Raw genomic sequence first — 112,095 nt, 5'->3', positions numbered from 1 at the left:
CATCGGCGCTGGTAGCGGGGCGAATGGGGGTGCCCCCGCGCGAGCTTCGGCATGATCCGCCGGACAGGCCCTGGCGTGCCCGGTCACAGCTCCCGGAGCCGTCGCGGTCCGCTCAGAGCTTCTCGAAGGGGTCGTGCTCGGCGAGCAGCTTGTCCAGCCGGGCCTGATCGACCCGGCTCACGATCTGCCCGGCCTCCTGGCGGTCCCGGATCACCTTGGCGAGGGTGAAGGCGGAGGTGACGAGGTAGAGGACGGCGATCCCGAGGAAGCCGCGCACCCAGGCGTCGGCGTTCAGCCGGAAGATGCCGATGGCGGTCGCCGCCATGGCGATGGCGAAGGACGCGACGGCCTGGCCGTAGAAGGCGGCCGTACTCTGCTGCTTGACCGGTGTGTCACTCATGGGGACAAGCTTCGGTGGACGTGGCCTCCGCCACATCCGCCCGCGTACTCAGACCGGTACTCAGAACGCCGAAACCCCTGTCAGCGCGCGCCCGATGAGCAGCTTCTGTATCTGACTGGTGCCCTCGTAAAGGGTCATCACCCGGGCGTCGCGGAGCAGTTTGCCCGCCGGGTACTCGTCGATGTAGCCGTAGCCGCCGAAGACCTGCAGGGCGTTGTTGGCGGCGCGCACGGCAGCCTCCGAGGCGAAGAGCTTGGCCTTGGAGGACTCCACGGCGAAGGGCAGGCCGCGGTCCACGAGGTCGGCGACCCGCCAGGTCAGCAACCGGGCCGCGTCCACGTCGACGGCGATGTCGCTGATCAGCTCCTGCACGAGCTGGTGGTGGGCGATGCTCCTGCCGAACTGCTCGCGCTCCCCGGCGTAACGGACCGCCGCGTCCAGCGCCGCCTGGGCGATGCCGACACAGCCCGCCGCGACCGACATCCGGCCCTTGGCGAGCGCGGACATGGCGACGGAGAAGCCCCTCCACTCCTCGCCCAGCATCGCGGAGGCGGGTACCCGCACGTCCTCCAGGACCAGCTCGGCGGTCGCCTGCCCGCGCAGGCCGAGCTTGCCGTGGACGGCGCGGCGGGTCAGGCCGGGGGTGTCCGTGGGCACGAGGAAGGCGGAGACGCCCTTGTGGCCGGGGGCGTCCGTGGAACGGGCGAAGAGCAGGACGACATCGGCCCAGGTGCCGTTGGTGATGAACATCTTGGTGCCGCTCACGACATAGTCGTCACCGTCGCGGACCGCACGGGTGGTGAGGTTGCCCGCGTCGGAACCCGTGCCCGGTTCGGTCAGGCCGAAGCAGCCGACGTACTCGCCGGAGGTGAGCCCCGGCAGCCAGCGCCGCTTCTGCTCCTCGCTCCCCCAGGCGGCGATCGACTTGGCGACCAGACCGAGCGAGACCGAGACGATGCCGCGCACGGACGAGTCACCGCGTCCGAGTTCCTCCGTGACCAGGCAGTACGCCAGGTGGTCACCGCCCGAGCCGCCGTACTCCTCGTCGATGGTCAGCCCCAGGAAGCCGATCTCGCCGAGTTTCTTCACGATGCCCCGGTCGACCTCCTCCGCCCGGTCCCAGGCGACGACGTGGGGAGCGATGTCACGCTCCACGAAGTCCCGGGCCAACTGCCGGACGGCGCTCTGCTCCTCACTGAGCTCCAGGTTCACGACGAGGTCACCCCACAATTGACGGATCTTGAAAACCGTACATTTAAATTAGCACTGCTAGTTTCCGGTCGCAGCCCTACTATGTGCGCCATGGCCCGACCGCGCAAGCCCCTTCTGAGCACCGACCGGATCGTCACGACGGCACGGGAACTGGTGGACGCCGAGGGGCTCGCGGCCGTCTCCACCCGCCGGCTCGCGGCCGAACTGGGCGTGAGCGGGCCCTCGCTGTACAACCACTTCCGTACCAAGGACGAGATCCTCGAGGCGGTCGCCGACTCGGTGAGCGCGCAGGTCGACCTGACGATGTTCGAGGACGGCAGGGACTGGCGGACCGCCCTGCACGACTGGGCCGTCTCCTACCGGGCGGCCCTGCGCGACCACCCCAACATCGTCCCGGTGCTGGCCCGCGGCCCCGGCCGCCGCCCGGCCGCGCTGCGCCTCGCCGACGCCGTCTACGGCGCGATGGTCGAGGCGGGCTGGCCGCCGGCCCAGGCCACCTCGATCGGCGCACTGATGCGGTACTTCATCATGGGTTCCGCGCTCGGCTCCTTCGCCGGAGGCTTCGTCGACGACGAGAGCGCGTACGACCCCGCCGACTACCCCCACCTCGGCCAGGCCCACCTCCTCGCCGACCAGCCGGAGAAGATCGACGAGCGGGCCTTCGAGACGGGTCTCACGGCACTGCTGGACGGGCTGGTGCGGCAGTACGAGCGGCTCAGCCGGGCCGGGTAGGGAGTCGGCGGCGCTTCGTGGTGGCCGCCGCGGAAGCCGACGGTTCCCCGATCAGGGCGAGCAGGGTCCCGGCAGCCGCGCACAGCAGTGCGGCCCACAGCCGGCGCGACGGGTCCCAGCCCGCCGACAGGGGCTGGGCGAACGGCTGCAGTCCGGTCGGCAGGGGGATCGGTACGCAGACGAGGACACACAGCACCGCGCCCGGCGCCGCCAGTGTCCCGCCCGACGTGCCCGCGGTGCGGCGGAGCCCCAGCGCGGCGAGCGCGAGCACCGCGGCGAGCAGGCCGGCGGCTTCCAGGGTGAGGCCCCATCCGGGCAGCAGGTCGCGTTCTTCCGGTGCCACCGCCCGTGCGCCCAGGACCAGTACGCCCGTCCAGAGCGCCGTGACCGACACCACCGCGATGGCGGCACGCACGGCGCGCGGCACCCAGCGCGGTACCGGCACCACCTCTGTCGTGGCGGCGGCGGGGTCGTCCAGCACGAACGCGGCGCCCACCGCGAGCAGCACGGCGCCGGCGCGTATCAGCAGCACCGCGCCGCTGAGCCGCAGACCGGCCGACGCCGCCGCGGGGACGCCGACCAGCAGCAGCGCGACCGACCCGAAGACCAGCAGCGGTGTCCTCCGTGAGGAGCGCAGCGCGTACGGGAGAAGCAGCGGCCACAGCCGCCCGGTCCTCATCGGCAGGGGCTTTCGTCAGCGGGGACCCGCGCGGGGGCGCGCACGCCGAGCAGTTGGGCGGCGCGGTCGGTGCTGGTGCCCGGTGCGGTCAGCTCCTGCCACGAGGCCTTGACCCGCGCGCCGATCCGGTCGGCGGGCTGTGCGAGCAGGTCCTGGGCGAACCGCGTCTCCCGGTGCTCGAAGCCGAGGCCGGTGGCGGAGTTCAGTACCAGCAGGGTGAGCCCGCTCGTGCTGCGGGCTTCGAGGTCCCGTAGTGCGGCGGCGGTCTCTCCGGACGCCTGAGCGGCGAGCCACAGTGTCAGGACGGCCCGGGAACCGCAGACGGTGTTCACCCGGGGGGCCTTCGGCACCGATCCGCTCACCACACGGTAGGAGAACATCGCGGAGAACTCGGCCACCGCGTCGCTCTCCGCGTCCTGGCCCGCGCTGCCCGCGCTCCACCACGTGCCGACGGGCACGGCGGCGGGTGTGCCCGCCCGACGGTCGTCGGCCTCCCAGGCGGCGGACGGCAGCGGTCCGCCGTCCTGCGCCTCGGCGCCGGCCCGGAGGATGCGCTGTCGCACCGCGTACGGTGCCGTCGCGATGCCGTCGGGCGTCCGCGCGAGGATGCCGCGCACCACGCCGTTCCACTGTTTGACGCGGCCGGTGAATTCCGGGAAGGCGCAATACGTCACGTTCCCCTGCTTCTCACACTTCTGCTGCCGGGCAGGACGGTCGGTGGCCGCGGCCCGGGCGCGGACGACGGAATCGGGCAGCGCCCGCGTCTGCAGTACGCCAGAAAGCACGGCCAGTACCGTGGCGGCCGCCGTGCACATCCACAAGGCCCCGGTGCCTCGGCGCGGTCCCTCCGGCACCTCGTCCGTCCTGCCGCGCAGCAGTGCGGCGCAGGCGAAAACCGTGCTCAGCCCGGTCAGCCAGAGCAGATGCCGGCCGGCCGGGCGGCCGATCAGAGCCGACGGAAGCGGCTGCGCGAACTCGTCCTCGCCGGCGATGACGGCGAGCCAGCGCCAGTCTGCGGTGTTCTGTACGGCTGCGACGAAGGTGAACACCGCGAGCACCGCCACCACCAGGGAAGCCGCGGCGGGTGACGTACTCGAAGCGGCCGTCAGTACCCCGAGGACTCCGGCGAGCAGCACCACGGCGGGCCCGGTCGCCACCTCGGCCCACTGGATGGTGCCGACGGCGCCCGGCTTGGCCGCGAGGTAGCCGAGGCGTGCGCAGACGAGCAGCGCCGACAGGACGACGGCGGGCAGCACCGCCAGCAGGTGGGCCAGCGTGCGGGCCCGGATGCCGAGGCCTGTGACCGCGTACACCGGCTCCACACCGTGCCTGCGGCTGCGCAGCGCACCGAGGTTCGCGGCGAGCAGGGTTCCCGCGGCGATCAGCAGCAGGGGCAACTGGACCTGGCGGGAGCTGTCCTGCAGCACCGGGTACCGGTTGGCGGCGTCGCCGGTGACCAGGGCGTGTCCCCAGAGGAGAAGACACGCCCCGAGCCCGCCGAGCATGGCCGGGTGGCGCAGCAGCCGCACCGACTCGACTCGGGCCAGCGCCGGCACCCCGCGGCGTGCCGGACCCCGGCCGCCGGATGCGGGTGGGGCGACGCGCGGCACCTCACCGCCGGCGGTCATGCGGCATCCTTCTGGGTGGCGTCCAGCAGCAGCAGATAGCCGTCCTCGAGGGTCGGTTCGACCAGCGTCGCGCCGGGCGGAGGCGTGCCGATGTTGCGTACGCTTCCGGCTCCGGTGCGCCAGCCGGCGAGGGCCCGCGGGTCCCGTTCGGCGCCGTTCCACACGCGGCCGGTCGCGACACCGGCGAGGGCCGACGGTTCGCCGTCGAACTTCACGGTGCCGTGGTCGAGTACGACGACCCGGCGGCAGAGCGCGGCGACGTCCTCGGTCTGGTGAGTGGACAGCAGCACGGTCCTGCCGTCGCCGAGGTCGGCGATCAGTTCCCGGAAACGCAGCCGCTGCTCGGGATCGAGGCCGACGGTCGGCTCGTCCAGAACGATGAATCCGGGATCGCCGACGAGAGCGGCGGCCAGCGCAACCCGCTGGCGCATGCCTCCCGACAACTGCTTGATCCTCTTGCTCCGGCGCTCCGCCATTCCGACCGCGTCGAGTACCCGGAGAACCTCCTGGTGCCGGGCGGCCCGGTCGGTCATCTCCTTGAGGATGGCCACGTAGTCGACGAACTCGAAGGCGGTGAAGGAGGGATGGAACCCGGGGTCCTGCGGCAGATAGCCGAGACGGCGGCGGATGGCGAGCCGGCCCTCCGGGGTGCGCGGGTCCATGCCCAGGACGCGGACGTCCCCACCGCCGGGTGGGGAAGCCGTCGCCAGCGTACGCAGCAGCGTGGTCTTGCCCGCGCCGTTGGGCCCGAGGAGTCCCGTGACGCCGGGCTCGAGGCTGAGCGACACACCCCTCAGTGCGCGGAAGTTCCGGTAGTCCACAGTGAGTTCGCGGACCACGACTGCGGCTGTGCTCATGGTGTGACTCGGTTCGGCCGGGCTCATCGGTACGGGTCCCCCAGGGTCGGGTCGTGCGTGATGGTGGGTCGGACGGAAGCGGGATCAGTGCCCCGGGACCGCCAGGGCGTAGCGCGTGCGCATCGCGGCGATGGCGAACGCGGCCGTCGAGAGGACCGCCGCGGCGCACAACTGCCCCGCGACGGAGGGCAGGAAGTCCAGCACCGGGCGGAAGGCGAGGAGGACGCAGCAGGTCCAGGCGCCGCCGACCGTCCCGGCGCTCACCACCGGATCGAGCCGTACGGACAGCGCCAGGGTGAGCGCGGTGAGCGCGAGCGACGGCAGGAGCCAGCCGAACGCGTGCAGGGCCGGACCCGGCATGGCCACAGCGGTCGCCACGGCGGGGACCAGAGCGGTGGCGACCACCGTGAGGGTACGCGGAAGCAGCAGGCGCAGGCCGTGCAGCGGGGCCACGAGTGTCATCTCGTACATGGGGTCCACCCGCGGGCCGAAGGAGGCTGCCACCCCGGCGACCGGCAGGGCGGGTGCCACCACGAGGAAGGGCAGTGTGGCGGAGACGGCGTGCCCCAGACGGGCCACGACGAGCGCCAGCAGCAGCGTGAGCAGGGTTCCCGTGAGCCAGGAGCGGCGCAGCGCCGGAGTGGCGGAGATCAGGCGTGCTGTGTGATCGGGAACCCGGAGCCGCACCAGGGCACGTTCGATCAAGCCCGGCTGTGGAACGTCCTTGGCGGCGTCGAGCCGTGCCCAGCCGGCGTCGGTCCGCGCCCGGTCTCCATCGGCGACGAGCCGGCGCCGGCAGCCTGTGCAACTCGCCAGATGGGTGTCCGTCCGTGCGAGGCCGGGCGAGTCCAGCCGCCCGGCCGCATAGGCCCGCAGCACGGTCTCCGGGACATGAGGGCTGGGGCCCGGTGGGTGGGACTCCCTGGGAGACCGAGAGGTCATCGCCTGCTCCTTCCCCGCTCCCGCTGGGTCTGCGGCGCTCATGCCAGTTCCTTCCTCAGTCGTCGACGTGCTCTCATGGCACGGGTCTTCACGGTTCCCGGTGGGATGCGCAGTGCCTCCGCGGCCTCCGCGGTGGTCAGGCCCTCGACAACGGTGGCCTGCAGTACCGCCCTGAGCTCGACGGGCAACTTCCTCATCGCTTGCGCGAGTTCACCGTGCGGCAGGCCGAGCAGCGCCTCGTCCTCGGCGGAGGGGTGTGCCTGGTGCCGGAACCGGCCGAGCACCTGCAGGAGCCGCTGCCTGGCTCCGTGCCCGCGCTGTAAGTCGACGAGCCGTCGCGAGGCGATGCGCCACAACCAGCCGGCCGCGTCCGCGCCTTCCTGCTCGCGGTAGCGGGCGCTGCCGCGCCACAGGGCGAGAAAGGTCTCCTGGACCACGTCGTCCACGATGCCGGCGTCGGGGCACCGGTACGTGAGCCGGGCGACCAGCCACGGCTCGTAGCGCCGGTAGAGCAGCTCGAAGGCGCGGCTGTCGCCGTCCTCCACCGCGCGCAGCAACTGTCCGTCGCTGCGCTCCTGCCGCTCCTTGTACGCCACGCTCCCTCATCGGACCGGGGGGACCGTTCGGTTCACGGTTCCGGGAATTTTCTTCCCGCAGGGACACTTCGGCGGCCACCGAACCGTCCGTGCCGCATGCTGGAGGGCATGACCACCAAGGACCCCCAGGCAGCGGGGCTCGCGGGGCTCGCCGGGCTGATCGCGGACGAGACGCGGGCCGTGTGTCTGCTGGCGCTGCTGGACGGGCGGGCCTGGACGGCGGGTGAGCTGGCCCGGCACGCGGGGGTCGCCGCCTCCACCGTGAGCGAGCACCTGGGCAAGCTGGTCGCGGGCGGGCTGCTCGCCGAGGAACGGCAGGGCCGGCACCGGTACGTCCGGCTGGCCGACGCGCGGGTGGCACAACTGGTGGAGGACCTGGCCGCCCAGGTCGCGCCCGCCGCGGCCCGGCGCCCGCGCACCCTGCGCGAGTCGAGCGCCGGGTCCGCGATGGCCCGCGGCCGCACCTGCTACGACCATCTCGCCGGGCGGCTCGGCATCACGGTCACGGACGCGCTGACCGAGCGCGGACTGCTCCGCCAGGACACCGGGTTCGCGTTGACGGACGCCGGGCTGGCCTGGTTCGGTTCGGCCGGTATCGCCCTGGAGCGCGGAGGGCGCCGGCCACTCGCCCGCGCCTGCCTCGACTGGACGGAGCGCCGCCCTCACCTCGCGGGGGTCGCGGGCGCGGCCCTGTGCCGGCACGCCCTGGAGGCGGGCTGGTGCGTGCGCATCGGCTCCGAGCGGGCGGTGAAGCTGACGGCTCGGGGCGAGCGCGCGCTCAGCGCGCTGCTGGGCATCCCGGCGGCCGCACTGCCCTGACCCTGTCGGGGGGCGCGGCCGTGCGCCGTCCCGGGTGCGGGTGCGTGGGGGCCGGTCGCGCAGTTGCCCGCGCCCCTGGCAGGTGGACTCGCCCCCAGCCCGAGCGGCCCCGCCCTCGTCCGTTTTCCGCCGGTCCTTCGCCCCGCCCGTCCCTAGCCTGAGGAGCATGATGAACCCCGCCCCTTCCCCGACCACCCGACTCCGCCCCGAGGTGCTCGCCGCTGGTGCGGCCGTCGTCACCGTCGTGCTCTGGGCCTCCGCGTTCGTGTCCATCCGCAGCGCGGGCGCGGCGTACCCGCCGGGCGCGCTGGCGCTCGGACGGCTGTTGTCCGGAGCGCTGGTGCTCGGGCTGATCTGTCTCGTCCGGCGGGAGGGGGTTCCGCCGAGGCCCGCCTGGCGCGGGATCGCCATATCGGGGCTGCTGTGGTTCGGCGTCTACATGGTGGTGCTCAACTGGGGCGAACAGCAGGTCGACGCCGGTACGGCCGCCCTGGTGGTGAACATCGGCCCCCTGCTCATCGCGCTGCTCGGCTCCCGGCTGCTGGGGGACCCGATGCCGCCGCGGCTGCTGGCGGGCATGGCGGTGTCGTTCGCCGGTGCCGTGACCGTGGGGCTGTCGATGTCCGGGGGCGACGGGTCCTCGGTGCTCGGAGTGGCGCTGTGCCTGCTCGCCGCGATGACGTACGCCGCCGGGGTGGTGGCGCAGAAGCCGGCGCTGGGTGCGGCGAGCGCCCTGCAGGTGACGACCTTCGGGTGTCTGGTGGGCGCGGTGTGCTGTCTGCCGTTCGCCGGGCAACTGGTCCAGGGCGCCGCCCACGCCCCGCTCTCGGCCACCCTCGACATGGTCTACCTCGGCGTCTTCCCGACGGCGCTGGCCTTCACCACGTGGGCGTACGCCCTCGCCCGCACCACCGCCAGCCGTATGGGCGCGACCACGTACGCGGTGCCCGCGCTGGTCGTCCTGATGTCCTGGCTGGCGCTCGGTGAGGTGCCGGGCCCGCTGACGCTGGCGGGCGGGGTGCTGTGCCTGGCGGGTGTGGCGGTCTCCCGGTCCCGGGCGCGGACGGCCCGGGCCGCGGCCCCCGAGCCGGAGCCGCGATCCGAGCGGGTGTCCTGACCGGTCAGAACACCACCAGCGCCCGGCCGCCCTTGCCGGCGAGCATGTTCTCGAAGGCGGCCGGGATGCCGTCGAGGGCGATCCGCTCGGTGACCAGCGTGCCGAGGTCCAGCCGGCCCGCCCGTACGTGCTCGGCGAGCACGGGCAGGTCGCGGCCCGGGTCGCAGTTGCCGTAGACGCAGCCGGACAGGGTGCGACCCCAGTGGAAGATCTCCAGGGCGTTGAAGGTGACCTGCTCGTCCTTGCCGCCGATGCCGACCACCGTCGTACGGCCGCCGCGGCGGGTGGACTCCCAGGCCGCGCGGATGCTGACCGCGCGGCCCACGCACTCCACGGAGACGTCGACGCCCTGCTTGCCGGTGAGGGCGCGGATGTCCCGGGGGGTGTTCTCGGAGACGAGGACGTAGTCGGTGGCGCCCGCACCCCGGGCCAGTTCCTCCTTCTCGGGGGAGACGTCCACGGCGACGATCCGCGCGGCCCCGGCGATCCGGGCCGCCTGGAGGGTGGCCAGGCCGACGCCGCCCACCCCGAACACCGCGACGGTCTCGCCCGGCTGGACCCGCGCCGAGTGGTGGACGGCGCCGTAGCCGGTCAGGACGGCGCAGCCGAGGAGGGCCGCGTCGGCGAGCGGGACGCCCTCCGGGAGGGGCAGTACGCAGGACGCGGCGACGACCGTCTCCTCGGCGAACGCGGCGACGTTCAGCCCGGGGTGGAGGTCGGTGCCGTCGACGGTACGGGCGTACACGTCGGCGGCGCCGTTCAGGGCGTTGGCGCACAGCCAGACCTCGCCCAGGGTGCAGGCGTGGCAGGTGCCGCAGGACGGGGCCCAGTTGAGGACCACCCGTGCGCCGGGGGTCACATGAGTGACGCCCTCCCCCACGGCGACGACCGTGCCCGCGCCCTCGTGGCCGAGGACGGCCGGGACCGGCACCCGCAGGCGGCCGTTGGACAGCGACAGGTCGGAGTGGCACACCCCGGCGGCGGCGAGGCGGACGCGGACCTGCCCGGGGCCCGGGTCCGGGAGTTCGACGCCGGTGATCTCCAGGGGTGCGCCGATGGCGGGCAGGACGGCGGCTCGTACGGCCATGACTCGCGAACTCCCTTAGAACTGGAGGGACTTGGTCTGGAGGTACTCGGTGAGTCCGTGGGCGCCGAGTTCCCGGCCGACCCCGGACTGCTTGTAGCCGCCGAAGGGGGCGCGGGGGTTGAAGCGGCCGCCGTTGATGTCGACCTGGCCGGTGTCCATGCGGCGGGCGAAGGCGACCGCCTCCGCCTCGCTGCCCGCCCACACGGCACCGGCGAGGCCGTACACCGTGCCGTTGGCGATGCGCAGGGCGTCCTCCTCGTCCACGTACTTCAGGACGGTGAGGACCGGGCCGAAGATCTCCTCCTGGGCGATGGTCATCTCAGGGGTGACGTCGGCGAAGACGGTGGGGCTGACGTAGTAGCCGCGCTCGCGCGGGGCGTCGGGGCCGCCGGCCACCAGGCGGGCACCCTCGGCGAGGCCCTTCTCGATGTAGCCGCGCACGCGGTCGCGCTGCTTGGCGTTGACGACCGGGCCGATGCGGTCGCCGTACTTGGCGGCGGCGGCCCGGGCCAGCTCCACGGCCTCGTCGTACTGGTCGGCGTGCACGAGCATGCGGGTCCAGGCGCTGCAGGTCTGGCCGGAGTTGCTCATCACGTTGGCCACGCCGACATTGACCGCCTTGGCGAGGTCGGCGCTCGGCAGGATCACGTTGGCGGACTTGCCGCCGAGTTCGAGGGCGACCTTCTTCAGGGCGCCGCCGGCCACCGCGCCGATCCGCCTGCCGACGGCGGTGGAGCCGGTGAAGGAGACCAGGTCGACGTCCGGGTGCTCGGCGAGGGCCTGGCCGGCGACCGGGCCGAGACCGGTGACCAGGTTGAAGACCCCGGCCGGTACGCCCACCTCGTGCACGGCCTCCGCGAAGAGCTGGGCGGTGAGCGGGGTGTCCTCGGCGGGCTTCAGGACGACCGTGCAGCCCGCGGCCAGCGCCGGGGCGGCCTTGGCGACGATCTGGTGCAGGGGGTAGTTCCAGGGGGTGATCGCGCCGACCACGCCGACCGGTTCGAGGTGGACGGTGGAGTTGCCGACCTTCTCCTCGAAGGGGTGGGTGGCGGCCAGCTCGGCGTACGAGCCCGCGACCGCGATCGGCAGGGCGGCGTGCACGGCCTGCGAGAGCTTCAGGGGCGCGCCGAGTTCCGCGGTGACCGTCTCGGCGATCTCCTCCTGGCGGGCCACGAGTACGTCCCGCAGCGCGGCCAGTCGGGCCGCCCGCTCGGCGGGGGGTGTGGCGGCCCAGCCCGGGAGGGCGGCGCGGGCGGCCCGTACGGCGGCGTCGACGTCCTCGGCACCGGCCGCCGGGACCTGGCCGATGACCTGCTCGTCGGCCGGGTTCACGACCTCGATCAGATCGCCGCCGGCGGCGGGGCGCCAGGCTCCGTCTATGTAGAGGCCGTCGTGTGGCTTCATCGCTGTTTCCTTCCGGCGGGCGTTTCGTCCGGCTCGTGGGCCGCCGTACGGGCTCATGGGCCGCCATCCGGCTCGTGGGCCCCCGTACGACTCACAAACTAGCGGCGATAGTTTTCGCGCGCCAGCACGCCCTGTCGTCGACTCACTCTCCCAGGTCCGGAACCCGGGCGGGGGACGGGGAGATGCGCTCGCCCCGGTCGTCGAAGACGAAGAGATGGGCGAGGTCGACGAGGAGCGGGATCTGCATACCGTGGCGGAGCTGCAGGTCGGGGGAGGTGCGCACCACCAGGTCGCCGGGCAGGCGGCCCTCCGGGGGCTCGGGAACGGTCTCGATGGCGGCCGGTTCGTCCAGGACCACCACCGGGCCGGCGCGCAGCGTGCCCGCGCGCTCCCTCAGCCGGTCCAGGACACCGGCGCCCTCCCGGTGGCGGCGCCGGGCGGGACGGGCGTTCGGGCGGGCGGCCTCCATGTCGGGTACGACGGCGGGGCGTGAGCCCGTGTCGAGGTGGACCAGCATCTCGTGTCCCTGGAACTCCACGTGCCGCACCAGCCCGGTGATCGGCACCTCGCCCTGGCGGGCGGCGCTGTGCTTGGCGATACGTACCGCCTCCGAGCGCAGGCCGACGATCACCTCCCGGCCCTGCTGGACGCGCAGCATGCGGTGGTCCAGGGAGACGGGTTCGAACAGGGGCAGGGACTGTCTGCCGAGGTTGATGCTCATCGCGCCGTCCAGCGGGGCACGGACGAGACCCCGCAGGAGGTTGATGCGCGGGGTGCCGACGAAGGCGGCGACGAAGACGTTGCGCGGCAGCGCGTACACCTCGCGCGGGGTGCCGACCTGCTGGAGGAGGCCGCCCCGCAGGACGGCGACCCGGTCGCCGAGCGACATGGCCTCGGCCTGGTCGTGCGTGACGTACACGGTCGTGACGCCCAGCTCCCGGGTGAGCTGGGCGATCTCGGCGCGCAGGTGGTTGCGCAGTTTGGCGTCGAGGTTGGAGAGGGGTTCGTCCATGAGGAAGGCGGAGGGGTGGCGGGCGATGGCCCGCCCCATGGCGACGCGCTGGCGCTCGCCGCCGGACAGCTGCCTGGGGAAGCGGTCGAGGAGGTCCTCGATGCCGAGCATGCGCGCGGTGGCGTCCACCCGGGGCCCGGGATCATCGCCGGGGGCCTCGATGCGCAGCGGGAAACCTATGTTGTCCCGGCTGGTCATGTTCGGATACAGGGCGAAGTTCTGGAAGACCATCGCGATGTTCCGCTCGGACGGGGTGAGGTGGTTGGCGTACTCGCCGTCGAGGAGCAGTTGCCCCTCGTCGATCTCCTCCAGCCCGGCGATCATCCTCAGCACGGTGGACTTGCCGCACCCGGACGGCCCGAGCAGCACGAGGAACTCCCCCGGCGCGATGTCCAGCGCCAGCCCGTCCACCACCCGGGGCCCTCGCTCGTAGGCCTTGCTGACGTCGTGCAGGGATATGGCGCGTGTCATGTCGGCTGCCCCCGGGGCGCTCCCGTGCCTCCTGCGGGACGCATGAGGCCTGTGCGTCACGGAAGCTAACGGGATGTGCGCGCCCGGCGGAAGGGATCGGGCGAGATCAGGGCGTCCCCGTCCGACAGGTGAGATACCGGACGGGATGTGCGCAGGACGGACGGCGGGGCCGGGCCGCCCCCGTCCGACGGTCCGGCGCTCACCGTGTCGCGGTCAGGTGGGCGAAGACGACCACGTTGCTGGTGTAGCCCGTCCTCCGGTTGTAGAGGCCGCCGCAGGTGAGGACCCGTAGTTCGGGGCGGCTGCTCGGGCCGTACACCTCCTTGTCGGGGAAGTCGTCCTTGTCGAAGACGCGGACGCGGTCCACCGTGTAGACGGCGGTGCGGCCGTCTACACGGCCGGCTTCGATGCGGCTGCCCGGCGGCACCTGTGCGAGGGCGGCGAACACCGCGGGGCCGGTCCTGGTGTCGCGGTGGCCGACGGCCACGGCCGTGCCCGTCTCGCCCGGGGTGGGCCCGTCCTGGTACCAGCCGACGAGCTTGGGCTTGTCCAGCGGCGGCGTCTCCAACTGGCGGTCCGCGCCGAGCCGTACGCCGACGATCGGCGCGTCGACCCCGAGGGAGGGGACCCGCAGGGTGGTCGCCGGGGACGGCGGCAGGGGCCGGGGCGGGGGTGCGGCTCGCCCGTGGGCCGCCGGGTCCGTTCCTTCCGGCTGCTCGTGCCCGCCGCACCGGACCGCGGTCACCAGGACGGTCACGAGCACGGCCGTCCTGGTGAGGCGGTACGCCCGGGTCCGATGCCAGGGCCTGCGTCTGCGCCTACGCGGCACCATGGGGGCGCCGGCGGATCAGCCGGAGGTACACGGCTCCGCTGACCACGACCAGCCCCACGGCCGCGGCCGCGGTCAGCGGGGTGTAGGCCGCGGCCGTGTCGACGAGGCCGCCGCCGCCGGCGTGGACGCCGCCCTTCGGCCCGCCGTCCTCGTGCCCGCCGGCTCCCGCTCCCGCGTCGCGGCCGTGGTCGTCGTCGCCGCCGTGGTCCTCGATGCGGCCGGGGTCCCCGTTGCCGTCGGCGCCCTGGTTGCCGGGGCCCCCGTTACCGGCGAACCCGTTGCCGCCGGCCCCGTTGGCGGCGGCCCCGTTGCCGCCCGGGTCACCCGGTGCCCCGGGACGGCCGGCGTCCCGTCCGTCGTGGCAGTCGACGCGGAAGATCTTCTCCCTGGGTGTGTTGCCCGCGGTCCAGGTGAGCCGGTACTGGCCGTCGGCCAGCCCCAGCGGGTCGGTGTGGCCGGCGCCGGAGCCGGGGCCGAGCGCGATGGTGCCCGTCACGGTCGCGCTGGTGGGCAGTGGCGGCTGCGCCTGGATGAGGTAGGCGACGCTCGGCAGGGAGTCGAAGTTGACGGCGTCGAGATAGAACCGGCAGACCACGGGGTCGTCCTTCGAGACGCCGAACGGCACGCCCACCCGGTGGATCCTGATGTCGCCCGCTTCCCCTTGCGCCATGGCGGCCGGCGTCGCCAGCCAGGTGGCTCCCGCCGCGGAGAGGGCGGTGAGGGCGGCGGCGCCGAGCCGGGTGCCGAGGGCGGGTGGGAGTGTCAAGGTGGGCATGCGTACTCCTCCGAGTCAGACGATTTTCATACAAATCGACCTTTCATCTGACTCTCTTTCACACCCACCCCGAGCCTCGCGGCAACCGCGCCCGACGCGCCGTCAGGTGTCGCCCGACCGGCGCAACGCGGGCCCTTCACGGCGCTCGTGCACACCGGGCTCGGCCGCGTCCCGCGCCTTTGCCGGGTCCCCCGGCGCCCGCAGGGCACTGCCCGCCGACAGCAGCAGGAGCGCTCCGAGCATCACGAAGGGCGCCGCCACCCCGGTGAGCCCGGCGACCAGGCCCGCGGCGGCGGGCGCGGCGACCTGGCCGAGGCGGTTGCCGGTCAGGCGCAGGGCGAGGGCCGTCGAACGGGCGCCGTCGGGTGCGGCCTGGACGACGGTCGTCATGGACAGCGGCTGGCCGACGCCGAGGCAGAAGCCGAGCGCGGTCAGCATCAGGCCGAGCGCCCACACCGGCACCGGCACCGCGACCCCCGCGCACAGCACGGCCGCCAGCAGACAGGTCACGGTGAGCAACAGGGAGCGGCCGAGCAGCCGCAGCAGCGGCGTGAGCACCAGCCGGCAGGCGATGGTGGCACCGGCGCGCAGGCTGAGCAGGACGCCGACCACGGACGGCGCGATGCCCCGGTGCTCGCCGACCACCGGCAGATAGGCGGTGAGGATGTCGGTGGCCGACAGCACGGACAGACTGATGAGCATGCCCGCGGGGACTCCCCGGGCGCGGAGGATGCGGCCGACCGCGACGCGCTCGCCCCGTCCGCCGCCGGCCCTGACGGCCGTACGGTCCTCGATGCGCCACAGCGACGTGCAGGCGACGGCCGCGCCCGCACCCGCCACCACGAGGGCCAGCGCACTGGAGCCCGCCATGTCCAGGCCGTCGATCAGCGTGCCCGCCGCCACCGGGCCGATCAGCTGGCCGAGCGAGGCGCCGATGGTGAAGTGGCCGAAGTTGCGGTCCTGTTCGTGCGGCGCCGACTGCCGGGCCACGAGCGACTGGGCGCCGATCACGAAGCAGAGGTGGCCGAGACCCATGACCCCGCTCCACAGCGCCATCGCCCACAGCGAGCCGACGAGGCCGCTGAGTACGCAGCCGCCGGATATCAGCACCACGCCGGCCGGCAGCAGGGGTGCGCAGCGGCCGTGGTCGGTGCGGCGGCCGAGCGGTACGGCCGCGAAGAGCGGAAGCAGGGCGTACACGCCCGCGATCACACCGACCGCCCGCTCGTCCGCGCCCAGCGCGAGGGCCCGGTAGGAGACGGCGGGCCGGGCCATCGACACCGCCCCCTGCGCGAAGCCGAAGGCGATGACGAGGCGGAGCAGCCAGCCGCGGTTCCCACCGGGCCCCATGGACGTTCCCTTCCGTGGAGATCAGATGATGCCGAACAGGATTCCCGCGCCGAGTACCACCAGCGAGGTCAGGGCCGCCCACTTGACCACGAACCGGGTGTGGTCGCCGAACTCGACCTTGGCCATGCCGACGAGCACGTACACGGCCGGGACGAGCGGGCTGGACATGTGCAGCGGCTGGCCGACGAGGGAGGCGCGGGCGATCTCCAGGGAGGAGACGCCGTGCGCGTGGCCGGCCTCGGCGAGCACCGGGAGGATGCCGAAGTAGAAGCCGTCGTTGGACATGAAGTACGTGAGCGGGATGCTCAGCACACCGGTGACGAAGGCCATGTGCGGCCCCATGCCGTCGGGGACGTTGGCGACCAGCCACTCGGCCATGTGGTCGACCATGCCGGTGCCCTGCAGGACGCCGGTGAAGACGGCGGCGGCGAAGACCATGCCGGAGACGTTGAGGACGTTCTCGGCGTGCGCGCCGAGTCGGGCCTTCTGGTCCGGCATGTGCGGGAAGTTGACGGTCAGCGCGAGGGCCGCGCCGATCAGGAACAGCACCGGGATCGGCAGCCACTCCATGATCATGGCGGTGAGCAGGGCGACCGTGAGGAGCGCGTTGAACCAGTACAGCTTGGGGCGCAGGGTGGGCCGGCCCGGGTCGAGGCCCTGCAGGCCGTCGTCCTCGCCCTCGGGGGCGTCCGCGTCGGTACCGGAGCCCGCACCACCGGTGCGCACCGGGGCCTGGCCGGAACCGGTGCCCTTGCCTGAACCGGCGCCCACCAGGACGGTCTCCGTCTCCGGCTCCTCCACCAGCGCCTCGTCCAGTGTCAGCACACCGAGCCGCTTGCGCTCGCGGTGGCCGAGGACGTACGAGAGCGCGAGGACGAACAGCAGGCCCACGGCCAGGGCCGGGATCATCGGCACGAAGATGTCACTGGCGTCCAGCTTCAGCGCGGTCGCGGCGCGGGCGGTCGGTCCGCCCCAGGGCAGGGTGTTCATCACGCCGTTCGCCATGGCGGCCACACCCGTCATCACGACCAGGCTCATCTTCAGGCGCTTGTACAGCGGGTACATCGCCGAGACCGTGATCATGAAGGTGGTGGAGCCGTCGCCGTCGAGCGACACGATCGCGGCGAGGACGGCGGTGCCGACGACGATCCGCAGCGGGTCGGCCTTGCAGAACTTCAGGATGCCCCGGACGATCGGGTCGAAGAGCCCGACGTCGATCATCACACCGAAGTAGACGATCGCGAACATGAGCATCGCCGCGGTGGGCGCGAGGCTGGTGACGCCGTCGAGGACGTAGTCGCCGAGCTTCGCGCCCTTGCCGACGAACACGCAGAACAGCGCGGGGATCAGCACGAGCGCCGCGATCGGCGACATCTTCTTCAGCATGATCAGGACCAGGAAGGTCGCGATCATGGCGAAGCCGAGGATGGTCAGCATGAGTGGATACCTAACGTTCGCCCTTGAACATTCCACCGGGCAGGCGGTGCGACGACGTTAGGTCCGTTCAAACGGCGTTAACAAGACGTTGACGTGCGAGCAATAAGCGCGAAAGTCCAGGTCACGGCTTTGCTCAGGTCACAGGCTTGAGTTTTTCGGTCACGGCGGCGACCTCCACGGGCACGCCGTTCAGGACCGCGTTGCCGGACAGCGGGTCGAGCAGGCTGCCGTCGAGGAGCTGGTTGACGTTGACGCCGGGGTCGGTGGCGGCGTGGCTGAGCCGGGTGCCGGGCCGGTCGTGGCCCCAGCCGTGCGGCAGGCTCACCACTCCCGGCCGCACCCCCTCGGTGACCTCGGCCGGGGCGGTCACCTCTCCCCCGGCGCCCTTGACGCGGACCGCCGCCCCGTCCCGCACGCCGAGGCGTTCGGCGTCCGCGGGGTGGATGTGGAGCGTGCAGCGGTTGGTGCCGCCGGTCAGGGCGGGCACGTTGTGCATCCAGCTGTTGTTGGACCGCAGATGCCGACGGCCGACCAGGACCAGCCCGTCGGCACGCTCGCGCAGGGCCGCGCGCAGCCGGGGCAGGTCGTCGGCGATGGGCTGGGGCAGCAGCTCGACCTTGCCGCTCCTGGTCTTCAGTGGCTGCGGCAGACGCGTGCGGAGCGGGCCGAGGTCGATGCCGTGCGGGTGTTCGAGGAGCCGGGCCAGGCTCAGCCCGTCCGGCCGTACGCCGAAGCCGTCGCCGTAGGGGCCGAGGCGCAGCATCATGTCCAGTCGCCGCTCCGGGCCGCTCACGCCGGTGAGCTGTGCGGCGAGTTCCTTCGGGTCGCGTCCGTGCACCGGGGAGTGCGGGTCCTGCACGGCCTTGCCGAGGGTCTGGTCGATCACCATGGCGTCGACCGCCGCCGGGTCGGCGCCGTGCATGCCGGTCGCGGCGAGGATGAGCCGGGCGAGGATCTCGGTCTCGGCCATCCGGCCGGGCTCGAGGGGGACGGCGGGGCGGGTGTAGCGGACCTGGTTGCGCACGGCGAGGGTGTTGAAGGCGAAGTCGTGGTGCGGGCTCTGCGAGGGCGGCGGCGGGGGCAGCACGACGTGCGCGTGGCGCGAGGTCTCGTTCAGGTAGGGGTCGACGCTGACCATGAAGTCGAGGGAGTCCAGGGCCTTGTCCAGCCGGTCGCCGTCCGGGGCCGACAGCACCGGATTGGCGGCGACGGTGATGAGGGCCCGGACCGGCTCCCCTTCCTCGGTGGCGGTGTCGATCTCCTCGGCGAGCGCGGAGAGCGGCAACTCGCCCTTCGCCTCCGGGTGCCGGCGCACCCGCGACGACCAGCGGCCGAGCACGAACCCGCGCCCGGGTCCGGCGGGCCGCGGAGTCCTGTCGGTGGCCGCCTGCGGGAAGAGGGCGCCGCCGGGACGGTCGAGGTTGCCGGTGAGGACGTTGAGGACGTCCACGAGCCAGCTGGCGAGGGTGCCGTGCGGGACGGTGCAGCTGCCGATGCGGCCGTAGACGGCGGCGGTGGGGGCGGCGGCGAGTTCGCGGGCGAGGGTACGGATCTCGGCGGCCGCCACGTCACAGGCGTCGGCCACCGCGTCCGGGCTGAAGTCCGCGACGGCGGCCTCCACTTCGTCGACCCCTTGGACGTGCGGCGTCAACTCGCCCAGGTCGACCAGCTTTTCCTCGAAGAGGACGTATGCCATGGCCGCCAGGAGCAGTGCGTCGGTGCCGGGGCGGATCGCGATGTGCCGGTCGGCGAGCTTGGCGGTGCGGGTGCGGCGCGGGTCGATGACGGTGAGGGTGCCGCCTCGGGCCTTGAGCGCCTTCAGCTTGCCGGGGAAGTCGGGAGCCGTGCACAGGCTCCCGTTCGACTCCAGCGGGTTGGCGCCTATCAGCAGCAGGTGGTCGGTGTGGTCGAGGTCCGGCACGGGGATGGCGTTGGCGTCGCCGAACAGCAGCCCGCTCGAGACGTGCTTGGGCATCTGGTCGACCGTGGAGGCGGTGAACAGGCTGCGGGTGCGCAGCGCGGCGAGCAGGACGGGCGGGTAGAGGGCGCCGGCCATGGTGTGCACGTTCGGGTTCCCGAGGACCACGCCGACGGAGTCCGCCCCGTACCGCTCGACGACGGGTCGGACACCTGCGGCGACGGCGTCGAAGGCCTCCTCCCAGCTCGCCTCGCGCAGTTCGCCGCCCCTGCGTACCAGCGGTGCGCGCAGCCGGTCCGGGTCGCCGTCGACTGCCCCGAAGGAGGCGCCCTTCGGGCAGATGAATCCCTTGCTGAACACGTCGTCGCGGTCGCCCCGGGCGCCGGTGACCCGGGTCCCGTCGATGGTGAGTGTCAGGCCGCAGGTGGCCTCGCACAGGGGGCAGATTCGCAGGGCGGTGCGGGACACGGGTCCTCCCGGTGGGGTGGCGGCGGCCTGGGCGCATCGGCCGGGCTGAGCATACCGACCGGTATGCCCGAGGGGGAGGGGGTGATGTGAAGGAGTGGCCGACCCGGCGCCGCCGCGGCCCGTGGAGCCCTGCCGGGCACCCCGACTCCCGGAGCGTGGACAATGCCGGCATGACTTCGGGCATGCGCCGCCCCATGTGGTGGTCGGCGCTTCGCGGCTTCGCGTTCTTCCTGGTGGGCGCCGGCCTCGGAGCATACGCGTACGTGACGCTCACGCACCGGCCGGGCGGGGTGCCGTGGGCCGGGATCCTGCTCGGCGCGCTCGTGTGCGCGACGCTCAGCGCACTGCTACCGCGCCGACGTCGGCGTTGAGCCGCGTGCCACCCGCCCGGGCGGGGCGGCACCTCAGTCCAGCACGCGCCCCAGATACGCCCTCAGCAACTCCCGGGTCTCGCCGATGATCGCCTCGTCGCCTTCCGGGTCGACCCGGAAGGCCAGTTGGACCAGGGTGTCCGAGGCCTCGACGGCCACCAGGAAGGTGCGGCGCAGGTCTTCGTCGGGCTCACGGTCCAGATAGCCGGAGAGCAGGTCGGTGAGACGGTCGGCGACGCGGCGGTTGGGTTCGGCGTGGCGGGCGCCGACCGGGATCTGGTTGCCGAAGTCGACGAGGGAGAAGCCGGGGGCGGTGCGCTTCATGGCGAGGTACTCGTCCAGGACGGCGTCCATGGCCGCCCGCCAGTCCCCCACCCGCTCGTCCTTCAGGCGCTCGGTGACACGTTCGGAGTACCGCTCGAGGTTGCGCTGCGCGAGGGCGTCGGCCATCTGCCGCTTGTTGCCGAAGAAGCGGTAGACCGAGCCGATCGGCACACCGGCCCGCTGCGCCACGGCCCGGGTGCTGAGCGCGTCGTAGCCGACCTCGTCGAGGAGGTCGGCGCAGGCGTCGAGGATCCTGGTCAGCCGTTCGGCGCTGCGCCGCTGCACGGGGGCACGGCGCAGCGATGTCGCGTCATGGGGCACGGGCTTCATGATGCCTCTCCATGAGAGTCCGGTGAACCTCGCCCCCGGGTACGGAGACGGATGGCCACTACACTCACCTCGCCCGGGTCACCCCGCCGGGGGCGCGGTGCCCGTCGCGCGAGTGGGGCTCGCGGCCGGCGTCGTCTTCGGCCTCGCCTTCGGCGTCGACTCCGGCATCGCCTTCGCCTCGGTCGCGGACACCGTGATGTCGGCGGTGCTCTCGACCGGCTTGCCGTGCACCGCCCACACCGTGCCGTCGTCCGCGTACAGGCGGGCGGTGACATGGTGGGTGCCGCGGGGGACGAGGCGGGCGGCGAGGCGGTACTCAGGGCTGCGCAGCCGGGTGACCTGGCCGCCGTCGACGAAGAGGTAGACGAGGCCCCGGCCGGCGACCGCGTGCGCCCGCACGCCCGGCGCGGAGAAACGGAAGTGGTGGAGGGTCAGCCGTACGTCCCAGCTCCCGCCGGCGTCGGGTGCCACCTCGACGCCGACGTCGGGGGCCCCGCCCTTGCCGACCTCACGGTAGTGCCGTCCTTCCCGGTCCGTCTCGTCGAGGACCTTCCCCACCGGTGTGGGCGATTCCCCGTCCTTGCGTTCGTTCGAGTCGCTCGTGCCGCAGCCCGCCGGTCCGAGCAGCAGCGGAACGCAGACGACGAGCGTGGCGAGCAGTCCCCGCTTCCACGACATGTTCGGGACTGTAGAACAACCGCACCGGCGTACGAATCCTTCTGAAGTCTGGTTCCGCCCCTACCTCTCCCGTAGGAGACCCGGCTCGAGACCCGGCCCCTCTTGCGCCCGGGAAAACGCAATCCTACGGTGGTGCATAGGAATACGGTCCGCAAAGGAGCGATCATGAGCGGGGACGCGCGGAAGACCGCGGAAGCACTGGCCTACCTGTCCGGATTCGGCAACGAGCACGTCTCGGAGGCGGTGCCGGGCGCCCTGCCCGAGGGCCGCAACTCACCGCAGCGCGCACCGCTCGGGCTGTACGCGGAGCAGCTCAGCGGTACGGCGTTCACCGAGCCCAGGGCGCACAACCGCCGCTCGTGGCTGTACCGCATCCGCCCCTCGGCCGCGCATCCCCCCTTCACCCGGACCGGCAACGGCGCGATCCGCACGGCGCCCTTCACCGAGACCGTTCCGGACCCGAACCGGCTCCGCTGGAACCCGCTGCCCGAGCCGCCCGCCGGGACCGACTTCCTGGCGGGCCTGTGGACGCTCGGCGGCAACGGGGACGCCACCCAGCGCACCGGTATGGCCGTGCACCTGTATCACGCCGACTCCTCGATGGACCGCGTCTTCAGCGACGCCGACGGAGAGTTGCTGATCGTGCCGGAACGGGGCGGGCTGCTGCTGCGCACGGAGTTCGGGCTGCTGCACGCGGAGCCGGGCCACGTGGCACTGGTGCCGCGTGGCGTGCGCTTCCGCGTGGAGCTGCTGGACACCTCCGCCCGGGGTTACGTGTGCGAGAACTACGGTGCCCCCTTCCGCCTGCCCGACCTCGGCCCGATCGGTGCGAACGGCCTGGCCAACCCCCGCGACTTCCGCGCGCCGGTCGCCGCGTACGAGGACGTGGAGGGCCCGGTGGAGGTGGTGAACAAGTTCTGCGGCAACCTCTGGCGGGCGACGTACGACCACTCGCCGCTGGACGTCGTCGCCTGGCACGGCAACCACGTGCCCTACGTGTACGACCTGCGCCGCTTCAACGTGATCGGCTCGATCTCGTACGACCACCCCGACCCGTCCGTCTTCACGGTGCTGACCTCGCCGTCCGACACCCCCGGTCTCGCGGGCGTCGACTTCGTGGTCTTCGCGCCGCGCTGGCTGGTGGGCGAGGACACCTTCCGGCCGCCGTACTTCCACCGGAACGTGATGAGCGAGTACATGGGGCTGATCGAGGGCGCGTACGACGCGAAGACGGCCGGGGAGGGGGGGTTCGTGCCGGGCGGCGGCTCGCTGCACAACATGATGTCGGCGCACGGCCCGGACCGGGAGACCTTCGACCGGGCGAGCGCGGCCGAGCTGGAGCCGCGGAAGGTCGACGACGGGCTGGCGTTCATGTTCGAGACGCGCTGGCCGGTGACGCTCGCCCCGCACGCGGCGCGGGCCGACCATCTCCAGCAGGGCTACGACGACGTCTGGCGGGGCCTGGAGCGGCACTTCCGTCCGTTGCGCTGAACGACTCCCGACCGGTACGGATAGCCCCGTGACCTCCTTCGCCCCGGACTCCATCGTCCTGAACCGCAAGCTGCCGCTGTGGTACCAGGTGTCGCAGTCGCTGCGCGCCTCCATCCTCGGCCGCTCGGCCCGGGACCCGCTGCGCCTGCCCACCGAGGAACGGCTGGCGGAGCACTACGGGGTGAGCGTGCTGACCATGCGGCAGGCGCTGAAGGAGCTGGAGGACGAGGGGCTGATCACCCGGCATCGCCGGCGGGGCACGTTCATCGAGCCGGACGCGAGGCGGAGCGCTCCGGTGCGGCTGCTCGGCTCGGTGGACGCGATCGTGGCCCAGCAGTCCGGGATGACGACCGAATTGCTGGACCACGGCCGCGCGCCCGTGCCGAGCGAACTCGTCCCGTACTTCCCGGACCTGGCGGAGGTGGCGACGTACCACCGGCTGCGCGGCGACGAGAAGACCGGCGAACCGACGAACCACGCGTACAACCACGTCCGCCCCGAACTGGCCCGCCGCATCGACCCGGAGGACCTGGTCCGCTGGCCGATGACCAAGGTGCTGCGGGACGTGGTCGGGGCGGACATCAGCCGCATCACGGACACGGTCGAGGCCCGGCTGGCCGACCCCGAGACGGCGCGACTGCTCCAAGTGCCGCTGCTCAGCCCGATACTGCACTACACGGGCGTGACCTACGACGCCGCGGGCCGAGTGCTCGACGTGGCGGTCATCCACTACCGCGGCGACCGCTTCTCCTTCACGGTCACCCTGGACGCGTAGCGGCTCCACCGACGGGGGCACGATGGGTCGGCGGCCGCCTGCGGATTCGCCGGATCGACCGCCTGCCGGTTCGCCGTAACCGGCCCGCCCACCAGGGAGCGCCGTGATGGCCCGCGAGCCGCTGGCCGGGCCGCCCGCCGGCTCCCGTAGCCAGGCCGCCTGCGGGGCAGGGCGACGACGGACCGCCGACCGCCTGCCCGCTCGCCGCGGCCGTCCCGCCGACGGGCGGCGATGCGATGGGCCGCGGTCACCTACTGATGCACCGTGGCCGGCCCGTCCGCCGGGCGGGGACACAATGGGCCGCCGGCCTCCTGCCGGGTCGGCCGCGACCAGCACGTCCGCACGACAGCGTCACCCGCGTGCCGTCTGCCGATTCACCGCGAACGGTGCAGCCGCCCGACAGGGCCACCCGCGTTGCGGGGGCGCGGTGGACCGTCGGCCGCCTGCCGGCTCGCCGCGGCCGGCCCGCCCGCGTCGCGGGGACGCGAGGGCTGTCGGCCGGCTCGCCGCGGCGGGACGTCGACCGTCTGCGGGTTCGCCGTGGCCGGGGCGGTGGGGCCGGGGCGCATGTCGAATGCAGGCCCGCGTCCCTTTGGTGTGCTGCCGTACGATGCCCAGCGTGACGCACGACGACGCTCCGCTGCTGGCGGACCTCATGCCGTGGTCCGTCGCACCGCTGCGGCCGGGCCGCGCCTGGCCGACGGCGCCCGACCCGGCTTCCTTGAAGGCCCGCTGGGAGGCCCTGCTGAAGGCCGACGGCCCGGAGCGGGAAGCCTTGTTCGAGCCGACGCGCTCGCGTACGCCGCACTCGGCGGTGGGGCAGTTGCCGGGCCAGTCGAGCGGCACGGAGAAGCTGGTGCGGGCCTCGGGACCCTGCCCGGAGCCGGTGCGTGTGCTGGCGGCCCCCTTCGACGAGCAGTGGCTGATCCCCGACCACCGCCTGCTGGACACGGCCCGCCCCGAGCTGTGGAGGGTGGCGGACGGCCAGCAGGTGTTCACGGTGGAGACGGCCGGGGACTCCCCCGCCCTGGGCTCGCCGCTCCTGGCGACCTCGCACCTGCCCCTCCTGCGCCCCGGCCGTATCCGCCCCCTGTACCGGCGCCCCGGCGGCGAGGAGCCCAATCTCGCGCCGGGCCTGCGGGACTTCCTGGCCGCCCACCTGGGCCTGTCCCCCACCCCGCTGGACGTCCTCGCCTGGATCCTGGCCTCGACCCGCCCGGACCTCACCGTCCCGCTCACCGGCGATGCCGGACTCTGGTCCCGGGGCGTGCGGCTGGGCCACCGCATGCTCTGGCTCATGCGCCGCGACGGCGAACGGCCCAAACTCCCCGGTGGCCGCCGCCCCTACGTCCGCGCTCCCCTGCCCGCGCTCCCCCTCACTCTCCACTACGACCGCGAGGAGGAGACCCTCCACCTCGACGAGGGCCGCATCGCACCGGTGCCCCCGGATGCCTGGGACTTCGAGGTGTCCGGGGTCCGGGTCGTCGAGGAGTGGTTCGCGGCCCGGACCGCACCCGCCGAGCCCGGCACCCTGTCCGCGATCCGCCCCCGCACCTGGCCGCAGACCTGGACGTCGGAGCTGCTGGAACTGATCACGGTGCTCGCGCTGCTGGCGGAACTGGAGCCGCAGCAGCAGGATTTGGAGCCGACGACACCCGTCACAGCCACCGACCTCCGCAGGGCCGGCGTACTCCCGCCTCCGGAGTGGGCCCGCCGCCCCGCCTCCGTCCTCGACCACCACGAGGAGGGCCCGGAAGGCCAGTTCGCGCTGCTCTAGTGCCCGACAGACCGGACAACTGCATGAAGCGGCGTGGTGCGTCGGTCCTCGTCCTCGGTGTCCTCCCTCACCGGCCGCCCCGCGCCGGATCGAAGGCGTCCAGCATCCGCCCCACCACCCGCTCGAACACCGCGTCCGGATCCGCCGGTCCCGGATCCTCGGCCAACGCCGCGGCCAGCCGCGGGTACTCGCCACTGGCGATCCGGCTCCCCACGTACGCCGCCCGCGCGGCGTTCTCCTGCTCCACCGACCAGGGCAGCGTCCGCGCCCGTTCCGCCACCGCCAGCTCGTTGGAGACGGACGTCGCGACGACCCCGTTCACCATCGCCACGAGCTCGACCTTCGTGCCGTAGGGCGCCTCCAGGGGATCCAGGCAGGCCAGACACCACTCCAAATAGCGCAGCGCGTTGGGCGTGAAGGCGTAGACGCCCGAGATGAGCCGGATGATCCAGGGATGCCGGTGAACCAGCGCCCGCGCCTGGTGGGCCATCCGCAGCATGTCCGCACGCCAGTCCCCCGACGGCTCCCCCAGCTCGTGTTCGGCACTGATGGCGTCCATCATCAGCTCGAACAGGTCCTCCTTGCGCGGGACGTAGTTGTAGAGCGACATCGTGCCGCAGCCCAGCTCGGTGGCCACCCGGCGCATCGACACCGCGTCAAGTCCCTGCGCGTCGGCGATGCGGACCGCCGCGGCCGCGATGTCGGCGCGGCTGTACGCGGGCTTCGGCCCCCGGCCCGTCCGCTCGGGGCGCGCCCAGATCACTTCGGGTTCGGCCGCTCGGCCCGCCATAGGTCATCACCTCGCCCACCATCGTAGTTACGTACGGCGTACGTAGTGCGCTATGGTCATGCCATGACCTCTACGTACGCTGTACTTAGTGAGGGCCTGGAGAAGCGCTTCGGCGATGTCCACGCCCTGCGCGGGCTCGATCTCGCGGTGGCGGAGGGCACCGTCTGCGGGGTCCTCGGGCCCAACGGCGCGGGCAAGACGACCGCGGTGCGCCTGTTGACGACGCTGCTGCGGCCTGACGCCGGTTCGGCTCGTGTCGCCGGGCACGACCTGGTGCGGGAAGCTGCTGAAGTACGCCGGAAGATCGGCGTGACCGGGCAGTACGCCTCGGTCGACGGTGACCTGACCGGCCGCGAGAACCTGCGACTGTTCGCCCGGCTGCACCGGGTGCGCAATGCGAACGCGGCGGCCGGTGAACTGCTGGAACGGTTCGGTCTGACCGAGGCCGCCGACCGGCTCACGAGCACCTACTCGGGTGGCATGCGGCGCCGGCTGGACCTGGCGGCGAGTCTCGTACGGCGCCCCGAGGTCCTCTTCCTCGACGAGCCGACCACCGGCCTGGACCCGGCGAGCCGCAACCGGATCTGGGACGCCGTGCGGGAACTGACGGCCGAGGGCACGACCGTGCTGCTGACGACGCAATACCTGGAGGAGGCCGACCGGCTCGCCGACGGCATCGCCCTGGTGAACCGCGGCCGGGTCGAGCACACGGGGTCGCCGAACGAGCTGAAGTCGCTCGTCGGGGCGTACGCCGAGGTCGTCGTGGCCGGCCCGGACGTGATGGCGAAGGCCGCCGCCGTGCTGGACCGGCTTACCGGCGGCGAGCCGTCGTTCGACCGCGACCGCAACGCCGTCGGCGCGGTCACCCGGGACTCCACGCTCACCCTTCCGCGACTGGTACGCCAACTCGACGCGGCCGGCGTGCCGTTGCTGGACGCGAGCATCCGACCGCCGACCCTCGACGACGTGTTCCTGCGACTGACCGGCACCCAGGGCGACGACAAGGAGCGTGCGGCATGAGCACGTTGGCGTACGACGGCACCGCGATGATGGGCCGACAGCTGCGGCGGATGCGCAACAACCCAGGGCTGGTGGTGCTGACCCAGACCGCTCCGATCACCATGCTGCTCTTCTTCGGGTACGTCTTCGGCAGCGCGGTCGCGATGCCGGGACAGGAGTACCGCTCCTTCCTCGTGCCGGGGCTGCTGGTGGCGACGGCCGCGGGCGGGATCACCACCGGCATGATCCAGTCCGCCCAGGACACACACCGGGGCGTGATGGACCGCTTCCGCACGATGCCGACGAGCCGGGCGGCCGTGCCGCTCGGCCAGGCGGCCGCCGACCTGCTGGTCACGGCCGTCGGGACGGTGCCGCTGCTGCTGGTCGGACTGGCCGTGGGCTGGCGGATCAACGGCTCGGCGCTCGACGCGGCCGGTGCGATCGCGCTGCTGCTGCTCTTCCGCTTCGCGGCGACCTGGGTGGGAATCCTGCTCGGCATGCTCAGCCGCAACGAGGAGGCGGGCGGACAGCTCGCCAGCATGACCTATGTGCTGCCGCTGATGTCCAATGCGTACATTCCCACCGACGGCATGCCCGGCTGGCTGCGCGCGCTCGCCGAGTGGAACCCGATCAGCGCGGTGACCACGGCGCTGCGGGACCTGTTCGGGAACGCGCCCGTACCCGTGGGCGCGGCCTGGCCCGTGGCGCATCCGGTCGCGGGGTCACTCGCGTGGTGCGCCGTGCTGCTCGCTCTCTTCGCGCCGCTCGCGGTCCGCCGCTACGCGCACGGCTGACAGAGCCGCCGGTCAGGGGCGATGATCCCCTCCATGGACCGTCTCCCGCTGCCCCTGGAGGGCATCACCGTCGTCGCCGTCGAACAGGCCGTGGCCGCACCCTTCGCGACCCGGCAGCTCGCCGACCTGGGCGCCCGGGTCATCAAGGTGGAGCGGGTCGACGGCGGCGACTTCGCGCGCGGCTACGACACCGCGGCACACGGGCTGGCCTCGCACTTCGTGTGGTGCAACCGCGGCAAGGAGTCCATCGCACTGGACCTGAAGGACCCGCGCGGCCTGGACCTCGTACGGCGGCTCGTCGGGGACGCGGACGTGTTCGTCCAGAACCTCGCCCATGGCGCGGCGGCCCGCCTCGGCCTCGACGCGGCCACCCTGTGCGCGGCCCACCCCCGGCTGGTCGCGGTCGACATCTCGGGGTACGGGGCGTCGGGGCCGTACGCGGACAAGCGGGCGTACGACATGCTCGTGCAGTGCGAGGCGGGCCTGGTGTCGGTGACGGGGACACCGGAGCGGCCGGTGAAGGCCGGGATTCCGGCCGCGGACATCGCGGCGGCCATGTACGCCTTCTCGGGAGTGCTGGCGGCGCTGGTACGGCGGGGGACGACCGGGCGCGGCGGGCCGGTGGAGGTGTCCATGCTGGACGCGCTCGCCGAGTGGATGGGGCACCCGCTGCACCACTCGATGCACGGCGGCACTCCCCCGGCGCGCACCGGGCTCGCACACGCCGTCATCGCCCCGTACGACGCCTACCCGACGGCGGACGGCGGGCGGGTGCTGCTGTCGGTGCAGAACGACCGGGAGTGGCGGCGGCTGGCCGAACAGGTCGTCGGGCGACCCGAGTTGGGCACGGACCCGGGGTTCGCGACGAACGCGGCCCGGGTGGCCAACCGGGCGCGTACCGACGAGCTGGTCGGGAAGACGCTGGGCGCGCTGACGGCGGACGAGGCCGTGGCACGACTGGAGGCGGCGGGCATCGCCTGTGCACGGCTGAGGGACCTGCGGGAGGTCGCGGAGCATCCGCAGCTGGCGGCCCGGGACCGCTGGCGCGAGGTGGATTCGCCGGCCGGGCCGTTGCGGGCGCTGCTGCCACCCATCACGCTGCCGGGCGGGGACGAGGCACGGATGGGTGAGGTGCCCGCGCTCGGGCAGCACACCGGTGCGCTGCTGCGTGCCGTGGGGATGACGGACGACGAGATCGCAGCGTTGCGCCGGGACGGCGTGGTGGCCTAGGGCCTGCCCTGAGCGCGGGCCGGGCTCAGTGCCTGTTGCCGCCGAACAGTGAACGGCGCAGTCGGCGCAGGGGCGCGAAGAGCGAGACCCGGCTGACCCGGGCACCCCTGCCGCTGCGCTTGTGGGCGGGTTCACGTGCGGTCAGCTCACGCATCAGCGATGTCGCCTCGACCGTCTCCCGCTGCGGTATGGCGGGACCACCCAGCACCGACAGATGGCGGTCCAGGCGCGAACTGGTCGCACTGCTGCCGCAGGTGATCGCAGGGATCCGCGCCCTGCTTCGCACTGTTATCTGATCCATGTCACTCCCCACCCGTACGAGTCCACCCGGCCCGGGCAGGGTAACCCTATCGCCCCGGCGAGGCACTCGTGTATCGCGGTCGCAGTATTCACCTACCCCGCAAGGAGGTTGACGATTACTCTCCGAATCCGACCGAATTCAACGCGAGTTGGGCAATTGGCTGGGTGGTGGGCTGCGCCGACCCTCCGTCGGGTTCCACGGTTACGGCGAGTGATGTCGCCGATTTGGCCAGACCCGACGCGATCAAGGGCGTGTCGCCGTCGAAGAGCCCGAGGGAACGCGGCTGCGCGCCGGGGCGCATGAGCCAGAGCTGACGCACCCGTCCGCTGGGCGGAGTGCCGTATCCGCTGAGCGTGACGACGGCCTGGCCCTCGGAAGCGGAAGCGATCACTCCGATGGTTCGGCCCTGTTCGTCCTTGCCGGTGGTCGCACGGGTGTCGGAGGCGGAGAGAACGTGGGCGATCTCACGTGACTGGGCACGCGCCGCGTCCAGTTGCCCCTGGGTCCGGTCGGCCTGGACGGCGAAGAGCCCGGCGACGACGAGCGCCGCGGCGGCCGTGGCCGTGGCGAACGGGACGAACAGGGGGCGCGTGCGGGGCGTACGGGTGCGGGCCGGAGGAGGCTGGCCGCCCCAGACGTGCGGCGGGAGCTGAGCGGCGCGCTCCCGGGCCGGGGCCGGGTCCTGCGGCGTGGCGCGGACGGCCGCCAGCACCCGGTCGCGCATCGCGGCCGGCGGTGGGGCGGCGGCGGAGAAGGCCAGACGCACGGCGTCCTCGGCCAGTTGGTGGACCTCGTCGCCGCAGCGGTCGCAGGTCCGCAGGTGCTTCTCGAAGCGGACGCGCTCGGCCGGCTCCAGGGCGTCGAGGGCATACGGCGCGGCCAGCGAGTGGAGTGCCTCGCGGCCGAGGAGACGGTCGAGCAGACTCATGCGGCACCTCCGAGGCACTGGCGCAGCCGGGTGAGTCCGTCACGCATCCGTGTCTTCACCGTACCCAGCGGCAGCGAGAGCCGCTCGGCCACCTCCCGGTAGGTGTAGCCGTCGTAGTAGGCGAGGGTGACGGACTGCCGCTGAAGGGTGGTGAGGCGGCCCAGGCAGCGCCGTACCGACTCGCGCTCCAGTCCCGCCTCGACCTCCTCGGCGACATGGTCGAAGGCGGGCTCGGTGGCCCGCAGTGCCTCGCGCTGCTCGCGTTCCCCGGCCGCGCGGGCGCTGCGCACCCGGTCGACGGCGCGGCGGTGGGCGAGGGTGAGCACCCAGGACAGGGCGCTGCCCCGGGCGGGGTCGAACCGGGCGGCGGAGCGCCAGAGTTCGAGCAGTACCTCCTGGGCCACCTCCTCCGACTGGGCGGGATCGCGCAGCACACGGCGTACGAGCCCGTACAGCGGCCCGGACACCATGCCGTAGAGCCGCTCGAACGCCATCTGGTCACCGCCCGCCACGCGCACCAGGAGTTGGTCCGCCTCCGCCCGGTCGCCCGCCATGCGGCCGCACCGCCCCCATCCCGCCACGCCAGCTCCCGTCGCACCGGTTCTGCCCAACGGACACACCTCCAGCAGGGCTTACGTATGCGGGAGCCGAAAACGCGGGTCTCAAACTCGAAAAAGTTTTTTTCCTCGAGACCAAACCGAACCCGCCCTCCGCTCCGTATACCCGTCCGTCAAGCAAGTTGGGACTGAGGACGGACGGCATGACACCTCACTTTTCCAGGAGCGGTGCGGGGCGCAAGGGCCTTGTCACTCTCGTCTGTGGTGCGCTGGCCGCCGGTGGGCTCGCAGCCGCCGGCGCCGCCGCACTGGCACCCGGGGCGGCCTTCGCCTCCAGCCACCGGGAGGCCCCGCTCATCTCGGGCACCCCGCAGTACGACAACACCGACGTGTACGCGTTCGTCAGCCCCGACAAGCCCGACACGACGACGATCGTCGCGAACTGGATCCCGATGGAGGACCCGGCCGGCGGCCCGAACTTCTTCACGTTCGCGGACGACGCCCAGTACGACCTCCACATCGACAACAACGGTGACGCGCAGGACGACCTGCTTTTCCGCTACACCTTCAAGACACATCGGAAGAACGAGAACACGTTCCTCTACAACACCGGCGTGGTCGACAGCTTGAACGACCCCGACCTCAACGTCACGCAGTCGTACAACATCGACCTGATCCGGATGAAGCACGGCAAGCAGGTGTACAAGACGAGGGTCGCGAGCGGCGTCCCGGTGGCCCCGTCGGACGTCGGCAAGGCGTCGATGCCGGACTACGGCAAGCTGCGCTCGCAGGCGATCTACAAGACGGCGAACGGCGGCGCGACCTTCGCCGGGCAGGCGGACGACCCGTTCTTCCTCGACCTGCGCGTCTTCGACCTGCTGTACGGCGGCAACCTCTCCGAGGTCGGCAATGACACCCTCAAGGGCTACAACGTCAACACCATCGCCCTGCAGGTGCCCAACGACCTGATCCGCGAGTCGGACAAGCAGCCGATCGTCGGTATCTGGTCGACGACGCAGCGCAGGAACGCGCAGGGCTACTACTCGCAGGTCTCGCGCCTGGGCAACCCGCTGGTCAACGAGGTCGTCAACCCGCTGAAGGACAAGGACAAGTTCAACGCGTCCTCGCCGGCGTACGACGGGCAGTTCCTGAAGAACGTGACCAACCCCGAGCTGCCGAAGCTCATCGAGTCGATCTACAAGATCAAGGCTCCGAGTGAGCCGCGCAACGACCTGGTCGACGTGTTCCTGAAGGGCGTCAAGGGGCTCAACCAGCCGCCGTACGTGAAGCCTTCGGAGGAGCTGCGCCTCAACACCTCGATCAAGCCGGCCATGCACCCCAAGCGGCTCGGCGTCCTCGACGGTGACAACGCCGGCTTCCCGAACGGCCGTCGCCTCACCGACGACGTGGTCGACGAGGCCCTCCAGGTCATGGAGGGCGAGCTGGTCGGTTCGAAGAACGACCTGAGCGACGCGGTCAACGAGAACGACAAGAAGTTCGAGAAGTACTTCCCGTACGTGGCGGAGCCGACCCCGGGTTCGCGCGGCAAGCTCGCCAAGGGCACGACCAGCGGCGCCGACGTGCGCAGCCAGCTCGGTGACGCGCTCCAGCCGGCGGGTGCCTCCGGCGGCACCGACAACACGACCCTGATCGCCGGGTCGGCGGCCGCGGGCGCGGCCGGAGTCCTGGTGCTCGGCACCGGCTTCTCGTGGTGGCGCCGGCGTATGTCGCGCGGGTACTGATCCCACGCCCCACCCCCACCGACTGGCGCGGCCCGCGCATCCATTCCCCCACGGCGCGGGCCGCGCCGCCCCATGACTTTCCCGCGAACGACCAGGCGACCCAGGAGAGGGCATGTCCCCGCGCACGAACGACAACGAGCCCGCCGGCCGGCCGGTGGACGCACCCGAGGGCGACGTGCCGGACAGTGCCTCCGCCGTCGCCGACTCGAGCGCCGCCGCACCCGAACCCCCCGCCGCGGCGCAGCTCCCGGCCCCGGAGGCCGGCGCCCAGGACGACGAGCGTGTCGTCGCCGTGCGGCGGGTCGGGGCCGCCGGGCGGAAGTGGCGGGCGGCTCGGCTCGCGGGGTGTGCGGCGCTGCTGGCGGTCGCGCTGACCGGCGGGGCGATCGCCTTCGGTGCCGCGCGGGACGGCTCGCCCGCGACCGTGGCCGCCAGCTCCACGGCGGTCTCCCCGGGGCTGCTGGCGAGCGGTGACCTCGACTCGACGATCGCCGCACTCCAGGCCCATCTGCGTGCCCAACCGAAGGACTACGGCAGCTGGGCCACCCTCGGGCTGGCCTACGACGAGCAGGCGCGGACCAAGGGCGACCCGTCCCGGTACCCGCAGGCCGAGAAGGCCCTGAAGCGCTCGCTGCGGCTGTCCCCGGACAACGACCAGGCCCTCGCCGGACTCGCGGCGCTCGCCGCCGCCCGGCACCAGTTCGCGCAGGCCCTCACCTACGCCGACCGGGCCCTGAAGCAGAACCCGTACAGCGAGCGCGCCCTGTCCTCCCGTATCGACGCCCTGGTCGAACTCGGCCGGTACGACGGGGCGTCGAAGGCCGCCGACACGGCCGACGCACGCAAGCCGGGCGTCCCCGTGTTCACCCGGTACGCGTACGTGCACGAGCTGCGCGGCGACGTGAAGACGGCCCGCCGGGTGCTCCAGCAGGCGCTGTCCACCGCCACCTCCCGCGGCGACATCGCGTACGTCTCCGCCCAGCTCGGCCAACTCGCCTGGAACCAGGGCGACTACGAGACCGCGCTCCACCACTACGCCCGCGCCCTGGCCGCCGACGAGAACTACCTCCCCGCCCTGGAGGGCCGCGCCCGCGCCCAGGCGGCGAGCGGTGACCGGGCCGGCGCGATCAAGGGCATGGAGCTCGTCGTCTCGCGGTACCCGCTGCCCGGCCCGCTCGTCGAACTCGGCGAGCTGTACGAGGCGCGCGGCCGGGACGGCGACAAGGCGAAGGCCCGGGACCAGTACTCCCTCGTCGACGCCTGGATCGCCCTGGCGAAGGCCAACGGCGTCAACGCCGACCTCGACACCGCGCTGGCCGCCGCCGACCACGGCGACAAGGCCGCCGCCCTGCGTGCCGCCCGCGCCGAGTGGGCCCGCCGCCACACCGTGCACACCGCGGACGCCCTCGCCTGGGCCCTGCACGTCAACGGCAAGGACCAGGAGGCCCTCGGCCACACCCGCCAGGCCACCGCCACGGGCTACCGCAACGCCTCCTTCCTCTACCACCGGGGCATGATCGAACTGGCCACCGGCCACCGGAAGGACGGCCGCGCCTCCCTGAGCGCCGCCCTGAAGCTCAACCCCGGCTTCTCCCCGCTCGGTGCCCGTGAGGCCCGCAAGGCACTGGAGGCGGCCAAGTGAAGTCCCGCCGCCTCCTCGCCGCCGCCCTGGCCGCCGGGACGCTCGTGCTCCTGCCCGCCACGGCCGCGAGCGCCCACCCGCTGGGCAACTTCACCGTCAACCGCTACGACGGTCTCGTCGCCGCCCCCGGGCAGCTCCGCGTCGACCACGTCGAGGACCTCGCCGAGATCCCGGCCACCCAGGCCAAGCCCGACATCAGGAAGCTGGGCCTGACCGAGTGGGCGCGGCAGCGGTGCGCCACGGCCGCCGAGGGCAGCAGGCTGACCGTCGACGGCCACAGGACCGCCCTGTCGGCCGGCACCGCACACGCGAAGCTACGCCCCGGCCAGGCCGGGCTCAACACCCTGCGGGTGGAGTGCCGGTTCACCGCCCCGCTCCCCGAGGGCGACACCGTGGCCCTCGGCTTCCACAGCGCGGGCGTCACCACCGGGCCCGGCTGGCGGGAGGTCACCGCGCGCGGTGACCGGATGACGCTCACCGCCTCGAACGTGCCGAAGACCTCGGTCTCCCACGAACTCACGGCCTATCCGAAGGACCTGCTCTCCTCCCCGGCCGACACCGTCACCGCCTCCGTGCGCGCACGGCCCGGCGGGCCGGCCCTGTCGGAGGAGCGCCAGGACGCCCCCGCCTCCGCCATCCTGCCCCGCGGCGCCGACCGGTGGACCCGCGCCCTGGACGACCTCGTCGCCCGTCACGACCTCACCGTCGGCTTCGCCGCCCTCGCCCTGCTCATCGCGATCGGGCTCGGCGCGATGCACGCCCTCGCCCCGGGCCACGGCAAGACCCTGATGGCCGCGACGGCGGCGGCCCGGGGCGGCCGGGCCCGTATGCGGGACGTGCTCCCGCTGGCCGCCTCGGTCACGGTCACCCACACCCTGGGCGTGGTGGCCCTCGGACTCCTCGTCACCGCTGGTTCGGCCGCGACCCCGTCGGTGATCGCCTGGCTGGGCATCGCGAGCGGCCTGCTGGTGACCGGCGCGGGGGCGAACCTCGTACGCCGGGCACTGCGCAACCGGCAGCAGGGGCACAAGCACGACCACGGCCACGACCACACCCATGAGCACCACCACGGGCGCGACCACGACCATCAGCACGGCCACGGCCACGACCACCACCACGACCACGACCATCACGACGGGGCGGTCGAGCACACCCACGGCGGCTTCACCCACACCCACGCCACCGCCCCCACCCTGCGCGGCACGATCCTGCTCGGCTTCGCGGGCGGGCTGGTGCCCAGCCCCTCCGCGGTCGTCGTGCTGGTGGGTGCGGCCGCCCTCGGGCAGGCGTGGTTCGGTCTGCTGCTGGTCGTCGCGTACGGCGTCGGGCTGGCGCTCACGCTCACCGCGGCCGGGTTCGCCGTCGTCAAGCTGGGTAGCGGAATGAACCGGGTGCTGAACCGGCGCCCCCGGTGGACGGCCGGCCCCGCGGCGGCCCTGGTGCGCAGGACCACGCCCCTGGCATCCGCGTTCGTCGTGCTGGTCCTGGGCGCCGGATTGGTGCTCAAGGGGGCGGCATCAGCACTCGGCTGAGCTACTTTGTGGAGAAATCACGCGAGATGCCGTGGGGGGCACCCGTGTCCGAACAGCCAGGCAGTGAACGTGTGATCGCTGGCCGCTACCGTCTGCTGTCGCCGCTCGGCGAGGGCGGCATGGGAACCGTGTGGCGGGCCCGCGACGAGGTGCTGAACCGTGAGGTCGCCGTCAAGGAGGTACGGGCCCCGGCCGGGCTGCCCGGTGCGGACGTCGAGCGGCTGTACGCCCGGCTGGAGCGCGAGGCCTGGGCGGCGGCGCGGGTCGCGAACCACAACGTGGTCACGGTGTACGACGTGGCGATGGAGGGCGGCCGGCCCTGGATCGTCATGGAGCTGGTGCGCGGGATGTCCCTCGCCGACCAGTTGGAGGCGGAGGGACCGCTTCCGCCGCAGCGTGCCGCGCACATCGGCGCGGAGGTGCTGGCCGCGCTGCGCTCCGCCCACGCGGCCGGGGTGCTGCACCGGGACGTGAAGCCCGCCAACGTGCTCCTGGCGAACGACGGGCGGGTGGTGCTCACCGACTTCGGCATCGCCACGGTCGAGGGCAGCTCCGCGCTGACCATGACCGGCGAGGTGATCGGCTCGCCCGAGTACCTCGCCCCCGAGCGGGCGCTCGGACGGACGCCCGGCCCCGAGTCGGACCTGTGGTCCCTGGGCGTTCTGCTGTACGCGGCCGTCGAGGGCAGCTCGCCGTTCCGCCAGGACACGCCGCTGAGCACCCTGCGCGCGGTCGTCGACGAGGAGTTGCCGCCACCGCGCCGGGCCGGGCCGCTCACCCCCGTCATCGAGGGGCTGCTGCGCAAGGATCCGGCCGAGCGGCTGCCCGCCGAAACGGCCGAGCAGGACCTGCGGCTGGTCGCGGCGGGCGGTACGCCGCGTGCGGGCTCCGTGCCCATGGGGTCGTACGCGCCGACGGCCCCGACCCGTCCGCTGCAGCCGTCGTCCCCCACGCCCCCGGGGCCGGTGCGGGGCGGGCCCGTTCCGACGCCGACCGCGACGACCAGGGCCGAGCGGAGGGAGCCGAACCGGCGTGCCGCCGTCGTCGTGGTCGCGGGGCTGGTCGCCGTGGCGCTGGCGCTGGCCGGACTGACGTACGCACTGCTCCACCACGACGGCACGCGGGACAGGACCAGCGGTGGCGCGAGCACCGACAAGGGAAGCAGCCTCAGCTCACCGACCCGGACCCGCACCACCGACTCGGACACGGGTGCGCCACCGCCCTCGCCGAGCAGCAGACCGGCCACTTCGGCCCCGGCCCAGTCCGTGCACGTCACCCTGACGGGGGCGCACACGGAGTACTCCGGGAGCTGTCCGCCGCCGAGCGCGCAGGCGCCCTCGTTCACGGCGACGTTCACGGTGGGCCGGCTGCCCGCTCAGGTCCAGTACCGGTGGGTGGCGAAGAACGGTTCGGTCTCCGACTCGGGCTGGAAGACGCTGTCCTTCCCGGCGGGCGGGGCGAAGTCGAAGCAGGACAGGGTTGTGGTGACGACGTATTCGCAGGGCGGGACGACCGAGAACGCGATCGGCGTCGAGGTGCGCGGCCCGGTGCGTACGACCTCCGACCAGGTGCCGTTCTCGGTGACCTGCGCGACGACGGAGACCCCGTCGGACGGGGCCTCCTCCTCGCCTTCGGCATCTCCCTGACGGTCAGGCGGCACCCGTGAACACGGGCAGGTAACCGCCGGACTGGCCGGACGCGGTCGGGTGGTACGACTCACCGATGTCCAGCCAGTCGAGGCTGTGCAGCCAGGAGCTGCCGGAGCAGATCTCGTGGCCGGTGAACGGGGTGCGGACGTCGCCGAAGACGAAGCCGTGGTCCAGGGCGCGCTTCTGGACGGCGCTGTTCAGGTAGTCGGACGCGTCGTTGATCGCGGCGCGCTTGGTGTCGGAGAGGCCGACGCACGTCGTCCCGAGCTTGTAGAAGCGCGGGTAGCCGAGCACGACCACATGGGCGGACGGGGCCTTGGCGCTGATCGCGGAGTAGACGCTGTCCAGCTTGCCGGGCAGCGTCGAGTCGACGTACGCCTTCGCGGAGTCGAGCTTGGCCAGGCAGGTGCTGTCGGACCCGGTCACACAGGTCGTCATGACATCGGCGAACCCCGCGTCGTTGCCGCCGATGGTGATGGAGACCAGGCTGGTGGAGGAGTTGAGCGAGCCCAGCTGGTTGTTCAGGACATCGCCCGTCTTGGCACCCGAACAGGCGTTGAAGGCGAACGAGGACGGGGCGTGCGCGGCGTTCCACAGGTACGGGTACGCCTTGGTGCTGCGGTCACAACTGCCGCTGGAACTGATGTAGCTGCCCGAACCCACTCCGGAGGAGTAGGAGTCGCCGAGCGCCACGTAACCGCCGGTCGCGGCGAGGGGGGACGCCTGCGCCGTGGCGGCCCCGGTGAGGGCGAGGCCGGTGGCGAGGAGGAGTGAGGTCGCGAATGCCGTGAATCGGGAACGTCTCATGGAACCTCCCTTTAGCAGGATCTCTGCCGTAACTGTCGTAGCAACTACGCGTGTTGACGGGAAGTGTCCATGCCAAAAATTTGTTCGCTTTTCATGCGCATGCCAACATGGACGACTGGTCGTCACCTCGTAGGCAGAACGGGGCGGCACGGCGGAAACCGGGTGCGCCGGACGGTCCCGTGCCGGATCATGGCGGCATGTCTGCGAACCCACACGACGCTCTGCCGATCCGGCTCAACGTCGACGACTCCGACTCGCCGTCCGACGTCGTCGACGCGCTGTTCCTCGGCCGCTTCGCGACGGGCGAGCAGCCGTACGCGCACGCGGCCAACATCGACCGGGTCCGCTCCGGCGTGAGCCTGCTGCCGCGCGGCGCCCGTGTTCTGCGCGTCGCCCGGGACGACGACCGCAGCGCGACCCTCGCCGAGGGCGACGGCTGGACCCTGCTGGTCTCCCGCTGGAACCGGGGCGCGGACGTCACCGTCACCGCGACCACGGCGGAACTGGCCGCGCAGGTGCTGAACGAGGCGACGGACGGCGCGGCCGACGAGCCCGAGCCGCAGCCGGAGAACGTGACGATGGGCTTCTGGTACGTCTCCCCGAGGCGCGGCCCGCACCGGACCACCCGTCAGATCTCCGCGGGCACCTGGGAGGAGGTCCGCGTCAACTACACCGCACCGGTGGCGGAGGCCATGGACCGCCTGATGAAGACCACCCCCGAGGACATCTCGGGCCGCCTGCTGCTGCTCCACGGCCCGCCCGGCACCGGGAAGACCTCGGCGCTGCGTACGCTCGCCCGCTCCTGGCGGGACTGGTGCCAGGTGGACTGCGTGCTCGACCCCGAGCGGCTGTTCTCCGACGTCGGCTATCTGATGGACATCGCGATCGGCGAGGAGGACGCGGCGGGCAAGGGCCGCTGGCGGCTGCTCCTGCTGGAGGACTGCGACGAACTGATCCGCGGCGAGGCCAAGCACACCGCGGGCCAGGCCCTGTCCCGTCTGCTGAACCTGACCGACGGTCTGCTCGGCCAGGGCCGCAACGTCCTGGTCGGCGTCACCACCAACGAGGACCTGGAGCGACTGCACCCCGCGGTGGTCCGGCCCGGCCGCTGCCTGGCCCGCATCGAGGTCGGCAGGCTGACCCGGCCGGAGGCGGTGGCCTGGCTGGGCACCGAGGAGGGGGTGGGTCGGGACGGGGCGACACTGGCGGAGCTGTACGCGCTGCGCCGGGGCACGTCGCCGACGTCGGTCCCGGGGGCACGGGACGGGGCGGACGCGGGGCTGTACCTGTAGTGCTTTGATGAGGTTATGACCCTGTTCGTCGGCACCTCGGGATGGCAGTACAAGGACTGGCGGGAGCTCGTGTACCCGGCCGGGGTGCCGGCGCGGCTGTGGCTGGAGGAGTACACGCGGCTCTTCGCCACGGTGGAGATCAACAACGCGTTCTACCGGCTGCCGTCGTACGACACCTTCGCCTCCTGGCGGGTTAGGGTCCCGCCGGACTTCGTGGTGGCGGTCAAGGCCAGCCGCTACCTGACCCACATCAAGCGCCTCAAGGACCCGGAGGAACCGGTCCACCGTCTGATGACCCACGCGGCGGGCCTCGGCGGCCGCCTGGGGCCGGTGCTGCTCCAGCTCCCGCCGACCCTGCGCGCGGACCCGCCGCTGCTCGACGCCTGTCTGGCCTGCTTCCCGTCCACCACGCGGGTCGCGGTCGAGCCGCGCCACGACTCCTGGTGGACGCCCGAGACGCGCAAGGTCCTGGAGTCGCGGGGTGCCGCCCTGTGCTGGGCCGACGTCCTGGCCCGCCCGGTGGCACCGCTCTGGCGCACCGCCGACTGGGGGTACGTCCGCTTCCACCAGGGCCGCGCCCGGCCGTGGCCGCGCTACGGTCGGCGCTCCCTGGAGACATGGGTCGACCGCATCGCGACCACCTGGCCCGATGTCCTCGACGTCTACGCCTACTTCAACAACGACCCGGGCGGCGCGGCGGTGGCGGACGCGACGGTCTTCGGCAGGGCGGCGACGAGAGCGGGCCTGACGGTGACCCGCACGCCGGAGCCGACGGCACGCCGCTGACGGCTCCGGGCCGCGAATCTCTCTCCGCCGCGACGGCGCTCAGCCACAACCGCGCGTCTGGGGGTCCCCCCACGCCCTCAAGGCAGGGGGGAGGTGCCGAACTCCCCTCATCCCTCCCCGTAAGCCGCACGCAGTGCATCCCGCACGGCGTCGAGCGCCGCCCCCTCGTCCAGCCCGAGCCGCCGCACCCGCTCGGCGTAAGCCTGGGCCGCAGCCGCCGCCTCACGCACCGCCGCCGAGCCCGCGGCAGCGACGAACGTCCCGTTGCGGCCCCGCGTCTCGATCACCCCGTCCGTCTCCAACGCCCGGTACGCCTTGGCCACCGTGTTCACCGCGAGCCCCAGCGACTCGGCCAGCCCGCGCACGGTCGGCAGCCGGTACCCCACCGGTAGTTCACCGGACCGGGCCTGCTCGGAGATCTGCGCCCGCACCTGCTCGTACGGCGGCGCGCTGTCGTCGATGTGGATCTTCAAGGTCACGGGCCGATTGTCCCGTACCCGCCGGAAAATAAGAGGCATCCGGGCACGGTGGCCGCATACCGTGCGGCTCCATGACAGTGATCGTGCGCGACCTGCGTCCAGACGCCCGGACCGACGTGGAGGGCTTCGCCCGCGTCCGGATGCTCGCCCTCCCCTTTTTCCTGATCACCCCCGACTCCCTGGTCCACGACCTCACCCACGCGCACCCCGAGAGCCACTACCGGCCCCTGGTCGCCGAGGAGGGCGGCGAGATCATCGGTTCGGCCCAGCTCGGCATCGTCCACGACAGCCCGGATCCCGGCATGGGCTACCTGAACGTGTACATCCACCCCGAGCGGACCCGCCGCGGCGCCGGTTCGCTCCTGGTCCGCGCCGCCGAGCGGCACCTGGCCGAGCACGGGGCGAAGAAGGTGTTCGCCTGGGTGCTGGACGAGCCCGGCAACCGCGTCTTCGCCGAGCGGCACGGCTACAAGGCAAGTCGCTCCGCCCACTTCCTCCGGCTGGACCTGGCGAACGGCACCCTGCCGCCGCTCGCCGAACTCCCGCCGGGCGTCGAACTCCGTACCGGAGCCGACTTCGCGGCCGATCCGCGCCCGCTGTTCGAGCTGGACGCGGAGACGATGTCCGACGAGCCGAGCGACATCGCCTACGAGTTCACGGACTACGAGGCCTGGCTCGTCGAGACCTGGAACCACCCGCTGGTCAGCCACGAACTGACCTCGGTGGCCGTGGTGGACGGCCGCCCCGCCGCCTTCAGCGTGGCCCGCACGGACGGCGGCACCCGCTACGGCACCGCCATGACCGGCACCGCGCGTGCCTACCGCGGCCGGGGCCTGGCCAAGCTGGCCAAGAACGACTCCCTGCACCGGGCCCGCGCGGCCGGGTTCACCGAGGCGTTCACCGGCAATGACACGGGTAACGGCCCGATGCTGGCGACCAACAAGTGGTTCGGGTACGAGGTCTGCGCGACGGAGGTGCGCTATGTCCGCGGACTCGGCTGACGGGGCGACCGTGGTGGAGGTCGTCCTGGTCAAGGGCGGCCGGACGAAGATCCGTTACGACAGTGCGCTCATGGGGGACGACGGCACCCGGGTCACCGTGCGGGCCCCGTGGGCCGGCGCCGGGGTCCGCGACTTCGGCTTCGTACGCTTCGAGCCGGGTGACCTCTTCACCGAGCACTACTGGCGCGACCGGTGGTACTCCGTGAAGGAGGTGCGTGCCGCCGACGACACCCTGAAGGGGTGGTACTGCGACATCACCCGCCCGGCGGTCCTGACCGGCACCGAGCTGGTCGTCGAGGACCTCGACCTGGACCTGTGGCGCTCCGCCGACGGCGGCGACGTACGACGGCTGGACGAGGACGAGTTCGCCGAGAGCGGCCTGGCGGAGAGCGACCCGCAGGCCGCCGCGGCGGCCTTGGCGGCGCTCGACGAACTGGAGGCCCTGGCCCGCGGTGACGGCTTCGGCACCCTGCTGACCTGACGCGGGCCTCGCTCAGACCCTCGCCACCACCGCGTACCGCTCGTCGTCCACGGTCTTGCCCCACAGCGCCATGTCGTCCGACAGCCGCTCCACGCGCGCCTCCCCGGCGACCGCCTCCAGGAGGCCGACGAGCCGGTCCGCGGCTATGCCCACCGGTGAGACCGTCCCCCACACACCCTCCACCAGTACGAACCGCCCTCCCGGCCGCAGCAGTCCGCGCCAGTCGCGCAGGACGCGGGCCGGGTCGGGCAGCGCCCACAGCACGTGCCGTACCAGCACGACGTCGAAGCGCCGCTCCCCGACCGGGGGTGCCGCCGCGTCGCCCACCAGGAAGACCGCGTCACGGCCGGCGAGTTTGGCCCGGGCCAGTTCCACCATCGGCGGGGAGAGGTCGACTCCGGTGACGCGGTGCCCCCGCTCGGCGGCGAGAAGGGCCAGGCTGCCGGTGCCGCAGCCGAGGTCGAGGACGTCGGCGGGGCGGTCGGGCAGCCATGTCCCGAGCCGGGCGGCCCAGGCGGCACGCACCTCCGGGTCGCGCAGGCCGTGGTCCGGTTCCTCGTCGAAGCCCGCGGCCTCGGCGTCCCAGTCGACACTCACCGCGATCGCTCGACCACTGTTGTTTGCCATGCCGCAAAGAGTGACACCCACCACTGACATCCGAATCGTGACAGCCGCCACTGACAGACCCGAACCGATGAGGAACTCTCGCCGAAAGCGTCTGCCTCCCTGACATCAGGGAACCCGGTAGGCACTGAAGGAGGCAGCCATGCGCCGCGTAACCGTGCACAAGCCCCTGAAGAGGACGGACGCCCGCCGCGTCCGCGAGGAGACCGAGGAACTCCCCGCGGGCCGCCCGGAGGTGCGCAAGGACATCGCGCGGACATGGTGGCCGAACGGCTGACCGGCGTGCGCACGCCGGATACCTGATGCCGGTCTGATCCCTCCCTTAACGCCACCATAAAGATCCCCGGGAACCGCCACGAGCCGGCGGTTCCACGGTTTGCTGGTGCTGGTCAGGTCCTTGACGGGGCCTGTCCGGCGGCTCAGGCCGGACGGGCCCCGGCGACGGTCAGCTGAACGCCGACGCGCAGGTGGTTGCGGTGGCGTGGGCCGGGTCGAGGGCGTTGGCCACCTCGTGGAAGGCGATGCGGTCGAAGAGCCCGATCGCCACGTGTTCGGAGAGGTCGAGCGGGCACAGGTCCTGCAGCAGGACGTTGGTGACGTCCGACCCGCTCAGATACTGGGTGCGCCAAGGAGTGGCCACCTCGTCGTACTTGGTGGCGAGCACCGTGTACCGCACTCCGGGGACGGTGTCGCCGCCCGCGTTGAGCTTGGTGAGGAAGTCGGATCCGGCGATCTGGTCGGCGAGGCCGGGGGTGGTGGCCTTGAGCAGGTCCTCGGCGCCGGGGAAGTACGGCAGCAGGTTGGTCAGGCCGCTCAGCGTGGTGCCGTGGTTGTCGGGGGCGATGCCGACGAGGGCGTTCACCTTGGCGGCTCCGCCGAGGAACCTCAGGTAGTAGCGGGGCATCATGCCGCCCTGCGAGTGGCCGACCAGGTCGGCCTTGGCGGCGCCGGTGGCGGCGAGCACCTTGTCGACGAACGCGGACAGCTGCTGTGCCGACTTGTCGATGGGGCCGAGACCGTAGAAGACGGGGACGCCGGACAGCTGGCCGTAGTCGAGGGAGTAGACGCAGTACCCGCGGTCCTTCAGGTACGGCGCGAGGGACAGCCAGTTGTCGACGGAGTTGCCCAGCGTGCCGTGGACCAGGACGACGGGGCGGGGGTGCGCGGCGGAGGGCTTGCAGGAGTAGTCGTTCCATCCGCTGGGACTCGTGGTGGAGGCGTGGGCGGTGGCGGCGGGGACGGCGGCGACGGCGGCGGTGAGGAGCAGCGCGGCCAGGGGTCTGAGCAATCTCTTCCAGGGCAGCATCGGGTGATCTCCTTGCGGCTCAAGGGAGTTCGACGGCCATACGCCCTGTGATCCGGATCACGGGATGCTGTTCATTCGTCAAGTTACGGATGAGTAGCACTTATGTGAAGTTACGCGTCAGTAAAAACTTCCAGTGATAACCGGCGGGCCGTCGACGGCCCGCCGGTTCGCGGTTTTCGATACGACGGCGATATGTCCGCGCTCGTAGCCTCGGAACATGCGTGTGCTGATCGTCGAGGACGAGCCCTATATGGCGCAGGCCATCTGCGATGGCCTGCGCCTGGAAGCCATCGCGGCGGACATCGCGGGTGACGGCGACACCGCGCTGGAGCTGCTGAGCGTCAATACGTACGACATCGCCGTCCTCGACCGGGACATTCCCGGGCCCAGCGGTGACGAGGTCGCCAAGAGCATCGTCGCCTCCGGCAGTGGCATGCCGATCCTCATCCTCACCGCTGCCGACCGTCTCGACGACAAGGCCACCGGGTTCGCGCTCGGCGCCGACGACTACCTCACGAAGCCGTTCGAACTCCGGGAACTCGTCCTCAGGCTCAGGGCACTCGACCGCAGGCGTGCGCACAGCAGACCGCCCGTGCGGGAGATCGCGGGTCTGCGGCTCGACCCGTTCCGCCGGGAGGTCCATCGCGACGGCCGCCATGTCGCGCTGACGAGGAAGCAGTTCGCCGTACTCGAAGTCCTCGTCGCCGCCGAGGGCGGTGTCGTCAGCGCCGAGGAACTGCTGGAGCGGGCCTGGGACGAGAACGCCGACCCGTTCACCAACGCCGTACGGATCACCGTCTCAGCCCTGCGCAAACGGCTCGGCGAACCCTGGGTCATCGCCACCGTGCCAGGCGTCGGCTACCGCATCGACACCGCACCCGGCACCGGACCGGAGGGGCAGAGCCGTGGATAGGCAGCCCGGTGTCAGCGTGCGCGTCAAGCTCACCCTCAGCTACGCCGGATTCCTCATGCTGGCCGGCGCCCTGCTGCTGGGGGCGGTGTGGCTGTTCCTCCTGAGATACGTCCCCAACCGTGCGATGCTCTACAACCCCGATGACAGGCCCAGTGGCGGTGTTTTCCCCATCCGGTCCGCTCTTCTGGACGTCTTCGCTCCGAGGGCAGCCGCAGTACTGGCATTCCTGCTGGTGTTCGGCCTCGTGGGAGGGTGGATCCTCGCCGGCCGCATGCTCGCTCCGCTGACCCGCATCACGGACGCCACCCGCATGGCCACCGACGGATCGCTCTCCCACCGCGTCCGGCTGCCGGGTCGCGGGGACGAGTTCCGCGAACTCGCCGACGCCTTCGACATCATGCTGGAGCGGCTCGAAGCGCACGTCGCCGAGCAGCGGAGATTCGCCGCCAACGCCTCGCACGAACTGCGCACGCCGCTGGCGATCACGCAGGCTCTTCTCGACGTGGCACGCAACGATCCACACCGCGACATCGATGAGCTCATCGACCGCCTCCGCGTCGTCAACGCCCGGGCGATCGACCTCACCGAGGCGCTGCTGGTGCTCAGCCGCGCCGACAAGCAGGCCTTCACCCGGGAGCCCGTCGACCTGTCCCTGCTCGTGGAAGAGGCCGCCGAGACGCTGCTCCCGCTCGCCGAGAAGCGTGGGGTCGCCATCGACACCTCCAGTGACGCCGCCACGGCTTCCGGGTCGCCGGCGCTGCTGCTGCAGATGACGACGAACCTCGTGCACAACGCCATCGTGCACAACCTGCCCGATCGCGGTTCGGTGTGGGTCCGCACCGGCGTCCGCTCCGGGAGCGCGGTACTCACTGTCGAGAACAGCGGCGAGAAGCTCTCCCCGGAGTTGGTCTCGACCCTGACCGAACCGTTTCAGCGCGGCACCGAACGCATCCACGACGACCACGCCGGGGTCGGCCTCGGTCTGGCCATCGTCCAGCGGATCGTCCACGTACACGACGGATCCCTCACCCTCACCCCGCGCGCCGAGGGCGGCCTGCGTGTCGCCGTTCAACTGCCCGCCCCGGCACCGCATTCAGCCAAGTAGTACAGGACTCGAACAGTGAGCGAAGCAGGACAAGACGTTGCGGACGACCGGCAGCAGGTCGGAGCGGAGGGACGCGCCGTGAGCGCCGAAACCGCCGGGGCCATCGTGAAGCGCTCGGTCGTCCACCGGGTGGCCCGCAACCTCTCCCAGCCGGAGCCGTGGCAGCGCGGCCGGGTGCTCGCGGCGCTGGCGCTGCTGCTCGGGCTACTTCTGCTGCTGCATGCGCGGATACCCAACCGGATCGGGAACATCGGCAGTCTGGTGGAGAACGTTCTGCCGTGGTTCGGCGTGTTCATCCCGGTGCTGCTCGCCGGGGCGCTGTGGCGTCGGTCCGCCTCCGCGGTGGTCGCGCTGCTGCTGCCGGTCGTGACGTGGGTGAGCCTCTTCGGCGGGCTGCTCATCGACAAGTCGCACGCGGGCGGCGACCTCACCGTGGTCAGCCACAACGTCGACGCCGACAACCCCGACCCCGCCGGCACCGCCCGCGACCTGGCCGCCTCCGGCGCGGACCTGCTGGCCCTGGAGGAGATCACCGCACAGGCGAAGCCGGTGTACGAGAAGGAGCTTGCGAAGGCGTACCGGTACCACTCCGTGCCGGGCACGGTCGGGCTGTGGAGCAAGCTGCCGCTGTCGGACATCCGCACGGTCGACATCGCGCAGGACGCCGGGCCACTGGGGGACTCCAAGCCGGCCGACGTCAAGCTGGCCGACAGCCGGGCGCTGCGTGCCACGGTGGCCACCGACCACGGGCCACTGGCCGTGTATGTGGCCCATCTGGGATCCGTGCGCGTGAATCCCGGGGGAGGCTTCTGGACGGCGAGCCGGGACAGGAACGCCGAGGCACTCGCCAAGGCCGTCGCCGCCGAGCGGAACAAGCGGGTGGTGCTGCTCGGCGACATGAACGGCACCACGGACGACCGTGCGCTCGACGGCATCACCTCGCGGCTGCACTCGGCCCAGGGCGCGGCCGGGGACGGCTTCGGCTTCAGCTGGCCGGCGAAGTTCCCGATGGTACGGATCGACCAGATCCTCACCCGGGGCGTGGAGCCGCGGAGTTCGTGGGTGCTGCCGGCCACCGGGAGCGACCACCGTCCGGTGGCGGCCCGCGTCAGCTGGTGACCGCGTCCCGGCACCCGCCCATCGGGCCGAAGGTGCCTACGCGGCCAGCCGTCCCGGCATCACCGCTCGTGGTCCGAACTTCGCCCGCGCGCGGTCCGCGACCTCCTCGATGCGGCGGGCCTTCTCGTCCACGGGGTCGAAGGTGAGCTGGTGGGAGGCCTGGTCGGCGGGGGTGAGTCCCTCGGCGCGCAGGGCGAGGGCGCGGACCCGGGCGCGCTGGAGGCCGAGGGCCTCGTACATGGCGTACGCCGTCCTGGTCAGCGCCGCGGAGTGCGCGGTCGGCTCCTGCAGGGTGCGGCTGCGGGTCGTCGAGCTGCGGTCGGCGTAGCGCACGGTGAGGGTCAGGGTGCGGCAGACCTTCTCCAGGGTGCGCAGCCGGGCGCCCAGTTCCTCGGCGGCGGACAGCAGTGCCCTGCGGTGGCGGTCCGGGTCCAGTTCGTCGAGGTCGAAGGGGCGTTCGGCGGCGAGGACGGGGGTCCCCCCGCTCGAGCGAAGCCGAGAGTGGGGGTGGGAGACGGCGTTCGGGACGACCCGGCCGCGGTCGATCCCGTTCGCCTTCTCGTGCAGTTCGCGGCCCGTCTTCGCGCCCACCAGGCGCTGGAGCGTGGACAGGGGGGCCGCGGCGACCCGGCCCAGGGTGTCGAGGCCGTAGTCGCACAGGGTGCGGGCGGTGGCGGTGCCGACACCCGGGAGCGCGGTAACGGGGCGGTCGGCGAGGAACTCCCTGATGACGTCGGGGTCCTCGGGCACGGCACGGGTCGTCCCGGGCCGTGCCTCGCGCAGCGCCATGCGGGCCAGCAGCGGGCCCGGCCCGGCGCCGATCGCGCAGTCGACGCCGTGCAGCGCGAGGGCGCGGACCCTGATCACTGCCGCCAGTTCGACCGCGCTGCGCCCGAAGTAGCGTTCCGCGCCCCGCAGATCGGCCAGCGCCCCGTCCGGCGGCAGCGCCTCGACGACCGGGGTGAACTCCTGCAGCAGCCCGAGCAGCCCGGGCAGGGCCGCCTCATGCGTCGGCGGCAGCTGGAAACGTACGCAGAGAATGGTCATCCCGCACTCCCCGGACTCTGGTGCCACAACTTCTTCCCACCCGCCGGGCCCTCGCCCGCGGGACGCAGATCGGCCCAGGGGTGCATCTCGTACCCCGTGGGCATGCGGATCGTCCGGCCGGCCCCCGGATCACCGTTCGGCCTGCCGTGCGGCACGGGCTCCGCCAGCCTCGCCGCCACCTCGTCGAGGCCGCCCTCGGCACGCAGTTCGACCAGCTCGGCGAGGTTCCAGGCCGCGGAGCCCACCACACTGAGGCTGCGCGGACCGCGCCGCTGCACCACCCCGCGCACCAGCAGCAGCCAGGAGTGGAAGACGGTGTGCGCGCAGGCGTCGTGGGAGTCGTCGAAGAAGGCCAGGTCGACCAGGCCCGTGCCGTCGTCCAGCGTGGTGAAGACGACCCGCTTGCCGGACCGGATCGGCGGGGTCTGGGTGGCCGCCTTGGCACCCGCGACCAGTACCGTCTCGCCGTGCCGGGCCGTGCGCAGCCGGCGTGCGGACATCACGCCGAGCTCGTCGAGGAACTCCCGGTGGTCGTCCATCAGATTGCGTGAGGCGTCCATGGACAGCACGCCCAGCTCGGCGCTGAGCCGCTCCTGCGAGGTGAGGTCGGGCAACCCGGCCGGGGCGGTCCGGCGCCCGCCGGCCAGGGGGAGCTGGCCACCGCCCGCGCCCCGGGCGCCCCGGTGCAGTTCGGACAGGTGCAGTTGCAGGTCGCGGCGGTTGGCGCCGAAGGCGTCCAGCGCGCCGACCTGGGCCAGCCGCCCAGCGAGCGGCCGGCTGGGCCGGGCCCGCTCCCAGAAGTCCAGCAGCGAGGCGTACGGCTGCCCGTCGGCGATCCGCCCCGCCTCGGCCTCGCTGATGCCGTGCACGTCGGAAAGGGCGAGCCGCAGCCCCCACACCACGTCAGATTCAGACACCAGGTCAGATTCAGACACCAGTTCGATCCTGTGTGCGACCCCCGACACGTTCACATCCAGCGGCAGCACCGGAACCCCGCGCCGCCGCGCGTCGGCGAGCAGCAGCCGCTTGGGGTACATCCCGGGGTCGTGCGTGAGCAACCCCGCGTAGAAGGCGGCCGGGTGGTGCGCCTTCAGCCACGCGGACTGGTACGTCGGCACGGCGAAGGCGACCGCGTGCGCCTTGCAGAAGCCGTAGGAGCCGAAGGCCTCGATGATCTCCCAGGTCCGCTGAATCGTTTCCGTGTCATAGCCGTTCGCCGCCGCGTGCTGCGCGAACCAGAACCTGATCCGCCCCTGCGACTCCGGGTCCGACAGCCCGCGCCGCACCCGGTCCGCCTCGCCGCGCCCGCAGCCGGTCATGATGTCGACGATGTCGATGATCTGCTCGTGGAAGACGACGACGCCGTACGTCTCCTTCAGCGGCCCCTCCAGATCCGGGTGCGGATACCGCACCGGCGCCCGCCCGTGCCTGGCCTCGATGAACGGCCGCACCATGTCGGCGGCGACCGGGCCGGGCCGGAAGAGGGAGATGTCGACGACGAGATCGTGGAAAGTGGCCGGCTGCAGGCGCCCCACCAGGTCCCGCTGGCCCGGCGACTCGATCTGGAAGCAGCCGAGCGTCTCGGTGGAGCGGATGAGCTGGTACGTCGCCGGGTCGCCGGGCGGCAGGCCGTCCAGGTCCACCTCCGTGCCCGTCGCCCGCTTCACCTCCGCGACCGCGTGCGCCATCGCCGACTGCATCCGTACGCCCAGCACGTCCAGCTTGAGCAGGCCGAGGTCCTCCACGTCGTCCTTGTCGAACTGCGACATGGGGAAGCCCTCACCACTGGTCGGCATGACCGGCGTACGGGCCAGCAGGGAGGCGTCGGACAGGAGCACTCCGCAGGGGTGCATGGCGACTCCGCGCGGGAGGGCGTCGAGGGCCTCGACCAGCTCCCAAAGCCTCCCGTACCGCTCCTTCTCCCCCGCGAGTTCCCTCAGCTCGGGCAGTTCCTCCAGGGCCGCGCGGGCGTCGCGTGCCCGGATGTGCGGGAAGGACTTGGCGACGCGGTCGATCTCGGCGGGGTCCATGGAAAGGGCCGCGCCCACGTCACGGATCGCGTGGCGGACCCGGTACGTCTCCGGCATGGCGACCGTCGCGACCCGCTCGGTGCCGAACCGGTCGATGATGGCCCGGTAGACCTCCAGACGGCGCGCGGACTCCACGTCGATGTCGATGTCGGGCAGCACGACCCGCTCCTTGGACAGGAAGCGCTCCATCAGCAGCCCGTGCTCGATCGGGTCGGCGTGCGCGATGCCGAGCAGATGGTTGACGAGACTGCCCGCGCCGGAGCCCCGCGCGGCCACCCGGATGCCCATCTCCCTTACGTCGTCGATTACTTGGGCGACGGTCAGGAAGTACGAGGCGAAGCCGTGGTGGGCGATGATGTCCAGCTCCCGGTGCATCCGCTCCCAGTAGGCGCGGTCGCCGGAGTAGCCGCGCAGCACCATCCCCGCCGCCGCCCGCGAGGCCAGCGTCCGCTGGGCGGTGCGCCGGCCGGCGCCGACCAGGTGCGCCTCGGGGAAGTGGACGGTGCCGATGCCGAGGTCGTCCTCGGGGTCGACCAGGCACTCCGCGGCCGTCGCCCGGGTCTGCTCCAGCAGGCGGTGGGCGGTGTCGCGCCGGTAGCCCGCGGCCTCCACCACCCGCTCGGCCACCCGCAGCATCGCCTCCGCGTCCTTCAGCCAGGCCTCACCGGAGTCCAGCTCCTTGGCGGGGTCGACGGGGACCAGGCGGCGGGCGGCGTCCAGGACGTCGGCGACCGGGCCCAGGCCGGGGTCGGCGTACCGGACGGCGTTGCTGAGCACCGGTCGGATCCCCTGCTCGGCGGCGAAGCCGACGGTGCGGGCGGCCAGTCGCAGGGAGCCGGGGCCGGTGCCCTTGCGGCCGTGCCAGACGGCCTCCATGCGCAGGGCGTCACCGTGGGCCTCCCGCCAGGGCACGAGGAGTTTCGCGGCCCGGTCGGGGCGGCCCGCGGCGAGGGCGCGGCCGACGTCGGAAGCGGGCCCGAGCAGGACGGTCAGGCCGTCGCCGTGGTTGTCGGGCCAGGGCAGCAGCGGGACGCCCTCGGCGGTGTGGGCGGCGGTGACCAACCGGCACAGGTCTGCCCAGCCACGGGCCCCGTCCCGGGCGAGGAAGGTCACGCGGGGTGTCGACTCGTCGATGAAGGCGCCGCCGCGGACGGGGGTACGCCGCCGCTCCGTCGAGGCGGCCGCGTCCCGGCGCGCGGCGTCGCCCCGCCCCTCCGGTCCCTCCACCGCCAGCTCCACCCCGAACAGCGGACGGACACCGGCCCCGGCACAGGCCTTGGCGAAGCGGACCGCACCGGCGAGGGTGTCGCGGTCGGTGAGGGCGAGGGCGTCCATACCGCGTTCGGAGGCACGCTCGGCCAGCCGCTCCGGGTGTGAGGCGCCGTAGCGCAGGGAGAACCCGGAGACGGTGTGCAGATGCGTGAAACCCGGCACACGCACCTCCCGCTCTCATGAGCCCCGAACGGCTCTCGAACATCAGTTCCCTACTCTCACCCCCACCATACCCCCATCCCCGAACATGCGTGCGACATGCGTTCGGGTACGTCCACCTGCGCAAACGCGGCAGTCCAGCCCTCTCAGGACGGGACTGTCCGGCTGCCGGGTTCGGCGGGTCAGCCGATCCTGGCGCCCGTCGCCGACAGGGCCTCCGTGACCGGCTGGAAGAACGTCTCACCGCCCAGGGCGCAGTCACCCCTGCCGCCGGAGGTCAGGCCGATCGCACTGCTGCCCGAGAAGAGCGGGCCGCCGCTGTCACCGGGCTCGGCGCACACATCGGTCTGGATCAGGCCGCCGACCGTGCCCTCCGAGTAGTTCACGGTGGCGTTCAGGCCGGTGACCGTGCCGAAGTGCACCCCGGTGGTCGAGCCGCTGCGGGTGACCTTCATGCCGACGGTGGCCTCGGCCGCGCCGGTGATCCGCCGGGCGGAGCCGTCGTGGAGGTCGACCTCGCTCGGACGGCCGGCGCCCGAGGTGTACCGGACCAGGCCGTAGTCGTTGCCCGGGAAGCTGGACCGCGCGTTCTTCCCGATCACGTTTCCCAAGGAGTCCGACCAACTGGAGACGGCCTCGGTGCAGTGCCCGGCGGTCAGGAAGTACGGCCGGCCGTCCTTGACCACGTTGAAGCCGAGCGAGCAGCGCCCGCCCGAGCCGGTGATCGCGTCGCCACCCGCGAGGAAGGGCTCGAACCTCCCCGCGCTGCGCTTGACCTCGGCCGCGCCGCCGAGCCCGTCGACCACCTCGGTGAGTCTGGCCCACTCCGCTCCGGAGACCGTCCTGTCGGCCGTGACGACGACCTTGTCGCTGACCGGGTCGGTGGCCCACGCGGTGCCGGGGATGGTGGCGTCCTGCCGCAGCACCGTCCGGGCGCGGTCGAGTTCGGCCAGGGAGTTCGCCACGATTCTGGCCTTGGCCCCGGCAGCCTCGACGGTCTTCGCGGCGCTCTCGTCCAGCACGTTCACGACGAGGCTCTTCGCCTTCGCGTCGTAGTAGGTGCCCGCCGCGGAGGCGCCGAGGTGGTCCACGAGCGAGGTGGCGAGTTCTCCGGCCGCCGGGGCCGAGAGGATCTGCGGCGCCGCGGTCTTCGGGGGCTCGCCGGCGTTCGCACTCTGGAAGGTGCCGCCGACGGCGAACAGTGCGGCGATACCCACGCCTGCCACGGCCGCCCGCCGCGCGGGTATGCGTCGATGCTTCAACTCACGTCCTCCTGCGGGGGTCGGCCCGGGAGTCGTGGAGAACTCGCGGACCTGAAGGCCGGTTCACGGCCGCTCACTTTTCCGAACCGCGCAGGGAGCACACAAGGTCGACTTCGGGACGCGCGCACGGAGGCGCCGCACGCCCCTTGGCGCCAGACCGTCCGCGGCCACTCCGGGGCATTCGCAGTGCGACGCAACGCAAACGCGACGCAAACACCAAAAGCCCCCGCACGCGGGTTCGCGCGCGGGGGCTCAGCCGGAACCGGCCCGGAGGGATCGTCAGCCGACGCTCACGCCGTACGCGCTCAGCGCCTCGGTGACCGGCTGGAAGAAGGTCGTACCGCCGGAGCTGCAGTCACCGCTGCCGCCGGAGGTCAGACCGTAGGCGACGGAACCGCCGTACAGCGGGCCACCGCTGTCGCCACCCTCGGCGCACACCGTGGTCTGGATCAGACCGGAGACGACGTCACCACTGCCGTAGTTCACCGTGGCGTTCAGCGCGGTGACCCGGCCGCTGTGGGTCCCGGTGGTGGAGCCCCGGCGGTACACGGTGGTGCCCACGGACGGGGTGGCCGCGCTGGAGATGGTCTGGCTGCCGACCGCGCTCGGGTGCGCGATCGAGGAGTTGGTGTACTTGACCAGCGCGTAGTCGTTGCCCGGGAAGCTGTAGCTCACGTTCGTGCCCAGCACCGTGCTGTGACTGGAGTTGCTGTACCAGGTGGAGGCGACCTCACCGCAGTGCCCGGCGGTCAGGAAGTAGTAGGTGCTCCCCTTGTGCACGTTGAAACCGAGCGAGCAGCGGTAGGAGCCGCCGTAGATGGCGTCGCCGCCGCTGATCAGCTTCTTGAACGTGCCGGGGGTGTGCTTGATGCTGATGGCACCGGAGTCGGCGCCGGCCTGCCGCTTGATCTTGGCGATCTCGGCCGGCGACACGGTGCTGTCGACGGTGACGACGACCCGGTTGGTCTTGCTGTCGACCGCCCAGGCAGTGCCGGGGACGTCAGCCTTGAGCACGGAGCTGCTCACCGTGCTGAGCTGGGCGGAGCTGAAGGTCTGGGCGTCACTCGCGTTCGCGGTGGGGACGGCGAACGCGGCTGCGGCCACCAGTGCGCCGGCCACGGCGGTCAGCCGGGTCCGTCTGGCGATGGGGCCGCGGGGGATGTTGCGCTTGATCCTCACGTTTCGTTCCCTCCCAGGGGAAGTCGGGGGCCCGCGTGGGGTCGGGGCCCGTGAGGCGCAGCCAGGGAGTGTCAACGTGCGGATTCCGGACACGCCGTGCCCCTGACAAGCGCTGTGGGGGAGTATTCGATCGAACGGCCGGTAGGCGCAAGGGCCCCTTTCGGCCGTGCGACTGTGTGCGGTCTGCACCGACTGTGCGCGTTCTCGATGTGATTCGTGCGGTTTGGCACCCTGTCAGACCGCATCGGAGCCGGAAGGTTCAGAGAAGTCTCCGCTCCCCCGCCTCGACGGCGACGTCCAGCGTGTTCCCCGGTGGCGGGAGCGGGCATATGAAGTGGCCGGCGAAGGCGCACGGTGGCAGCAGGGCCCGGTTGAAGTCGACGGTGGTCAGGCCGTCGGCGTCGGGAGCGGCCGGGTACAGGAACCGGAACCGGTAACTGCTGTCGCCGCTGGTGGCGTCGGCGAAAACCGCCCACAGCACCCCGCTCGCCTGCCGCGCCACCCGGAGCGTCAGCTCCCGTCCGGCCAGGGCGAAGGCGAGCTCTCCGGCGAGGGCGAGCCCGCGCTCGACCCCGTCCGCGGTACCGACCCGGACGGTGCGCGTCCCGTCGTAGGGGGTGAAGCGCCCCGGTACCGACCAGCGCGGGTCGTACGGGGTGGCGTCGATACCCCGGAACGTTCGGCGGGCTTCGGCATCCGGGTCGTAGTCCCGGACTCCCCAGACTCCCTCACGCACCAGCACGACCAGCCGCCGCTTGCCGAGCGCGACCCTGGACGACTCCTCCGGCCCGCTGTCGGCGGTCAGGCGCGTCCCGCCGGAGAAGGGCCGGCCGTCCACGGTCAGGCCGTCGGCCGCCGTGGCGGTGAGCACCACTTCGTCGCCGTCCACGGCCCAGAGACCGGGGATGTCCGGAAGTCGCCCCTCCGGATAGTCCTCGATCCAGTGCGTGCCGGTCAGCGCGAGCGGCCCGTAGGGCGCGGACACCGTGTCCACGCGGTCCTCGTGCCACCGCCTCCAGTCGGAGGATGCGTCCGTCGTCATATGATCAAACCTTCCATATGCTGATCAACACTTCCCTATGGGTTCAGCCATTCGATACCGGGTCGGGCAGGCCGAGGTGCGAGCGCAGCGTGGGGCCCTCGTACCGCCTGCGGAACGCACCGCGCTTCTGCAGCAGCGGCACGACACGGTCCACGAAATCGTCCAGTGCGCCGGAAGTGTCGTGGGGGACGAGGACGAACCCGTCGGCGGAGCCCCGTCGTACGAACTCCTCCAGTTCCGTGGCCACCGTCTCCGGGGTGCCGACGAAGAACTGACGGCCCGCCTGCTGCGCTCTGCTCCCGGCGGCCCGCTCCTGCGCCTCGGCGTCGGTGTCGCCGAGGACGACGGCGACGCCCGGCATGATCTTCAGGTCGTCCGGTGCGCGGCCGTATTTCTCCAGGCGGCGCTTGACGTCGGCGTAGAAGGAACGCCCGGCCTCCGGGGTCCCGTGCCCGGTGAAGATCACGTCAGCGGTGGACGCGGCGAACTCCCGGCACTCGTCGGAGTCCCCCGCCTGGATCACCACCGGATGCCCCTGCGGGGAGCGCGGCACCGTGCACCCGCCCGCGATGTCGAAGCGCCGGCCCCGGTGCGCGAACGGCCGGGACAGCGCGTCCGGGGTCCAGGAGCCCCACAACTGCCGGGCCACCGCGACCAACTCGGCGACCCCGTTCTCCCCGGTGAAGGCGTCCGATGAGGTCACCGGGTTCCAGGCGGCCCGGCCTGCGCTGAGGTGGTCCAGGGTGGTGAGGCGGCGGGCGAGTTCGTACGGGTGGTCGCGGGTGGCGTCGACCGTGGCGGCGAGCCCCAGCCGCTCGGTGACGGCGGCCAGGGCGTTCAGCACGGTGAGCGACTCGGGGCGCTCCACCGCGTCCGCGGCGTGGCTACGGCCCTTGTGCTCGCGCGGCCGCGGCCCATCGGCGAGGAGGAGGAAGTCGAACAGGCCCCGCTCGGCGGTGCGGGCCAGGTGCTCGAAGGAGGAGAACTCGATCCGCGGCGTCGAGCGCGGGTCGAAGTGGGAGAGGGCCGCCAGGTGCATGCGTCTTCGGGTCCCTACGGTCATCGCTCTCCCCCTGTCACGGCGTACTGGTGGGCGGGACGGGCGAGGCCCAGGTGCTCGCGGAGCGTGCTGCCCGGGTAGAAGGTGCGGAACAGGCCGCGGTGCTGGAGCAGCGCGACGGTGCCGTTGACGAGCCGCTCCAGGTCACGGCGCGGCTCGGCGGGGACGAGGTGGAAGCCGTCGGCGACGCCCTCCGCGTGCCAGGTCGCGATCAGCTCCGCGAGGTCGACCGGGCCGCCCCGGTACAGCGCGCCCTGCGCGGTCTGCCGGGGGCCGCCCCCGCCGTGGCCCGGTTCGGCCGCGTACTCGCCGTCGCCGAGGTCGACGATCAGGCTGACCAGGACCCGAAGGGCGTCCGGGTGCCGCCCGGACGCGGCGGCCTCGTTGCGCAGCCGGTCGCGTACGGCGGCGACCTGTGCGGGGTTGGCGCCGCGGACCAGGGCCATGTCGGCGTAGCGCGCCGCGACCGGCCGGGCGGGGCCCTCGGTCGCGTCGACCACGTGGACGGGGTGGCCCTGCGGGGGCCGGGGCCCGATGCGGCTGTCCCACAGGCTTGCGGCCATGTCGGCCGCCTCCCGCCACAGTTCATCGGCGGGGGCGGCTTGCCGGCGGCCGAACAGACGGGCCTCGCCCTCGGTGGTGGAGACGCCGATCCGCCAGCCCGCCCGGCCGCGGCTGACCCAGTCGAGGGTGGCGACGGCGGCCCGCACGTGCGAGGGCTCGGTGTGCGTGGTCATGACGGTCGGGACCAGGCCGACCCGGTGGGTGGCGGGCGCCACCCGGGACAGCACGGCGAGCGCCTCGGGCCCGGGGCGGGCGAAGGTGTCGTCGAGCGTGACGAAGTCGAGCCCGCCGCTCTCGGCGAGCCGGGCCAGCTCCACGTAGGAGCCGGCGTCGTACGCCGACGGCTGGTCGACGGCGGCGGCCAGGTGCAGCAGCGTCCGGCCGGACGTTGAGCTCATGGGGAGGAACCCTTTCTCGGGGACCTTGGGGCTTTGCGAGGCCGTGGCTCAGAGGACCTTGGAGAGGAAGGCCCGTGTCCGCTCGTGCCGTGGCCGGTCGAGTACGTCGGCGGGTGTGCCCTGCTCGACGATCCGGCCGCCGTCCATGAAGACGACGGTGTCGGCGACCTCGCGGGCGAAGCCGATCTCGTGCGTGACGACGATCATCGTGGTGCCCTGGCGGGCCAGGTCCTTGATGACGTCGAGGACTTCACCGACCAGCTCGGGGTCGAGCGCGGAGGTCGGTTCGTCGAAGAGCAGCAGTTTCGGTTCCAGGGCGAGCGCGCGGGCGATGGCCACACGCTGCTGTTGGCCGCCGGAGAGTTGCCCGGGATAGGCGTCGGCCTTCTCGGCGAGACCCACCCGGGCGAGCAGCCCACGGGCGTGCTCCACGGCTTCCTTGCGGGGCCGCTTCAACACGGACACCGGCGCCTCGGTGACGTTGTCCAGCACGGTGAGGTGCGGGAAGAGGTTGAAGTTCTGGAAGACGAAACCGATCCGGGTGCGCTGTCCGAGCACCTCGCGTTCGGGCAGTTCATGCAGCTTGTCGCCGGATCGCCGGTAGCCGATCAGGGCGCCGTCCACGCTGATCACACCCCGGTCCACCTTCTCCAGGTGGTTGATGGTGCGCAGCAGCGTCGACTTGCCGGAGCCGGAGGGGCCGAGGACGACGGTGACCTCGCCGGCGCGCACCTGCAGGTCGATGCCCTTGAGCACCTCCAGCGGGCCGAAGCTCTTGTGGACGGACCTGATGTCGACCATGACGCTCATCGAGTGGATCCCTTACTGGAATTGTGGCGGGGGCGGTTCACGCGGCGGCTTGGAACGTCAGGTCTCGCAGGAAGGCCAGCGCGGCCCGGGCGGTGGCGTCGTTCTGCCGGAAGGCGGGACCGCCGGTGCGGGGCCGGGTGAAGGCGCCGGGGGTACGTCCGTCGGTGTACGGGCCGAGGGCGAAGCGCCGGGGATGCGGCCGGCCGGACCGGTCGAGGATCCGCCCGTCGGAGGGGTCCACCCGGAGCAGTCCGTCACGGGTTTCGGCGGCGCCGTCGGCGTGCAGCGCCCGCAGCAGGGTGTCGCGGGCCCGGCCGACGGTGGGCTCGGGCAGTCGTGCCTCGACCAGCGCCCGGGCCCGGACCGAGAAGCCGGGCACGGTGGGGCTGGACGCCCGGAACTCCCCGTCCTCGGCGGTGACGGTCATGTCGGCGCCGACGAACTTCAGCAGGCCCGCCCGGGACAGGGCGAGCATCTGGCGCAGCCGGGGCCCGGGCGGGCCGGAGGCGAGGTAGCTGAAGAACCCGTGCCACCAGGGGCCGACGGAGCCGAGCCGGATCAGTTGCCCGTAGACGGAGAGCAGCCCGAGGAAGACAGCCAGGTCGGGGCTGTGCCGCGCGTCGTGCCGCCGGCTCAGGTCGCCCTCGACGTACTCCCGCAGCCCGTTCTGGAACTCCTCGTGCGACGCGTACCGCGCCCCTTGCAGGGGGTGGTCGAGTGCGTCGAGGTCGAGCCGGTCGGCGGGGTCGGGCACGGCGGAGGCGACGAGGGCCTTCAGGTCGTCGGCGTCCCCCGCCGCGTACTTCTCCTCGAAGACGGTCCAGGCGATCGCCGTCCGCTCGGGGTGGGCGGTGAACAGCCGGTGGTAGTGCGCGAAGCCCAGTTCCTTCTCCACCAGCGGCCACACGTCCCGCCGGAAGTCGAAGCCGTCGGGCCGTGCGAGGAGTTCTCCGACCTCGGCGGGTCCGAAGAAGCGTGGCAGCGGGGGGCGTTCGCCGGTCCAGTCGTAGCCGATCTTCGAGTGGTACGGGACCCCGCGTCGCGAGCCGACGTGGAGGACGGGTTCCTTTCCCGAGGGGAGGTAGGCGTCTCCCTCGTACCGCCCGCCGCGTCCCTCGGTGAGCAGCACCATCAGGTCGACGAAGGCGAGTCCGAAGCCGCGGACGAGGACGGGGGCGCCGGGCTGCAGCGCTGTGAGGTCGCTGTCGGCGGTGTAGTCGGGCGGGAGGTGCACGAGGCCGTGTTCGCGGGCGTACGCGGCCAGTTCGGCCTGGTCGGCGTCGAGGTCGGCGTCGAGGTGACCGAGGGCGAGGACGACGAGGTCGGCGGTGAGCGGGTTCGGGCTGTCCTCCAGCCACACCTGCTGCCGGCCTTCGCGCGGGCCGCTGACGCGCAGGGCGCGCCGGGAGTGGTGGTGGACGGTGACGCCCGGCGGCAGGTCGGCCACCGCCCGGTCGTACACCCAGCGGAGGTAGTCGCCCTGGATCCGGCGGTCCGCGAACGTGCGTCCGTCCAGGCCCGCCCACTCGTGCAGGGTGGGGCCCTCGCGCACCGGTCCGGCCATCTCCACCGTCTCGTCGGTGAACATGGTGACGTCCTCGGCGTGCGAGTTCATCCACAGCAGCGGGGACTGCGCCGCCCGCCAGATGCGTCCGGCGCCCGGCGGATGCGGGTCGACGAGGTGGATGTCGAGACCTGTACCGGCGTACAGCTCGGGCGCGTTGGCGGCGATGCGCTCCAGCAGGCCGGTCCCCCGCGGCCCGGCCCCGACGATCACGAGGGACGGCCGGGTGGCGCTCATCGGGTGCGCTCCGAACCGCGCGCGTAGTGCTTCTCCACGTAGTACTGACCGGCGCTGAGTACCGAGGTGACGATGGTGTACCAGATCGTGGCCACCATCAGCAGCGGGATGACCTGGTAGGTGCGGTGATAGACCAACTGGGCGGAGAACAGCAGGTCGTTGACGGCGATGACGCTGACGATGGAGGTGCCCTTGAGGGTGCCGATCAGCATGTTCCCGGCGGGCGGCACGATAGAGCGCATGGCCTGTGGCAGCACGATCCGCCACCAGCGGCGCCGGCGGCTCAGGCCGAGCGCCTGCGCGGCCTCGATCTGGCCGCGGTCGACGGACAGGATGCCGCCGCGGACCACCTCGGCGGCGTACGCGGCCTCGTGCAGGGTGAGGCCGACGATCGCCACGGCGACCGGACTGAGCAGGTCGACCGTCTTCACGCCGAGGACCTGCGGGTACAGCGCCCCGATGTTGAACCACAGCAGCAGCTGCACCAGGATCGGGATCGACCGGAACAGCCACACGTAGCCCCAGCTCACGGCCCGCAGCACAGGGTTGGCGGAGAGCCGGAACGCGGCGAGCAGGGTGCCCAGGGCGAATCCCAGGACCATCACGACGGCGGTCAGCCACAGGGTGAGCCACAGGCCGCGCAGGATGGAGTCCGCGGTGAACCAGTCCGCGACGACGTCCCATTGGAACGCCTCGTTGCGCAGCACGGAGTTGACCGCGAGGGCGAGCAGCGCGAGGACGACGACGGCGGCGGTCCACTGGCCCAGCCGCCGCTGCGGAACGATCCGAAGGGCGTCCACCTGCTCCGGTATTTCCGGCGCGGGGACTTTGGCAAGGGTGTCGGAAGACATGCGAAGGCTCCGTGACAGAGGTCGAACGGTGGTGCCTTCACACGGAGCGCCTCGCGGCGCGTACGGCCGAGCCCCTCAGCAGGGCCGTCCACCGAGACTACGGGGCGGTTTCCCCTCGCTGTCAAGGGTGTCCACACTATGATCCGAACGTCTCAAGTCGGTTGACGGGAAACCGGATGCCTGTTCCACTTGGCCCATGCATCCACAGCAGTGGCTGGTCACCCGCTCCCACATCGACTTCGGTCGTGTGTGGTCCTGTTCCTGTTGAGCTGACCCACTGCGCGCCCTGATTCCCTGATCAGGCCAGGCACCTTCGCGTTCTCCCCCTTCGCGCCATCACCCTTCGCCTTCACACGCGCACCCCTCCCCTCGCGCTCCGCCTGCCTTCTGCCCCCAGGAGACCGCACACGATGCGTACGTCAACGCGCGCCCATAAAAAGCATTTTGCACCTTTTGTTCTGATCACCTCGGCAACGCTGCTCCTCACGGCATGCGGTTCCGGTTCGGGTGGCCCCGCCGACGCGGCGGGCGTCGCGGCCCAGGCCGACAAGATCCCGACCACGGACGTGGTGTCCGGTATCGGCAAGGACGCGTCGGCCGCCGGGCTGCTGCCCTCGGGCGTGAAGAGCCTCACCGTCGCCGTCAGCGTCGGCGGAACCCCGCCCGGCACCGCCTATCTGTCCGACGGCAAGACGCTGACCGGCCAGGACGTCGACTTCACCAAGGCCGTGGCGAAGGTACTGGGCATCGAACTGAAGGTGGAGCAGGCGAGCTTCGACGCCATCCTGCCCGCCCTGGACAGCGGCAAGTACGACTTCGGGGCCAGCAACTTCGGCGTCACCGACGAACGCCGCAAGACCGTCGACTTCGTCACCTACGTCAACGACGGGCAGGGCTTCGCCGCCCGCAAGGACAGCAAGCTGTCGAAGGTCACCGACCTGAAGCAGCTGTGCGGCCTGAACGTCGCCACCGGCGCCGGCACGACCTTCGAGGCGACGCTGGAGGAGAACGAGAAGGTCTGCACCGACGCGGGCAAGAAGGCGTACAAGGTGCAGACCTACGCCGAGTCCAGCGCCATCTGGTCCTCGGTCCAGCAGGGGCGCAGCGACGTCGTGATGTCCACCATCAACGGTCTGCGCTACGCCGTCGCCCATCAGCAGGGTCTGAAGTTCCTCAACGAGTACCACCGCCTCGACGTCGGCTTCGCCTTCAAGAAGGGCACGAAGCTGGCGCCGGCCTTCCAGGCGGCGGTGGACAAGCTCATCGCGGACGGCACGTACGAGAAGATCCTGAAGAAGTGGGGGACCACGGGGTCGGCGATCGAGAAGTCGCGGATCTCCCCGCCGGAACTCAAGAACTGAGGAACCGGCGGACAGAACCGAGGGACCAGCGGACCGGGGAACCCGAGGAGCGTGTCACAGCCCGCAGTCGCAGCACGAACAGCATTCGCACACCTCGCAGCACTGACAGGCGTCGCAGCAGTCGCAGCAGCTGCAGTCGCTGCAGCAGCCCTCGCGCTTCTTCCGTGACCACGGGCCCTCGTACTCGTCGGCGCAGCACACCTTGCAGGTGCAGCACAGTCCGATGGCGGCGGCGCACCCCGCCCAGAAACCCCGCCTGTCCGGGCGCGGCGGTTCACCGCCGAAGGGGTTGCCGTACGGGTTTCCCGGCGCCTGGGGGCCCGGCGGCGGCCCGAAGGAAGCCTCGGGGGCGTGCCCGCAGGACCGGGTGCCGAACGCCCGGTCCACCGAGCGGCGCAGTTCGTGCACGAGCAGCAGGTGTGCCAGCTTGCCGTCGTCGAACTCGACCTCGCGCAGGGCGAGCCGGATGCCGTGCAGCGCGTCGTCGGCGAGCCGGCGGGCCTCGTCGAGGGAGGTGCCGGTCGCGGTGAGCGGGTTCCAGGCGCCGGACGCGGCGTCGGACGCGCGGTCCTCCACGGCGTCCAGGAGGTGGGCCAACCGTCCGAAGAGCCGTCCGGCCTCGGCGAGCGGTTCGGCGTTCCCCGGCCGCCCGGCCAGGACGGCGGTGTGCGCGAAGGCCGCGGCGGTCGCGGTCTCGGTCGGCTCGGTGACCGTCAGGATCGGCGTGCCCGGGCCCGCGAGGGCCTCGAGGCCGAGCTGCCGGTCGACGGCGTCGACGAGTACGGCGGTGTCGAAGCCGACGTCCGCGCCGGTACGGGCACCCGCGCGCCCCCAGTTGACGGCGACCCGGCGCGCGGCGAGCGCGACCGGCCGCCGGGCGAGCAGCCCGTCACCGTCGGCGACGTGGTCGCGCACCTTGGCCGAGGCCAGCACCAGCGAGACCGCGGCCGCGAGCCGTGCCCCCTCCCCCCGTGCCACGGAGGCGGTGCGCATCCCGCGCAACGGACACGGCCCGGCCGTACGCCGCAGGCGACCGTCCTGCCGGGTCTGGGCCTCCATCAGAACTGATATCAGCAGTCCGTCATAATTCGTCACTATTCGCGCGAATTGCCCGTGGTCACCGCGCAATGTGAGGCACAGCCCGCACAAATGGGCCATCCACTGGGCCTTGAGGCTTTCTCCGAGCCGGTGGCCGCACGGCCTGACGATTCCGAACACAACGATCCCCCGTGGTGTGATGCGACGTTGAGCTGCGGCATCGTATCGGCCGACGGTAGGTTTGTAGCAGCCGCCGGGCTCACCCATATGCACCACATGTCACCCATACGCCGACGACAATCATATTTCACTCTCAGTCAGCAGCCGTGTAGAGCACGACCCTTGGGGCACACGGGCTCTCGACGGATCCGCTGTGCACCAGTACCGTCACAAACCCCCCGCGCGGCGTCTATCCACTTGGCGCGCCGTCCGCATCATGGATGACCATAGGGATGCGGAAAGCAAGAAGGACCGCTGTGAGAGGAGGCGTCCATGGGATCGGTACGCAAGGCGAGTGCGTGGCTCGGCCTCGTCGACGACAACGATGACGAGCGCTACTACGACGACGAGTACTCCGAGGGGGCTGAGCCCGGGGCCGCCTGGGTCACGGACCCCCGGGTCAAGGTGGCGACGGACGTCGCCGAGGAGAGAGGCCGCCGGATCGGCACGGTGACCCCGGACAGCTTCCGGGACGCGCGCGCCATCGGCGAGCTGTTCCGGGAGGGTGTCCCGGTGATCATGAACCTCACGGCCATGGAGCCCGCCGACGCCAAGCGCGTGGTCGACTTCGCGGCCGGACTCATCTTCGGTCTGCGCGGCTCGATCGACCGGGTGTCCAACCGGGTGTTCCTGCTGACGCCGGCCGACACCGAGATCATCAGCGGCGAGGCCGGGACCCACCGTTCGGACGGCTTCTTCAACCAGAGCTGAGGCAGGGCCGCTCCCCGGCCCTGCCCCGTTCCCGGGGTCAGCGGAAGGCGTCGAGCCCGGTGAGCGCCTTGCCCAGCACCAGCTGGTGCATCTCGACGGTGCCCTCGTAGGTGAGCACCGACTCGAGGTTGGTCGCGTGCCGCATCACGGGATATTCGAGCGAGATCCCGTTGGCACCGAGGATCGTCCGCGCCGTACGGCAGATGTCGATGGCCTCACGGACGTTGTTGAGCTTGCCGAAGCTGACCTGCTCGGGACGCAGGCGGCCGGCGTCCATGCGCCGCCCCAGATGGTGCGCGAGCAGAATCCCCTTGTGCAGTTCGACCGCCATGTCGGCGAGTTTGGCCTGGGTGAGCTGGAAGCCTCCGATGGGCCGCCCGAACTGCTCCCGTGACTTCGCGTAGTCGACGGCGGACTCGAAACAGGACCGCGCCGCGCCCATCGCACCCCAGACGATGCCGTAGCGGGCGTGCGAGAGACAGCTGAGCGGGCCCTTGAGGCCGACGACCGCCGGCAGCACGGCGTCGGCGGGCAGGCGTACGTCGTCGAGGACGAGCTCACTCGTGACACTGGCCCGCAGGGACCACTTGTGCTTGATCTCGGGCGCCGAGAAGCCCGGGACGTCGGTGGGCACCACGAATCCGCGGATCCCCTCGTCCGTCCGCGCCCACACCACGGCCACCCCGGCGACCGAGCCGTTGGTGATCCACATCTTCCGGCCGTTCAGCAGCCAGTCCCCGCCGTCCCGCTTGGCGTACGTCCGCATGGACGCGGGGTCGGAGCCGTGGTCGGGCTCGGTGAGCCCGAAGCAGCCGATCACCTCGCCGGCCGCCATGCCGGGCAGCCACTGCTGCTTCTGCTCCTCGCTGCCGAAGCGGTGGATGGCGTACATGGCGAGCGACCCCTGTACGGAGACTAGGGAACGGATTCCCGAGTCGGCGGCCTCGAGCTCCAGACACGCCAGTCCGTACTGCACGGCGCTCGCCCCGGCACACCCGTACCCGGTGAGCGACATGCCGAGCGCTCCGATGCCGCCGAGCTCCCGGGCCAGCTCCCGGACACCGGGCAGCTCGCCCTTCTCGTACCACTCGGCGACGTACGGCAGCACACGGTCGGCGGCCCAGTCCCGCACGGTCCGGCGGACGGCCAGGTCCTCGGGTTCCAGCAGATCGTCGATGCCGAGGGGGTCGGCCGGGTCGAACGGGGGCAACTTCGAGGACATGGACCCTCCGGTAAAACTAGCACCGCTAGTCAGCTTTCGCCCCGACGTTACGACGTGCGGCCCGGCCCGTCCACCCCACACTCTCCCACCCACGCACCGCCCGTGTTACATGGGTGGAAGACCAAGGCGTCAAGCGGACACGCGGGACCTCTCCGGCTCACGCGGCGCGGGCACCTCGCCGCCACCCCCCTCGCACTGCATCACCCGCGGCAATCGCAACGCCATCACCGCCCCGAGCAGCAACAACCCCGCGCTCACCAGCAGGGTGACATGCAGCCCGTGCACGAACGAATCCCGCGCCGCACGGCGCAGCGCACCCCCCACTCCCCCGCCCAGCTGCGCAGCAACCTCGTACGCCTCCCCCAGCGAGTGCCCCGCCGAGGCCCGCGCCGCCTCCGGCACCCCCGGGACGGACGCCGGCCCGGGCGCGTACGCCGCGTTCATCACGCTGCCGAGCAGCGCGATCCCGATCCCGGCCCCCAGTTGGTACGAGGTCTCCCCGATCGCCGCCGCGCCACCCGCCTGCTCGGCCGGCGCCTCGCTCAGCATCGACTCGTACGCCCCGAACAGCGTCGTCTCGAGGCCGAAGCCCAGCAGCACGAAACCGAGCAGCAGCAGCCCGGCGTCGTCGCGCCCGCCCATCCCGGTGAGCGCCAGCACGGCCGCGGCCGTGAGGCAGAACCCGAAGCACACCATGCGGCGCGGCCCGAACCGCCGCAGCATCCGCGCCCCCGCCAGCCCGGCGGCCATCGCCGCGACGGTCAGCGGCAGCAGTCTGAGGCCGGTGCCGAGCGGTGACAGCCCCAGCACCAGCTGCAGGTACTGCGCCGCGATCAGCTCCAGCCCCACCAGCGCGAGCATCGCCAGCACGATGCACGCCACCGCCGTACTGAACGCGGGCCGCGCGAACATCCGCAGGTCCACCAGCGGGTACGGCCGCCGTCGCTGACGCCGTACGAAGAGGAACAGCAGCACCGCGCCCACCACCAGCGGCGCCAGCGTGAACACGTCGGCCACCGGCTCCCGGCCCCCGAGCCGCTTCACCCCCAGCACCACACCGAACAGCCCGGCCGCCGCCATCAGCGCGCCGACCACGTCCCAGGGGCCGTCCCGTCCGCCCGTCGACTCGGGCAGCAGGATCCGTCCGACCGGCAGGCTGACCAGCATCAGCGGGATGTTCACCAGGAACACCGAGCCCCACCAGAAGTGCTCGAGCAGGAAACCGCCGAGCAGCGGCCCCACCGCGGCCCCCACCGCGGCCACCGCGCTCCAGACGCCGATCGCCAGCGCCCGCTCCCGCCGGTCGGGGAAGACCTGGCGGAGGATGGACAGGGTGGCCGGCATGATCATCGCGCCGCCGACGCCGAGCAGCGCCCGGGCGAGGATCAGCACCTGCACGCTCGGCGCGAAGGCCGCGACACCGGAGGCGACGCCGAACAGCGCGTACCCGAGCAGCAGGATCCGCCGGCGGCCGACGCGGTCGCCGAGCGTGCCGAAGAGAATCAGCAGTGAGGCGCAGACGAGCGGGTACACGTCGACGATCCAGAGCAGTGCGATGCCGCCCGGCCTCAGGTCCTCGGTGACGGCGGGCACCGCCACGTGCAGCACGGTCGCGTCGACGGCGACCAGGAGCAGGCTGACGCAGAGGACGACGAGGACGACCCAGCGGTTGGCACCGGCCCCGGCCGCCCGACGGCGCAGCGCGGACGCGGCCGTGGTCGTCCCGGACATGTACGTACCTCCAAGATCCCCTCGGGTTCGGCGGGCTCGCGGGGTTGGGGAGGCCCCGCGACTTCGGCCGGAGGAGCGGTGGGATCTCCGGCCCGCGCATACGAACGCGAGTGACTCGTCAGCGTACGCGAGTTCGTTCCGCTCAGGCGTGGCGGAGCTCTCACACTGTTCACAGAAACGTGTGGTGTACGCCACTTCTCCTTCTCTTGATCACGCCTCGGTGAGGATTCCGGTTCCATGCCCCGTCGATGCCCGGTCGATAATCGAGCCCGTGACCGATCTTGCGACACGCGTGGCACCACCCCGCGTCACGGCCCTGCGGCGGGCGGCCCCTGCCCTCCTCGGGTACGCCGCCGTCCGCGCCCTGGGCCTGCTCGTCCTCGTGGTGTGGAGCGCGGCCCGCGGCAAGAGCGCGTACACGCTGCTGACGGCCCGCTGGGACGCGCTCTGGTACACGAGGGTCGCCGAACTCGGGTACGGCTACGAGGTACGCCTGCCGAACGGCGACGTCCACTCCAACCTGGCCTTCTTCCCGCTGCTGCCCTGGCTGGAACGACTGCTGCACGCGCTGACACCGCTGTCGTACGCCGACGCCGGTTTCGTCGTCAGCCTGTGCGCCTCGCTCGCCGCCGCCTGGGGGATCTTCGCGGTGACGGACCACGGGTACGGCCGGCGCGCGGGGGTCTGCGCGGTGCTGCTGTGGGCGGCGCTGCCGGTCGGGATCGTGCAGTCGATGGCGTACAGCGAGTCGCTGTTCACCGCCCTCGCGGCCTGGTCGCTGTACGCCTTGCTGACCGGCCGGTGCGTGATCGCGGGCGGGCTGGCCGCGCTGGCCGGACTGACGCGGCCGGTGGGACTCGCGGTGGTCGCGGCGGTGTGGACGGCCTGCGTGGTCTCTTTCGTGCGAGACCGGAGCGCGGACGCCGCATCCGGCGCACGGACTACCGGGAGCGCGCCCGGATCGATGGACGGCGCACCCGTGGCACCGCGCGCCCCTCGGCCCACCACCGGCGCATCCGTCCTGCCCCGCGCCCTCGGCATGCTCCTCGCCCCCCTCGGCGCCGCCGCCTACGTCCTCTGGGTCGGCCACCGCACCGGCAAGGGCCCGCTCGGCTATCTCGACGTCCAAGCCGGCTGGCGCAACGGCTTCGACGGCGGATACGCCTTCGCACGCTTCGTGGCCGACAAGTTCACGTCATTCCCGTCGGCCCTGGCCGGGGTGGGACTGATCGTCGGGGTGGCCCTGGTGATCTGGCTGTACGTGATCGGCGTACGGCAGCGACAGCCGCTTCCCCTGCTGGTGTACACGGGTGTCGTCGTGACGCTCGCCCTGTGCGCGTCGAGCTACTTCGGCTCCAAGCCGCGCCTGTTGCTGCCGGCCTTCCCGCTGTTGCTGCCCCTCGCCCTGGCCCTCGCCCGGCTGCGCGCATCACGATTCGCCCTGGTCACAGGCCTGTTGACGGTGGTCGCGGCGGTGTACGGGGCGTTCTGGCTGAACGGCTCCGGTCCTCCTTGATCCATCCGGCCGGGCCGATGAGCACCCGGAGAATTCCACCCCATCCCCCGGTGAACGAATTCATAAGTGCCATATAAGTAACACCCGGCATGATCAAAGGAATTGCGAGTGACAGCCGGAGAGGATTGTCGAATCCTCGTAATTAGCGGCCCTCCTGAGAGGTTTCCCACATCACATCGTCATCACAAAGCCGCTGATTCGATCGGGTTGAGAGCTCACTCGCTGTAACGTCGATTGGGTGCGTACCGAACGAAACCTCACCCGTCGTCTGGACCGGGTGTTCGCCAGACTGGACCGGGAGCCGGAACGGCCGACCCACATCGATGTGCCGAGGATGAGCCGGCACCGGGTCGTGCTGTTCTCGGCGACCCTGGCCTTCTACCTGGCGATCGTGTGGGCCGTGGTGACCACCTCCTGGCTGGTCCGGCTCGACTGGCAGGTCATGTTCTTCCGGCCGTACCAGCAGTGGGCGGGCATCCACTGGTTCGTCGACTACTACGTGGTGCTCGGCCAGCGTGGCCCCACCGCCGTGATGGTCGCGGCCTGGCTGGGCTGGCGCTCCTGGCGGCAGCACACGCTCCGCCCGCTGGTGACCCTCGGCGCCTCGCTGCTGCTGCTGAACATCACGGTCGGCGCCGCCAAGTACGGCATGGGCCGTCTCGGACCGCACTACGCGACCGTCATCGGCTCCAACGAGATGGGCATGGGCGGCGATATATTTCCCAGCGGCCACACCGCCAACGCGGTGGTGACCTGGGGAATCCTGGCGTACCTGGCCTCCACCCCGAGGGCCCGCCGCTGGCTGTCCGCGGTGTCGGCCGTGACCTCGCTCGGCGTCGGGATGGCCACTGTCTATCTCGGTACGCACTGGCTGAGCGACGTACTGCTCGGCTGGGCCGCGGGGCTGCTGATCCTGCTCGCGCTGCCGTGGTGCGAGCCACTGATCGCCCGGGCCGAGGTCGCCCTGCTCGACCTGCGCGACCGTCTGCGCGCCCGTCGCCGCGACCGCCGCGACCGCACCGCGCCCGCACCGGTTCCGGTCAGCCCGGTGGTGCTCAAGCCGCGCGCCGTCCCCGCCGAGGAGATGGCACCGGCCCGCGAGCCGGTCTCCTCGCTCCACACGCCCAGGGCATCGGGGCACCGGACGCCGAACCCCCACGCCGCCCGTTCCGAACGCACCCCGGTCAGCCCGGCGGTCAGCCGCCGCCCGCCGCACCCGGAGCGCGTCCCGCGCGGCGCGGCCCCGGCGGCCCGTCCCGTGACGGGCGGCTGACCGTCACCGACACGGCGGGGGCCGGTACGCACAACCCACCCCCGCAGGGCGAAGGCCCCGGTTTCCGTCCGCGGGAACCGGGGCCTTTGTCGTGCTTTCCGGATGGTCAGCCCTTCCAGGCGCGAGCCACCCGGCCGTCGCGCACCTCGAAGTTCAGCCGGCCCGACCGGTACTCCATGGTGATGATCGCGCCGGGCGGCAGCGACCGCACCGTCGACCACCCCCTCTCCCGGGCGAGCCGCTCGGCTCGCGTCGCGTCGAGACCGACGTACCCTTCCGGACTGTCCTGGGGCTCCGCTGACGGAGTGGGAATCGGTGCCATACGGCCACGCTAGCCGGGCGTTCCTTCCCCGTCACACTTCTGTCACAGGCCCACGACACTCGTTTCGGCCGGACTTTGTCACACGTACGTGGGTTTCCGTACGGCTTACCGGGGTATTCGAACGTAATTCTTGCCTTCGGGTCGTCCGGTCGAATAGCCGGGCGGAAAGCACCCCTGCATTCGGAATCCGTGCGCCGCCGCACAAGCTGACACAGCATAAGAAAATTCACCGATCCGGCACAGAATCCTCGCGCCGGGGAAGCTCTCCGAGAGCGCGCGAGAGCCGGTCGCGGGCCGTCCTGATCGCCTCGGTGAGCTCGGCGGGCTCCAGCACCTCGAAGTCGAAACCGAGCATCATCACGTGCACCACCATCACGTCCAGACTCGCGGCACCGGCGCGCAGGATGCAGGCGTCCGCCCCGTCGGGTTCCAGCGTCCCGGCGGACGGAGAGACCCGCTCGGTCGCCTGCGCCAGAGGGACCAGCAGCCGGACGGCGGCGTGCGAGGCGTACGCGCGCGTGGAGACCCCGCGGGAGACGTAGGCCGCGAGGTCCTCGGCGGGCGGCTCGCGCGGGGTGAAGCGGGGTCCGTGGGGCGGCCTCGGCGTGATGCGGTCGACACGGAAGGTCCGCCAGTCGGCGCGGTCCAGGTCCCAGGCGACCAGGTACCAGCGGCGTTCGGTGCACACCAGGCGGTGCGGTTCGACGGTACGGTGGCCCGGGGTGCCGTCGTGAGCGCGGTATTCGAAGCGGAGCCGCTCGGCGTCGCGGCACAGGTTGGCCAGCTCGGTCAGGACGGCCGGGTCGACGGCGGAGGCCTGCGGTCCGCGCAGCATGGGCACGGTGAAGGCGTTGAGGGCGCCCACCCGGCGGCGCAGCCGGTTCGGCAGCACCTGCTCCAGTTTGGCGAGGGCCCGTACGGAGGTCTCGCCGATGCCCTCGATGCCCTGCCCGGCGGCGGTCCGCAGCCCTACGGCGACGGCGACCGCCTCGTCGTCGTCCAGGAGCAGCGGCGGCAATGCGGCCCCCGCCCCGAGCTGGTAGCCGCCGCCGGTGCCGGGGCTGGCGTTGACGGGGTAGCCCAGCTCGCGCAGCCGGTCCACGTCCCGGCGGACCGTGCGCGGGGTGACGCCCAGGCGGTCGGCCAGTTCGGCGCCCGACCATTCGCGGTGGGCCTGGAGCAGCGAGAGCAGGCGCAGCAGGCGTGCCGAGGTCTCCAACATGGGGCCGAGTGTGCCAGCCGACGCGGACAGCCACTGTCCTCATGGGAACTCGTGAGGAGCTCATGAGGACAGTGGCTCGGCGCGGACGGGCGCGGCTCAGATCGTCAGGTGCTGACCGGGCACGATCAGGTTGGGGTCACCGCCGATGACGGCCTCGTTGGCGGCGTAGATCCGCTGCCAGGTGGTCCCGTGCCGGGCGGCGATCTTACTGAGTGTGTCGCCCTCGCGGACGGTGTAGTTCCCGTGCGACGCGCTGCGGGTCGAGCTGCGGTTGCTGTGGCTCGTCGAACGCTGCGGCGCCTGCGACGGCTTCGACGGTGCGGACTTCGTGACGGCCGACCCCTCGGTCGTCGACTTCGTCGTGGCCGCGGTGCCGGAGGAGGCCGCCGCCGGCGCGGCTCCGTAGGCCCCGGCCCGGGCCGAACAGACCGGCCAGGCGCCCCAGCCCTGGGCGCCCTGGACCTTGGTGGCGACGGCGATCTGCTGCTCCCTGGAGGCCTGGTCGGCGGTCGGCGCGTAGGCCGAGCCTCCGTAGGCGCGCCAGGTCGAGGCGGAGAACTGGAGTCCGCCGTAGTAGCCGTTGCCGGTGTTGATGTGCCAGTTGCCGCCGCTCTCGCACTGGGCGATGCGGTCCCACACTCCGTTGTCCGCCGCGTCTGCGTTGCCGGTCGCCGCCAGCAGTCCGAGCGGGGCGAGCAGCGCCGCCCCGGCGAGGGCCGCCGTCGTACGGCCCTTGCGGGCGCTGTCCTTGCGAGCGGTGCTACGGGTGGTATCGGCACAATCGGACATGTAATTCCCTCTCCACGGACCCGGGGTCCCCCCGAGCGGGGCACGTTCCCGCGCATGGACGCGGTTCACGCGCTCCGCCCCGTCCGCCGTGGCCGATGCCGTGGTGGTGCCTGTTCGGCGCGGCCGGCGGACGTTCCCGAGCGGTGCAAGTTGCACACGGCCGAGGAATGTAAGGAGCCCTGCCAGTCGGTATCAACCAACTCCCCGTTGTCGCAGGCCAGTTCACGGTTACCGTGAGTATCAGCGATTTTGAGTCACCCACTTCATTCGCCGATTTCCTGATTTGTCGACCACCGTCGCGGACGATCTGTGACCCACTTCACCGAATCAAGTTCCTTGACAAGGTGCCGAGTTGACGGCGAGTAGGCAGTTGCGCACCTGCTGTGACCGTGTGCGGTGGTTGGTTCGATTCCGTTCTCCTCGGGGCGTGACTCCCGCCACAGATCGCCCGTTGTCTTCTTCATGAGCCCGGAGCCCCGGGGCTCATGGGCCGGGAGCCACCCGGCCGACCCAGCACCGCATCCCGAGGGAGCCACCCGTGCCGCGCATGCTCGACGTCAGCGACGCCGTACGCGCCGAGATCGGCGACGAAGAAGCCGACCGGCTGCTCGCCGGAGAGAACGCCCCGGGCAGTTACGACTGCACGTCCTGCCGCACCCCGGGCGACTCCGAGCAGGAGCGCACCAGCACCGTTCTGTTCGTCGGCGAGGAGACCGCCGTCCTCGCCTTCGCCCATGCCAGTTGCCTGCCCTCGCAGGTCGTCCAGGTCACCGAGGAGCAACTGCAGGGCGCCGTCCGCTCCATCAGCGGCGACGCCCACGGCTCCGGCAGCCGGCCGGAGGAGGTGGTGCCCGAGCAGGCCGTGCTCGGGGTGACCAGCGGGCTCGTGCTGATCGCCGGGGAGCTGCACCCGGCGCTCGTCGTGGAGCCGACCGCGCCGATCGTCCGCCCGGGCGCCACCGGAACCGGCGACGACTTCCTCCCGCTGCTCATCGAGCAGGGGTTCATGCCGGTCACCGAACTGGGCTCGGTGCCACCGGTGCTGCACGGGTGGTCGGTGCTCCTGGCCGTCGGCCAGCTGCACGCGGTGCTCCAGCCGGGCGCGGGCGGCCAGCCGGTCGCCTGGTGGCAGGCGCACCAGCCGCTGCAGGTCACGGAAGGGTGGCGGGCCGCCGCCAACAAGCTGCAGCAGGTGCTGATGTTCGCGGCGCCGGTCGGTTCGATCGGGCGCCAGCCCCGGGAGGACCTGCTGCGGGACGCGCTGGACAAGGCGGCGGCCAACGGGAAGCTGGTCGCGGCCGCGCTGCCGCTCGCCGGGACCTGAGCGCATGCGCACGGAGCGCCCCCAGCCGCATCTCCGAGGGCTCAGGGTCGTTTGGACATACGTGCACGCATACGACGTTCCTCCCCGCCGCCCGCCATACTCCCCCATTCCGGCCGCCCGGTCGGGGCAGGATGCGCCCGGCAGGCCATCGGCCACGCCGATCTACGACACGCTCTACGCGGAGTGGGTCAGGACCTTCCGGACACTGCCGGGCGACCGAACCGGTGAGGAGGACTTCGGGTTCACCGCGTTCGGGAACACCCCGCACGGCACCGGCACCGGGTCGTACGGCTCCACCTCGTACAGCCCGTACAGCACGGGCGCGTACAACGCCCGCCACGTCTCCGGGCAGCAGCAGCCGTCCCCCTGGCACCGGATCGGGCCGCTCGGACGGCAGCACGACACCGGCATGCACCACGTCCCGGCGGCGCTGCCCCCCGGCCCGCGCCGGGGGGTCTGACGTACGAGAGGCTGCCGCATCACGCCTCCCGGCGTGATGCGGCAGCCTCTGCTGCTGCTACTTCTTCTTCGCGCCGCGCTTCTCGCGCACCCGCACCGAGATGTGGATCGGCGTGCCCTCGAAGCCGAACTCCTCGCGCAGCCGCCGCTCGATGAAGCGCCGGTAGCCCGCCTCGATGAATCCGGAGGCGAAGAGCACGAACCGCGGCGGCTTGGTGCCGGCCTGGGTGCCGAAGAGGATGCGCGGCTGCTTGCCGCCCCGGACCGGGTGCGGGTGGGCGGAGACCAGCTCACCGAGGAAGGCGTTGAGCCGTCCGGTCGGGACCCGGGTCTCCCAGCCGGCCAGGGCCGTCTCGATCGCCGGGACCAGCTTCTCCATGTGCCGGCCGGTGCGCGCGGAGACGTTGACCCGCGGCGCCCAGGCGACCTGGCCGAGCTCGGTCTCGATCTCCCGCTCGAGGTAGTAGCGGCGCTCCTCGTCGAGGGTGTCCCACTTGTTGAAGGCGAGCACCACCGCACGGCCCGCCTCGACCGCCATGGTGACGATGCGCTGGTCCTGGACGGAGATGTTCTCGGACGCGTCGATCAGGATGACCGCGACCTCGGCCTTCTCCACGGCGGCCGCGGTGCGCAGGGAGGCGTAGTAGTCGGCGCCCTGCTGGAGGTGGACGCGCTTGCGGATGCCGGCCGTGTCGACGAACTTCCAGGTCACGCCGCCGAGTTCGATCAGCTCGTCGACCGGGTCACGGGTGGTGCCCGCGAGTTCGTTGACGACGACGCGTTCCTCGCCCGCGACCTTGTTGAGCAGCGAGGACTTGCCGACGTTCGGGCGGCCGATCAGCGCGATACGGCGCGGGCCGCCCACGGCGGCGCCGAAGGTCTGCTCGGGCGCCTCGGGCAGCGCCTCCAGGACGGCGTCCAGCATGTCCCCGGTGCCGCGGCCGTGCAGGGCGGAGACGGGGTGCGGTTCGCCGAGGCCCAGGGACCACAGGTACGCCGCGTCGGCCTCGCCGCTCGGGCCGTCGACCTTGTTGGCGCACAGCACCACGGGCTTGCCGGCCTTGCGCAGCAGCCGGACGACCGCCTCGTCGGTGTCGGTCGCGCCCACCTTGGCGTCGACGACGAACACGACCGCGTCGGCCGCCTCGATCGCGTACTCGGCCTGGGCGGCGACGGAGGCGTCGATGCCGAGGACGTCCTGCTCCCAGCCGCCGGTGTCGACGACCTTGAAGCGGCGGCCCGACCACTCGGCCTCGTAGGTGACCCGGTCGCGGGTGACGCCCGGCTTGTCCTCGACGACGGCCTCGCGGCGGCCGATGATCCGGTTCACCAGAGTCGACTTGCCGACATTGGGGCGTCCGACGACGGCGAGCACGGGCAGCGGGCCGTGACCCGCCGCCTCGATGGCGCCCTCGACGTCCGCGAGGTCGAAGCCCTCCTCCGCCGCGAGCTCCATGAACTCCGCGTACTCGGCGTCGCCGAGCGCCCCGTGCTCGTACTCGTGCTCGGCCGAGCCGTCGGGCTGGATCTGGTCGTTCATGAAGTCCGTACCTCGTCGTTCATTCGTGGTGATCGGTGGATCGCCCGGTTCCTCCCGGCTGATCCACTACTCAAGTGTGGCCTGGGCCTGTCCGGCGGATCAGGTCGGAGAAAATCAACGGTATCCGACTAGTGCCGCTGAGCGGGGCCTGGTGCGTCCAGCCGCAAGGCGGAGGAGGGAGTCGACGCGGAGCGTCGGCGACCGACGACAACGCCGCGGATGGGCGTGCCAGGCCCCGCGTCTCCGACATGATCCACCGGGCAGGCCCTAACGGCCGGTCAGCCGCCTGGCGTTTTCCAGGTGCGCGGTGAGCTGCTTCTGGATGCGCTCGGTCGCCTCGTCCAGCGCCTTGCGTGTGCGCCGCCCGCTGCCGTCGCCCGCCTCGAACGGGTCACCGAAGACGACGTCGACACGGGAACGCAAGGGGGGCAGCCCCTTTACCAACCGTCCGCGCCGCTCGGTGCTTCCCAGCACCGCGACCGGCACGATCGGCGCCCCGCTGCGCACCGCGAAGTACGCCAGCCCGGCGCGCAGTGAGGCGAAGTCGCCCTCGCCCCGGGTGCCCTCCGGGAAGATGCCCAGTACTCCGCCGCTCTCCAGCACGCCGAGCGCCTGTGTGATGGCCGTGCGGTCGGTGGTCTCGCGGTCCACCTTGAGCTGGCCGATGCCCCGCAGGAAGGGGTCGAGCGGGCCGACGAACGCCTCCTTCTTGATCAGGAAGTGCGTCGGCCGGGGTGCCACCCCCATGACCATCGGGCCGTCGATGTTGTGGGAGTGGTTGACGGCCAGGACGACCGGGCCGGTCGCGGGCATCCGCCAGGCGCCGAGCACACGGGGCTTCCACAGCCCGTACATCAGGCCGACGCCGATACGCCGCCCGACCTCGGCGCCCTTCGGGGAAGGAACGGACGGCTGGGTCACTTCCCCGCCCGCTTCTCCTCGACCAGGGTGACGACGCACTCGATGACCTGGGCGAGGGTGAGTTCGGTGGTGTCCACCTCGACCGCGTCGTCCGCCTTGGCGAGCGGGGAGGTCTTGCGGCTGGAGTCGGCCGCGTCCCGCTTGATCAGCGCCTCACGGGTGGCGTGGACGTCCGCGCCCTTCAGCTCGCCGCTGCGGCGGGCCGCACGGGCCTCCGGGGAGGCCGTGAGGAAGATCTTCAGGTCGGCGTCCGGCAGCACGGTCGTACCGATGTCCCGGCCCTCGACGACGATGCCTGTCTCGGCGGAGGCGGCCAGTGAGCGCTGCAGCTCGGTGATCCGGGCGCGCACCTCGGGCACCGCGCTGACCGCGCTCACCTTGGACGAGACCTCCTGGGTGCGGATCGGGCCGGCCACGTCCACGCCGTCGACCGAGATCGTCGGGTTGGCCGGGTCGGTGCCCGAGATGATCTCCGGCTTGCCCGCCACCGCGGCGATCGCCGACGGGTCGTCCAGGTCTATGCCGTTGTTCACCATCCACCAGGTGATCGCCCGGTACTGGGCACCGGTGTCCAGGTAGCTCAGACCGAGCTGCGCGGCCACGGCCTTCGACGTGCTCGACTTGCCCGTGCCGGCGGGGCCGTCGATGGCGACAATCACGGGCTGGGCGGCGCCGTTTTCCACGGGGGGACACCTTCCTGGTGCGGCTGGCGGGGGTGCGCGGGACGCGATGCGCCCCGCACAAGGTTACTGGGTTCGGGTGACCCGAGTGGACGGCCGCCTCCCGGCACCGGCCCGCACCCGCCCTACTGCCGCAGGGCCCACCCTCGCTCCCGCAGCGCGGTGGCCAGCGGCCCGGCCGCCTTCGGCTCCACGATGAGCTGCACGAGACCGGCCTGCTGACCCGTCGCGTGCTCGATGCGCACGTCCTCGACGTTGATCCCGGCCCGTCCCGCGTCCGCGAAGATGCGGGCCAGCTGGCCGGGCTGGTCGTCGATGAGCACCGCCACGGTCTCGTAGACCCGCGGGGCGGAGCCGTGCTTGCCGGGCACCCGGACCTGGCCCGCGTTGCCGCGCCTCAGCACGTCCTCGATCTCCGCGGTGCCCTCGCGCCGCTTGGCCTCGTCCGAGGACTGCAGGGCGCGCAGGGCCCGCACCGTCTCCTCGAGGTCGGCCGCGACATCGGTGAGCAGGTCGGCGACCGGCCCGGGGTTCGCGGACAGGATGTCGATCCACATCCGGGGGTCGGAGGCGGCGATCCGGGTCACGTCCCGGATGCCCTGCCCACACAGCCGTACGGCCGCCTCCTCCGCGTGCTCCAGACGGGCCGCGACCATGCTGGAGACCAGGTGGGGCATGTGGGACACGAGGGCCACCGCGCGGTCGTGGGCGTCGGCGTCCATCACCACCGGCACCGCCCGGCAGTGCGAGACCAGCTCCAGGGCGAGGTTCAGCACCTCGGTGTCCGTGTCCCGGTTGGGCGTCAGCACCCAGGGGCGGCCCTCGAAGAGATCGCCGGTCGCGGCGAGCGGACCGGACTTCTCACGTCCCGACATGGGGTGGGTGCCGATGTATGCGGACAGGTCCAGGCCGAGTGCCTCCAGCTCACGGCGCGGGCCGCCCTTGACGCTGGCCACGTCGACGTACCCGCGGGCCAGGCCGCGGCGCATGGCGTCGGCGAGGACGCCCGCGACGTACGCGGGCGGGGCGGCGACGATCGCGAGGTCGACCGGACCGGAGGGGGCCTCGTCGGTGCCGGCGCCCAGCGCGGCGGCCGTACGGGCCTGTTCGGGATCGTGGTCGGCGAGGTGCACGACGACGCCCCGCCGGGCCAGGGCGAGCGCCGCGGACGTGCCGATGAGCCCGCTGCCGATGACGAGCGCGCTCCTCACTGGGCGATGTCCTTGCGCAGGGCGGCGGCGCCGCCGAGGTAGACATGGGCGATGTCGGCGCGGGGCCGGTCCGACTCGATGTGCGCGAGCACGCGGACGACACGCGGCATGGCGCCCTCGACGTCCAGCTCCTGCGCGCAGATCAACGGCACGTCGAGGATGCCGAGCCCCCGGGCGGCGGCCGCCGGGAAGTCGCTGTGCAGGTCGGGCGTGGCCGTGAACCAGATGCTGATCAGGTCGTCGGCGGTCAGCCCGTTCCGCTCCAGGATGGCGGTGAGCAGGGCTCCCACCTGCTCGTCCATGTGCCCGGCCTCGTCCTTCTCCAGCTGGACGGCCCCCCGGACCGCTCGTACCGCCACGGCGCTGCTCCTCGCTGACGTGCGTCCTGCTTCTCCGCCGTCCAGCGTAGTCAGGCCGCGCGGGCCCGGCGTCCGGCGCCCGCCCCCTGAGACGGGAGGCCGACGCGCTGACGGTCGTCGCCGTATTGCTTCGTCCCGGACGGGTTCGATGCCAAGATGCCGCTATGTCCGACTTCTTTCCCGTAGGTTCGGAGTGATCACATGACGCACGGCGCGACGCGGCGCACGGTTCTGGCGACGGGCGCGGGGGCGCTGGCCGCGGGATGCGTGGGGTGTGGCGGAAACAACAGCGGCGGAAGCGGCAGCGGAACCAGCAGCAGCGGTTCCGGTAGCCGGGAGCTGGCTAGCACCGGCGACATTCCCGAGGGCGGCGGAAAGGTGTTCGCGGACCAGAAGGTCGTGGTCACCCAGCCGAAGAAGGGCGAGTTCAAGGCCTTCTCCGCGATCTGCACCCATCAGGGCTGCACGGTGAACCAGGTGGTGGACGGCAAGATCGACTGCCCCTGCCACGGCAGCCAGTTCGAGATCGCCGACGGTTCGGTGGCCCGGGGTCCGGCCGCCAAGCCGCTGCCCGCCAAGGACATCACGGTGGACGGAAAATCCATCCGGCTGGCGTGAGGAGCCGCGTACGCTCCCGGGCATGCACCCCGAGGACCTGGTACGCGACCACACGATCTACTCCTGCGTGATGGGGTCGCGTGCCTTCGGTCTGGCGACGGAGGGCAGTGACACCGACCGCAGGGGCGTCTTCCTCGCCCCCACTCCCCTGTTCTGGCGGTTCGACAAGCCGCCGACGCATGTGGACGGTCCCGGCGAGGAGCGGTTCAGCTGGGAGCTGGAACGCTTCTGCGAGCTGGCGTTGCGGGCGAACCCCAACGTCCTGGAGTGCCTGCACTCGCCCCTGGTGGAGCACGTCGACGCCACCGGCCGCGAACTGCTGTCCCTGCGCCGGGCGTTCCTCTCCCGCCGGGTCCACGCGTCGTTCACCCGGTACGCCCTGGGGCAGCGCGGGAAGCTCGAAGCCGACGTCCGCACCCATGGCGCCCCGCGCTGGAAGCACGCGATGCATTTGCTGCGGCTGCTGACGAGCGCACTCGACCTGCTGCGCACCGGCGAGCTGACGATCGACGTCGGCGACCGCCGCGCGGAGCTGCTCGCGGTGAAGCGGGGCGAGGTGCCCTGGCCGGAGATCGAGGCCCGGATGGCCCGCCTGGCCGCGCAGACGGACGCGTGGACGCACCGCACCCCGCTGCCGGCCGAGCCGGACCGCCGCCGGGTGGAGGACTTCCTGGTCCGCGCCCGCCGCGCCTCAGCCGTCGAGGCGGACGCGGACCACGAAGTCGTGCAGGGCGTCGTACGCGGTGGGAGCGTCGGGCAGCACTGAGGCGGCCTGGGCCTCGTCGAGCACCACGTGCAGTCTCTCGATGTCGGCGGCCACGCGCGCGTGGTCCACCTCGGCTCTGCCGTGCTCCCGCTCCGCCTTCGCCGCGATCAGGTCGGGCAGGTACGCGGGCGCGTCCGGGCAGATGCCGAGCAGGGTCGGCAGATGGGCCTGCACCTCGCCGCTGCGCATCAGGTGGACGCCGGTGAGCAGGACCCGGAAGGTGTAGAGCAGCGGCTTGAGCTCGCCGGTCTTCTGGAACAGCCGCCACTGCGTCGCCGCGAACCCGCGGTAGTGGTGGGCGTGGTGACCGGTCAGCACCCCGGGCGCGAGCGCGGCCAGCTCCCGGTGGGCGTCGGTGGTGTGCACGACCAGGGGCGACAGCAGCTGCTCCAGCACATAGCCGTTGCGGCGCAGCATCAGCCGTACGAACTTGCGCAGATCGTGGGTGACGAGGTCCATCTCGACGCCGTACCGCACCCAGATCCGGGACCGGGTCTCCTCCGGCTCCCGCAGCCCGACCAGGTCCGCGGCGGGTAGCAGATGCACGCCGCGCAGGTCCAGGTCGGAGTCCTGCGAGGGGAAACCGTACAGGTGCGCGCCGGAGACCGTGGCGAACAGCAGGGGGTCGGGCTGCTCGGCTATGACGGGCGTCAGGTCCATGTCGAGATCGTCGATCATGGCCTAAGCGTCCCAGAGCGCTCCCAGCTCCAGAAGATCCACCCGGTACTCGATCCGCTCCGCCCACTCGGCAGGCCAGGCGTCCGCACCGAGGTACGCGCCCGCGAAGGCCCCGGTGAGGCAGGCGATCGAATCGGAGTCGCCGGAGCTGCAGGCGGCGCGGCGCAGGGCGGTGATCGGCTCCTCCGGGAAGAGCAGGAAGCACAGCAGGCCGGTGGCCAGCGCCTCCTCCGCGATCCAGCCCTCCCCGGTCGCCAGACACGGATCGGTTTCCGGCGAGACCGTGGCCAAGGCGTCCTGGAGCCGGTCAAGGACCGCCAGGCACTCGTCCCAGCCGCGCGTGATGAAGTGCTCGGGGGTCGGGTCCTGCGAGTGGGCCCACAGGTCGCCGAGCCAGGTGTGGTCGTAGCGCGTGCGGTTCCGTTCGCCGTACTCCCGCAGCGCCGCCACGAGACCCTGGGGCTCGGTCCCTTCCGCCAGCAGCCGCACGGCGTGCGCGGTGAGGTCGGAGGCGGCCAGGGCGGTCGGATGCCCGTGGGTCAGCGCGGACTGCAGTTGTGCGGCCCCCGCGCGCTGTTCGTCACTCAGCCCGGGGGCGAGCCCCACGGGCGCGACCCGCATGTTGGCCCCGCATCCCTTCGACCCGACCTGACTCGCCTCCTGCCACCGCCGCCCTTCTTCCTTCAGCAGGTTGCAGGCGGTCAGGCAGGTGCGCCCGGGGGCGCGGTTGTTGTCCGGCGACTGGTACCAGTCCACGAACTCCGCACGGACCGGGCGTTCCAGCCGCTTCGGTGCGAGGAAGCCCCGCTCCATCGCGGTCCTCAGCCCTCGCCCCAGCGCCAGCGTCATCTGGGTGTCGTCGGTGACGAAGGCCCGCGTCGGCAGTTGCATCTCCCGCCAGGGCCCGCACTTGGCGAGGATCGAGGGCACGTCGTTGAACTCGGTGGGAAAACCGAGCGCGTCGCCGAGAGCGAGACCGATCAGCGCCCCCGTCGCGGGTCGCTTCCCCGTGCTGATGGCCATGTCCACGTCCTCCCCCGTCGCGCGGTACGCCACAGACCCTGAGGCCCGCCCTAGAGGTCGACCTCCTGCATCAGCATGCCGACCTCGGTGTTGGACAGGCGGCGCAGCCAGCCGGACTTCTGGTCGCCCAGGGTGATGGGGCCGAAGGCGGTGCGGACCAGCTTGTCGACGGGGAAGCCGGCCTCGGCGAGCATGCGGCGGACGATGTGCTTGCGGCCCTCGTGCAGGGTGACCTCGACGAGGTAGTTCTTGCCGGTCTGCTCGACGACGCGGAAGTGGTCCGCGCGGGCGTAGCCGTCCTCGAGCTGGATGCCGTCCTTGAGGCGCTTGCCCAGGTCGCGCGGGATCGGGCCGACGATGTGCGCGAGGTAGGTCTTCTTCACCCCGTACTTGGGGTGGGTCAGCCGGTGCGCCAGCTCCCCGTGGTTGGTGAGCAGGATGACGCCCTCGGTCTCCGTGTCCAGGCGGCCCACGTGGAACAGGCGCGTCTCACGGTTGGTGACGTAGTCGCCGAGGCACTGGCGGCCCTCCGGGTCCTCCATCGTGGAGACGACACCGGCGGGCTTGTTCAGGGAGAAGAACTGGTACGACTGGGTCGCCACCGTCAGGCCGTCGACCTTGACCTCGTCCTTCTCCGGGTCGACCCGCTTGCCCTGCTCGGTGACGATCTCGCCGTTCACCTCGACGCGGGCCTGGTCGATCAGCTCCTCGCAGGCGCGCCGGGAGCCGTAGCCCGCGCGCGCGAGGACCTTCTGCAGCCGTTCGCCCTCCTGCTCGGCGCCCGGGAAGGTCTTGGGCAGCTTGATGTCCTTCTTGCCCGCGTACCGCTCGCGGTTGCGCTCCTCGGTCCGGGTCTCGTACTCGCGTGAGCGGGCCGGAGCCGTACGGCCGCCCTTCTGGGGCTGCTTGGGGCCGCCCTTGGGGCCACCGCGGGCGGCGCCGCCCCGCCCGGACTTGGGGCCGTCCTGGGAGGCGCCGGGGCCCACGTCGTAGCGGCGCTCCTCGGGGCGTGGCTTGCGGGGACGGCCCTGCCCCTGCCGCTCGTCCCTGTTGTTGCCGGCGCCGCGGTGGTTCCCGCGTCCGCTGTTCCTGCCGCTGCCGCTGCCGCTGCTTCGCATCAAAGTTCCGTCGTCGTCGTGTTCGTCGTTGGACCGTCGTCCGGGTCCGGGGCGTCCGGATCGAACGACGGCACGGCTTCCTGGGTCTCGGCCTCGATCGCCTCCGCCTCCGGGAGGAAGGGCGCGAGCTCCGGGAGCTCGTCCAGGCCGCGCAGGCCCATCCGCTCCAGGAAGTAGTTCGTCGTCCTGTACAGGATCGCACCTGTTTCGGGTTCCGTGCCCGCCTCCTCGACCAGACCGCGCTGCAGCAGGGTCCGCATCACGCCGTCGCAGTTCACTCCGCGCACGGCCGAGACCCGGCTGCGGCTGACCGGCTGGCGGTAGGCGACCACCGCCAGGGTCTCCAGTGCGGCCTGGGTGAGGCGGGCCTGCTGGCCGTCCAGGACGAAGCCCTCGACGGCGGGCGCGTACTCGGGGCGGGAGTAGAAGCGCCAGCCGCCCGCGATCAGGCGCAGCTCGAAGCCGCGGCCCTGCACGGTGTACTCGTCGGCCAGCTCCCGCAGCGCGTCCGCGATCTGCCGCCGGGGCCGCTGGAGTATCTTCGCCAGGTGTTCCTCGGTCGCGGGCTCGTCCACGACCATGAGGACGGCCTCCAGGGCGGGCTTGAGCTCGAGGTCGGCGACCGTGCGCAGCCCCGTGGGGAGATCGGTGGTGTCCTCGCTCACGTCTTCTTCTCCTCCTTGGGCTCCTCCGGGGGCCGGTCGAACTCGTCCGTGACCATCGGGGCGGCGTCCCCGTCCCCGCCGGTCCAGCGCACGATCAGCTCGCCGAGTGCGGAATCCTGGTCCAGGGCGACGGCCTTCTCCCGGTACAGCTCCAGCAGCGCGAGGAAGCGGGCGACGACGGTGAGCGTGTCGTCGGTGTCCTCGACGAGCGTGCGGAAGCTGGCCTCGCCGAGCTCCTTGAGCCGCCCCACCACGATGCCGGCCTGCTCCTGCACGGATACCAGCGGCGCGTGGATGTGGTCGACGTACACCTGAGGCTTGGGCCTGGGCTGCATCGCCTTGACGGCCAGCCTGGCGAAGCCTTCCGCGCCGATGCTGATGACGACCTCGGGGAGGAGTTCGGCGTGGTGGGGTTCGAGTCCCACGGTACGGGGGTAGCGCCGGGCCTCTTCGTCCAGCCGCCGGTTGAAGATGTCGGCGATCTGCTTGTACGCCCTGTACTGCAGCAGCCGCGCGAACAGCAGGTCCCTCGCCTCGAGCAGCGCCAGGTCGGCCTCGTCCTCGACCTCGGCGGCGGGCAGCAGCCGGGCCGCCTTCAGATCCAGCAGTGTGGCCGCGACGACCAGGAACTCGGTCGTCTGGTCCAGGTCCCAGTCCGGGCCCATCGCCCGGATGTGCGCCATGAACTCGTCGGTGACCTTGGAGAGGGCGACCTCGGTGACGTCCAGCTTGTGCTTCGAGATCAACTGGAGCAACAGGTCGAAAGGCCCCTCGAAGTTGGCAAGCCGGACCTTGAACACGCCGTCAGCCGCCACCGGTTCGGTTTCGGCAACGGGCCCGGGCCCGGGCTGCGCCCCGACCATGCCTCCGGAGCCCGCTCCCGCCCCGTCACCGTCCACCACCCCGGCGGGGAGCGTGAGCCCGGCCCCCGCCCGGGACCCGCTGTCAGCGCCGCCTACCGGCGCCTCCGGCTCAGCGTACGAACCCGGGTCGACCCGCGGCTCGACACGCGGCGAACCCGCAACCGGCACCGACTCCGCGGGCGCCCCGCGCTCGGAATCCGCCCCGGCATGCCGCGAACCCGCGCCCGGCACCGGCTCCGCACCGGCAGCCTTCGACTCCGTGAGCGCGTCACGCTCGGGGCCCGTCTCAGGCTCCGGCTCGACGCGCGGAGCGCCCGGTCCGCGCCCGAGGGCACGCCTGCGGCCGGCGCGTGCGCCGGAGGCGGGGACGTCGTTCGAGGTCATGGCCGTCGCAGGCTATCGTTTCCGGCCCGCGGAGCCGACCACCACCCACCGGCACCGCCGCGACCCGTAGGTGCCCGCATCACCACCGCGGCGCAACGCCCGCGTCCAAGGAGCAGCCTGCCCGCGGGAGTCGGCCCAACGGGCCGCGCCGCCCAGGCGGTCACCACACCGGGAACTCATCCCGGCCACTCCGAGTCTTCGTCGCGGGCATCAACCGTCATGGCCCTCCCCCCCGAGCCCCCCCGGGCCGGCTCTCCGGCGTTCGGCCCCGCGGCCCAGCGGCATCGCGGCCGGCGGAAACGCGGCCTAGCGGCCCCGCAACCGCCGTACCAGGATGCTCGCCTCGCCCCGGGACTCGAGGTCGGCCAGTACCACGGCCACCGCCTCCCGGACGATGCGGCCGCGGTCCACCGCCAGCCCGTGCTCGCCGCGGAGCACGAGGCGGGCGTGCTCCAGGTCCATCAGCTCCTCGGCGGAGACGTAGACCGTGATCTTCTCGTCGTGCCGTTCACGCCCGCTGGGCCGGCGCGCGGCGGCGCGGCCCCGCTTGCGCGGCTGCGCGGCGGCGGCAGAACCGTCCTGCGCCGCCGTACGGGCACGCGCGGAGCGCTCGCGGGACTCGCCGGCCTCGGCCGGTTCCGTCTCGACCGCCGCCACGTGCTCCGCACCGTCGCCGTCACCGCTCTGCACGGGGACGGCCTGCGGCGCGTCCTCCGCCGCGGCGGCCGGGTCGCTCTCCCCGGCGGGAGCCGGCACCCGGGCCTCGCCACCGCCCGCCTGGCGCCGGGGAGTGGACGCCTGCAGCCCCATCCCCCCTGTCGTACGGAACAGTTCGTCGGCCCCGGGCAGACTCACTCGGCGTGACACCGGGCGAGCACCTCCCTGGCGAGCTGGCGGTAGGCGGCGGCACCGACGGAGTTGGAGGCGTACGTGGTGATCGGCTCACCGGCGACCGTGGTCTCCGGGAAGCGGACCGTGCGGCCGATGACCGTGTGGTAGACGTGGTCGTCGAACGCCTCGACCACACGGGCCAGCACCTCACGGCTGTGGACCGTGCGCGAGTCGTACATGGTGGCGAGGATCCCGTCGAGCTCCAGCTCCGGGTTGAGCCGTTCCTGGACCTTCTCGATGGTCTCGGTCAGCAGGGCGACACCGCGGAGGGCGAAGAACTCGCACTCCAGGGGGACGATCACCTTGTGCGCGGCCGTCAGCGCGTTGACGGTGAGCAGGCCGAGCGAGGGCTGACAGTCGATCACGATGTAGTCGTAGTCGGGCAGCAGCGGCTTCAGCGCCCGCTGCAGCGTCGACTCGCGCGCGACCTCGGAGACCAGCTGGACCTCGGCGGCGGACAGGTCGATGTTGCTGGGCAGCAGGTCCATGTTGGGGACCGCCGTCTTCAGGAGCACCTCGTCCGCGGACATGCCCCGCTCCATGAGCAGGTTGTAGACGGTGAGGTCGAGCTCCATCGGGTTGACACCGAGACCGACCGACAGCGCGCCCTGTGGGTCGAAGTCGACGAGCAGTACCCGCCGGCCGTACTCCGCGAGCGCGGCACCCAGGTTGATGGTCGACGTCGTCTTGCCGACGCCGCCCTTCTGGTTGCACATCGCGATGATCTTCGCGGGGCCGTGGTCGGTCAGCGGGCCCGGGATCGGGAAGTACGGCAGCGGGCGTCCGGTCGGACCGACGCGCTCACGGCGCTGTCTGGCCGCGTCCGGCGCGAGCGTGGCCGCGTACTCGGGATCGGGCTCGTACTCGGCGTCGGGGTCGTAGAAGTGCCCTTCGGGCAGTTCGTCGTAGTCGGCGAAGTGGTTGCGGGGCGCGCCACTTCCGTCGCCGGCCATGGCGTTCACGTGATGGCCATCCATGCTCTGGTGTGCTGACAGAGCCGTGTGAGGGCTGCTCTGGCTCTGGTGGGCTGCGAAGGTTCGGACAGCGACGGAGCCGACAGCCTCGAGCCCCGTGGAGCCCTGACCCCGCGCAGGCATTCCTGGTTGACCACCCCCGGGAGAAAATGTCGACTCATTCACAAGTCGTCTTACCTCCTTGGTGACCAGGAAACTTCTAGACAGGTCAGCGTGGCACCATGCCGACGGTTGGCGACTCTATGGCGTGTCGGCGGTCCGCAGCAACACAATCCGCCGGACCCGGCAGGATGTGTCGGCAATGAAACATCCCGCTGTCAAGGGCGTACGGCCGTCGCACAGCAGGTTTCACCGGTGTGCGAATCGGTCGAAGGGTTACGTTCGAGGCGAGTTGACCGCAAGCCACGTGACCATACACACATCCGGCCGGACCTCGTCGTTCCAAGGTCCGGCCGGGTGTGCCGCGTTGACGACCACTGTTGACGTATCGCCTTTTGACGGTTGGCGACTTGGCGACCGGCCGGCTCAGCCGATCAGCGTCTCGAGGTCCACGTGCTCCAGGCCGTGGGCCTCGGCGACCTCCCGGTAGACGACCTTGCCCTCATGGGTGTTCAGGCCCTTGGCCAGCGCGGCGTCACGGCGCAGCGCCTCCACCCAGCCCTTGTCCGCCAGCTCCACGATGTACGGCAGCGTGGCGTTGGTCAGCGCGTAGGTGGAGGTGTTCGGCACCGCGCCCGGCATGTTGGCGACGCAGTAGAAGACCGAGTTGTGGACCCGGAAGGTCGGCTCGGCGTGCGTGGTCGGCCGGGAGTCCTCGAAGCAGCCGCCCTGATCGATCGCGATGTCGACAAGGACACTTCCGGGCTTCATCCGGGACACCAGCTCGTTGGTGACCAGCTTCGGGGCCTTGGCGCCCGGGATGAGCACGGCACCGACGACGAGGTCGGCGTCGAGGCACGCCTTCTCCAGCTCGAAGGCGTTGGAGACGACGGTCTGGATCTTCGTGCCGAAGATCTTGTCGGCTTCCTTGAGCTTGTTGATGTCCTTGTCGAGCAGGGTCACGTGGAAGCCCAGTCCGATGGCGATCTGCGCGGCGTTCCAGCCGGAGACACCGCCGCCGATGATGACGGCCTTGCCGGCCGGCACGCCCGGGACACCGCCGGGCAGCACACCGCGGCCACCGTTCGCGGCCATCAGATGGTAGGCGCCGACCTGGGGGGCCAGCCGGCCCGCGACCTCGGACATCGGGGCGAGCAGCGGCAGGGCGCGGCTGGGCAGCTCGACGGTCTCGTACGCGATCGCCGTGGTGCCGGACTCCAGCAGGGCGTCCGTGCACTCCTTGGACGCGGCCAGGTGCAGGTAGGTGAAGAGGATCTGGTCCTTGCGGAGGCGGTGGTACTCCTCGGCGATGGGCTCCTTGACCTTCAGCAGCAGGTCGGCGTCGGCCCAGACCTCGTCGGCGGTCTCCAGGATCTGCGCGCCGGCCGCCACGTACTCCTCGTCCGGGATCGAGGAGCCGACACCGGCGTTCCGCTCGACGATGACCTGGTGGCCGTGGCGCACCAGCTCGTGCACGCCGGCGGGGGTGATGGCCACCCGGAACTCGTTGTTCTTGACCTCGCGGGGGATGCCGACCTTCACGTCGATCACGGTCCTTGGCTCAGAGGGTATGGGGGCATTACCAGGCATACCCGGGCACACAGGGGCACACCGGGAGACACCGCAGGAGTTCGCGGCAGAGCCAGTTTAATGAAGGCGTTCCGCCTGTCTAGCCTTTCATTGCATCAATCTTCAGTCGATGTACTGCGGATTTCGCAGGCATCCGCGGCCTGTCCCGGTTGTTCCTTGTCACCCGGGGTCCCCCGGGCCGTCTTGGGGCCCCTCCCCCAGCATGCGCTCGGCCGCCGAACGGTGCAGTCGCGCGGCGGTCGGGTCACCGAGGCGCTCCAGGGTGTCGGCGAGCCGCAGCTGGAGCGCGGCCTGCAGACGGGTGTCGTCGGCCCGCCGCGCCCACTCCACCGCCTCCTGGCAGGTGCGCAGCGACTCCGTGGGCCGTCCGGCGTACTCCTGGACCCGTGCCACTTCGCTCAACGCCCTTGCGTGGGCCGCGATGTCACCGTCCTTGCGGTGCACGGCGGCGGCCGCCCGCCAGTTCCTGAGCGCCTCCCCGTAGCGGCCCGCGTAGGTGTGGGCGCCCGCGATACGGCCGTACAGCCGCGCGGCGTCCGCGCGCTCCCCCCGGGCCAGGCGCTGGGCGAGCGCCCGGCCGAACCAGTCGGCGGCCCGGTCGTGGTCACCGAGCTCCTGGTGGGCGCCTCCTACGGATTCCATCGCGCGCCCGGTCGCGTACGGGTCGTTCGCCTCGCGTCCGGCGTCCAGCGCGGCCCGGTAGCGGGCCAGCGCCTCCCGGGTGCGGCCGGTCCGGGCGTCCACGTCGGCGAGGTTCAGCAGGGCGGCGGCCTTCTCCCGGGGCAGGTTCCGGCGCTCGGCCACGTCCAGGACCAGCCGGTGCACCTCGTACAGGTCGGGAGCGGCCGCCTGGGTGCCGAAATGCGCCGCCATGGCCCTGACCAGCTGGGACATCAGACGGCGGGCCAGCGTGTCCAGCTCCCCGTCGGCCACCGCGAGCCGGGCGGCGGCCAGCAGGGCGGGCCGACGGGCGCGGAGCCAGTCCTCGGCCGTCCGGGACGTGGGGAAGCGCAGCTCGGACGGCATGCCCTGGAGCTTCTCGCGCAGCTCGGGGTGGTCCGTCTCGGTGCTCGCCCGGCAGGACTGCAGCAGCCGCACGGTGCGCTCCAGCATCCGCGCGCGGGCCAGCTGGAGCTCGCCCGGGCGGTCCTGGGCCTCGGCCAGCCCGCGCAGCAGGGGCTGCAGGCAGCCGGGCACCTCGTACTGCGGCATCGGGGAGGGCACCGCCCGCAGCAGGCCGAGGGCGACGAAGTCGTCCAGGGCGGTGCCGGCGCCGCCGACCGAGCAGCCGGCCAGGGCGGAGGCGGTGTGCGGGTCGACCAGGCCGGCCGGGGCCAGGGACAGCAGGCGCAGTATCCGGGCGGCCGGGCCGGGCAGCTGGTCGTAGACGAACCGGAAGACCCGGGCCAGCGGGCCGCTGTCGTCGGCCTCGGCGTGCAGTCGTTTGGCCAGGTCGGAGACGGCCATCTTGGGGCGGGCGGCGAGCCAGCCGCCCGCCAGGGTGAGCGCGGCGGGCTGGGCCTGGCACACCTCGACCAGGTTCTCGGCGGCCCGCGGGTCGACGGTGACGCGGACGGAGCCGGTGCAGCGGGTCAGCAGTTCCAGCGCCGACTTGGTGTCGAGGCCGCCCAGGGTGCACGGGCGGACGTCCGCGATCCCGGTGAGCGGCCCGCCGGAGACGGCGACGACCAGGCAGTCCGGGGTGTCCGGCAGCAGCGCGTCGACCTGCTCGGCGCCGGCGGCGTCGTCCAGCAGGAGCAGCGTGCTGCGCTCGGCCAGCGCGGCCCGCAGCGCCTCGGACAGCTCGTCCTCGTCGGCTCCGGGCGGGGTGGGCACGCCGAGGGCGGTGAGCAGCTCCCGGGCGGTGCGCTCGACGGGGACGGGGCTGCCGTCGGGCTCGCTGAGCCGGGCCCGCAGCACCCCGTCCCGGTAACGGTCGGCGACCCTCCGGACGAGTTCCTCGGCGAGCGCCGTGCGGCCCGAGCCGGGGCGGCCGGCGATGAGCAGAACGCGCGCCCGGGGGGCCTTGCGGCCGGCCAGGGTGTCCAGGCCCGCGCGCTCGATGTCGGCGCGCAGCTCCTTCAACTCCCGTGTCCGACCCAGGAAATGACTTCTCGCGGCCGAGTCGTCGGACAGCCGCGCGCCGCCTGTGTCCACCGCCTGCTTCGCCACGGGCCACACTCCCGTCCCACACCGCACACCGGCGCCCGCCGGGTGCGCCCCTTCGGCTCACCCGCGCAGAGCCTAGTTCACGCTCTGCGACGGTTCCGGAGGAGCGCGGCGGGGACATCCCCCGATCGGATCAGGCGATCGTCACACCGGAAGAGCCCACGGGTCGTTCTGGACAGCCGAGGGGGCGTTCAGGACAGCCGAGGGGGCGTTCAGGACTCGAAGGGACGCGCCGGCCACGGCGCCTCCGCCGGGCGCAGGGCGTCGAGCCCGTCGCCGCCGCGGGCGGCGACCAGGGACAGGACGCCGACGACGAGACAGTTGTTGTGCAGCTCACCGGCGAGCACCCCACGGACGAGCTCGTCGACGGGCACGCGCGCGTGCTCCATGTCGGACTCCTCGTCCTCGACCTCGAAGCGCTCTCCCTCGGCCTCCGACAGGCCTCGGGCGAGGAAGATCCGCACGGACTCGTCGCAGCCGCCGGGGGTGGTGTACACGTCGGTCAGCACCCGCCAGTCCTCGGCCTTGACGTGGGCTTCCTCGTACAGCTCGCGCTGGGCGGCGTGCAGCGGGTTCTCACCGGGCACGTCGAGCAGACCGGCCGGGATCTCCCACAGCTTGTGCCGCACCGGGTGGCGGTACTGCTTGATGAGCAGCACGCGGTCGTCGGCGTCCAGGGCGAGGACCGCCACGGAGCCCGGGTGGACCTGGTAGTCGCGGCGGACCACCGAGCCGTCGGGCATGACCACGTCGTCCGTGCGGACCGAGGTCTTGTTCCCGGTGAAGGGGGTCTCCGTCGCCCGGATCTCCCACGCCTCGGCGGTGTCCTTGATCGTCATGCCCTGTCCCTTCCACACGTGCGTGAGCGGCCGGGGCGCGATCGTTCTGAATGCCGGCGCCCCGGCCACCGTACAACTGTCGTGTTACTTCGAGATCTTCCGCTCCACGGCGGCCTTCACCAGCCCGGCGAACAGCGGGTGCGGACGCGTCGGCCGCGAGCGCAGCTCCGGGTGCGCCTGCGTGGCGACCAGGTAGGGGTGGACGTCGCGCGGGTACTCGACGTACTCGACGAGCTTGCCGTCCGGCGAGGTGCCCGAGAAGACGATGCCCGCCTTCTTCTCCAGCTCGGCGCGGTAGGCGTTGTTCACCTCGTAGCGGTGCCGGTGGCGCTCCTCGACGTACTCCTTGCCGTCGTACACCTCGCGCACGATCGAGTCCTCGGCCAGCTTCGCCGGGTACATGCCGAGCCGCATGGTGCCGCCCATGTCGCCCTCACCGGCGACGATGTCGAGCTGCTCGGCCATGGTGGAGATCACCGGGTGGGCGGTGGCCGGGTCGAACTCGGTGGAGTTGGCGTCGGAGATGTCGGCCAGGTTGCGCGCGGCCTCGATCACGATGCACTGCAGGCCCAGGCAGAGGCCGAGCAGGGGGATCTTGTTCTCGCGGGCGTAGCGGATGGCGCCGACCTTGCCGAGCACGCCGCGGTCGCCGAAACCGCCGGGGATGCAGATGCCGTCGACATCGGCGAGCTGGGCCTTGGCGCCGGCCGGGGTCTTGCAGTCGTCCGAGGTGACCCACTTGATCTTGACGCGGGCCTTGTTGGCGAAGCCGCCGGCGCGCAGCGCCTCGGTGACCGAGAGGTAGGCGTCGGGCAGGTCGATGTACTTGCCGACCAGGGCGAGGGTGATCTCGTGGTCGGGGTTGTGGACGCGGTCGAGCAGGTCGTCCCAGGTCGTCCAGTCCACGTCACGGAACGGCAGGTCCAGCTTGCGGACGACATAGGCGTCCAGGCCCTCGCCGTGCACGGTTTTCGGGATGTCGTAGATCGAGCGGGCGTCCGGACAGGCGACCACGGCTGCCTCGTCGACGTCGCACATCAGGGAGATCTTGCGCTTGATCGCGGTCGGGACCTCGCGGTCGCACCGCAGCACGATCGCGTCCGGCTGGATACCGATGTTCCGGAGCGCGGCCACGCTGTGCTGGGTCGGCTTGGTCTTCAGCTCGCCGGAGGGGCCGATGTAGGGCAGCAGCGAGATGTGCACCACGAAGACGTTGTCCCGGCCGACCTCGTGCCGGACCTGGCGTACGGTCTCCAGGAACGGCAGCGACTCGATGTCGCCGACCGTGCCGCCGACCTCGGTGATGACCACGTCCACCTCGTCCGTCGCCATGCGCCGGATCCGGTGCTTGATCTCGTTGGTGATGTGCGGGATGACCTGCACCGTGTCGCCCAGGTACTCGCCCCGCCGCTCCTTGGCGATGACGGTCGAGTACACCTGGCCTGTAGTGACGTTGGCGGAGCCGTCCAAGTCGCGGTCAAGGAAGCGCTCGTAGTGTCCGATGTCCAGGTCGGTTTCCGCGCCGTCGTTGGTGACGAACACCTCACCGTGCTGGAACGGGTTCATGGTGCCCGGGTCGACGTTGAGGTACGGGTCGAGCTTCTGCATCACGACGCGCAGGCCGCGGGCCTTGAGCAGCATGCCGAGGCTGGAGGCGGTGAGACCCTTGCCGAGAGAGGAGGCGACACCCCCGGTGACGAAGATGTGCTTGGTCGTCGTGGCTGAGCTGGATCGAAAAGCAGCGGGCGGCATGGCCAAGAGGGGGCTCCCGTGGTCGCGGTCTGGGTTGCGTTGCGGCAGCCGGCCCGGAGAGTCAGGGTGCTCTCCCGGAGGCGCCGTCGCTGCGGTTCGGGGGTTTCTTGCCCACCGGTCCACGGGCTACCAGGGTATCAGCGCCTCGGCGCGATGGCTCCCGGCCACGCTCCGCGTACGGGCCGACACGGATGCCCGGCGACCACGGGTTTCTCACCCATGGCTCACTCGTTCGGCTCACACCGGTTGCGGGGAGCGGCACGCAGATCATCTACGTGCGTCGTATCCTGCTCGGACACTCACTGCCGAGCCCGTCCGGAGAACACGGCACCACCCCCGCCCGTAAGGACCGGAACAACGAGAGCTCGTCAGTTCGTTGAGCAAAGACTGTCGTTTTGCCTCAGGGCTCGGCGGACTGCTTTGCTTCACCGCTCAACGACGCACAACAACGACCCCTTGACCGCACTAGCGACAGCCCCCTTTTTGCCGGGGGGCGACGTGGCCGTTCGACTGGAGTTGCACGTGGCCGGGCGCATCGAAGACTACGCACTCATCGGAGACATGCAGACCGCTGCCCTGGTCTGCCGGGACGGGACAGTGGACTGGCTGTGCCTGCCCCGCTTCGACTCGCATGCCATCTTCGCCGGCCTGCTGGGCACCGAGGAGCACGGTTTCTGGCGGCTCGGTCCGGCCCACGCGGCCGACGCCCCGCCGCCCACGGCCGCCCGGCGCACCTACCGGGGCGACTCGCTGATCCTGGAGTCGGAGTGGGACACCCCGCGCGGCACGGTCCGCGTGACGGATTTCATGCCGCCGCGTGACGGGGCGCCGCAGCTGATCCGGATCGTCGAGGGCGTCACCGGCCGGGTGCCGATGCGCTCCGCCCTGCGGATGCGGTTCTCCTACGGCCGGGTGGTGCCGTGGGTGCACAAGCACGAGGGGCGTACGGTCGCCGTCGCCGGACCGGACTCCGTCTGGTTCGACACGGAGGCGGAGACGTACGGGAAGTCCCTGACGACGTACGCGGACTTCACGGTCGCCCCCGGTGACCGGATCGCGTTCACGATCTCCTGGGAGCCCTCGCACAAGGAGCCCCCCGCCCTGCCGGAGCCGGAGCAGTCGCTGGTGGCGACGGAGGAGTTCTGGCGCGAGTGGGTCGAGCACTGTACGTACCACGGCCCGTACCGCGAGGCGGTGATCCGTTCACTGATCACGCTGAAGGCCCTGACGTACGCCCCGACCGGCGGCATCGTCGCCGCCCCCACGACCTCCCTGCCGGAGGACATCGGCGGCGTCCGCAACTGGGACTACCGCTACACCTGGCTGCGTGACGCGGCGATCACCCTGTCCTCCCTGCTGCGCACCGGCTACCGGGAGGAGGCCCGCGCCTGGCGCGAGTGGCTGCTCCGGGCGGTCGCCGGCGACCCGGAGAACCTGCAGATCATGTACGGGCTCGCCGGCGAGCGGGAGCTGGGCGAGGCCGAGCTGGACTGGCTGCCCGGCTACGAGAACTCCGCCCCGGTCCGGGTCGGCAACGGCGCCGCGCACCAGCTCCAGCTCGACGTGTACGGCGAGGTCACCGAGGCGCTGCACCTGGCCCATATGACCGGCCTGGCCCGCCACGACTACGCGTCCCTGCTCCAGCTCAAGCTGATCCGCTACCTGGAGGACCACTGGGACGAGCCGGACGAGGGCATCTGGGAGGTGCGCGGACCGCGCCGCCACTTCGTGCACTCCAAGGTCATGGCCTGGGTCGCGGTCGACCGCACCATCAAGCTCATCGAGTCCGGCGACGCCGACGGCCCGCTGGAGCGGTGGCGCGAGCTGCGTGACGACATCCACCGGGACGTGTGCGAGAACGGGTACGACAAGGAACGCAACACCTTCACGCAGTCCTACGGCTCCAAGGAGCTGGACGCCTCCCTGCTGCTGATCCCCCAGATGGGCTTCCTCCCGCCCGACGACAAGCGCGTCATCGGCACCATCGAGGCGATCCAGCGTGAGCTGTCCACGCCGGACGGCTTCATCCTGCGCTACCCGACCACGGGCGAGCACGAGGGCGTCGACGGCCTTCCCGGCGACGAGGGCGCCTTCCTGGCCTGCTCGTTCTGGATGGCGGACGACCTGGCGATGATCGGCCGGGTGGACGAGGCCCGCAAGCTGTTCGAGAAGCTGCTGTCCCTGCGCAACGACCTCGGCCTGCTCGCCGAGGAGTGGGACCCGCGCCGCAAGCGCCAGGTCGGCAACTTCCCGCAGGCCTTCAGCCACGTCCCGCTGATCGACACGGCCCTGCGGCTGACGGCCTCGGGGGCGTACGGCGGCTGAACGCGACCGGGTGACCGGGTCCGCCTAGTGTGGGAAGCGAAAATTTTGCCCCTTTTTGGAAGGGGGCGGCCATGGCTTCCCTCTCGAAGGCGGGCGCGGCGCTGGCCGCGCTGCGCGAGGACCTGACGGGTGACGTCTTCGCACCCGGGGATCCGGGCTACGACGAGGCCCGGACCGTGTTCAACGCGATGATCGACCGGCGGCCGGCGGTGATCGCGCAGTGCGCGCACGAGGCCGACGTCGTACGGGCCGTGCGCTTCGGCAGAGACCTGGACCTGCACATCGCCGTGCGCGGCGGCGGCCACAGCGTCGCCGGATCCGCGCTGGGCGACGGGGCGCTCGTGATCGACCTGCGCCGGATGCACGAGGTGACCGTCGACCCGGTGGGGCAGGCGGTACGGGTCCAGGGCGGCGCCACGATGAGCCACCTGGACCGGGCCGCCGAGCCGTACGCCCTCGCGACCACCGGCGGCCGGGCCTCCACCACCGGCGTCGGCGGCTTCGTCCTGGGCGGCGGCACCGGCTGGCTGGACCGCGCCTTCGGCCTCGCCGTCGACAACCTGCTCGGCGTCGAACTGGTCACCGCCGACGGCAGCCGGGTGCGCGCCAACACCGACGAGCACCCGGAGCTGTTCTGGGCGCTGCACGGCGGCGGCGGCAACTTCGGCATCGCGACCGCCCTCACCCTGGAGCTGCACGAGCTGCCCGCGTTCTCCATCGCGTTCCTGCTCCACCGGCCGGAGGTGGGCCCCGACGCGGTCCGCACGTTCCGGGAGGTCATCCGCACCGGGCCGGACGAGGCGGGCGGCGCCGTGCTGTACCTCACCGGCCCGCCCGACGAGTTCGTCCCCGGGGAACTGGTCGGGAAGCTGGTGTGCGCCACGCTGCTGACGTACGTGGGCGGCGAGGAGGACCTGCGCAAACTCGCCGAGCCGCTGCTGGCGCTGCCGCACGAGGCGGAGACGGTCGGCCCGATGCCGTACGCCGACGTGCAGTGCATGCTGGACGATCCGCCCGGTCTGCGGAACTACTGGTCGGCGGAGTACGTCACCGGCCTGCCGGACGAGCTGGTGGACGTCTACTGCGCCCGCGCGAACAGCATGCCCGTGCCCAGCAACACCCAGCACCTGATCTTCCCGCAGGGCGGCGCGATCGCCTCGGGCCCCGCCGAGTACCCGGTGCCGTACCGGGACGCGCCGTGGGCGGTGCACCCGTTCGGGATCTGGGCGGACCCGGCCGACGACGAGCGGGCCGTCGCCTGGGTCCGGGACGTCCGCGCCGACGTCCGGCCGTGGTCCACCGGTGCGGTCTACCTCAACTTCATCGGGGACGAGGGCACCGACCGGGTGGTCGCGGGCCTCGGCGCCGAGAACGGTCTGCGGCTGGCCAAGGTCAAGCGGGCGTACGACCCCGACAACGTGTTCCGCTTCAACCACAACATCCGGCCGGTGTAGCGAGCGCGCAGCGCGCGGACCGAGGGTGCCGCCGGGGCGTTCGCGCAGGTAGCGTCCGCTGCATGGACAGCGGTACGGAGAGCGGACTCGCCACGCAGGGCGCCGGGATCACCGTTCGGCGGGCCCTGGAGCTGCCCGGGCTGCGCAGCGGGCTGCCGGAGATCCTGGCGGGCGCCGACCGGCTGGGACGCACGGTCCGCTGGGTGCACGCGGGCGAGGTGCCCAACATCGCCTCCCTGCTGAAGGGCGGCGAGCTGCTGCTCACCACCGGCTACGGCCTGGGCGCCCGCCCGGCGGACCAGCGGGCGTTCGTCCGCACCCTCGCCGAACGGGGCATCGCCGCTCTGGTCGTGGAGCTGGGGCCGCGCTTCACCCGGCTGCCCGCCGCGCTGGTGGACACCGCCCGTGGCGCGGGGCTGCCGCTCGTGCAACTGCACCGCGAGGTGCCCTTCGTCACCGTCACCGAGGAGATCCACACCGAGATCGTCAACGGCCACTACGCGCTGCTGCAGCGGGCCGAGGAGGTGCACCGCCGCTGTACGGAGGCGCTGCTCGGCGTTGGCGGGGTGCCGCAGGTGCTCGGCATCCTGGCCGACTTCAGCGGCAACCCGGTCTTCCTGGAGACGGCGGACGGCCAGTTGCTGTACGCCGCCGGGGCGGGACCCGCGGGCGCTGATCCGCTGCAGGTGTGGGAGGGGCTGCGCGGCCCGCACAAGGACGCCCCGCCGCCGGCCGGCTCGGTGCTCGTGGACGTGCCCGGCGGCGGTCCGGGCACGGCTTCGGTGCGGGCCCGGCTGGTTCTGCTGCCCGTCCGGGGGCAGCTCGCCCCGGTGCACCGCATCGCCGCCGAGCGGGCCGCGGGGATCCTCGCGGTGGTGCTGATGCAGGCCCGTCAGGAGGAGGAGCTGGCGGCGCGGGGGCGCGGCGACTTCCTCACCGATCTCGCCGAGGGCCGGATCACCGCGGAGGACGCTCCGGCGCAGGCGCGCGTGCTGGGCTTCAAGCCGGGTGTCAGCCCGCTGCTGCCGGTGGTGATGCGGCTGGGCGACGCGCTCGCACCGGGTGGAGGCTGGGCCGTCCTGGCCCGTGCGGTCGCCGAGGAGCTGGCCTCGGTGGGGGTGCCGGTGCTGCTCGGGGTCCGGCCGGTCGAGGGCCGGGTGCCGCTGCTGGTGGGGCTGCGCTCGGAGACGGAGCGGCCGGCGGTCGCGGACCGGGTGGCGGCGGCGCTGCGGGCCGGGGTGGAACGGGCGGGGATGCGGCGGCCCGGGGCCCAGCCGCCCGTGGTGGTCGTCGGGGTGGCCGGCGGCTGGGCTGCCGCGTCGGCGGGCCTGCGGCACGCGGCGGAGGCGGCGACGGCGGCGCAGGGCCTGACCGACCGGCCCTGGTACGACGCCCGCCGCCTGGACATCGACCTGCTGCTGTGGCGGCTGCGCGACCACCCGGATCTGGCGGCCTTCGTGGACCGGGCCATCGGCCCGCTGCGCGACCACGACCACCGCTCCAAGCCGCCGCTGCTGCCCACGCTGGAGACGTACCTGGCCCATGCAGGCCGCAAGGCCGAGACCGCCCGCGAGCTGCACCTCAACCGTCAGACGCTGTACAACCGCCTCGCCCGCATCGGCGAGCTGCTGGGCACCGACCTGGAGGACCCGCAGACGGTACTGGCCCTGAGCCTGGCCCTGCGGGCCCGTCGGCACGTGCCTTAGGCCGTCCGGCGGTTCAGGTGGCAGAAAGGGGTGGTGCTCCGTCGACGCCGGTGAGCGGGGCGGATCGGGCGCCCCCCGTGGGCTCGGCACGAGCGTGGCGGCACGTCGGTTGCCGGTCGGCCGGCGCCGGTAGGGGCATCGCACGCCCCGGCGAAGCTGGCCCCCGGCACGGGTCAGGGCAGTGGTCGGGGCTGGGTCAGTTCGTCGTAGACGCTGAGGACCTGGGCGACCGTCTCGTCCTCGGTGGGCCAGGTGGCCGCCTGCCGGGTCCCCCTGTCCTTCAGCTCTCTGCACCGCTCGGGGTCCTCCAGCAGCCGGACGACGGCGCCCGCGAGAGCCTCCGCGTCTGCGTACGGGACGAGTTCGGCGGCGTCGCCCACGAGGTCGGGGACACCGCCGACGGTGGTCGCGACGAGCGGCACGCGTGCGTGCAGGGCCTCCTGGGCGAGGACGGACCGGGACTCCCACCTGCTGGAGAGCAGCGCGATGTCCGCTGCGGCGAGCAGCTCGCGGATGTCGTCGCGGCGCCCGATGAGCCGGACCGGCAGCTCCTCGTCCTCGATCCGCCGCTGGAGCACCGGGCGCAACGGCCCCTCCCCCGCGATGACCAGCAGCGGCACGGGGTCGAGACGGCACCACAGGTGTGCCGCGTCCAGCAGGACGTCGTAGCCGCGCTGCCGGTCCAGGGAGCCGACCGCCATCAGCAACGGTCGGCCGGTGGCGCCGAGTTCGGCCCGGGCCTTGGACCGCAGCCGGTCGGGGTCGTCGTGCTCCGCTGCCGGGCGCGGGCCGGGCAGTGCGACGGCGGCGAGCCGGGCGTCCCGGGCTCCGCTGCGCCGCGCCCGGTCCACGAGGTCGGAGGTGGTGCCGAGCACCACGGTGGCCGTCCTCATCACCCGGCGCTCCAGCACCCGCAGCAGATGCGCCCGCGCGCCCTCCGCCTGGGCCCGGTTGTGCCAGGTGACGACGAGCGGGGTGCTTCGGCCGCTGAGCGCCATAACGGCACGGAAGGAGGCGTGCAGCCCGTGCGCGTGCACCAGGTCGGCGTCCGCGCAGGCCGCGCGGAGCGTGGCCACCGCCACCGGGTCGCTGCTGCGGGGCACGTGCACGTGGTCGGCGCCGACCCCGGTGAAGTCGTAGGTGTGATCCGCCTCGACGGGGGCGCACACCGTGACCCGCACGCCCCGTGCGACGAGTCCGGCGGCGAGGGAGCGCACGTGCGCGCTGCTGCCGGCGTTGCCTCCGCCCAGGACCTGCACGGTGCGCAGCGGCGACTGACCGTGCGGTGAGGTACGGCTGGCGGGGCTCACGTGGCCGGGGCTCCTGGTTCGGCGTCGGGCGGTCACGACGGGACGTGCGGAAGGTATCGAGCGGTGGGGTGTACCGCGCACCTGCTGCACGTGCGGGGTTCCCTGCCAAGGATGCCAGCACGTAAGGGCGTTGCGGGACCGTCCGGGAGCGGTGATCGCCGCGCGCACGGGCCCGGGCGATCCGACGTCACTCATACGAGTGAACAACCGACCACTCGCACGAGTGCCATGGGGCGGTCGTGCCGGCGTTACACGTCCGCCCGTGCCGTCGCCAGCAGTTCCTCCGCGTGGGCCCGCGCCGTCTCCGAGTCCTCCTGACCGGCCAGCATCCGGGACAGCTCGCGGACCCGCTCCTCGCCCTCCAGGACCTTCACGCCGGACCGGGTGACGGACCCGTCGTTGGTCTTCTCCACGAGCAACTGCCGGTCGGCGAAGGCGGCGACCTGCGGGAGGTGGGTGACGACCACGACCTGCGCGGTCTTGGCGAGCTTCGCCAGGCGCCGCCCGATCTCGACGGCCGCCTTGCCGCCGACACCCGCGTCGACCTCGTCGAAGAGGTACGTCGGTACCGGGTCCGTGCCCGCGAACACGACCTCGACGGCGAGCATCACACGCGAGAGCTCACCGCCGGAGGCGCCCTTGGCGATGGGCCGCGGCGGGGCGCCCGGGTGCGGGGCGAGCAGGAGTTCCACCTCGTCCGCGCCGGACGGCCCGTAGGCGACGGTGCGCCCGCCGACCTCGACGCCCTCCGGGTCCTCGGTCTGCCGGATGTCGAAGGACACGCGCGCGTGCGGCATGGCCAGCGAGGCCAGCTCGGCGGTCACGGCGGCGGCGAACCGCTCGGCGGCCTCCGTCCGCGCGTCCGTCAGGGCCTGCGCCAGCCCGCCGAGTTCGGTGCGCAGCGCGTCCCGTTCGGCGGTCAGCTCACCGATCCGCTCGTCGTCGCCGTCCAGCTCGGTCAGCCGCGCGGCGCCCTGCTCGGCCCACGCCAGCACGGCGTTGACGTCGTCCCCGTACTTCCGGGTGAGGGCGGTGAGCGCGGCCCTGCGCTCCTCGACGGCGGCGAGCCGCAGCGGATCGGCGTCCAGGTCGTCGGCGTACCCCGCCAGCTCGCCCGCCACGTCGCCGAGCAGGATGCCGACCTCGCCGATCCGGTCGGCGAGCGAGGCCAGCGCCGGATCGTGCGACCGTACGGCCTCCAGGGCCCGGTGGGCGCCCGCCACGAGAGTGGTGGCGTCGATGCCCTCGGGGTCCTCGGGGTTGCCCGCGAGGGCCGCGTGCGCGGCGGTCGCGGCGGACGCCAGCGCCTCCGCGTGCCCCAGCCGTTCCGCCTCCTCGGCGAGTTCGGCGTCCTCGCCGGCCCGCGGTTCCACGCCCGCGATCTCGTCGAGCCCGTACCGCAGCATGTCGGCTTCCTGGGCCCGTTCACGCGCGCGTGTGACGATCTCCTCCAGCTCGGTGGAGACGGCCCGCAGCCGCCGGTAGGCCTCGCCGTACTTGGCCAGCGGCACGGCGACCGCGTCGCCCGCGTACCGGTCGAGCGCCTGCCGCTGCCGGGACAGCTTCAGCAGGCCCTGCTGGTCGGTCTGCCCGTGCACGGCCACCAGGTCGTCGGCCAGCTCGGCGAGCACCCCCACGGGCACGCTGCGCCCGCCCAGGTGCGCCCGGGAGCGCCCCTCGGCGGAGACCGTACGGCTGACCAGCAGCGCCCCGTCGTCCAGCTCGGCTCCGGCCTCCTCGGCCCGTACGACCGCCGAGGAGGCGGCGGGCACGGCGATCCGCCCCTCCACGACCGCCTTCCCGGCCCCTATCCGCACGAGCGCCGGATCCGCCCGTCCGCCCAGCAGCAGTCCGAGGCTGGTGACCACCATGGTCTTGCCCGCGCCTGTCTCACCGGTGACGGCGGTGAACCCCGGCGAGAGCTCGACGACGGCATCGTCGATGACCCCGAGCGACCGTATCCGCATCTCTTCCAGCACGGAGAAGACCATACGAGGTCCGGCCACTGAAGTGCGAGGTCCCCCTGTCACCCGGGGAGCCCTCTGTCACCCGGGGGAGTGCACCCCGGCGGGGCCGCTCCCTAGTGCGGCGCCCCCCGCCATCCGGACACCGGGAGGGCGAACTTCGCCACGAGCCGGTCGGTGAAGGAGGCGTGGTGCAGCCGGGCCAGCCGTACCGGCACGGCCCCGCGCCGGACCTCGACCCGCGCCCCGGGCGGCAGCTCGACGGTCCGCCGCCCGTCGCACCACAGGACCCCCGGCGGAATGTGCGGCAGCACCTCGACCGCGAGCACGGAGTTCGGCGAGGTCACCAGCGGCTTGGCGAACAGCGCGTGCGCCGAGATCGGCACCATCAGCAGCGCCTCCACCTCGGGCCACACCACCGGCCCGCCCGCGGAGAACGCGTACGCCGTGGAGCCGGTCGGCGTGGACAGGACGATCCCGTCGCAGCCGAAGCCGGTGACCGGCCGCCCGTCGATCTCCAGCACGACCTCGAGCAGCTTCTCGGCGCCCGCCTTCTGCACGGCCGCCTCGTTCAGCGCCCAGTCGGTGTGCACGATGTCACCGTTGCGGTGCACGACGACGTCGACGGTCATCCGTTCCTCGACCTCGTACGCCTTGCTCACCACCCGGTCGACGACCTTGTCGAGGTCGTCCCGCTCGGCCTCCGCGAGGAACCCGACGCTGCCGAGGTTGACGCCCAGCATCGGCACACCGGACGCCCGGGCGAACTCGGCGCCGCGCAGCAGCGTCCCGTCACCGCCGAGCACTATCAGCAGCTCGCAGCCGTCGAGGCTCTGCGGGGTCGCCTCCTCGACGAGCTCCACCTCCTCGGGGAGCGGCAGGTCGCGCGCCTCGTACTCCAGGACCCGCACGCCGACGCCGGACCGCAGCAGCCCCTTGACCACGAGCTCGGCGCTGCGGATCGCGGCGGGCCGCCCGGTGTGCGCGAGCAGGAAAACAGTACGAGCTCGGTTCTGAGTCAACGCGGCCCCTCCGCCACTGCACGATCGATGTCGGCCGGGTCCAGGGCGGGCGCCCCGGCACGCAGCCACAGAAAGTACTCCACGTTCCCGGACGGCCCGGGCAGCGGACTGGCGGTGACACCCTTCACCCCGAGCCCCAGCTCCCACGCCTTCTCGGCCACACCCCGCACGGCCTCCGCCCGCAGCTGCGGACTCCGTACGACACCCCCACTGCCCAGCCGTTCCTTCCCCACCTCGAACTGCGGCTTGACCATCATCACCAGGTCGGCGTCCGGCTTCACGCACCGCGCCAGGGCCGGCAGCACCAGCCCGAGCGGGATGAAGGACAGATCACCCACGACTAGATCCACAGGCTCCCCATCGATCGCTTCAAGCGTCAACTCGCGTACGTTCGTACGGTCCTTGACGGTGACGCGTTCATCGCTCTGCAGAGACCAGGCGAGTTGTCCGTATCCCACGTCGACGGCGACGACGTGCGCGGCGCCCGCCCGCAGCAGGACGTCCGTGAAGCCACCGGTGGACGCGCCCGCGTCCAGTGCCCGGCGCCCCTCGACGACCAGCCCCTGCGGGACGAAGGCCTCCAGCGCGCCCGCCAGTTTGTGCCCGCCCCGCGACACGTACGCGGGGTCGCTGTCGTCGTCCGCGACGACGATCGCGGCGGCTTTCTCCACCTGCGTGGCGGGCTTGGTCGCGACGGTCCCGCCGACGGTGACCCTCCCGGCGACGATCAGCCGGCTGGCGTGCTCGCGCGAACGCGCCAGCTTCCGGCGGACCAGCTCCGCGTCCAGACGAAGGCGTGCGACTCCTGCCACGTTCGGTTCAGCTCCTATTGCCATACGACGACGGGGGACCCGGGGGTCCCGGGCGGGCGTCGAGCGCGGTCAGCGCGTCGCGCAGCCCCCCGTGTACATCCTCGTACACCTCCATATGGCCGTCGGTGGCGAGGTGGTCGGCGTCGGCCAACCGCTCCAGCCGGGCGTCCACCTCGGCGTTGCCGGTGGGAGTGCGGGGCACGTCCAGCGGCGCGGGAGCGGCGGGGTCGTCCTCCGGTTCGACCGGAACGTCCCCTTCCTCCTCGGCGGAGGCCTCGGGCACTGTGTCGCTCATGCCCCGACGCTACCCCGAACCGCTGCGGTACCGTCGATCGCGATGGCAACGATCGAGGAGTGCCGCACCGCACTCGAAAAACTCTCGGACAACATGCGGAACGCCGAGGGCGACGTCCGTGCGGCTACCGAGCTGGACCGCTCGGTGAGCTGCCGCATCACCGACCTGGACGTCACCTTCGTCGGACGGATGGCCGACGGGCGTATCCACGTCCATGACACCGTGCGGGGCGCACCGCCCGACAAGGCGCAGATCCGGCTCGCCATGGCCGGTGACGACCTGGTGGCCCTGGTCGACGGCGACCTGAACTTCGCGAGGGCCTGGGCCTCGGGCCGGGTGAAGCTGGAGGCGAGCCTGCCGGACCTGTTCCGGCTCAGGAAGCTTCTTTAGCGCTCGCCGCGCCGGTGGCGCTCACGTGTGCCCGTGCCCTGCGCGCCGCCGGCACCACCAGCGGTGTGCCCGTCTCCGGATCGTCGATGACCTGGCAGCGCAGCCCGAACACCTCCTCGACCAGTTCGGCCGTGACGATGTCGCCGGGCGCCCCCTCGGCGATCACCCTGCCGTCGCGCAGGGCGACGAGGTGGGTGGCGTACCGGGCGGCGTGGTTGAGGTCGTGCAGCACGGCGACCAGGGTGCGGCCCTGGGTCTCGTGCAGTTCGGCGCACAGGTCGAGGACGTCGATCTGGTGCTGGATGTCCAGGAAGGTGGTGGGCTCGTCGAGGAGCAGCAGCGGGGTCTGCTGGGCGAGCGCCATCGCGATCCACACGCGCTGGCGCTGACCGCCGGACAGCTCGTCCACGTACCGGTCGGCCAGCTCGGCGACCCCGGTCTGCGCCATGGACTCCTGTACGACCCGCTCGTCCTCGGCCGACCACTGCCTGAGGATGCCCTGGTGCGGATAGCGGCCCCGGCCTACCAGGTCGCCGACGGTGATCCCGTCCGGCGCGATGGACGACTGCGGCAGCAGACCGAGCGTCCGCGCGACCTTCTTGGCGGGCATGGACTGGATGACCTGCCCGTCGAGCAGCACCCGGCCCTCGCTGGGCTTCAGCATCCGTGACAGCGCGCGCAGGAGCGTCGACTTGCCGCACGCGTTCGGGCCGACGATCACCGTGAAGGAGTTGTCGGGGATCTCCACCGACAGCTGTTCGGCGATGACGCGCTGGTCGTAGGCGAGGGTGACGTTCTCGGCGGACAGGCGGTTCACGGTGCTCCTTCGGTTGTTCGTCTCGCCGGGGGTGTCGCGGGTGTTGGCGCGCGTGGTGCCGCGGAGGTCTCTCATATCCGGCCCGCCCTGCGCTCGGTGACGAGCAGCCACAGCAGATAGAGGCCGCCGAGGATGCCGGTGACCACGCCCACGGGGAGCTGGTCGGCGCCGAAGGCGCGCTGCGCCGCCCAGTCGGCGGTGACCAGCAGGGTGGCGCCCATGCACAGCGACGGCACCAGGTTGGGTCCCGGCGAACGGGTCAGGCGCCGGGCCAGCTGCGGCGCGGTGAGCGCCACGAAGCTGACGGGGCCGGCGGCGGCGGTCGCGGCGGCGGTCAGCAGCACGGCGGAGACCATCAGCACCAGCCGCACGCGCTCCACCCGCACGCCGAGGGCGTTGCTGACGTCGTCGCCCATCTCCGTCGTCCTCAGACCGCGCGCATTGGCGAGGACCAGCGGTACGAGCACCGCGCACAGGACCAGCAGCGGCCATACCTGGGCCCAGTCCCGGCCGTTGAGAGAGCCGGTCATCCACACGACCGCGCGGGCCGCGTCCACGAGGTCGGCCTTGGTGAGCAGATAGCCGTTGACCGCCGTGGCGATCGCGGAGACGCCGATGCCGACCAGGACCAGCCGGTAGCCGTGCACGCCCTGCTTCCAGGCGAGCAGGTAGATGGCTAGACCGGTCACCAAACCACCGATCAGTGCGCCGACGGTGACCTCGGTGGCGTTTCCGGACAGCAGCACGATCACGACGAGCGCCCCGGCCGTGGAGCCCTGGGAGAGGCCGAGCACGTCCGGGCTGCCCAGCGGGTTGCGGGACACGGACTGGAACAGGGCGCCGCCCAGGCCGAGCGAGGCACCGACCAGGAGACCGACGAGGACACGCGGCAGCCGCAGGTCACGGACGATGTACTCCTGGATCCGGGTGCCGTTGCCGGTCAGGGTCTTCAGGACGTCGGTGGCGGAGATCGGGAAGTCGCCGGTGCCGATCAGCAGGACGCTCACGGTGAGCGCGGCGAGCAACAGCAGGACGACGACGGTCAGCGCACGCAGGTCCACCCGGACGGAGAGCCCGCCGGGGGTGCGCAGGGCACGGACGGCGGGGCGGTTGTGACGGTTCCTCAAAGCTGTGCCGTCCTCCGCCGTCGTACCAGGAAGATGAAGACCGGGCCGCCGATGATCGCGGTGACGATGCCGACCTGGAGTTCCGCGGGCCGGGCGACGACCCGGCCTGTGACGTCCGCGCCGAGCAGCAGCACGGGTGACAGGACCGTGGCGTACGGCAGGACCCAGCGCAGGTCGGGGCCGGTGAAGGAGCGCACCGCGTGCGGCACCATCAGGCCGACGAACACGATCGGACCGCAGGCGGCGGTCGCGGCTCCGCACAGCACGGTGGCGGCGAGCATGGCCAGGGCCCGCGTGCGGCTCAGGTTGGCGCCGAGGGCGCGGGCGGTGTCGTCGCCCATGGCCACGGCGTTGAGCGGCCGGGCGAGCAGCAGCGCGACGACCGCGCCGACCGCGAGGAACGGCAGCACCTGTGTGATGGTCGAGTCGGTGGCCGAGGAGAGCGAACCCACCGTCCAGAAGCGCATCTTGCCGAGCGCCGCGTCGTCCATGATCATCACGGCTTGGAGGTAGCCGTAGAGCGCGGCGCTGACCGCCGTACCGGCGAGCGCCAGCCGTACCGGCGTCGCGCCCCGGCTGCCGCCCAGGAACCACACCAGCGCCCCGACCGCCGCGGCGCCGACGAACGCGAACCACACATAGCCGCTCAGGCTGGTGACGCCGAAGTAGGTGATGGCCGTGACCACCGCCGCCGACGCTCCCGCGTTGAGGCCGAGCAGCCCGGGATCGGCCAGCGGATTGCGGGTCAGCGCCTGGAGTACCGCCCCGGACAGGCCGAGCGCGGCGCCGGCCAGCAGCCCGAGCAGGGTCCGGGAGAGCCGCTCGTCGACCACCACGTCGCCATACGTTCCCGAGTCCTGGAACAGGCCGTGCCACACCTGGCCCACGGACAGTTCTTTCGCACCGATCGCGATGCTCGCCAGGGCGACGAGCACCAGGATCGCGATCGCGGCCAGGAGCCCAAGGGCCCGTATCGCCCGGCGGGTCGGGGGCGCGGGGGCGGTGTCCGCGCGCTGTTCGGGGGGACTGTCGACCAACACGAGGTTAGGTTAGCCTACCCTCGCATCGGATCTCGATCCCGTGTGGTCAGAGCCCGAGGCGTGCCAGCGCCTTCTCCCCGTCCAGCTCGCAGGTACCCTCCCCGGCCGCCGTCCAGGCCGCCGCGCACAGCGCCCGCAGCCCGTCGAGGGCCTCGCCTTCGCCCTCCAGCTGGAGCCGCTCGGCCGCCGTAGCCGTCCAGCCGCCGCAGCGGAAGCCGGCGCCCGCCTCCGTGACCTCCGGTTGCCCGGTGAGCAGCCCGCGCAGATCGGCGTCCACGTATGTCGGCCGGTGCTGCGGCGGCGCGGCCAGCAGCTGGGCGCCGTCGGTGACTCCGGTGAGGACCAGCAGCGAGTCGACGTCCCCGTTGCAGGCGCCCTCGATGTCCGTGTCCAGCCGGTCCCCGACCACCAGGGGACGCTCGGCGCCCGTGCGCAGGATCGTCTCCCGGTGCATGGGCGGCAGCGGCTTGCCCGCCACCTGCGGCTCGGCGCCGGTCGCGATCCGTACGACCTCCACCGCCGCCCCGTTGCCCGGCGCGATGCCCCGGCCGCTGGGAATGGTCAGGTCGGTGTTGGACGCGAACCAGGGCACCCCGCGCGCGATGGCGTAGGACGCCTCCGCGAAACGCCCCCACGGCAGTTCGGGCCCGCCGTACCCCTGCACGACCGCCACCGGTTCGTCGTCCGCCGACTCCACCGGCTCCAGACCGCGCTCGCGCAGCGCCACCCGCAGCCCCTCACCGCCGATCACCAGCACGCGCGCCCCGGCGGGCACCTGCTCGCTGATCAGCCGTGCGACCGCCTGCGCCGAGGTGATGACGTCACCGGCACCGGTCGGTATCCCCAGCTCCGTCAGATGGGCGGCCACCGTGTCCGGGGTGCGCAGCGCGTTGTTGGTGACGTACGCCAGACGCATCCCACCGTCCCGGGCGACCGCGAGCGAGTCGACGGCGTGCGCGATCGCGTTGCCACCCGCGTACACCACCCCGTCCAGGTCGAGCAGCGCCGTGTCGTACGCCTCGCTCAGGTGCCGCGCGCTGCCCTCGGGCCTGGTCCTGATGCCCCGGCTCATTCCACATCGCTCCTCGTTCGACGCTCTTGCCTCGATCATGCCGTACGGCACTGACACACGTACGATGCCGGGATGAACACTGCAGGTCACTCGGAAGCAACGGAGCGCCGGGGCCTGGAACTCACCCCGTTCCGAGGCCTTCGCTACGACCCGGACCGGGTCGGCAGCCTCGCCGCCGTGACGTCCCCGCCGTACGACGTCGTCGTGCGCCCCGACGGCCTGCACCACCTCCAGTCGGCCGACCCGCACAACATCGTCCGGCTGATTCTGCCGCAGGCCGGCACCCCCGCCGAGCGCACCGAACAGGCGGCCGACACCCTGCGCCGCTGGCTCGCCGAGGGCGTCCTGGCCGCCGACCGGGAACCGGGACTGTACGTCTACGAGCAGCGGGACGGCGACGGCATGCTCCAGCGCGGCCTGATCGGTGCCCTGCGCGTCTCGGAACCGGAAGAGGGCGTCGTCCTGCCGCACGAGGACGTCATGCCGCCCGTCGTCGCCGACCGCGCCGCCCTGATGCGGGCCACCTCGGCGAACCTGGAGCCCCTGCTGCTGACCTACCGGGGCGACGGCGTCACGGCCGACGTGATCGAACGCACCGCCGAACGGTCCCCGCTCCTCGCCACCACGACGGAGGACGGCTTCCGGCACCGCCTGTGGTCGCTCACGGACCCCGCCGACGTGCGCCTCGTCCAGTCGGACCTGGCCCCCCGCCAGGCGCTGATCGCCGACGGCCACCACCGCTGGGCGACGTACCGGCGTCTACGCGCGGAGCATCCCTCCCCCAGCCCTTGGGACTACGGCCTGGTGCTTCTGGTGGACACGGTCCGCTACCCGCTCCGCGTACGTGCCATCCACCGCCTGCTGCACGGCCTCCCGGTCACCGACGCGCTCACCGCCCTGGCGGGCCACTTCCGCGTGCGCCGTCTGGCGGTGACCCTGCCCAAGGCCATGGAGGTGCTGGCGGACGCGTCCTGCGCGGGCAACGCCTTCCTCCTCGCCGGAGACGGCGCCTTCCACCTCGTCGACCGCCCCGACCCGGCCCTGCTGGCCCGCACGGTCCCGGCCGACCGCCCCGCGGCCTGGCGCACGCTGGACGCCACGGTCCTGCACGCCACGCTGCTCGCCCACCTCTGGCGCGTCCCCGAGGACTCGCCGGCGCATGTCGCCTACATCCACGACACGGCCGCCACGGTCGCCAAGGCGGAGCAGGACGGCAGTACGGCCGTCCTCATGCACCCGGTCCGCGAGGACGTCGTACGGGAACTGGCCCGCCAGGGTGTGACCATGCCCCGCAAGTCGACGTCGTTCGGTCCGAAGCCGGCTTCGGGGCTGGTGCTGCGGGCCCTGGACGTCTGACCGCCGGTCGGCGGTCAGACCTTGTCCTCAGCCCTCGTCCTCAGCCCTTGCGGTCAGTCCTTCTCGTGATCCGGGGCGAGGTCCCCGGAGTCGCCCGAGGTGTCGTCGTCGCTGTCGTCGAGTACGTCGACGAACTCCACGCCGTCCAGTTCGGCCAGCCGGTCCGAGGCGTCCGTGCTGCCGTCCCGGTCGGCCTCGACGGCCTTGGCGAACCAGTCCCGCGCCTCGGCCTGCCGCCCGGCGGCGAGCAGCGCGTCGGCGTAGGCGTACCGCAGGCGCGCGGTCCACGGCTGAACGGAGTTGGAGGCCAGTTCGGGGCTCTGCAGCGTCACGATCGCCGCGTCGAGCTGGCCCATGTCACGCCGGGCGCCGGCCGCGACGAGCCGCATCTCCACCTGCCCGGCCTTGTCGAGCTTCTGCACCTCGGGAGCCCCGGCCATGTCCAGCGCCTTCTCCGGCCGGCCGAGCCCACGCTCGCAGTCGGCCATCACGGGCCACAGGTCCACGTTGCCGGTCATCCGCCGCGCGGCCCGGAACTCGGCGAGCGCCTCGCCGTACTTCTGGTTCGCGTACGCGGCGAACCCGCCGGCCTCGCGCACGGCGGCGACACGGGACGCCAGCCGCAGGGCCACCTTGGAGTAGCCGTAGGCGCCCTCGGGGTCCTCGTCGATGAGCCGGGCGACCATCACCAGGTTCTTGGCGACGTCGTCGGCGAGCGTCTTCGGCAGGCTCTGCAGCTCCTGCCGTACGTCCTTGTCGATCTCCTCGCCGGTGACATCCTCGGGGATGGGCAGCCGCTTGATGGGCTCACGGTCACGATCCCGGTCCCGGTTCCGCTCGTCACGGAAGCGGCCACTGCCACGTCGGTCGTCCCTACGGTCGTCGCGTCCCCGGAAACCGCCAGGGCGCCCGCCTCGGTCGTCCCGGCGAGGGCCGCGCCCGCGGTCGTCCCGGCCACGGTCGTCACGCCCGCGGAAGCCACCGCGTTCACCACGGCTGTCGTCCCGACGGAAGCCGCCGTGGCGGTCATCGCGGCGGTCATCGCGGCGGTCGTCACGCCGGTAGTCGGGGCGGTCGCCACCACGGCGGTCGTCGCGGCGGTCGTCACGCCGGTCATCGCGACGGAAGTCCGGGCGGTCACCACCACGCCGGTCGTCACGGCGGAAGTCCGGGCGGTCACCACCACGCCGGTCGTCACGGCGGAAGTCCGGGCGGTCACCACCACGCCGGTCATCGCGACGGAAGTCCGGGCGGTCACCACCACGCCGGTCATCGCGACGGAAGTCCGGGCGGTCACCACCACGCCGGTCGTCACGCCGGTCATCGCGACGGAAGTCCGGACGGTCACCACCACGCCGGTCATCGCGCCGGTCATCACGGCGGAAGTCCGGACGGTCGCCACCACGCCGGTCGTCACGCCGGAAGTCCGGACGGTCACCACCACGCCGGTCATCGCGCCGGTCATCACGGCGGAAGTCGGAGCGCTGACCGTCGCGACGGTCATCCCTACGGTCGTCGCGACCGCGGAAACCACCTCGGTCGCCTCGGTTGTCGTCCCGACGGAAGCCACCACGCTCAGGGCGCTCGCTGCGGTCATCCCGACGGAATCCGCGGTCACGGTCGTCCCTGCCCCGGAATCCACCGCGGTCGTCGTCGCGGCGCGGGCCGCGGGCATCGCGATCGTCACGGCGGGCGCCGCGGTCCCGGTCGTCACGGCGACCGTAACCGCCCCGGTCGCCACGGTCGTTGTCGCGGCGCGGGCCGCCCCGGTACGGGCGGCGGTCACCGCGGTCACCACTGTCCCGTCCGCGCGGGTCGCGCTCCGGCCGGTCGTCGGGAGAGTTGGTGGACATCGGTGGCTCCTGTCATCTGTACCGCAAGTAATCTGAAAAACGAAAGGACCCCTGGTCCCAGCTGAACGCTGGTGACCAGGGGTCCTTCCAAAGATTGTTCGGCGGTGTCCTACTCTCCCACAGGGTCCCCCCTGCAGTACCATCGGCGCTGTGAGGCTTAGCTTCCGGGTTCGGAATGTAACCGGGCGTTT

At 72.2% G+C, this 112,095-nt stretch carries 102 protein-coding genes, 1 rRNA gene and 1 pseudogene; 36 read left to right on the top strand and 68 right to left on the bottom strand.

What is annotated here, in order from left to right:
- Positions 1 to 112 precede the first annotated feature (112 nt).
- Both ACFYZQ_RS17050 and ACFYZQ_RS17045 read right to left on the bottom strand, forming a co-directional pair.
- Positions 113 to 400 (bottom strand): YiaA/YiaB family inner membrane protein, encoded by a 288-nt coding sequence (locus ACFYZQ_RS17050; protein WP_389147677.1) that lies wholly within the window; start codon positions 398 to 400, stop codon positions 113 to 115.
- Between the two features lie 60 nt (positions 401 to 460).
- Entirely contained in the window at positions 461 to 1,612 is a 1,152-nt protein-coding gene (locus tag ACFYZQ_RS17045; protein ID WP_389147674.1) for an acyl-CoA dehydrogenase family protein, read from the bottom strand.
- A 90-nt stretch (positions 1,613 to 1,702) separates the two neighbouring features.
- Between ACFYZQ_RS17045 and ACFYZQ_RS17040 the strand changes: the two genes are divergently transcribed.
- Positions 1,703 to 2,344 (top strand): TetR/AcrR family transcriptional regulator, encoded by a 642-nt coding sequence (locus ACFYZQ_RS17040; protein ID WP_389147672.1) that lies wholly within the window; start codon positions 1,703 to 1,705, stop codon positions 2,342 to 2,344.
- Here ACFYZQ_RS17040 and ACFYZQ_RS17035 read toward each other — a convergent pair.
- The 5 genes from ACFYZQ_RS17035 to ACFYZQ_RS17015 all read right to left on the bottom strand — a co-directional run bounded on the left by ACFYZQ_RS17035 (position 2,328) and on the right by ACFYZQ_RS17015 (position 7,046).
- On the bottom strand, positions 2,328 to 3,023 hold the full coding sequence (locus ACFYZQ_RS17035) for a hypothetical protein (protein WP_389147669.1): 696 nt from the start codon (positions 3,021 to 3,023) through the stop codon (positions 2,328 to 2,330). The two genes, ACFYZQ_RS17040 and ACFYZQ_RS17035, sit on opposite strands and share 17 nt — an antisense overlap.
- Positions 3,020 to 4,651: an ABC transporter permease gene (locus ACFYZQ_RS17030; RefSeq protein ID WP_389147667.1), complete on the bottom strand. Its 1,632-nt coding sequence runs from the start codon at positions 4,649 to 4,651 to the stop codon at positions 3,020 to 3,022. The genes ACFYZQ_RS17035 and ACFYZQ_RS17030 overlap by 4 nt, the downstream gene beginning before the upstream one ends.
- On the bottom strand, positions 4,648 to 5,508 hold the full coding sequence (locus ACFYZQ_RS17025; protein WP_389147665.1) for an ABC transporter ATP-binding protein: 861 nt from the start codon (positions 5,506 to 5,508) through the stop codon (positions 4,648 to 4,650). The genes ACFYZQ_RS17030 and ACFYZQ_RS17025 overlap by 4 nt, the downstream gene beginning before the upstream one ends.
- Before the next feature lie 84 nt (positions 5,509 to 5,592).
- Complete coding sequence (locus ACFYZQ_RS17020) at positions 5,593 to 6,450, bottom strand: zf-HC2 domain-containing protein (RefSeq protein WP_389147662.1); 858 nt, start codon at positions 6,448 to 6,450, stop codon at positions 5,593 to 5,595.
- Between the two features lie 38 nt (positions 6,451 to 6,488).
- Positions 6,489 to 7,046, bottom strand: coding sequence for an RNA polymerase sigma factor (locus tag ACFYZQ_RS17015; RefSeq protein WP_389147659.1), 558 nt, complete (start codon positions 7,044 to 7,046; stop codon positions 6,489 to 6,491).
- Between the two features lie 108 nt (positions 7,047 to 7,154).
- Between ACFYZQ_RS17015 and ACFYZQ_RS17010 the strand changes: the two genes are divergently transcribed.
- Positions 7,155 to 7,865, top strand: a complete 711-nt coding sequence (locus tag ACFYZQ_RS17010) for an ArsR/SmtB family transcription factor (protein ID WP_389147657.1) — start codon at positions 7,155 to 7,157, stop codon at positions 7,863 to 7,865.
- A 166-nt stretch (positions 7,866 to 8,031) separates the two neighbouring features.
- Complete coding sequence (locus ACFYZQ_RS17005) at positions 8,032 to 8,982, top strand: DMT family transporter (RefSeq protein WP_389147654.1); 951 nt, start codon at positions 8,032 to 8,034, stop codon at positions 8,980 to 8,982.
- A gap of 4 nt (positions 8,983 to 8,986) precedes the next feature.
- On the opposite strand, the gene ACFYZQ_RS17000 is transcribed toward ACFYZQ_RS17005, so the two are convergent.
- From ACFYZQ_RS17000 to ACFYZQ_RS16965, 8 genes are all read right to left on the bottom strand, one after another.
- Positions 8,987 to 10,069: a zinc-binding dehydrogenase gene (locus tag ACFYZQ_RS17000; RefSeq protein ID WP_389147651.1), complete on the bottom strand. Its 1,083-nt coding sequence runs from the start codon at positions 10,067 to 10,069 to the stop codon at positions 8,987 to 8,989.
- Positions 10,070 to 10,084: 15 nt separating this feature from the next.
- On the bottom strand, positions 10,085 to 11,473 hold the full coding sequence (locus tag ACFYZQ_RS16995) for an aldehyde dehydrogenase family protein (RefSeq protein ID WP_389147648.1): 1,389 nt from the start codon (positions 11,471 to 11,473) through the stop codon (positions 10,085 to 10,087).
- 142 nt (positions 11,474 to 11,615) lie between these two features.
- Positions 11,616 to 12,956: an ABC transporter ATP-binding protein gene (locus tag ACFYZQ_RS16990; protein ID WP_389147645.1), complete on the bottom strand. Its 1,341-nt coding sequence runs from the start codon at positions 12,954 to 12,956 to the stop codon at positions 11,616 to 11,618.
- Positions 12,957 to 13,155: 199 nt separating this feature from the next.
- Positions 13,156 to 13,788 (bottom strand): class F sortase, encoded by a 633-nt coding sequence (locus ACFYZQ_RS16985; RefSeq protein ID WP_389147643.1) that lies wholly within the window; start codon positions 13,786 to 13,788, stop codon positions 13,156 to 13,158.
- Positions 13,775 to 14,563, bottom strand: coding sequence for a hypothetical protein (locus ACFYZQ_RS16980; RefSeq protein WP_389147640.1), 789 nt, complete (start codon positions 14,561 to 14,563; stop codon positions 13,775 to 13,777). The genes ACFYZQ_RS16985 and ACFYZQ_RS16980 overlap by 14 nt, the downstream gene beginning before the upstream one ends.
- A gap of 102 nt (positions 14,564 to 14,665) precedes the next feature.
- Positions 14,666 to 15,913 (bottom strand): MFS transporter, encoded by a 1,248-nt coding sequence (locus ACFYZQ_RS16975; protein WP_389147638.1) that lies wholly within the window; start codon positions 15,911 to 15,913, stop codon positions 14,666 to 14,668.
- Between the two features lie 21 nt (positions 15,914 to 15,934).
- On the bottom strand, positions 15,935 to 17,350 hold the full coding sequence (locus tag ACFYZQ_RS16970) for a CitMHS family transporter (protein ID WP_389147636.1): 1,416 nt from the start codon (positions 17,348 to 17,350) through the stop codon (positions 15,935 to 15,937).
- A 133-nt stretch (positions 17,351 to 17,483) separates the two neighbouring features.
- On the bottom strand, positions 17,484 to 19,736 hold the full coding sequence (locus tag ACFYZQ_RS16965) for a molybdopterin oxidoreductase family protein (protein ID WP_389147634.1): 2,253 nt from the start codon (positions 19,734 to 19,736) through the stop codon (positions 17,484 to 17,486).
- A 170-nt stretch (positions 19,737 to 19,906) separates the two neighbouring features.
- Between ACFYZQ_RS16965 and ACFYZQ_RS16960 the strand changes: the two genes are divergently transcribed.
- The gene (locus ACFYZQ_RS16960; RefSeq protein WP_389147632.1) at positions 19,907 to 20,107 is read left to right on the top strand and encodes a hypothetical protein; all 201 of its coding nucleotides are present in this window, start codon (positions 19,907 to 19,909) and stop codon (positions 20,105 to 20,107) included.
- 33 nt (positions 20,108 to 20,140) lie between these two features.
- Here the strand turns inward: ACFYZQ_RS16960 and ACFYZQ_RS16955 are convergent, their stop codons facing one another.
- Positions 20,141 to 20,761, bottom strand: coding sequence for a TetR family transcriptional regulator (locus tag ACFYZQ_RS16955; RefSeq protein WP_389147630.1), 621 nt, complete (start codon positions 20,759 to 20,761; stop codon positions 20,141 to 20,143).
- Positions 20,762 to 20,839: 78 nt separating this feature from the next.
- Complete coding sequence (locus ACFYZQ_RS16950) at positions 20,840 to 21,439, bottom strand: hypothetical protein (RefSeq protein WP_389147628.1); 600 nt, start codon at positions 21,437 to 21,439, stop codon at positions 20,840 to 20,842.
- 165 nt (positions 21,440 to 21,604) lie between these two features.
- On the opposite strand from ACFYZQ_RS16950, the gene hmgA reads away from it, so the two are divergent.
- The 3 genes from hmgA to ACFYZQ_RS16935 all read left to right on the top strand — a co-directional run bounded on the left by hmgA (position 21,605) and on the right by ACFYZQ_RS16935 (position 25,482).
- Positions 21,605 to 22,930 carry a homogentisate 1,2-dioxygenase gene (gene hmgA / locus ACFYZQ_RS16945; protein WP_389147625.1) on the top strand — a complete coding sequence of 442 codons (1,326 nt, stop codon included), beginning with the start codon at positions 21,605 to 21,607 and terminating at the stop codon, positions 22,928 to 22,930.
- A gap of 28 nt (positions 22,931 to 22,958) precedes the next feature.
- Positions 22,959 to 23,705: a GntR family transcriptional regulator gene (locus tag ACFYZQ_RS16940; protein ID WP_389147622.1), complete on the top strand. Its 747-nt coding sequence runs from the start codon at positions 22,959 to 22,961 to the stop codon at positions 23,703 to 23,705.
- Positions 23,706 to 24,315: 610 nt separating this feature from the next.
- Positions 24,316 to 25,482: a type ISP restriction/modification enzyme gene (locus tag ACFYZQ_RS16935; protein WP_389147619.1), complete on the top strand. Its 1,167-nt coding sequence runs from the start codon at positions 24,316 to 24,318 to the stop codon at positions 25,480 to 25,482.
- Between the two features lie 67 nt (positions 25,483 to 25,549).
- Here ACFYZQ_RS16935 and ACFYZQ_RS16930 read toward each other — a convergent pair whose 3' ends face one another.
- Complete coding sequence (locus ACFYZQ_RS16930) at positions 25,550 to 26,272, bottom strand: TetR/AcrR family transcriptional regulator C-terminal domain-containing protein (RefSeq protein WP_389147616.1); 723 nt, start codon at positions 26,270 to 26,272, stop codon at positions 25,550 to 25,552.
- Between the two features lie 63 nt (positions 26,273 to 26,335).
- Here ACFYZQ_RS16930 and ACFYZQ_RS16925 point away from each other — a divergent pair, with 63 nt between their 5' ends.
- Genes ACFYZQ_RS16925 through ACFYZQ_RS16915 form a run of 3 tightly spaced genes read left to right on the top strand, consistent with a single transcriptional unit; the run spans position 26,336 to position 29,295 of the window.
- A complete protein-coding gene (locus ACFYZQ_RS16925; RefSeq protein ID WP_389147613.1) occupies positions 26,336 to 27,292 on the top strand; it encodes an ATP-binding cassette domain-containing protein in 957 nt (318 codons plus the stop codon).
- Positions 27,289 to 28,065 (top strand): ABC transporter permease, encoded by a 777-nt coding sequence (locus ACFYZQ_RS16920; RefSeq protein WP_389147610.1) that lies wholly within the window; start codon positions 27,289 to 27,291, stop codon positions 28,063 to 28,065. The genes ACFYZQ_RS16925 and ACFYZQ_RS16920 overlap by 4 nt, the downstream gene beginning before the upstream one ends.
- Before the next feature lie 33 nt (positions 28,066 to 28,098).
- Positions 28,099 to 29,295: a CaiB/BaiF CoA transferase family protein gene (locus ACFYZQ_RS16915; protein ID WP_389147608.1), complete on the top strand. Its 1,197-nt coding sequence runs from the start codon at positions 28,099 to 28,101 to the stop codon at positions 29,293 to 29,295.
- A 25-nt stretch (positions 29,296 to 29,320) separates the two neighbouring features.
- Here ACFYZQ_RS16915 and ACFYZQ_RS16910 read toward each other — a convergent pair whose 3' ends face one another.
- From ACFYZQ_RS16910 to ACFYZQ_RS16900, 3 genes are all read right to left on the bottom strand, one after another.
- A complete protein-coding gene (locus ACFYZQ_RS16910) occupies positions 29,321 to 29,596 on the bottom strand; it encodes a hypothetical protein (protein WP_389147605.1) in 276 nt (91 codons plus the stop codon).
- 115 nt (positions 29,597 to 29,711) lie between these two features.
- A complete protein-coding gene (locus ACFYZQ_RS16905; RefSeq protein WP_389147602.1) occupies positions 29,712 to 30,524 on the bottom strand; it encodes an anti-sigma factor domain-containing protein in 813 nt (270 codons plus the stop codon).
- Positions 30,521 to 31,078: a sigma-70 family RNA polymerase sigma factor gene (locus tag ACFYZQ_RS16900; RefSeq protein ID WP_389147599.1), complete on the bottom strand. Its 558-nt coding sequence runs from the start codon at positions 31,076 to 31,078 to the stop codon at positions 30,521 to 30,523. The genes ACFYZQ_RS16905 and ACFYZQ_RS16900 overlap by 4 nt, the downstream gene beginning before the upstream one ends.
- A gap of 206 nt (positions 31,079 to 31,284) precedes the next feature.
- Here ACFYZQ_RS16900 and ACFYZQ_RS16895 point away from each other — a divergent pair, with 206 nt between their 5' ends.
- The 4 genes from ACFYZQ_RS16895 (at position 31,285) to ACFYZQ_RS16880 (ending at position 37,643) form a co-directional block, all read left to right on the top strand.
- Positions 31,285 to 32,823, top strand: coding sequence for a DUF4331 domain-containing protein (locus ACFYZQ_RS16895; RefSeq protein WP_389147597.1), 1,539 nt, complete (start codon positions 31,285 to 31,287; stop codon positions 32,821 to 32,823).
- Positions 32,824 to 32,935: 112 nt separating this feature from the next.
- Positions 32,936 to 34,465: a tetratricopeptide repeat protein gene (locus ACFYZQ_RS16890; RefSeq protein ID WP_389147594.1), complete on the top strand. Its 1,530-nt coding sequence runs from the start codon at positions 32,936 to 32,938 to the stop codon at positions 34,463 to 34,465.
- Positions 34,462 to 35,997, top strand: a complete 1,536-nt coding sequence (locus ACFYZQ_RS16885) for a sulfite exporter TauE/SafE family protein (RefSeq protein WP_389147591.1) — start codon at positions 34,462 to 34,464, stop codon at positions 35,995 to 35,997. Before ACFYZQ_RS16890 ends, ACFYZQ_RS16885 begins: the two co-directional genes overlap by 4 nt.
- A gap of 44 nt (positions 35,998 to 36,041) precedes the next feature.
- Positions 36,042 to 37,643, top strand: a complete 1,602-nt coding sequence (locus tag ACFYZQ_RS16880) for a protein kinase (RefSeq protein WP_389147588.1) — start codon at positions 36,042 to 36,044, stop codon at positions 37,641 to 37,643.
- Between the two features lie 3 nt (positions 37,644 to 37,646).
- Here ACFYZQ_RS16880 and ACFYZQ_RS16875 read toward each other — a convergent pair whose 3' ends face one another.
- Positions 37,647 to 38,453, bottom strand: coding sequence for an SGNH/GDSL hydrolase family protein (locus ACFYZQ_RS16875; RefSeq protein WP_389147585.1), 807 nt, complete (start codon positions 38,451 to 38,453; stop codon positions 37,647 to 37,649).
- A 197-nt stretch (positions 38,454 to 38,650) separates the two neighbouring features.
- On the opposite strand from ACFYZQ_RS16875, the gene ACFYZQ_RS16870 reads away from it, so the two are divergent.
- Both ACFYZQ_RS16870 and ACFYZQ_RS16865 read left to right on the top strand, forming a co-directional pair.
- Entirely contained in the window at positions 38,651 to 39,745 is a 1,095-nt protein-coding gene (locus ACFYZQ_RS16870; protein WP_389147582.1) for a DUF5925 domain-containing protein, read from the top strand.
- A gap of 15 nt (positions 39,746 to 39,760) precedes the next feature.
- Complete coding sequence (locus ACFYZQ_RS16865; RefSeq protein WP_389147580.1) at positions 39,761 to 40,531, top strand: DUF72 domain-containing protein; 771 nt, start codon at positions 39,761 to 39,763, stop codon at positions 40,529 to 40,531.
- 107 nt (positions 40,532 to 40,638) lie between these two features.
- On the opposite strand, the gene ACFYZQ_RS16860 is transcribed toward ACFYZQ_RS16865, so the two are convergent.
- On the bottom strand, positions 40,639 to 41,010 hold the full coding sequence (locus ACFYZQ_RS16860) for a GntR family transcriptional regulator (RefSeq protein WP_389147578.1): 372 nt from the start codon (positions 41,008 to 41,010) through the stop codon (positions 40,639 to 40,641).
- A gap of 71 nt (positions 41,011 to 41,081) precedes the next feature.
- Here ACFYZQ_RS16860 and ACFYZQ_RS16855 point away from each other — a divergent pair, with 71 nt between their 5' ends.
- Both ACFYZQ_RS16855 and ACFYZQ_RS16850 read left to right on the top strand, forming a co-directional pair.
- Positions 41,082 to 42,011: a GNAT family N-acetyltransferase gene (locus ACFYZQ_RS16855; RefSeq protein WP_389147575.1), complete on the top strand. Its 930-nt coding sequence runs from the start codon at positions 41,082 to 41,084 to the stop codon at positions 42,009 to 42,011.
- Entirely contained in the window at positions 41,992 to 42,492 is a 501-nt protein-coding gene (locus tag ACFYZQ_RS16850) for a DUF402 domain-containing protein (RefSeq protein ID WP_389147572.1), read from the top strand. Before ACFYZQ_RS16855 ends, ACFYZQ_RS16850 begins: the two co-directional genes overlap by 20 nt.
- A 12-nt stretch (positions 42,493 to 42,504) precedes the next feature.
- Here the strand turns inward: ACFYZQ_RS16850 and ACFYZQ_RS16845 are convergent, their stop codons facing one another.
- Complete coding sequence (locus ACFYZQ_RS16845; RefSeq protein ID WP_389147570.1) at positions 42,505 to 43,119, bottom strand: class I SAM-dependent methyltransferase; 615 nt, start codon at positions 43,117 to 43,119, stop codon at positions 42,505 to 42,507.
- Positions 43,120 to 43,258: 139 nt separating this feature from the next.
- Here ACFYZQ_RS16845 and ACFYZQ_RS16840 point away from each other — a divergent pair, with 139 nt between their 5' ends.
- Positions 43,259 to 43,393 carry a hypothetical protein gene (locus ACFYZQ_RS16840; RefSeq protein WP_388795074.1) on the top strand — a complete coding sequence of 45 codons (135 nt, stop codon included), beginning with the start codon at positions 43,259 to 43,261 and terminating at the stop codon, positions 43,391 to 43,393.
- 168 nt (positions 43,394 to 43,561) lie between these two features.
- Here the strand turns inward: ACFYZQ_RS16840 and ACFYZQ_RS16835 are convergent, their stop codons facing one another.
- A complete protein-coding gene (locus ACFYZQ_RS16835) occupies positions 43,562 to 44,422 on the bottom strand; it encodes an esterase/lipase family protein (protein ID WP_389147567.1) in 861 nt (286 codons plus the stop codon).
- 217 nt (positions 44,423 to 44,639) lie between these two features.
- On the opposite strand from ACFYZQ_RS16835, the gene ACFYZQ_RS16830 reads away from it, so the two are divergent.
- The 3 genes from ACFYZQ_RS16830 (at position 44,640) to ACFYZQ_RS16820 (ending at position 47,559) form a co-directional block, all read left to right on the top strand.
- Positions 44,640 to 45,335, top strand: coding sequence for a response regulator transcription factor (locus ACFYZQ_RS16830; RefSeq protein WP_389147565.1), 696 nt, complete (start codon positions 44,640 to 44,642; stop codon positions 45,333 to 45,335).
- Positions 45,328 to 46,440, top strand: a complete 1,113-nt coding sequence (locus ACFYZQ_RS16825) for a sensor histidine kinase (protein WP_389147562.1) — start codon at positions 45,328 to 45,330, stop codon at positions 46,438 to 46,440. Before ACFYZQ_RS16830 ends, ACFYZQ_RS16825 begins: the two co-directional genes overlap by 8 nt.
- 129 nt (positions 46,441 to 46,569) lie before the next feature.
- Positions 46,570 to 47,559: an endonuclease/exonuclease/phosphatase family protein gene (locus ACFYZQ_RS16820; RefSeq protein WP_389148462.1), complete on the top strand. Its 990-nt coding sequence runs from the start codon at positions 46,570 to 46,572 to the stop codon at positions 47,557 to 47,559.
- Positions 47,560 to 47,595: 36 nt separating this feature from the next.
- On the opposite strand, the gene ACFYZQ_RS16815 is transcribed toward ACFYZQ_RS16820, so the two are convergent.
- The 10 genes from ACFYZQ_RS16815 to ACFYZQ_RS16770 all read right to left on the bottom strand — a co-directional run bounded on the left by ACFYZQ_RS16815 (position 47,596) and on the right by ACFYZQ_RS16770 (position 61,034).
- A complete protein-coding gene (locus tag ACFYZQ_RS16815; RefSeq protein WP_389147559.1) occupies positions 47,596 to 48,606 on the bottom strand; it encodes a hypothetical protein in 1,011 nt (336 codons plus the stop codon).
- Positions 48,603 to 52,070 (bottom strand): DNA polymerase III subunit alpha, encoded by a 3,468-nt coding sequence (locus ACFYZQ_RS16810; RefSeq protein ID WP_389147556.1) that lies wholly within the window; start codon positions 52,068 to 52,070, stop codon positions 48,603 to 48,605. Before ACFYZQ_RS16810 ends, ACFYZQ_RS16815 begins: the two co-directional genes overlap by 4 nt.
- A 179-nt stretch (positions 52,071 to 52,249) precedes the next feature.
- Positions 52,250 to 53,329 (bottom strand): S1 family peptidase, encoded by a 1,080-nt coding sequence (locus ACFYZQ_RS16805; protein ID WP_389147553.1) that lies wholly within the window; start codon positions 53,327 to 53,329, stop codon positions 52,250 to 52,252.
- Between the two features lie 279 nt (positions 53,330 to 53,608).
- Entirely contained in the window at positions 53,609 to 54,508 is a 900-nt protein-coding gene (locus ACFYZQ_RS16800) for a S1 family peptidase (RefSeq protein WP_389147550.1), read from the bottom strand.
- Between the two features lie 259 nt (positions 54,509 to 54,767).
- The gene (locus ACFYZQ_RS16795; protein WP_389147547.1) at positions 54,768 to 55,550 is read right to left on the bottom strand and encodes a DUF1684 domain-containing protein; all 783 of its coding nucleotides are present in this window, start codon (positions 55,548 to 55,550) and stop codon (positions 54,768 to 54,770) included.
- Between the two features lie 43 nt (positions 55,551 to 55,593).
- A complete protein-coding gene (locus ACFYZQ_RS16790) occupies positions 55,594 to 56,589 on the bottom strand; it encodes an LLM class flavin-dependent oxidoreductase (RefSeq protein WP_389148459.1) in 996 nt (331 codons plus the stop codon).
- 20 nt (positions 56,590 to 56,609) lie between these two features.
- Positions 56,610 to 57,572, bottom strand: coding sequence for an LLM class flavin-dependent oxidoreductase (locus tag ACFYZQ_RS16785; protein WP_389147544.1), 963 nt, complete (start codon positions 57,570 to 57,572; stop codon positions 56,610 to 56,612).
- A gap of 48 nt (positions 57,573 to 57,620) precedes the next feature.
- Positions 57,621 to 58,382 carry an amino acid ABC transporter ATP-binding protein gene (locus ACFYZQ_RS16780; RefSeq protein ID WP_389147541.1) on the bottom strand — a complete coding sequence of 254 codons (762 nt, stop codon included), beginning with the start codon at positions 58,380 to 58,382 and terminating at the stop codon, positions 57,621 to 57,623.
- A 37-nt stretch (positions 58,383 to 58,419) separates the two neighbouring features.
- The gene (locus ACFYZQ_RS16775; protein ID WP_389147538.1) at positions 58,420 to 60,183 is read right to left on the bottom strand and encodes an FAD/NAD(P)-binding protein; all 1,764 of its coding nucleotides are present in this window, start codon (positions 60,181 to 60,183) and stop codon (positions 58,420 to 58,422) included.
- Positions 60,180 to 61,034 (bottom strand): amino acid ABC transporter permease, encoded by an 855-nt coding sequence (locus ACFYZQ_RS16770; RefSeq protein WP_389147535.1) that lies wholly within the window; start codon positions 61,032 to 61,034, stop codon positions 60,180 to 60,182. The genes ACFYZQ_RS16775 and ACFYZQ_RS16770 overlap by 4 nt, the downstream gene beginning before the upstream one ends.
- Positions 61,035 to 61,444: 410 nt before the next feature.
- Between ACFYZQ_RS16770 and ACFYZQ_RS16765 the strand changes: the two genes are divergently transcribed.
- Entirely contained in the window at positions 61,445 to 62,395 is a 951-nt protein-coding gene (locus tag ACFYZQ_RS16765; protein WP_389147532.1) for an ABC transporter substrate-binding protein, read from the top strand.
- A gap of 54 nt (positions 62,396 to 62,449) precedes the next feature.
- Here ACFYZQ_RS16765 and ACFYZQ_RS16760 read toward each other — a convergent pair whose 3' ends face one another.
- On the bottom strand, positions 62,450 to 63,613 hold the full coding sequence (locus ACFYZQ_RS16760) for a DUF5685 family protein (RefSeq protein WP_389147530.1): 1,164 nt from the start codon (positions 63,611 to 63,613) through the stop codon (positions 62,450 to 62,452).
- Between the two features lie 312 nt (positions 63,614 to 63,925).
- On the opposite strand from ACFYZQ_RS16760, the gene ACFYZQ_RS16755 reads away from it, so the two are divergent.
- On the top strand, positions 63,926 to 64,363 hold the full coding sequence (locus tag ACFYZQ_RS16755) for a cell division protein SepF (RefSeq protein WP_389147527.1): 438 nt from the start codon (positions 63,926 to 63,928) through the stop codon (positions 64,361 to 64,363).
- Between the two features lie 37 nt (positions 64,364 to 64,400).
- Here ACFYZQ_RS16755 and ACFYZQ_RS16750 read toward each other — a convergent pair whose 3' ends face one another.
- Positions 64,401 to 65,585, bottom strand: coding sequence for an acyl-CoA dehydrogenase family protein (locus tag ACFYZQ_RS16750; RefSeq protein WP_389147525.1), 1,185 nt, complete (start codon positions 65,583 to 65,585; stop codon positions 64,401 to 64,403).
- A 129-nt stretch (positions 65,586 to 65,714) separates the two neighbouring features.
- Positions 65,715 to 67,316 carry an MFS transporter gene (locus ACFYZQ_RS16745; protein WP_389147522.1) on the bottom strand — a complete coding sequence of 534 codons (1,602 nt, stop codon included), beginning with the start codon at positions 67,314 to 67,316 and terminating at the stop codon, positions 65,715 to 65,717.
- A 271-nt stretch (positions 67,317 to 67,587) separates the two neighbouring features.
- On the opposite strand from ACFYZQ_RS16745, the gene ACFYZQ_RS16740 reads away from it, so the two are divergent.
- Together ACFYZQ_RS16740 and ACFYZQ_RS16735 are read left to right on the top strand one after the other, a co-directional pair.
- Complete coding sequence (locus ACFYZQ_RS16740) at positions 67,588 to 68,832, top strand: hypothetical protein (protein ID WP_389147519.1); 1,245 nt, start codon at positions 67,588 to 67,590, stop codon at positions 68,830 to 68,832.
- A gap of 238 nt (positions 68,833 to 69,070) precedes the next feature.
- Complete coding sequence (locus ACFYZQ_RS16735; RefSeq protein ID WP_389147516.1) at positions 69,071 to 70,105, top strand: phosphatase PAP2 family protein; 1,035 nt, start codon at positions 69,071 to 69,073, stop codon at positions 70,103 to 70,105.
- 106 nt (positions 70,106 to 70,211) lie between these two features.
- Here the strand turns inward: ACFYZQ_RS16735 and ACFYZQ_RS16730 are convergent, their stop codons facing one another.
- The 3 genes from ACFYZQ_RS16730 to ACFYZQ_RS16720 all read right to left on the bottom strand — a co-directional run bounded on the left by ACFYZQ_RS16730 (position 70,212) and on the right by ACFYZQ_RS16720 (position 72,438).
- On the bottom strand, positions 70,212 to 70,427 hold the full coding sequence (locus ACFYZQ_RS16730; RefSeq protein ID WP_389147513.1) for an I78 family peptidase inhibitor: 216 nt from the start codon (positions 70,425 to 70,427) through the stop codon (positions 70,212 to 70,214).
- A gap of 226 nt (positions 70,428 to 70,653) precedes the next feature.
- The gene (locus tag ACFYZQ_RS16725) at positions 70,654 to 71,649 is read right to left on the bottom strand and encodes a helix-turn-helix transcriptional regulator (protein WP_389147510.1); all 996 of its coding nucleotides are present in this window, start codon (positions 71,647 to 71,649) and stop codon (positions 70,654 to 70,656) included.
- 96 nt (positions 71,650 to 71,745) lie between these two features.
- A complete protein-coding gene (locus ACFYZQ_RS16720) occupies positions 71,746 to 72,438 on the bottom strand; it encodes a transglycosylase family protein (protein WP_389147507.1) in 693 nt (230 codons plus the stop codon).
- A gap of 538 nt (positions 72,439 to 72,976) precedes the next feature.
- Here ACFYZQ_RS16720 and ACFYZQ_RS16715 point away from each other — a divergent pair.
- Together ACFYZQ_RS16715 and ACFYZQ_RS16710 are read left to right on the top strand one after the other, a co-directional pair.
- A complete protein-coding gene (locus tag ACFYZQ_RS16715) occupies positions 72,977 to 73,762 on the top strand; it encodes a hypothetical protein (RefSeq protein ID WP_389147505.1) in 786 nt (261 codons plus the stop codon).
- A gap of 61 nt (positions 73,763 to 73,823) precedes the next feature.
- Positions 73,824 to 74,222 (top strand): hypothetical protein, encoded by a 399-nt coding sequence (locus ACFYZQ_RS16710; RefSeq protein ID WP_389147502.1) that lies wholly within the window; start codon positions 73,824 to 73,826, stop codon positions 74,220 to 74,222.
- A 57-nt stretch (positions 74,223 to 74,279) separates the two neighbouring features.
- On the opposite strand, the gene der is transcribed toward ACFYZQ_RS16710, so the two are convergent.
- From der to aroH, 5 genes are all read right to left on the bottom strand, one after another.
- The gene (der, locus tag ACFYZQ_RS16705) at positions 74,280 to 75,761 is read right to left on the bottom strand and encodes a ribosome biogenesis GTPase Der (RefSeq protein WP_389147499.1); all 1,482 of its coding nucleotides are present in this window, start codon (positions 75,759 to 75,761) and stop codon (positions 74,280 to 74,282) included.
- A gap of 267 nt (positions 75,762 to 76,028) precedes the next feature.
- On the bottom strand, positions 76,029 to 76,616 hold the full coding sequence (locus ACFYZQ_RS16700) for a lysophospholipid acyltransferase family protein (protein WP_389148456.1): 588 nt from the start codon (positions 76,614 to 76,616) through the stop codon (positions 76,029 to 76,031).
- A gap of 62 nt (positions 76,617 to 76,678) precedes the next feature.
- Positions 76,679 to 77,365, bottom strand: a complete 687-nt coding sequence (gene cmk, locus ACFYZQ_RS16695; protein ID WP_389147496.1) for a (d)CMP kinase — start codon at positions 77,363 to 77,365, stop codon at positions 76,679 to 76,681.
- Between the two features lie 122 nt (positions 77,366 to 77,487).
- Positions 77,488 to 78,573, bottom strand: a complete 1,086-nt coding sequence (locus ACFYZQ_RS16690; RefSeq protein WP_389147493.1) for a prephenate dehydrogenase — start codon at positions 78,571 to 78,573, stop codon at positions 77,488 to 77,490.
- Positions 78,570 to 78,932 (bottom strand): chorismate mutase, encoded by a 363-nt coding sequence (gene aroH, locus ACFYZQ_RS16685; protein WP_389147490.1) that lies wholly within the window; start codon positions 78,930 to 78,932, stop codon positions 78,570 to 78,572. Before aroH ends, ACFYZQ_RS16690 begins: the two co-directional genes overlap by 4 nt.
- Positions 78,933 to 79,133: 201 nt before the next feature.
- Between aroH and ACFYZQ_RS16680 the strand changes: the two genes are divergently transcribed.
- Entirely contained in the window at positions 79,134 to 79,550 is a 417-nt protein-coding gene (locus tag ACFYZQ_RS16680) for a Rieske (2Fe-2S) protein (RefSeq protein ID WP_389147487.1), read from the top strand.
- 22 nt (positions 79,551 to 79,572) lie between these two features.
- Positions 79,573 to 80,316: a DNA polymerase beta superfamily protein gene (locus tag ACFYZQ_RS16675; protein ID WP_389147484.1), complete on the top strand. Its 744-nt coding sequence runs from the start codon at positions 79,573 to 79,575 to the stop codon at positions 80,314 to 80,316.
- Here the strand turns inward: ACFYZQ_RS16675 and ACFYZQ_RS16670 are convergent.
- From ACFYZQ_RS16670 to ACFYZQ_RS16620, 11 genes and pseudogenes are all read right to left on the bottom strand, one after another.
- Positions 80,242 to 80,994: a DNA polymerase beta superfamily protein gene (locus ACFYZQ_RS16670; RefSeq protein ID WP_389147481.1), complete on the bottom strand. Its 753-nt coding sequence runs from the start codon at positions 80,992 to 80,994 to the stop codon at positions 80,242 to 80,244. The two genes, ACFYZQ_RS16675 and ACFYZQ_RS16670, sit on opposite strands and share 75 nt — an antisense overlap.
- 3 nt (positions 80,995 to 80,997) lie before the next feature.
- A complete protein-coding gene (locus tag ACFYZQ_RS16665) occupies positions 80,998 to 82,017 on the bottom strand; it encodes an ADP-ribosylglycohydrolase family protein (RefSeq protein WP_389147478.1) in 1,020 nt (339 codons plus the stop codon).
- 50 nt (positions 82,018 to 82,067) lie between these two features.
- Positions 82,068 to 83,135: a pseudouridine synthase gene (locus tag ACFYZQ_RS16660; protein ID WP_389147475.1), complete on the bottom strand. Its 1,068-nt coding sequence runs from the start codon at positions 83,133 to 83,135 to the stop codon at positions 82,068 to 82,070.
- On the bottom strand, positions 83,135 to 83,800 hold the full coding sequence (gene scpB, locus ACFYZQ_RS16655; protein WP_389147473.1) for an SMC-Scp complex subunit ScpB: 666 nt from the start codon (positions 83,798 to 83,800) through the stop codon (positions 83,135 to 83,137). The genes ACFYZQ_RS16660 and scpB overlap by 1 nt, the downstream gene beginning before the upstream one ends.
- Entirely contained in the window at positions 83,797 to 85,047 is a 1,251-nt protein-coding gene (locus ACFYZQ_RS16650) for a segregation and condensation protein A (RefSeq protein ID WP_389147470.1), read from the bottom strand. Before ACFYZQ_RS16650 ends, scpB begins: the two co-directional genes overlap by 4 nt.
- 306 nt (positions 85,048 to 85,353) lie before the next feature.
- A complete protein-coding gene (locus ACFYZQ_RS16645) occupies positions 85,354 to 85,914 on the bottom strand; it encodes a hypothetical protein (protein WP_389147468.1) in 561 nt (186 codons plus the stop codon).
- On the bottom strand, positions 85,899 to 87,035 hold the full coding sequence (locus tag ACFYZQ_RS16640; RefSeq protein ID WP_389147465.1) for a ParA family protein: 1,137 nt from the start codon (positions 87,033 to 87,035) through the stop codon (positions 85,899 to 85,901). The genes ACFYZQ_RS16645 and ACFYZQ_RS16640 overlap by 16 nt, the downstream gene beginning before the upstream one ends.
- A 402-nt stretch (positions 87,036 to 87,437) precedes the next feature.
- Complete coding sequence (ald, locus tag ACFYZQ_RS16635; protein ID WP_389147462.1) at positions 87,438 to 88,562, bottom strand: alanine dehydrogenase; 1,125 nt, start codon at positions 88,560 to 88,562, stop codon at positions 87,438 to 87,440.
- Positions 88,563 to 88,696: 134 nt separating this feature from the next.
- Positions 88,697 to 90,773 (bottom strand): annotated as a pseudogene (locus ACFYZQ_RS16630) (tetratricopeptide repeat protein).
- 209 nt (positions 90,774 to 90,982) lie between these two features.
- Positions 90,983 to 91,609 carry an NUDIX domain-containing protein gene (locus ACFYZQ_RS16625; RefSeq protein WP_389147460.1) on the bottom strand — a complete coding sequence of 209 codons (627 nt, stop codon included), beginning with the start codon at positions 91,607 to 91,609 and terminating at the stop codon, positions 90,983 to 90,985.
- 84 nt (positions 91,610 to 91,693) lie between these two features.
- Positions 91,694 to 93,361, bottom strand: coding sequence for a CTP synthase (locus tag ACFYZQ_RS16620; RefSeq protein WP_389148454.1), 1,668 nt, complete (start codon positions 93,359 to 93,361; stop codon positions 91,694 to 91,696).
- A 522-nt stretch (positions 93,362 to 93,883) separates the two neighbouring features.
- Here ACFYZQ_RS16620 and ACFYZQ_RS16615 point away from each other — a divergent pair.
- From ACFYZQ_RS16615 to ACFYZQ_RS16605, 3 genes are all read left to right on the top strand, one after another.
- Complete coding sequence (locus ACFYZQ_RS16615; protein WP_389148451.1) at positions 93,884 to 95,686, top strand: glycoside hydrolase family 15 protein; 1,803 nt, start codon at positions 93,884 to 93,886, stop codon at positions 95,684 to 95,686.
- 71 nt (positions 95,687 to 95,757) lie between these two features.
- Positions 95,758 to 97,140 carry an FAD-binding oxidoreductase gene (locus tag ACFYZQ_RS16610; RefSeq protein ID WP_389147457.1) on the top strand — a complete coding sequence of 461 codons (1,383 nt, stop codon included), beginning with the start codon at positions 95,758 to 95,760 and terminating at the stop codon, positions 97,138 to 97,140.
- A gap of 62 nt (positions 97,141 to 97,202) precedes the next feature.
- Complete coding sequence (locus ACFYZQ_RS16605; RefSeq protein ID WP_389147455.1) at positions 97,203 to 98,846, top strand: PucR family transcriptional regulator; 1,644 nt, start codon at positions 97,203 to 97,205, stop codon at positions 98,844 to 98,846.
- A gap of 173 nt (positions 98,847 to 99,019) precedes the next feature.
- Here ACFYZQ_RS16605 and ACFYZQ_RS16600 read toward each other — a convergent pair whose 3' ends face one another.
- The 5 genes from ACFYZQ_RS16600 to ACFYZQ_RS16580 form a co-directional block, all read right to left on the bottom strand.
- Positions 99,020 to 100,156 (bottom strand): glycosyltransferase family 4 protein, encoded by a 1,137-nt coding sequence (locus tag ACFYZQ_RS16600; protein WP_389147452.1) that lies wholly within the window; start codon positions 100,154 to 100,156, stop codon positions 99,020 to 99,022.
- Between the two features lie 248 nt (positions 100,157 to 100,404).
- On the bottom strand, positions 100,405 to 102,147 hold the full coding sequence (recN, locus tag ACFYZQ_RS16595) for a DNA repair protein RecN (RefSeq protein ID WP_389148449.1): 1,743 nt from the start codon (positions 102,145 to 102,147) through the stop codon (positions 100,405 to 100,407).
- 89 nt (positions 102,148 to 102,236) lie between these two features.
- A complete protein-coding gene (locus tag ACFYZQ_RS16590; protein ID WP_389147449.1) occupies positions 102,237 to 103,142 on the bottom strand; it encodes an NAD kinase in 906 nt (301 codons plus the stop codon).
- Entirely contained in the window at positions 103,139 to 103,954 is an 816-nt protein-coding gene (locus tag ACFYZQ_RS16585; protein WP_389147446.1) for a TlyA family RNA methyltransferase, read from the bottom strand. Before ACFYZQ_RS16585 ends, ACFYZQ_RS16590 begins: the two co-directional genes overlap by 4 nt.
- A 7-nt stretch (positions 103,955 to 103,961) precedes the next feature.
- Positions 103,962 to 104,249 (bottom strand): hypothetical protein, encoded by a 288-nt coding sequence (locus ACFYZQ_RS16580; RefSeq protein WP_389147443.1) that lies wholly within the window; start codon positions 104,247 to 104,249, stop codon positions 103,962 to 103,964.
- A gap of 42 nt (positions 104,250 to 104,291) precedes the next feature.
- On the opposite strand from ACFYZQ_RS16580, the gene ACFYZQ_RS16575 reads away from it, so the two are divergent.
- The gene (locus tag ACFYZQ_RS16575; RefSeq protein WP_389147440.1) at positions 104,292 to 104,639 is read left to right on the top strand and encodes an SCP2 sterol-binding domain-containing protein; all 348 of its coding nucleotides are present in this window, start codon (positions 104,292 to 104,294) and stop codon (positions 104,637 to 104,639) included.
- On the opposite strand, the gene ACFYZQ_RS16570 is transcribed toward ACFYZQ_RS16575, so the two are convergent.
- Genes ACFYZQ_RS16570 through ACFYZQ_RS16555 form a run of 4 tightly spaced genes read right to left on the bottom strand, consistent with a single transcriptional unit; the run spans position 104,623 to position 108,695 of the window.
- Complete coding sequence (locus ACFYZQ_RS16570) at positions 104,623 to 105,531, bottom strand: ABC transporter ATP-binding protein (protein WP_389147438.1); 909 nt, start codon at positions 105,529 to 105,531, stop codon at positions 104,623 to 104,625. The two genes, ACFYZQ_RS16575 and ACFYZQ_RS16570, sit on opposite strands and share 17 nt — an antisense overlap.
- A complete protein-coding gene (locus tag ACFYZQ_RS16565) occupies positions 105,528 to 106,583 on the bottom strand; it encodes a FecCD family ABC transporter permease (RefSeq protein WP_389147435.1) in 1,056 nt (351 codons plus the stop codon). Before ACFYZQ_RS16565 ends, ACFYZQ_RS16570 begins: the two co-directional genes overlap by 4 nt.
- Positions 106,580 to 107,623 carry a FecCD family ABC transporter permease gene (locus ACFYZQ_RS16560; RefSeq protein WP_389147432.1) on the bottom strand — a complete coding sequence of 348 codons (1,044 nt, stop codon included), beginning with the start codon at positions 107,621 to 107,623 and terminating at the stop codon, positions 106,580 to 106,582. Before ACFYZQ_RS16560 ends, ACFYZQ_RS16565 begins: the two co-directional genes overlap by 4 nt.
- A 46-nt stretch (positions 107,624 to 107,669) precedes the next feature.
- Positions 107,670 to 108,695 (bottom strand): HAD hydrolase-like protein, encoded by a 1,026-nt coding sequence (locus ACFYZQ_RS16555; protein ID WP_389147429.1) that lies wholly within the window; start codon positions 108,693 to 108,695, stop codon positions 107,670 to 107,672.
- A gap of 72 nt (positions 108,696 to 108,767) precedes the next feature.
- On the opposite strand from ACFYZQ_RS16555, the gene ACFYZQ_RS16550 reads away from it, so the two are divergent.
- Positions 108,768 to 110,051 (top strand): DUF1015 family protein, encoded by a 1,284-nt coding sequence (locus ACFYZQ_RS16550; RefSeq protein ID WP_389147426.1) that lies wholly within the window; start codon positions 108,768 to 108,770, stop codon positions 110,049 to 110,051.
- A 53-nt stretch (positions 110,052 to 110,104) separates the two neighbouring features.
- On the opposite strand, the gene ACFYZQ_RS16545 is transcribed toward ACFYZQ_RS16550, so the two are convergent.
- A complete protein-coding gene (locus tag ACFYZQ_RS16545; protein ID WP_389148446.1) occupies positions 110,105 to 110,845 on the bottom strand; it encodes a hypothetical protein in 741 nt (246 codons plus the stop codon).
- 225 nt (positions 110,846 to 111,070) lie between these two features.
- On the opposite strand from ACFYZQ_RS16545, the gene ACFYZQ_RS16540 reads away from it, so the two are divergent.
- Positions 111,071 to 111,940 (top strand): hypothetical protein, encoded by an 870-nt coding sequence (locus tag ACFYZQ_RS16540; protein ID WP_389148505.1) that lies wholly within the window; start codon positions 111,071 to 111,073, stop codon positions 111,938 to 111,940.
- A gap of 60 nt (positions 111,941 to 112,000) precedes the next feature.
- On the opposite strand, the gene rrf is transcribed toward ACFYZQ_RS16540, so the two are convergent.
- Positions 112,001 to 112,095, bottom strand: a 5S ribosomal RNA gene (gene rrf / locus ACFYZQ_RS16535); the annotation flags it as partial.

The sequence above is a fragment of the Streptomyces sp. NPDC001843 genome, from assembly GCF_042891955.1.
In the GTDB taxonomy this organism is placed as follows: Bacteria; Actinomycetota; Actinomycetes; order Streptomycetales; family Streptomycetaceae; genus Streptomyces.
The sequence above is the reverse complement of the archived record's forward strand: the minus strand, read 5'-3'. Positions and strand labels throughout refer to the sequence as shown.

Coding starts and splice junctions, on each gene's coding strand:
- ACFYZQ_RS17050 (WP_389147677.1), bottom strand. CDS start 400: ATGAGTGACACACCGGTCAAGCAGCAGAGTACGGCCGCCTTCTACGGC.
- ACFYZQ_RS17040 (WP_389147672.1), top strand. CDS start 1,703: ATGGCCCGACCGCGCAAGCCCCTTCTGAGCACCGACCGGATCGTCACG.
- ACFYZQ_RS17035 (WP_389147669.1), bottom strand. CDS start 3,023: ATGAGGACCGGGCGGCTGTGGCCGCTGCTTCTCCCGTACGCGCTGCGC.
- ACFYZQ_RS17030 (WP_389147667.1), bottom strand. CDS start 4,651: ATGACCGCCGGCGGTGAGGTGCCGCGCGTCGCCCCACCCGCATCCGGC.
- ACFYZQ_RS17025 (WP_389147665.1), bottom strand. CDS start 5,508: ATGAGCACAGCCGCAGTCGTGGTCCGCGAACTCACTGTGGACTACCGG.
- ACFYZQ_RS17020 (WP_389147662.1), bottom strand. CDS start 6,450: ATGACCTCTCGGTCTCCCAGGGAGTCCCACCCACCGGGCCCCAGCCCT.
- ACFYZQ_RS17010 (WP_389147657.1), top strand. CDS start 7,155: ATGACCACCAAGGACCCCCAGGCAGCGGGGCTCGCGGGGCTCGCCGGG.
- ACFYZQ_RS17005 (WP_389147654.1), top strand. CDS start 8,032: ATGATGAACCCCGCCCCTTCCCCGACCACCCGACTCCGCCCCGAGGTG.
- ACFYZQ_RS17000 (WP_389147651.1), bottom strand. CDS start 10,069: ATGGCCGTACGAGCCGCCGTCCTGCCCGCCATCGGCGCACCCCTGGAG.
- ACFYZQ_RS16995 (WP_389147648.1), bottom strand. CDS start 11,473: ATGAAGCCACACGACGGCCTCTACATAGACGGAGCCTGGCGCCCCGCC.
- ACFYZQ_RS16990 (WP_389147645.1), bottom strand. CDS start 12,956: ATGACACGCGCCATATCCCTGCACGACGTCAGCAAGGCCTACGAGCGA.
- ACFYZQ_RS16985 (WP_389147643.1), bottom strand. CDS start 13,788: ATGGTGCCGCGTAGGCGCAGACGCAGGCCCTGGCATCGGACCCGGGCG.
- ACFYZQ_RS16980 (WP_389147640.1), bottom strand. CDS start 14,563: ATGCCCACCTTGACACTCCCACCCGCCCTCGGCACCCGGCTCGGCGCC.
- ACFYZQ_RS16975 (WP_389147638.1), bottom strand. CDS start 15,913: ATGGGGCCCGGTGGGAACCGCGGCTGGCTGCTCCGCCTCGTCATCGCC.
- ACFYZQ_RS16970 (WP_389147636.1), bottom strand. CDS start 17,350: ATGCTGACCATCCTCGGCTTCGCCATGATCGCGACCTTCCTGGTCCTG.
- ACFYZQ_RS16960 (WP_389147632.1), top strand. CDS start 19,907: ATGACTTCGGGCATGCGCCGCCCCATGTGGTGGTCGGCGCTTCGCGGC.
- ACFYZQ_RS16955 (WP_389147630.1), bottom strand. CDS start 20,761: ATGAAGCCCGTGCCCCATGACGCGACATCGCTGCGCCGTGCCCCCGTG.
- ACFYZQ_RS16950 (WP_389147628.1), bottom strand. CDS start 21,439: ATGTCGTGGAAGCGGGGACTGCTCGCCACGCTCGTCGTCTGCGTTCCG.
- hmgA (WP_389147625.1), top strand. CDS start 21,605: ATGAGCGGGGACGCGCGGAAGACCGCGGAAGCACTGGCCTACCTGTCC.
- ACFYZQ_RS16935 (WP_389147619.1), top strand. CDS start 24,316: ATGCCCAGCGTGACGCACGACGACGCTCCGCTGCTGGCGGACCTCATG.
- ACFYZQ_RS16930 (WP_389147616.1), bottom strand. CDS start 26,272: ATGGCGGGCCGAGCGGCCGAACCCGAAGTGATCTGGGCGCGCCCCGAG.
- ACFYZQ_RS16925 (WP_389147613.1), top strand. CDS start 26,336: ATGACCTCTACGTACGCTGTACTTAGTGAGGGCCTGGAGAAGCGCTTC.
- ACFYZQ_RS16920 (WP_389147610.1), top strand. CDS start 27,289: ATGAGCACGTTGGCGTACGACGGCACCGCGATGATGGGCCGACAGCTG.
- ACFYZQ_RS16915 (WP_389147608.1), top strand. CDS start 28,099: ATGGACCGTCTCCCGCTGCCCCTGGAGGGCATCACCGTCGTCGCCGTC.
- ACFYZQ_RS16910 (WP_389147605.1), bottom strand. CDS start 29,596: ATGGATCAGATAACAGTGCGAAGCAGGGCGCGGATCCCTGCGATCACC.
- ACFYZQ_RS16905 (WP_389147602.1), bottom strand. CDS start 30,524: ATGAGTCTGCTCGACCGTCTCCTCGGCCGCGAGGCACTCCACTCGCTG.
- ACFYZQ_RS16900 (WP_389147599.1), bottom strand. CDS start 31,078: ATGGCGGGCGACCGGGCGGAGGCGGACCAACTCCTGGTGCGCGTGGCG.
- ACFYZQ_RS16895 (WP_389147597.1), top strand. CDS start 31,285: ATGACACCTCACTTTTCCAGGAGCGGTGCGGGGCGCAAGGGCCTTGTC.
- ACFYZQ_RS16890 (WP_389147594.1), top strand. CDS start 32,936: ATGTCCCCGCGCACGAACGACAACGAGCCCGCCGGCCGGCCGGTGGAC.
- ACFYZQ_RS16875 (WP_389147585.1), bottom strand. CDS start 38,453: ATGAGACGTTCCCGATTCACGGCATTCGCGACCTCACTCCTCCTCGCC.
- ACFYZQ_RS16870 (WP_389147582.1), top strand. CDS start 38,651: ATGTCTGCGAACCCACACGACGCTCTGCCGATCCGGCTCAACGTCGAC.
- ACFYZQ_RS16865 (WP_389147580.1), top strand. CDS start 39,761: ATGACCCTGTTCGTCGGCACCTCGGGATGGCAGTACAAGGACTGGCGG.
- ACFYZQ_RS16855 (WP_389147575.1), top strand. CDS start 41,082: ATGACAGTGATCGTGCGCGACCTGCGTCCAGACGCCCGGACCGACGTG.
- ACFYZQ_RS16850 (WP_389147572.1), top strand. CDS start 41,992: ATGTCCGCGGACTCGGCTGACGGGGCGACCGTGGTGGAGGTCGTCCTG.
- ACFYZQ_RS16845 (WP_389147570.1), bottom strand. CDS start 43,119: ATGGCAAACAACAGTGGTCGAGCGATCGCGGTGAGTGTCGACTGGGAC.
- ACFYZQ_RS16840 (WP_388795074.1), top strand. CDS start 43,259: ATGCGCCGCGTAACCGTGCACAAGCCCCTGAAGAGGACGGACGCCCGC.
- ACFYZQ_RS16835 (WP_389147567.1), bottom strand. CDS start 44,422: ATGCTGCCCTGGAAGAGATTGCTCAGACCCCTGGCCGCGCTGCTCCTC.
- ACFYZQ_RS16830 (WP_389147565.1), top strand. CDS start 44,640: ATGCGTGTGCTGATCGTCGAGGACGAGCCCTATATGGCGCAGGCCATC.
- ACFYZQ_RS16815 (WP_389147559.1), bottom strand. CDS start 48,606: ATGACCATTCTCTGCGTACGTTTCCAGCTGCCGCCGACGCATGAGGCG.
- ACFYZQ_RS16795 (WP_389147547.1), bottom strand. CDS start 55,550: ATGACGACGGACGCATCCTCCGACTGGAGGCGGTGGCACGAGGACCGC.
- ACFYZQ_RS16790 (WP_389148459.1), bottom strand. CDS start 56,589: ATGCACCTGGCGGCCCTCTCCCACTTCGACCCGCGCTCGACGCCGCGG.
- ACFYZQ_RS16785 (WP_389147544.1), bottom strand. CDS start 57,572: ATGAGCTCAACGTCCGGCCGGACGCTGCTGCACCTGGCCGCCGCCGTC.
- ACFYZQ_RS16780 (WP_389147541.1), bottom strand. CDS start 58,382: ATGAGCGTCATGGTCGACATCAGGTCCGTCCACAAGAGCTTCGGCCCG.
- ACFYZQ_RS16775 (WP_389147538.1), bottom strand. CDS start 60,183: ATGAGCGCCACCCGGCCGTCCCTCGTGATCGTCGGGGCCGGGCCGCGG.
- ACFYZQ_RS16770 (WP_389147535.1), bottom strand. CDS start 61,034: ATGTCTTCCGACACCCTTGCCAAAGTCCCCGCGCCGGAAATACCGGAG.
- ACFYZQ_RS16765 (WP_389147532.1), top strand. CDS start 61,445: ATGCGTACGTCAACGCGCGCCCATAAAAAGCATTTTGCACCTTTTGTT.
- ACFYZQ_RS16755 (WP_389147527.1), top strand. CDS start 63,926: ATGGGATCGGTACGCAAGGCGAGTGCGTGGCTCGGCCTCGTCGACGAC.
- ACFYZQ_RS16750 (WP_389147525.1), bottom strand. CDS start 65,585: ATGTCCTCGAAGTTGCCCCCGTTCGACCCGGCCGACCCCCTCGGCATC.
- ACFYZQ_RS16745 (WP_389147522.1), bottom strand. CDS start 67,316: ATGTCCGGGACGACCACGGCCGCGTCCGCGCTGCGCCGTCGGGCGGCC.
- ACFYZQ_RS16730 (WP_389147513.1), bottom strand. CDS start 70,427: ATGGCACCGATTCCCACTCCGTCAGCGGAGCCCCAGGACAGTCCGGAA.
- ACFYZQ_RS16725 (WP_389147510.1), bottom strand. CDS start 71,649: ATGTTGGAGACCTCGGCACGCCTGCTGCGCCTGCTCTCGCTGCTCCAG.
- ACFYZQ_RS16720 (WP_389147507.1), bottom strand. CDS start 72,438: ATGTCCGATTGTGCCGATACCACCCGTAGCACCGCTCGCAAGGACAGC.
- der (WP_389147499.1), bottom strand. CDS start 75,761: ATGAACGACCAGATCCAGCCCGACGGCTCGGCCGAGCACGAGTACGAG.
- ACFYZQ_RS16700 (WP_389148456.1), bottom strand. CDS start 76,616: ATGTACGGGCTGTGGAAGCCCCGTGTGCTCGGCGCCTGGCGGATGCCC.
- ACFYZQ_RS16680 (WP_389147487.1), top strand. CDS start 79,134: ATGACGCACGGCGCGACGCGGCGCACGGTTCTGGCGACGGGCGCGGGG.
- ACFYZQ_RS16675 (WP_389147484.1), top strand. CDS start 79,573: ATGCACCCCGAGGACCTGGTACGCGACCACACGATCTACTCCTGCGTG.
- ACFYZQ_RS16670 (WP_389147481.1), bottom strand. CDS start 80,994: ATGATCGACGATCTCGACATGGACCTGACGCCCGTCATAGCCGAGCAG.
- ACFYZQ_RS16665 (WP_389147478.1), bottom strand. CDS start 82,017: ATGGCCATCAGCACGGGGAAGCGACCCGCGACGGGGGCGCTGATCGGT.
- ACFYZQ_RS16660 (WP_389147475.1), bottom strand. CDS start 83,135: ATGCGAAGCAGCGGCAGCGGCAGCGGCAGGAACAGCGGACGCGGGAAC.
- ACFYZQ_RS16650 (WP_389147470.1), bottom strand. CDS start 85,047: ATGACCTCGAACGACGTCCCCGCCTCCGGCGCACGCGCCGGCCGCAGG.
- ACFYZQ_RS16640 (WP_389147465.1), bottom strand. CDS start 87,035: ATGCCTGCGCGGGGTCAGGGCTCCACGGGGCTCGAGGCTGTCGGCTCC.
- ACFYZQ_RS16625 (WP_389147460.1), bottom strand. CDS start 91,609: ATGACGATCAAGGACACCGCCGAGGCGTGGGAGATCCGGGCGACGGAG.
- ACFYZQ_RS16620 (WP_389148454.1), bottom strand. CDS start 93,361: ATGCCGCCCGCTGCTTTTCGATCCAGCTCAGCCACGACGACCAAGCAC.
- ACFYZQ_RS16610 (WP_389147457.1), top strand. CDS start 95,758: ATGGCTTCCCTCTCGAAGGCGGGCGCGGCGCTGGCCGCGCTGCGCGAG.
- ACFYZQ_RS16605 (WP_389147455.1), top strand. CDS start 97,203: ATGGACAGCGGTACGGAGAGCGGACTCGCCACGCAGGGCGCCGGGATC.
- recN (WP_389148449.1), bottom strand. CDS start 102,147: ATGGTCTTCTCCGTGCTGGAAGAGATGCGGATACGGTCGCTCGGGGTC.
- ACFYZQ_RS16580 (WP_389147443.1), bottom strand. CDS start 104,249: ATGAGCGACACAGTGCCCGAGGCCTCCGCCGAGGAGGAAGGGGACGTT.
- ACFYZQ_RS16575 (WP_389147440.1), top strand. CDS start 104,292: ATGGCAACGATCGAGGAGTGCCGCACCGCACTCGAAAAACTCTCGGAC.
- ACFYZQ_RS16570 (WP_389147438.1), bottom strand. CDS start 105,531: ATGAGAGACCTCCGCGGCACCACGCGCGCCAACACCCGCGACACCCCC.
- ACFYZQ_RS16555 (WP_389147429.1), bottom strand. CDS start 108,695: ATGAGCCGGGGCATCAGGACCAGGCCCGAGGGCAGCGCGCGGCACCTG.
- ACFYZQ_RS16550 (WP_389147426.1), top strand. CDS start 108,768: ATGAACACTGCAGGTCACTCGGAAGCAACGGAGCGCCGGGGCCTGGAA.